Origin of the sequence: Pectobacterium versatile (assembly GCF_003932035.1) — a bacterium.
Taxonomy (GTDB): Bacteria; Pseudomonadota; Gammaproteobacteria; order Enterobacterales; family Enterobacteriaceae; genus Pectobacterium; species Pectobacterium versatile.
The window spans coordinates 57,672-173,014 of record NZ_CP034276.1; the positions used below are offsets into that span (position 1 = coordinate 57,672).

General features: G+C 52.2%; 103 protein-coding genes and 1 pseudogene (2 of these 104 cut by a window edge). 54 read left to right on the forward strand and 50 right to left on the reverse strand.

Annotated features, from left to right (window positions below):
- From EIP93_RS00250 to EIP93_RS00260, 3 genes are all read right to left on the reverse strand, one after another.
- Positions 1–22: the start of an EAL domain-containing protein gene (locus EIP93_RS00250; RefSeq protein WP_107332085.1), read on the reverse strand. Its footprint begins 1,583 nt before the window's first position; the window shows 22 of its 1,605 coding nt (coding positions 1–22); it begins with the start codon at positions 20–22; its stop codon lies beyond the left edge, outside the window.
- Positions 23–203: 181 nt separating this feature from the next.
- Entirely contained in the window at positions 204–1,160 is a 957-nt protein-coding gene (locus tag EIP93_RS00255) for an AraC family transcriptional regulator (RefSeq protein ID WP_105880103.1), read from the reverse strand.
- Between the two features lie 223 nt (positions 1,161–1,383).
- On the reverse strand, positions 1,384–2,586 hold the full coding sequence (locus tag EIP93_RS00260) for a BaiN/RdsA family NAD(P)/FAD-dependent oxidoreductase (RefSeq protein ID WP_103943170.1): 1,203 nt from the start codon (positions 2,584–2,586) through the stop codon (positions 1,384–1,386).
- Between the two features lie 277 nt (positions 2,587–2,863).
- Between EIP93_RS00260 and pitA the strand changes: the two genes are divergently transcribed.
- Complete coding sequence (gene pitA, locus EIP93_RS00265) at positions 2,864–4,369, forward strand: inorganic phosphate transporter PitA (RefSeq protein ID WP_103862850.1); 1,506 nt, start codon at positions 2,864–2,866, stop codon at positions 4,367–4,369.
- A 114-nt stretch (positions 4,370–4,483) separates the two neighbouring features.
- Here pitA and uspB read toward each other — a convergent pair whose 3' ends face one another.
- Entirely contained in the window at positions 4,484–4,819 is a 336-nt protein-coding gene (gene uspB, locus EIP93_RS00270) for a universal stress protein UspB (RefSeq protein WP_103862849.1), read from the reverse strand.
- 531 nt (positions 4,820–5,350) lie between these two features.
- Between uspB and uspA the strand changes: the two genes are divergently transcribed.
- From uspA to EIP93_RS00285, 3 genes are all read left to right on the forward strand, one after another.
- Positions 5,351–5,788, forward strand: a complete 438-nt coding sequence (gene uspA / locus EIP93_RS00275) for a universal stress protein UspA (RefSeq protein WP_010298197.1) — start codon at positions 5,351–5,353, stop codon at positions 5,786–5,788.
- Between the two features lie 291 nt (positions 5,789–6,079).
- Complete coding sequence (gene gdhA / locus EIP93_RS00280) at positions 6,080–7,423, forward strand: NADP-specific glutamate dehydrogenase (RefSeq protein WP_039474396.1); 1,344 nt, start codon at positions 6,080–6,082, stop codon at positions 7,421–7,423.
- Positions 7,424–7,597: 174 nt separating this feature from the next.
- Positions 7,598–8,911, forward strand: coding sequence for an NAD(P)/FAD-dependent oxidoreductase (locus EIP93_RS00285; RefSeq protein ID WP_125232103.1), 1,314 nt, complete (start codon positions 7,598–7,600; stop codon positions 8,909–8,911).
- A gap of 188 nt (positions 8,912–9,099) precedes the next feature.
- On the opposite strand, the gene EIP93_RS00290 is transcribed toward EIP93_RS00285, so the two are convergent.
- The 3 genes from EIP93_RS00290 to prlC all read right to left on the reverse strand — a co-directional run bounded on the left by EIP93_RS00290 (position 9,100) and on the right by prlC (position 13,931).
- Positions 9,100–10,995 carry a bifunctional metallophosphatase/5'-nucleotidase gene (locus EIP93_RS00290; RefSeq protein WP_125232104.1) on the reverse strand — a complete coding sequence of 632 codons (1,896 nt, stop codon included), beginning with the start codon at positions 10,993–10,995 and terminating at the stop codon, positions 9,100–9,102.
- 150 nt (positions 10,996–11,145) lie between these two features.
- Positions 11,146–11,892: a 16S rRNA (guanine(1516)-N(2))-methyltransferase RsmJ gene (gene rsmJ, locus EIP93_RS00295; RefSeq protein WP_103862845.1), complete on the reverse strand. Its 747-nt coding sequence runs from the start codon at positions 11,890–11,892 to the stop codon at positions 11,146–11,148.
- Positions 11,889–13,931 (reverse strand): oligopeptidase A, encoded by a 2,043-nt coding sequence (gene prlC / locus EIP93_RS00300; RefSeq protein WP_125232105.1) that lies wholly within the window; start codon positions 13,929–13,931, stop codon positions 11,889–11,891. Before prlC ends, rsmJ begins: the two co-directional genes overlap by 4 nt.
- 323 nt (positions 13,932–14,254) lie before the next feature.
- Here prlC and EIP93_RS00305 point away from each other — a divergent pair, with 323 nt between their 5' ends.
- The 4 genes from EIP93_RS00305 to EIP93_RS00320 all read left to right on the forward strand — a co-directional run bounded on the left by EIP93_RS00305 (position 14,255) and on the right by EIP93_RS00320 (position 19,509).
- On the forward strand, positions 14,255–16,804 hold the full coding sequence (locus tag EIP93_RS00305; RefSeq protein WP_125232106.1) for a TonB-dependent hemoglobin/transferrin/lactoferrin family receptor: 2,550 nt from the start codon (positions 14,255–14,257) through the stop codon (positions 16,802–16,804).
- A 181-nt stretch (positions 16,805–16,985) separates the two neighbouring features.
- Positions 16,986–17,498, forward strand: a complete 513-nt coding sequence (locus tag EIP93_RS00310) for a sigma-70 family RNA polymerase sigma factor (RefSeq protein ID WP_010296516.1) — start codon at positions 16,986–16,988, stop codon at positions 17,496–17,498.
- Positions 17,495–18,484 carry a FecR domain-containing protein gene (locus tag EIP93_RS00315; protein ID WP_125232107.1) on the forward strand — a complete coding sequence of 330 codons (990 nt, stop codon included), beginning with the start codon at positions 17,495–17,497 and terminating at the stop codon, positions 18,482–18,484. Before EIP93_RS00310 ends, EIP93_RS00315 begins: the two co-directional genes overlap by 4 nt.
- A gap of 203 nt (positions 18,485–18,687) precedes the next feature.
- Positions 18,688–19,509 (forward strand): energy transducer TonB family protein, encoded by an 822-nt coding sequence (locus EIP93_RS00320; protein WP_103862842.1) that lies wholly within the window; start codon positions 18,688–18,690, stop codon positions 19,507–19,509.
- A gap of 10 nt (positions 19,510–19,519) precedes the next feature.
- Here EIP93_RS00320 and EIP93_RS00325 read toward each other — a convergent pair whose 3' ends face one another.
- A complete protein-coding gene (locus tag EIP93_RS00325; RefSeq protein ID WP_125232108.1) occupies positions 19,520–19,813 on the reverse strand; it encodes a DUF2623 family protein in 294 nt (97 codons plus the stop codon).
- Between the two features lie 219 nt (positions 19,814–20,032).
- Between EIP93_RS00325 and EIP93_RS00330 the strand changes: the two genes are divergently transcribed.
- Positions 20,033–21,724 carry a molecular chaperone HscC gene (locus EIP93_RS00330; protein WP_116586324.1) on the forward strand — a complete coding sequence of 564 codons (1,692 nt, stop codon included), beginning with the start codon at positions 20,033–20,035 and terminating at the stop codon, positions 21,722–21,724.
- Between the two features lie 237 nt (positions 21,725–21,961).
- On the opposite strand, the gene EIP93_RS00335 is transcribed toward EIP93_RS00330, so the two are convergent.
- Positions 21,962–24,691, reverse strand: coding sequence for a J domain-containing protein (locus tag EIP93_RS00335; RefSeq protein WP_116361930.1), 2,730 nt, complete (start codon positions 24,689–24,691; stop codon positions 21,962–21,964).
- Entirely contained in the window at positions 24,691–25,419 is a 729-nt protein-coding gene (locus EIP93_RS00340; RefSeq protein ID WP_103862839.1) for a DUF1266 domain-containing protein, read from the reverse strand. Before EIP93_RS00340 ends, EIP93_RS00335 begins: the two co-directional genes overlap by 1 nt.
- Positions 25,420–25,647: 228 nt before the next feature.
- Here EIP93_RS00340 and EIP93_RS00345 point away from each other — a divergent pair, with 228 nt between their 5' ends.
- The 4 genes from EIP93_RS00345 to EIP93_RS00360 all read left to right on the forward strand — a co-directional run bounded on the left by EIP93_RS00345 (position 25,648) and on the right by EIP93_RS00360 (position 30,309).
- Positions 25,648–26,490: a 23S rRNA (adenine(2030)-N(6))-methyltransferase RlmJ gene (locus EIP93_RS00345; RefSeq protein ID WP_103160431.1), complete on the forward strand. Its 843-nt coding sequence runs from the start codon at positions 25,648–25,650 to the stop codon at positions 26,488–26,490.
- 128 nt (positions 26,491–26,618) lie between these two features.
- A complete protein-coding gene (gene gorA / locus EIP93_RS00350) occupies positions 26,619–27,971 on the forward strand; it encodes a glutathione-disulfide reductase (RefSeq protein WP_116361929.1) in 1,353 nt (450 codons plus the stop codon).
- 276 nt (positions 27,972–28,247) lie between these two features.
- Positions 28,248–29,348 carry a PIN domain-containing protein gene (locus tag EIP93_RS00355; protein ID WP_103943155.1) on the forward strand — a complete coding sequence of 367 codons (1,101 nt, stop codon included), beginning with the start codon at positions 28,248–28,250 and terminating at the stop codon, positions 29,346–29,348.
- 1 nt (position 29,349) lies between these two features.
- The gene (locus EIP93_RS00360; RefSeq protein WP_103943153.1) at positions 29,350–30,309 is read left to right on the forward strand and encodes a bacteriophage abortive infection AbiH family protein; all 960 of its coding nucleotides are present in this window, start codon (positions 29,350–29,352) and stop codon (positions 30,307–30,309) included.
- 191 nt (positions 30,310–30,500) lie between these two features.
- Here EIP93_RS00360 and EIP93_RS00365 read toward each other — a convergent pair whose 3' ends face one another.
- Together EIP93_RS00365 and EIP93_RS00370 are read right to left on the reverse strand one after the other, a co-directional pair.
- The gene (locus EIP93_RS00365; protein WP_015842269.1) at positions 30,501–30,788 is read right to left on the reverse strand and encodes a type II toxin-antitoxin system RelE family toxin; all 288 of its coding nucleotides are present in this window, start codon (positions 30,786–30,788) and stop codon (positions 30,501–30,503) included.
- The gene (locus tag EIP93_RS00370; protein WP_010281712.1) at positions 30,785–31,036 is read right to left on the reverse strand and encodes a type II toxin-antitoxin system Phd/YefM family antitoxin; all 252 of its coding nucleotides are present in this window, start codon (positions 31,034–31,036) and stop codon (positions 30,785–30,787) included. The genes EIP93_RS00365 and EIP93_RS00370 overlap by 4 nt, the downstream gene beginning before the upstream one ends.
- A gap of 257 nt (positions 31,037–31,293) precedes the next feature.
- Here EIP93_RS00370 and EIP93_RS00375 point away from each other — a divergent pair, with 257 nt between their 5' ends.
- Positions 31,294–32,199, forward strand: coding sequence for a siderophore-interacting protein (locus tag EIP93_RS00375; protein WP_125232109.1), 906 nt, complete (start codon positions 31,294–31,296; stop codon positions 32,197–32,199).
- A 34-nt stretch (positions 32,200–32,233) separates the two neighbouring features.
- Here the strand turns inward: EIP93_RS00375 and dsbG are convergent, their stop codons facing one another.
- Entirely contained in the window at positions 32,234–32,989 is a 756-nt protein-coding gene (gene dsbG / locus EIP93_RS00380) for a thiol:disulfide interchange protein DsbG (protein ID WP_125232110.1), read from the reverse strand.
- Positions 32,990–33,267: 278 nt separating this feature from the next.
- Between dsbG and EIP93_RS00385 the strand changes: the two genes are divergently transcribed.
- Complete coding sequence (locus tag EIP93_RS00385) at positions 33,268–33,891, forward strand: LysE family translocator (protein WP_125232111.1); 624 nt, start codon at positions 33,268–33,270, stop codon at positions 33,889–33,891.
- 60 nt (positions 33,892–33,951) lie between these two features.
- Here EIP93_RS00385 and EIP93_RS00390 read toward each other — a convergent pair whose 3' ends face one another.
- From EIP93_RS00390 to EIP93_RS00405, 4 genes are all read right to left on the reverse strand, one after another.
- On the reverse strand, positions 33,952–34,992 hold the full coding sequence (locus EIP93_RS00390; RefSeq protein ID WP_125232112.1) for a type II toxin-antitoxin system HipA family toxin: 1,041 nt from the start codon (positions 34,990–34,992) through the stop codon (positions 33,952–33,954).
- Positions 34,989–35,303 (reverse strand): HipA N-terminal domain-containing protein, encoded by a 315-nt coding sequence (locus EIP93_RS00395; RefSeq protein WP_116237915.1) that lies wholly within the window; start codon positions 35,301–35,303, stop codon positions 34,989–34,991. The genes EIP93_RS00390 and EIP93_RS00395 overlap by 4 nt, the downstream gene beginning before the upstream one ends.
- Positions 35,288–35,614: a helix-turn-helix domain-containing protein gene (locus tag EIP93_RS00400; RefSeq protein ID WP_125232113.1), complete on the reverse strand. Its 327-nt coding sequence runs from the start codon at positions 35,612–35,614 to the stop codon at positions 35,288–35,290. Before EIP93_RS00400 ends, EIP93_RS00395 begins: the two co-directional genes overlap by 16 nt.
- A gap of 158 nt (positions 35,615–35,772) precedes the next feature.
- A complete protein-coding gene (locus tag EIP93_RS00405; protein WP_125232114.1) occupies positions 35,773–36,645 on the reverse strand; it encodes a LysR family transcriptional regulator in 873 nt (290 codons plus the stop codon).
- Between the two features lie 102 nt (positions 36,646–36,747).
- Between EIP93_RS00405 and EIP93_RS00410 the strand changes: the two genes are divergently transcribed.
- Positions 36,748–37,257: a phenolic acid decarboxylase gene (locus tag EIP93_RS00410; RefSeq protein ID WP_125232115.1), complete on the forward strand. Its 510-nt coding sequence runs from the start codon at positions 36,748–36,750 to the stop codon at positions 37,255–37,257.
- A gap of 56 nt (positions 37,258–37,313) precedes the next feature.
- Here EIP93_RS00410 and EIP93_RS00415 read toward each other — a convergent pair whose 3' ends face one another.
- The 6 genes and pseudogenes from EIP93_RS00415 to EIP93_RS00440 all read right to left on the reverse strand — a co-directional run bounded on the left by EIP93_RS00415 (position 37,314) and on the right by EIP93_RS00440 (position 44,645).
- Positions 37,314–38,447 (reverse strand): alkylhydroperoxidase domain protein, encoded by a 1,134-nt coding sequence (locus EIP93_RS00415; protein WP_125232116.1) that lies wholly within the window; start codon positions 38,445–38,447, stop codon positions 37,314–37,316.
- Positions 38,444–39,478 (reverse strand): putative FMN-dependent luciferase-like monooxygenase, encoded by a 1,035-nt coding sequence (locus EIP93_RS00420; protein WP_103862830.1) that lies wholly within the window; start codon positions 39,476–39,478, stop codon positions 38,444–38,446. Before EIP93_RS00420 ends, EIP93_RS00415 begins: the two co-directional genes overlap by 4 nt.
- Before the next feature lies 1 nt (position 39,479).
- Positions 39,480–41,182: pseudogene (locus EIP93_RS00425) on the reverse strand (dipeptide ABC transporter ATP-binding protein).
- Entirely contained in the window at positions 41,179–42,039 is an 861-nt protein-coding gene (locus EIP93_RS00430) for an ABC transporter permease (protein WP_109225089.1), read from the reverse strand. Before EIP93_RS00430 ends, EIP93_RS00425 begins: the two are co-directional and overlap by 4 nt.
- The gene (locus tag EIP93_RS00435; protein ID WP_010296559.1) at positions 42,036–42,980 is read right to left on the reverse strand and encodes an ABC transporter permease; all 945 of its coding nucleotides are present in this window, start codon (positions 42,978–42,980) and stop codon (positions 42,036–42,038) included. Before EIP93_RS00435 ends, EIP93_RS00430 begins: the two co-directional genes overlap by 4 nt.
- Positions 42,981–43,007: 27 nt before the next feature.
- A complete protein-coding gene (locus EIP93_RS00440; RefSeq protein WP_103862826.1) occupies positions 43,008–44,645 on the reverse strand; it encodes a TIGR04028 family ABC transporter substrate-binding protein in 1,638 nt (545 codons plus the stop codon).
- 320 nt (positions 44,646–44,965) lie between these two features.
- Between EIP93_RS00440 and EIP93_RS00445 the strand changes: the two genes are divergently transcribed.
- A complete protein-coding gene (locus tag EIP93_RS00445; protein WP_125232117.1) occupies positions 44,966–46,168 on the forward strand; it encodes a serine hydrolase domain-containing protein in 1,203 nt (400 codons plus the stop codon).
- Between the two features lie 118 nt (positions 46,169–46,286).
- Here the strand turns inward: EIP93_RS00445 and ghrB are convergent, their stop codons facing one another.
- A complete protein-coding gene (gene ghrB, locus EIP93_RS00450) occupies positions 46,287–47,249 on the reverse strand; it encodes a glyoxylate/hydroxypyruvate reductase GhrB (RefSeq protein WP_125233298.1) in 963 nt (320 codons plus the stop codon).
- A gap of 374 nt (positions 47,250–47,623) precedes the next feature.
- Here ghrB and EIP93_RS00455 point away from each other — a divergent pair, with 374 nt between their 5' ends.
- Positions 47,624–49,585, forward strand: coding sequence for a methyl-accepting chemotaxis protein (locus EIP93_RS00455; protein ID WP_125232118.1), 1,962 nt, complete (start codon positions 47,624–47,626; stop codon positions 49,583–49,585).
- A 68-nt stretch (positions 49,586–49,653) separates the two neighbouring features.
- Here EIP93_RS00455 and EIP93_RS00460 read toward each other — a convergent pair whose 3' ends face one another.
- Together EIP93_RS00460 and EIP93_RS00465 are read right to left on the reverse strand one after the other, a co-directional pair.
- Positions 49,654–50,082: an N-acetyltransferase gene (locus EIP93_RS00460; protein ID WP_105880080.1), complete on the reverse strand. Its 429-nt coding sequence runs from the start codon at positions 50,080–50,082 to the stop codon at positions 49,654–49,656.
- Complete coding sequence (locus EIP93_RS00465) at positions 50,079–50,642, reverse strand: DNA-3-methyladenine glycosylase I (RefSeq protein ID WP_103862822.1); 564 nt, start codon at positions 50,640–50,642, stop codon at positions 50,079–50,081. The genes EIP93_RS00460 and EIP93_RS00465 overlap by 4 nt, the downstream gene beginning before the upstream one ends.
- A gap of 366 nt (positions 50,643–51,008) precedes the next feature.
- Between EIP93_RS00465 and EIP93_RS00470 the strand changes: the two genes are divergently transcribed.
- The 8 genes from EIP93_RS00470 (at position 51,009) to EIP93_RS00505 (ending at position 60,665) form a co-directional block, all read left to right on the forward strand.
- A complete protein-coding gene (locus EIP93_RS00470) occupies positions 51,009–51,815 on the forward strand; it encodes a sulfite exporter TauE/SafE family protein (protein ID WP_103971668.1) in 807 nt (268 codons plus the stop codon).
- A 127-nt stretch (positions 51,816–51,942) separates the two neighbouring features.
- Positions 51,943–52,857, forward strand: coding sequence for a glycine--tRNA ligase subunit alpha (glyQ, locus tag EIP93_RS00475; RefSeq protein ID WP_010296573.1), 915 nt, complete (start codon positions 51,943–51,945; stop codon positions 52,855–52,857).
- A 9-nt stretch (positions 52,858–52,866) separates the two neighbouring features.
- The gene (glyS, locus tag EIP93_RS00480) at positions 52,867–54,936 is read left to right on the forward strand and encodes a glycine--tRNA ligase subunit beta (RefSeq protein ID WP_103943133.1); all 2,070 of its coding nucleotides are present in this window, start codon (positions 52,867–52,869) and stop codon (positions 54,934–54,936) included.
- A gap of 296 nt (positions 54,937–55,232) precedes the next feature.
- Complete coding sequence (locus tag EIP93_RS00485) at positions 55,233–55,937, forward strand: DUF3053 domain-containing protein (protein WP_125232119.1); 705 nt, start codon at positions 55,233–55,235, stop codon at positions 55,935–55,937.
- A 437-nt stretch (positions 55,938–56,374) separates the two neighbouring features.
- A complete protein-coding gene (locus tag EIP93_RS00490) occupies positions 56,375–58,282 on the forward strand; it encodes a PTS mannitol transporter subunit IICBA (protein ID WP_103943129.1) in 1,908 nt (635 codons plus the stop codon).
- A 61-nt stretch (positions 58,283–58,343) separates the two neighbouring features.
- Positions 58,344–59,492 carry a mannitol-1-phosphate 5-dehydrogenase gene (locus tag EIP93_RS00495; protein WP_119880100.1) on the forward strand — a complete coding sequence of 383 codons (1,149 nt, stop codon included), beginning with the start codon at positions 58,344–58,346 and terminating at the stop codon, positions 59,490–59,492.
- A gap of 99 nt (positions 59,493–59,591) precedes the next feature.
- A complete protein-coding gene (locus EIP93_RS00500) occupies positions 59,592–60,176 on the forward strand; it encodes an MltR family transcriptional regulator (RefSeq protein ID WP_164498020.1) in 585 nt (194 codons plus the stop codon).
- A gap of 126 nt (positions 60,177–60,302) precedes the next feature.
- Entirely contained in the window at positions 60,303–60,665 is a 363-nt protein-coding gene (locus EIP93_RS00505; protein ID WP_010296588.1) for a YibL family ribosome-associated protein, read from the forward strand.
- A 99-nt stretch (positions 60,666–60,764) separates the two neighbouring features.
- Here EIP93_RS00505 and EIP93_RS00510 read toward each other — a convergent pair whose 3' ends face one another.
- The 3 genes from EIP93_RS00510 to fdhD all read right to left on the reverse strand — a co-directional run bounded on the left by EIP93_RS00510 (position 60,765) and on the right by fdhD (position 64,652).
- Positions 60,765–62,657, reverse strand: coding sequence for a methyl-accepting chemotaxis protein (locus EIP93_RS00510; RefSeq protein ID WP_125232120.1), 1,893 nt, complete (start codon positions 62,655–62,657; stop codon positions 60,765–60,767).
- A 299-nt stretch (positions 62,658–62,956) separates the two neighbouring features.
- Positions 62,957–63,583 (reverse strand): superoxide dismutase [Mn], encoded by a 627-nt coding sequence (gene sodA / locus EIP93_RS00515; RefSeq protein WP_010284182.1) that lies wholly within the window; start codon positions 63,581–63,583, stop codon positions 62,957–62,959.
- A gap of 235 nt (positions 63,584–63,818) precedes the next feature.
- Positions 63,819–64,652 (reverse strand): formate dehydrogenase accessory sulfurtransferase FdhD, encoded by an 834-nt coding sequence (fdhD, locus tag EIP93_RS00520; protein WP_125232121.1) that lies wholly within the window; start codon positions 64,650–64,652, stop codon positions 63,819–63,821.
- Positions 64,653–64,997: 345 nt separating this feature from the next.
- Here fdhD and exaC point away from each other — a divergent pair, with 345 nt between their 5' ends.
- Positions 64,998–66,533 carry an acetaldehyde dehydrogenase ExaC gene (gene exaC, locus EIP93_RS00525; protein ID WP_125232122.1) on the forward strand — a complete coding sequence of 512 codons (1,536 nt, stop codon included), beginning with the start codon at positions 64,998–65,000 and terminating at the stop codon, positions 66,531–66,533.
- A 195-nt stretch (positions 66,534–66,728) separates the two neighbouring features.
- A complete protein-coding gene (locus tag EIP93_RS00530) occupies positions 66,729–67,721 on the forward strand; it encodes an acyltransferase (protein WP_125232123.1) in 993 nt (330 codons plus the stop codon).
- 14 nt (positions 67,722–67,735) lie between these two features.
- Here EIP93_RS00530 and xylB read toward each other — a convergent pair whose 3' ends face one another.
- Both xylB and xylA read right to left on the reverse strand, forming a co-directional pair.
- The gene (gene xylB, locus EIP93_RS00535) at positions 67,736–69,193 is read right to left on the reverse strand and encodes a xylulokinase (protein ID WP_105880069.1); all 1,458 of its coding nucleotides are present in this window, start codon (positions 69,191–69,193) and stop codon (positions 67,736–67,738) included.
- A 72-nt stretch (positions 69,194–69,265) separates the two neighbouring features.
- A complete protein-coding gene (gene xylA, locus EIP93_RS00540; RefSeq protein ID WP_039546353.1) occupies positions 69,266–70,585 on the reverse strand; it encodes a xylose isomerase in 1,320 nt (439 codons plus the stop codon).
- Positions 70,586–71,060: 475 nt separating this feature from the next.
- Here xylA and xylF point away from each other — a divergent pair, with 475 nt between their 5' ends.
- From xylF to xylR, 4 genes are all read left to right on the forward strand, one after another.
- The gene (gene xylF / locus EIP93_RS00545) at positions 71,061–72,056 is read left to right on the forward strand and encodes a D-xylose ABC transporter substrate-binding protein (protein ID WP_039546355.1); all 996 of its coding nucleotides are present in this window, start codon (positions 71,061–71,063) and stop codon (positions 72,054–72,056) included.
- 116 nt (positions 72,057–72,172) lie between these two features.
- Positions 72,173–73,714, forward strand: coding sequence for a xylose ABC transporter ATP-binding protein (locus EIP93_RS00550; RefSeq protein WP_125233299.1), 1,542 nt, complete (start codon positions 72,173–72,175; stop codon positions 73,712–73,714).
- 28 nt (positions 73,715–73,742) lie between these two features.
- The gene (gene xylH / locus EIP93_RS00555; protein WP_219600700.1) at positions 73,743–74,873 is read left to right on the forward strand and encodes a xylose ABC transporter permease XylH; all 1,131 of its coding nucleotides are present in this window, start codon (positions 73,743–73,745) and stop codon (positions 74,871–74,873) included.
- A 136-nt stretch (positions 74,874–75,009) separates the two neighbouring features.
- Entirely contained in the window at positions 75,010–76,188 is a 1,179-nt protein-coding gene (xylR, locus tag EIP93_RS00560; RefSeq protein WP_039483217.1) for a D-xylose utilization transcriptional activator XylR, read from the forward strand.
- Between the two features lie 57 nt (positions 76,189–76,245).
- Here the strand turns inward: xylR and EIP93_RS00565 are convergent, their stop codons facing one another.
- Positions 76,246–76,821, reverse strand: coding sequence for a DJ-1/PfpI family protein (locus EIP93_RS00565; RefSeq protein ID WP_039542456.1), 576 nt, complete (start codon positions 76,819–76,821; stop codon positions 76,246–76,248).
- 412 nt (positions 76,822–77,233) lie between these two features.
- Here EIP93_RS00565 and argG point away from each other — a divergent pair, with 412 nt between their 5' ends.
- Both argG and carI read left to right on the forward strand, forming a co-directional pair.
- Positions 77,234–78,580, forward strand: coding sequence for an argininosuccinate synthase (gene argG, locus EIP93_RS00570; RefSeq protein WP_005968056.1), 1,347 nt, complete (start codon positions 77,234–77,236; stop codon positions 78,578–78,580).
- Positions 78,581–78,849: 269 nt separating this feature from the next.
- Positions 78,850–79,500 carry an acyl-homoserine-lactone synthase CarI gene (gene carI / locus EIP93_RS00575; RefSeq protein ID WP_010300609.1) on the forward strand — a complete coding sequence of 217 codons (651 nt, stop codon included), beginning with the start codon at positions 78,850–78,852 and terminating at the stop codon, positions 79,498–79,500.
- On the opposite strand, the gene EIP93_RS00580 is transcribed toward carI, so the two are convergent.
- From EIP93_RS00580 to ftrA, 3 genes are all read right to left on the reverse strand, one after another.
- Positions 79,484–80,212: a helix-turn-helix transcriptional regulator gene (locus tag EIP93_RS00580; RefSeq protein ID WP_103862806.1), complete on the reverse strand. Its 729-nt coding sequence runs from the start codon at positions 80,210–80,212 to the stop codon at positions 79,484–79,486. The genes carI and EIP93_RS00580 overlap by 17 nt on opposite strands.
- Positions 80,213–80,561: 349 nt before the next feature.
- Complete coding sequence (gene pemB / locus EIP93_RS00585; RefSeq protein WP_125232124.1) at positions 80,562–81,764, reverse strand: pectinesterase PemB; 1,203 nt, start codon at positions 81,762–81,764, stop codon at positions 80,562–80,564.
- 4 nt (positions 81,765–81,768) lie between these two features.
- Positions 81,769–82,764, reverse strand: coding sequence for a transcriptional regulator FtrA (gene ftrA, locus EIP93_RS00590; RefSeq protein WP_125232125.1), 996 nt, complete (start codon positions 82,762–82,764; stop codon positions 81,769–81,771).
- A 119-nt stretch (positions 82,765–82,883) separates the two neighbouring features.
- On the opposite strand from ftrA, the gene EIP93_RS00595 reads away from it, so the two are divergent.
- A complete protein-coding gene (locus EIP93_RS00595) occupies positions 82,884–83,273 on the forward strand; it encodes a rhodanese-like domain-containing protein (protein ID WP_119879935.1) in 390 nt (129 codons plus the stop codon).
- 43 nt (positions 83,274–83,316) lie between these two features.
- Here EIP93_RS00595 and EIP93_RS00600 read toward each other — a convergent pair whose 3' ends face one another.
- A complete protein-coding gene (locus EIP93_RS00600; RefSeq protein WP_010284221.1) occupies positions 83,317–83,658 on the reverse strand; it encodes a GlpM family protein in 342 nt (113 codons plus the stop codon).
- Positions 83,659–83,856: 198 nt separating this feature from the next.
- On the opposite strand from EIP93_RS00600, the gene EIP93_RS00605 reads away from it, so the two are divergent.
- The 13 genes from EIP93_RS00605 to EIP93_RS00665 all read left to right on the forward strand — a co-directional run bounded on the left by EIP93_RS00605 (position 83,857) and on the right by EIP93_RS00665 (position 98,010).
- Positions 83,857–84,873 carry a 3-oxoacyl-[acyl-carrier-protein] synthase III C-terminal domain-containing protein gene (locus EIP93_RS00605; RefSeq protein ID WP_125232126.1) on the forward strand — a complete coding sequence of 339 codons (1,017 nt, stop codon included), beginning with the start codon at positions 83,857–83,859 and terminating at the stop codon, positions 84,871–84,873.
- Positions 84,870–85,898: an NAD-dependent epimerase/dehydratase family protein gene (locus EIP93_RS00610; protein ID WP_125232127.1), complete on the forward strand. Its 1,029-nt coding sequence runs from the start codon at positions 84,870–84,872 to the stop codon at positions 85,896–85,898. Before EIP93_RS00605 ends, EIP93_RS00610 begins: the two co-directional genes overlap by 4 nt.
- Positions 85,891–86,697 (forward strand): MBL fold metallo-hydrolase, encoded by an 807-nt coding sequence (locus EIP93_RS00615; protein WP_125232128.1) that lies wholly within the window; start codon positions 85,891–85,893, stop codon positions 86,695–86,697. Before EIP93_RS00610 ends, EIP93_RS00615 begins: the two co-directional genes overlap by 8 nt.
- Positions 86,694–87,980 carry a F390 synthetase-related protein gene (locus tag EIP93_RS00620; protein WP_125232129.1) on the forward strand — a complete coding sequence of 429 codons (1,287 nt, stop codon included), beginning with the start codon at positions 86,694–86,696 and terminating at the stop codon, positions 87,978–87,980. Before EIP93_RS00615 ends, EIP93_RS00620 begins: the two co-directional genes overlap by 4 nt.
- Positions 87,980–88,633, forward strand: a complete 654-nt coding sequence (locus EIP93_RS00625) for a phosphatase PAP2 family protein (RefSeq protein WP_125233300.1) — start codon at positions 87,980–87,982, stop codon at positions 88,631–88,633. Before EIP93_RS00620 ends, EIP93_RS00625 begins: the two co-directional genes overlap by 1 nt.
- A 4-nt stretch (positions 88,634–88,637) precedes the next feature.
- Positions 88,638–89,762, forward strand: a complete 1,125-nt coding sequence (locus tag EIP93_RS00630; RefSeq protein WP_103943099.1) for a sterol desaturase family protein — start codon at positions 88,638–88,640, stop codon at positions 89,760–89,762.
- On the forward strand, positions 89,755–90,882 hold the full coding sequence (locus EIP93_RS00635) for a fatty acid desaturase family protein (protein WP_125232130.1): 1,128 nt from the start codon (positions 89,755–89,757) through the stop codon (positions 90,880–90,882). The genes EIP93_RS00630 and EIP93_RS00635 overlap by 8 nt, the downstream gene beginning before the upstream one ends.
- A complete protein-coding gene (locus EIP93_RS00640; protein ID WP_125233301.1) occupies positions 90,882–91,979 on the forward strand; it encodes an acyl-CoA desaturase in 1,098 nt (365 codons plus the stop codon). Before EIP93_RS00635 ends, EIP93_RS00640 begins: the two co-directional genes overlap by 1 nt.
- 60 nt (positions 91,980–92,039) lie before the next feature.
- The gene (locus tag EIP93_RS00645; RefSeq protein ID WP_125232131.1) at positions 92,040–92,969 is read left to right on the forward strand and encodes a lysozyme inhibitor LprI family protein; all 930 of its coding nucleotides are present in this window, start codon (positions 92,040–92,042) and stop codon (positions 92,967–92,969) included.
- A 289-nt stretch (positions 92,970–93,258) separates the two neighbouring features.
- Positions 93,259–94,698, forward strand: coding sequence for an aldehyde dehydrogenase (aldA, locus tag EIP93_RS00650; RefSeq protein WP_040032273.1), 1,440 nt, complete (start codon positions 93,259–93,261; stop codon positions 94,696–94,698).
- A 269-nt stretch (positions 94,699–94,967) separates the two neighbouring features.
- The gene (gene lldD / locus EIP93_RS00655; RefSeq protein ID WP_125232132.1) at positions 94,968–96,128 is read left to right on the forward strand and encodes an FMN-dependent L-lactate dehydrogenase LldD; all 1,161 of its coding nucleotides are present in this window, start codon (positions 94,968–94,970) and stop codon (positions 96,126–96,128) included.
- Between the two features lie 106 nt (positions 96,129–96,234).
- On the forward strand, positions 96,235–96,735 hold the full coding sequence (locus EIP93_RS00660) for a GrpB family protein (protein ID WP_125232133.1): 501 nt from the start codon (positions 96,235–96,237) through the stop codon (positions 96,733–96,735).
- A 93-nt stretch (positions 96,736–96,828) separates the two neighbouring features.
- Positions 96,829–98,010: an AI-2E family transporter gene (locus EIP93_RS00665; protein ID WP_107332124.1), complete on the forward strand. Its 1,182-nt coding sequence runs from the start codon at positions 96,829–96,831 to the stop codon at positions 98,008–98,010.
- A 66-nt stretch (positions 98,011–98,076) separates the two neighbouring features.
- Here the strand turns inward: EIP93_RS00665 and EIP93_RS00670 are convergent, their stop codons facing one another.
- Together EIP93_RS00670 and EIP93_RS00675 are read right to left on the reverse strand one after the other, a co-directional pair.
- Positions 98,077–98,439 (reverse strand): DUF596 domain-containing protein, encoded by a 363-nt coding sequence (locus EIP93_RS00670; protein ID WP_103943087.1) that lies wholly within the window; start codon positions 98,437–98,439, stop codon positions 98,077–98,079.
- A gap of 42 nt (positions 98,440–98,481) precedes the next feature.
- The gene (locus EIP93_RS00675; RefSeq protein WP_180745993.1) at positions 98,482–98,868 is read right to left on the reverse strand and encodes a hypothetical protein; all 387 of its coding nucleotides are present in this window, start codon (positions 98,866–98,868) and stop codon (positions 98,482–98,484) included.
- 113 nt (positions 98,869–98,981) lie between these two features.
- Here EIP93_RS00675 and EIP93_RS00680 point away from each other — a divergent pair, with 113 nt between their 5' ends.
- Positions 98,982–99,527 (forward strand): hypothetical protein, encoded by a 546-nt coding sequence (locus EIP93_RS00680; protein ID WP_080728696.1) that lies wholly within the window; start codon positions 98,982–98,984, stop codon positions 99,525–99,527.
- Between the two features lie 42 nt (positions 99,528–99,569).
- Here EIP93_RS00680 and EIP93_RS00685 read toward each other — a convergent pair whose 3' ends face one another.
- Positions 99,570–100,127, reverse strand: coding sequence for a hypothetical protein (locus EIP93_RS00685; protein ID WP_125232134.1), 558 nt, complete (start codon positions 100,125–100,127; stop codon positions 99,570–99,572).
- A 319-nt stretch (positions 100,128–100,446) separates the two neighbouring features.
- On the opposite strand from EIP93_RS00685, the gene EIP93_RS00690 reads away from it, so the two are divergent.
- A complete protein-coding gene (locus EIP93_RS00690; protein WP_425595060.1) occupies positions 100,447–100,755 on the forward strand; it encodes a transcriptional regulator in 309 nt (102 codons plus the stop codon).
- Positions 100,752–102,002, forward strand: a complete 1,251-nt coding sequence (locus EIP93_RS00695; RefSeq protein ID WP_125232135.1) for a type II toxin-antitoxin system HipA family toxin — start codon at positions 100,752–100,754, stop codon at positions 102,000–102,002. Before EIP93_RS00690 ends, EIP93_RS00695 begins: the two co-directional genes overlap by 4 nt.
- A gap of 60 nt (positions 102,003–102,062) precedes the next feature.
- On the opposite strand, the gene EIP93_RS00700 is transcribed toward EIP93_RS00695, so the two are convergent.
- Positions 102,063–103,430 carry a Fic family protein gene (locus EIP93_RS00700; RefSeq protein WP_234357919.1) on the reverse strand — a complete coding sequence of 456 codons (1,368 nt, stop codon included), beginning with the start codon at positions 103,428–103,430 and terminating at the stop codon, positions 102,063–102,065.
- A gap of 237 nt (positions 103,431–103,667) precedes the next feature.
- Entirely contained in the window at positions 103,668–103,994 is a 327-nt protein-coding gene (locus tag EIP93_RS00705; RefSeq protein ID WP_103943077.1) for a helix-turn-helix domain-containing protein, read from the reverse strand.
- Positions 103,995–104,091: 97 nt separating this feature from the next.
- Here EIP93_RS00705 and EIP93_RS00710 point away from each other — a divergent pair, with 97 nt between their 5' ends.
- A complete protein-coding gene (locus EIP93_RS00710; RefSeq protein WP_039490198.1) occupies positions 104,092–104,349 on the forward strand; it encodes a helix-turn-helix domain-containing protein in 258 nt (85 codons plus the stop codon).
- Positions 104,350–104,364: 15 nt separating this feature from the next.
- Here EIP93_RS00710 and EIP93_RS00715 read toward each other — a convergent pair whose 3' ends face one another.
- The 4 genes from EIP93_RS00715 to EIP93_RS00730 form a co-directional block, all read right to left on the reverse strand.
- A complete protein-coding gene (locus EIP93_RS00715) occupies positions 104,365–104,682 on the reverse strand; it encodes a helix-turn-helix domain-containing protein (protein ID WP_039533108.1) in 318 nt (105 codons plus the stop codon).
- Positions 104,683–104,958: 276 nt separating this feature from the next.
- Positions 104,959–106,281: an MvaI/BcnI family restriction endonuclease gene (locus EIP93_RS00720; protein WP_164498003.1), complete on the reverse strand. Its 1,323-nt coding sequence runs from the start codon at positions 106,279–106,281 to the stop codon at positions 104,959–104,961.
- Between the two features lie 171 nt (positions 106,282–106,452).
- The gene (locus EIP93_RS00725) at positions 106,453–106,920 is read right to left on the reverse strand and encodes a very short patch repair endonuclease (RefSeq protein WP_125232137.1); all 468 of its coding nucleotides are present in this window, start codon (positions 106,918–106,920) and stop codon (positions 106,453–106,455) included.
- A 7-nt stretch (positions 106,921–106,927) separates the two neighbouring features.
- Positions 106,928–108,361 (reverse strand): DNA cytosine methyltransferase, encoded by a 1,434-nt coding sequence (locus EIP93_RS00730; RefSeq protein WP_103183474.1) that lies wholly within the window; start codon positions 108,359–108,361, stop codon positions 106,928–106,930.
- 257 nt (positions 108,362–108,618) lie between these two features.
- On the opposite strand from EIP93_RS00730, the gene abiEi reads away from it, so the two are divergent.
- A complete protein-coding gene (gene abiEi / locus EIP93_RS00735) occupies positions 108,619–109,143 on the forward strand; it encodes a type IV toxin-antitoxin system AbiEi family antitoxin (RefSeq protein WP_039474562.1) in 525 nt (174 codons plus the stop codon).
- Between the two features lie 28 nt (positions 109,144–109,171).
- A complete protein-coding gene (locus tag EIP93_RS00740; RefSeq protein WP_103943073.1) occupies positions 109,172–110,059 on the forward strand; it encodes a nucleotidyl transferase AbiEii/AbiGii toxin family protein in 888 nt (295 codons plus the stop codon).
- Between the two features lie 105 nt (positions 110,060–110,164).
- Here the strand turns inward: EIP93_RS00740 and EIP93_RS00745 are convergent, their stop codons facing one another.
- The 5 genes from EIP93_RS00745 to EIP93_RS00765 form a co-directional block, all read right to left on the reverse strand.
- A complete protein-coding gene (locus EIP93_RS00745) occupies positions 110,165–111,028 on the reverse strand; it encodes a YicC/YloC family endoribonuclease (protein WP_010300687.1) in 864 nt (287 codons plus the stop codon).
- A 98-nt stretch (positions 111,029–111,126) separates the two neighbouring features.
- Complete coding sequence (locus tag EIP93_RS00750) at positions 111,127–112,035, reverse strand: LysR family transcriptional regulator (protein WP_039542502.1); 909 nt, start codon at positions 112,033–112,035, stop codon at positions 111,127–111,129.
- Between the two features lie 472 nt (positions 112,036–112,507).
- Positions 112,508–113,455, reverse strand: coding sequence for an isoaspartyl peptidase/L-asparaginase family protein (locus tag EIP93_RS00755; RefSeq protein WP_103943071.1), 948 nt, complete (start codon positions 113,453–113,455; stop codon positions 112,508–112,510).
- Positions 113,456–113,514: 59 nt separating this feature from the next.
- A complete protein-coding gene (locus tag EIP93_RS00760; protein ID WP_103943069.1) occupies positions 113,515–114,336 on the reverse strand; it encodes a M55 family metallopeptidase in 822 nt (273 codons plus the stop codon).
- Between the two features lie 26 nt (positions 114,337–114,362).
- On the reverse strand, positions 114,363–115,343 hold the 3' portion of the coding sequence (locus EIP93_RS00765) for a DmpA family aminopeptidase (protein WP_373368498.1). Its footprint extends 96 nt past the window's final position; the window shows 981 of its 1,077 coding nt (coding positions 97–1,077); its start codon lies beyond the right edge, outside the window; its stop codon occupies positions 114,363–114,365.

The window sequence follows — 115,343 nt, forward strand, 5'->3', positions numbered from 1 at the left end:
GTTCACTACGTCTGGGGCTCATCCACATCTCCTTTCTGGCAGCAGAGGCCTATGTAGAGACGTCCTTTTCTCCGTAAATTAAAGGAGAGTGCTGAATAGAGGTTATTATAGTCCTATTTGCTGAAAGAGATTTGGCGGAAATAAAGTTTGTAACCTGGATAAGTCCGTATTGTTCTGCTGTTCATTCGGTGAGCCAATCTACGTTATGACCGCATACCTGATGAGGGAATCTGCGCGCGCAGGGCGGTAATATCTTTCTTGGCCGGAACGCCGAACAAACGCCGATATTCGCGGCTGAATTGCGAAGGGCTTTCATAACCCACCTTGAATGCAGCGCTCGAAACATCCAGATGTTCATTCAGCATCAGGCGTCTGGCTTCGTTCAGACGAATCCACTTTTGATACTGTAGCGGGCTCATTGAGGTCAGCTTTCTGAAATGTTGATGAAAAGTGGGCGTACTCATCTGGACGCGGGCAGCCAACTCTTCCACGCGCAGTGGTGCGGCGTAGTGCAGTTTTAACCACCCAATGGCCCTTGCGATCCGGTGACCTTGACTGTCAATCGATGCAATGTGTCGTAATCTGGTCGCCTGATCGCTCATCAGCAAGCGGAAGTGGATCTCGCGTTGAAGTAAGGGAGCCAGCACGGGAATGGCCTCTGGTTCTTCCAACAGTTCCAGCAGGCGTCCAAAAGGTCGCAGTATGGCGGACGTCGCGCTCCCTATCCCCGCGCTTGAACTAGCTCCCCGATCGCGACGCGGTGGCAAACATCCTTGTGCGATCAGTTCAGCCACAATCCGTAAATCAAGTTTTAGCGTCAAGCCGAGGCAGGGCTCCTGACGGCTTGCAGTTATGACTTCAGAATTGGCTGGCAAATCCAGAGAGGTGAGTAAAAAGTGCGATGTGTCATAGCGATACGCTTCTCCACCGATCCAGATTCTCTTTTCACCCTGAGCAACAAGAACAACGCTTGGCTCAATCATACACGTGACGGGATCTGTGGGCGCTTCGCGTCGGAAGAACGTTAACCCGTCAATCGACGTATCAACATCGCCGCTCCCCTGCGTCCGGGCATCAATGGCACGCACAAACTCGGCCAGTTGTGTCTCGTTTTTCTGGCTGATAACGCTGTTTGGGGGGGTAAGTGGTGTCGCTGTCATGTTGGGCTCAATCCTCCGGCCTCTACTGTATCCCCGTCCTCTGAATGAAAACCACGGAATACATCGCTTCTCATCGGATTGGGCAAGAAAACCGGAGAATCATGCTAGCTTTTGCGGTGAGAAAACATGAAAAGTCAGCAGAGAAGAAAGAATGAATACCGCTGAGGCGAGCAAGGTACAGTGAACCGTTTACCCTGCTCGCCTTACATCAATTCTATGTTTATCAGCTTTCTACAGAAGGCAGCGACTGCGCACAAGCCCACGCGGAGCTCCACGCCCATTGGAAGTTATAGCCGCCGAGCCAGCCAGTCACATCGACCACTTCACCGATGAAATACAATCCCGGCACTGTGCTGGCTTCCATGGTTTTGGAGGACAGCGTGCGGGTGTCAACGCCACCGATGGTCACTTCGGCTGTGCGATAGCCTTCCGTACCGTTTGGCTGCACGCGCCACTCTTGCAGGCTCTGTTCAATCTGCGTTTGCTGTGCGCTGTTGAGCTGTTTCAACGTGACGTCCGGCAGTTGCCCTAACGCTTGCAGGCATTCAACCAGACGTTTAGGCAACCACTGTGCCAGCGTGTTTTTCAGGCTTTGGTTCGGGTGAGCGGTGCGCTCGTCATTAATGAGCTGGGTGAGATTGCGGTCGGGCAGTAGATTGATGGTGACGAATTCACCGGCCTGCCAGTAGCTGGAAATCTGCAAAATAGCGGGGCCAGAGAGTCCGCGGTGCGTAAACAGGATGTTTTCACGGAACGTCACGCCGTTTTCTGCGGTGACAACGGTAGGCACGGAGACGCCGGAGAGCGTTTGCAACTGTTCGAGCAGCGGTTTGTGCAGCGTAAAGGGCACCAGCGCAGCACGAGTTGGGAGTACGTTGATACCGAACTGTGCGGCGAGCTGGTAACCGAACGGCGTCGCGCCCAGGCCGGGCATCGACAGACCGCCGCAGGCAACGACTAACGATGCGCTCTGGAATGCTGTGCCGTTGCTTAGCTGGACGGTGAACCGATCGTCTGATTTATCCACAGAGGTCACTTCACTGCGCAGACGGAGGGTGACGTTCGCCCGCTCACATTCTGTTACCAGCATGTCCACGATTTGCTGCGCGGAATCATCGCAGAATAACTGGCCGAGCGTTTTCTCGTGATAAGCGATGCGGTGGCTGTTGACCAGACTGATGAAATCCCACTGGGTATAACGCGCCAGTGCCGATTTACAAAAGTGAGGATTGTGAGACAGATAGGCCGCTGGCTCTGCATACATATTGGTAAAGTTGCAGCGTCCGCCGCCGGACATCAATATTTTCCGGCCAGCTTTCTTGCCGTTATCGAGCAGTAGAACACGCAGTCCGCGTTGTCCTGCCTGTGCCGCGCAAAACATGCCTGCTGCACCGGCACCGATGATGACAGCGTCAAACTGTTCCACAATGCATTTCTCCGATGAGTGATTTTATCTTCTTGGATTGCCACAGGCCGAAAGCCGTAGGGCGGCAAATTGTAGTGTTGGTTTTTGTTCGACACCAGCGTAACAATTTGCATATTTTAGTAAAAATATATAATTATTTGATTTTTATTGATTAAGTGGTTCATCCACCGATCGTCGTCACATATTAAGTCAAAAAAATGTCATATTTCGCTTTTCCCGACCCCTGCTTGTCGCCGATAATGCGCCGCGTTCATGACCACTAAATGGCCTAACGTTTATGCTACATTTATTTGCCGGTTTGGATTACTACACCGGCCTGATGTTGATACTGGCTTTGTTGTTTGTACTAATGTATGAAGCCATTAACGGTTTTCACGATACTGCGAATGCCGTTGCCACTGTTATTTATACCCGAGCCATGCGCGCCGAGTTTGCCGTTGTTATGGCGGGTGTCTTTAATTTCTTTGGTGTGTTGCTGGGCGGCCTGAGCGTGGCCTATGCAATTGTTCACCTCCTCCCCACGGATTTATTGCTGAACGTGAGTTCGGCGCACGGTCTGGCCATGGTCTTTTCCATGCTACTGGCTGCCATTATCTGGAACCTGGGTACCTGGTACTTCGGTATTCCTGCCTCTAGTTCTCACACGCTGATCGGCTCCATTATCGGTATTGGTTTGACCAACGCGCTGTTGACGGATACTTCCGTCGTGGATGCGTTGAACGTGCCGAAAATGATCAGCATTTTCCTGTCTCTGCTGCTCTCGCCGATTGTGGGGATGGTGGTGGCAGGCCTGCTGGTGCTGGTGTTGCGTCGGTTCTGGAACGACAGTAAAAAACGCAAGCGCGTGCATCTGACGCCTGTCGATCGCGAAAAGCAGGACGGCAAACGTAAGCCGCCGTTCTGGACGCGTACCGCGCTGATTTTATCGGCGATTGGTGTGAGCTTCTCTCACGGTGCAAACGACGGTCAGAAAGGTATCGGCTTGATTATGCTGGTGCTGATTGGCGTCGCGCCAGCCGGGTTTATTGTCAACATGAACGCGTCTGGCTATGACATTAGCCGTACCCGTGATGCCGTTGTCAATTTGCAGGAATACTACAAGCAGCACGGCGACGCGTTGGCGCACGTTATCGACCTGTCTCCGCCAGTGATTTCTACGCCAGAAAGCACGATTCCTGGCAACGGTCAGAAAGAGTTCCACTGTGACAGCTCACGCGTGATGATTGCGATTGACCGTACACAGGGCCTGCTGAATAACCTGAAAAGTTACGATCAGTTGAACCCTGACGATCGCAGCAGAGTGCGTCGTTTGCTGATGTGTATCTCTGACACGATGGATCAGGTGATCAAGCTGCCAGAAACGTCGGGCGAAGATAAGCGCTACCTGAGCAACCTGCGTAAAGACATGCTGCAGACGGTTGAGTATGCACCTCTTTGGATTATCGTCGCTGTCGCATTGGCGCTGTCTCTGGGCACCATGGTGGGCTGGAAACGCGTGGCTGTGACCATCGGTGAGAAGATTGGTAAGAAAGGCATGACCTACGCACAGGGCGTTTCGGCGCAGGTGACGGCGGCCCTGTCGATTGGCGTTGCCAGCTATACCGGTATGCCGGTTTCCACCACGCACGTATTATCCTCGGCGGTTGCCGGGACGATGATTGCGGACGGTGGGGGCGTACAGGGCAAAACGATCAGAAGTATTCTGCTTGCCTGGGTGTTAACGCTGCCTGTCTCAATGCTGATGTCCGGTACGCTGTACTGGCTGGCGTTGAAGCTGATCTAACTATCATAAAAAAAGGCGATTCTGTGGGGAATCGCCTTTTTACTTTTTATCGACGTTCATGGTTGTCATACCAATGATGGTGTTGATATCAGAGAATTGTGTAAGTACCCGCGTTTAATACCATATTGTCATTGCAAACAGACTGATGAAGATAAGGCCACACAGGGCGGTCGTAAGCAGAAACTGTCCCCGCACTCGCTCGCAACGGCGAATAAACTCAGGGTCGTGATGATCAAGATAGCGTTGCGCGTAGATATAGCGTACCAGCCGGATTTGTTTACTTGGCTGGCCGTGCGATGTAAAGAAGCCACCCCCGTCAACGTATTGGTAAAGCAGCGGGTCACAGTCACGCAAAATCAGCAGTAACACGCGTAATGAAGAGTAGTACCTCGCCATATTAATGATGCAGACGATACATAAAGCCCAGAAAAGCGCAAATGTACTAATCATGCTTCCCTCCCGGTCGTTCTATTCGTCAGATACGATGGTCATGTTTTCCGATTGCCCACCTGTCACCGATGATAAGCGCTACTATTTATTTATCCGCGACATCTTTCTACGAATAGTTATGCCACGCGCTTGCGCACGATTTTATTGTCATTTTGGATAGCCAACGGCATCACGGCTAGCCCCATTCTTGTTTTCCATCCCAGGGTGCAGCGGACAGGCTCACCGCTCCCTACTTCTAGTGTAGAAGAAGAATGTTCGTTTGTGCCAGAGAGGCCGATGCAATCGGCATGAAGGACGATTTTCGACGAGACAATGCCCTTTCCGAAAGGAGAAGCTGCGCGATTTAACTGTGAAAAGGAGCAGTTTCTACTACACTTATCAATAGAATTAACAGGTTTGAAAACAGGTTGTGATCAACTGAACATACCAATAGCGCAGACGAGTGCTATCCTATAATCCGCTGTTAAGTATCAGATTGGCAGGAGAAATATCTGCTAACCCTTAATTAGTCTTTACGGAAGGAGTCTTATTATGGCTTACAAACACATCCTTATTGCTGTTGACCTTTCTCCAGAAAGCAAAGTGTTAGTGGAAAAAGCCGTTTCAATGGCAAGACCGTACAATGCGAAAGTGTCGTTAATCCACGTCGATGTGAACTACTCCGATCTCTACACAGGGCTGATTGACGTCAATCTGGGTGATATGCAACAGCGTATCTCCGAAGAAACCCAGAACGCGCTGACTGAACTGTCCCAGAACGCAGGTTACCCTATCAGCGAGACGCTGAGCGGCAGCGGCGATTTAGGGCAGGTACTGGTTGATGCGATTAAGAAATACGATGTCGACCTCGTGCTGTGCGGTCACCATCAGGACTTCTGGAGCAAACTGATGTCTTCTGCTCGCCAGCTGATTAATACCGTACATGTCGACATGCTTATCGTGCCGCTGCGCGATGAGGAAGACGAATAAAAATTAGCTTTTTTTGCATTTTTTTTCAGTGACGAAAGGCACGGCTTCTTAGCTGTGCCTTTTGTTATATAACAAAAACTTATAGCAAATTTCTCTTCTCAAAACGCCAAAAAACCCTTCCTATCCCATTGGATTATAACGTTTATCTTAAAAGAAAACGCTTGCTTAAATATCCACCGCCAGTGTTATAGTCCAGAGGACACAACATCATTTTCACCGATCCCACAAGCTTCTGCGTGTCTAAAAATAAAGAAGCAGACGGGAACTTATTCGTTCAATCAGGAGCTGTTCATGGCACAAATCGTATCTCTGGCAAGTTTTCTTGATTCTGTTCAACAACGCGATCCGCATCAGCCTGAGTTTCTACAGGCCGTCAATGAAGTCCTTTCCACTCTGTGGCCTTTTTTGGAGCAGAACCCTCACTATGCGGATTACAGCCTGCTGGAACGATTGGTAGAACCGGAACGTGTGATTCAGTTCCGCGTCGCATGGACGGACGACAAAGGTCAGGTACAGGTGAACCGCGCCTGGCGTGTCCAGTTCAGCTCCGCGATCGGCCCGTATAAAGGCGGCATGCGTTTCCACCCGTCCGTTAATCTATCGATTCTGAAATTCCTCGGATTCGAGCAGACGTTCAAAAATGCGCTGACGACGCTGCCAATGGGCGGCGGTAAAGGCGGTTCGGACTTCAACCCGAAAGGGAAAAGCCAAGGCGAAGTCATGCGCTTCTGTCAGGCGCTGATGACGGAACTGTATCGTCATCTGGGCGCGGATACGGACGTTCCGGCGGGCGACATCGGCGTGGGTGGCCGTGAAGTCGGCTTCATGACCGGCATGATGAAGAAGCTGACCAACAACACCGCCTGCGTCTTCACCGGCAAAGGATTGTCATTCGGCGGCAGCCTGATCCGTCCTGAAGCGACGGGCTACGGCCTGATCTACTTCACGGAAGCGATGCTGAAACGCCACGGTTTGGGCTTTGAAGGCATGCGTGTTGCGGTATCCGGTTCCGGTAATGTGGCGCAGTACGCGATTGAAAAAGCGATGGAGCTGGGTGCGCGTGTGGTTACGGCATCGGATTCCAACGGCACGGTAGTGGATGAGAACGGGTTTACCCCAGAGAAACTGGCGCTGCTGGAAGAGATTAAAAACAAACGCTATGGCCGCGTGGAAGATTACGCGCGTGAAGCGAAGCTGACCTATCTTGCAGGCAAAACGCCGTGGGAAGTGCCGGTAGACATCGCGCTGCCGTGTGCGACGCAGAATGAGCTGGATCTGCCAGCGGCGCAGACGCTGATTGCTAACGGTGTGAAAGCCGTGGCAGAAGGTGCCAACATGCCAACCACGATCCCAGCGACCGACGCGTTCCTGGATGCTGGCGTGTTGTTTGCGCCGGGCAAAGCGGCTAATGCGGGCGGCGTGGCGACATCTGGGCTGGAAATGGCGCAGAACGCGGCACGTTTGGGCTGGAAAGCAGAGAAGGTGGATGCGCGTCTGCACCACATCATGCTGGATATTCACAATGCCTGTGTGCAGTACGGCGGTGAAGACAGCCAGACTAACTATGTGCGCGGTGCCAACGTAGCGGGCTTTGTAAAAGTGGCCGATGCGATGCTGGCGCAGGGCGTCGTGTAACACCTGCTTTACTTAAAGCGCCTGTATTCGCAGGCGCTTTGACTTTTTACTTATTTATCTAAGTTTTAGCGACATTTCTTGCTGGACACCGCTTCCTGCCTTTCTTTATCTTAATCAGCATTGCGTATCGTCAGTCTTCTGGTACAACCCGTTCTCTTCAAGGCTTACACCATTGTGAAAATCAAACATCTTCCTTTCGATCAGAATCGTAATGGCTGGTCGGCAGATCTTGTCGATAAACCGAATTACCCGCAGCAGCGTGGAAAAACAACGGCGGACTGGCTGGTGATCGGCGCTGGCTATGCGGGGATCGCCTTTGCACAGCGTCTGGCTGAGCAGCGCCCGGATAAACACATTATCCTGCTGGATGCGGGCGAGATTGGCGACAATGCCTCCGGGCGTAACTCCGGTTTTGTCATCGATTTGCCGCACAACATCGGTAGCTCGACGGCCGAGCTGGAAAAAGCGGCGGCTTATCGTCGCCTGTTGCAGTCCGGCGTCGCCCATCTGAAAGAGAAGGTGGATCGCCATGCGATTGCGTGCGACTGGAGCGTGGCGGGGAAATATCACTGTGCTGTGAGTTCAACGTTTAACGGCCTGATCGATACCTATGTCCGTGAATTGAACGATCTTGGCGAATCTTATCAGGTGGTGGAAAAAGACGAACTTGCCCGCCGCTTAGGCACGTCTTTCTATCATCGCGCCGTGTATACGCCCAATTGCATTCTGCTAAACCCGGCGGCGCTGGTAGTCGGGCTGGTGGCGAATCTGCCGAAGAACGTGACGGTTTACGCCCATTCACCCGCGCTGAATATCGAAACCGGATCGCGCATTCGTGTGGAAACGCCGTACGGCGAGATTCAGGCGGATAAGCTGATGATGGCGATTAACGGCGCGGCGCGCGGCCTGCCGCTGTTCAATGGCCGGGTGTTTGCCGTGGCGACCTTCGCGACGCTGACGGAGCCGTTGAATGCGGAACAGCTAGCACGCATGGGCGACATGCCAGACTGGGGGCTGACGCCGGTCAATGCGCTGGCCAGTGCGACGTTGCGCTATACGCGCGACCATCGCTTCCTGATTCGGGAGCATGTGAAATTTACCCCGGGACTGGTCAATAGCGCGGTAGAAACCGGACGCCACGCGCGTCGTCACGCGGCTATTTTTGCCCGGATGTTCCCGCAGTTGAGCGACGTGAAGATGGCGCATACCTGGTCAGGCTTGATTAGCGTAACGCGCAACGGCGCGCCAATTTGGGGGCAGTTAAGCGATAATGTGTACGCGTCCGCTGGCTGTAACGGGGCGGGACTGTCGAAGCAAACCGCTGCCGGACATATTCTGGCGGATTTGGCGCTGGGTGAAGACAACCCGCTGATCGGCGATATGCAGTCGCTCGGACAGGCAAATTACTTGCCGCCACGCCCTTTCCTGGATGTGGGCGTGAACGGCTACCTGACGAGCGAGCGCTGGAAAGCCCGCAGCGAGAGATAGCAGTGTTTGCTGATCGTTGGAAAACCTCTTCGTAGAGTGAAAACGGTGATAATGGAATAGAAGAGTAAAGCGTCCGCGCCAAGGATGGCGCGGCTCGAGCTTACAGGGATGTACTTGCAGCGTCTTTACGATCTATCCATTATCACCGCTGCACTTTGTCTACTACCCAGATTCCCGCAAGGTATCGGTTAATTAATCGCCGTGATAATCGTTAGCTGATCGTTCAGACGTTGTTTGGTTAACGCGTTGGTGGCGCTGTCGCGCTGTTGCGTCAGTTCCGCTACGCGTTTCTCCCGCTGCGTGGCATCCGGCAGCAGTAATGCTTTCACGTTGATGGATTGCACGTTGCTGTAGCGGCCATCGTCTGACGTCGGCACGCTGATTTTTCCGCTGTTGAGCAGCGATTCGACGATGTGGCGTTCGCGCTCATAGCCCTGCAATCCCGCCAGTTTCCAGCGCTGTGGTACCGTACCTTCGTACTGGCCTTTTTTCACCTCGGTCAGATAACGGATGGTCAGGTTACGAATCGTGCCCGCTTCTTCGCCATATTTCGCTTTGGTATCCGACAGCACTGGGAACTGCATGCCTTCCAGTACGCCGCCTTTCTGCGTCAGGTGGCCCATGCGGTAGCTGTTCATACCCAGACGAATCGGCATCTTGTCGGTAACCCGCATTCCGTTATTCAGTTTCAGGTCGGTGATGCGCTGCCCGGCGGGTTTTGTCAGATCGATGGTGTACGTCACGCCGTCGAAGAAATCATTGGTGGAATACTTGGACGCGCGACGCTGCGGATTGAAGCTGTAAGTCACATCGCCGTCCTGCAACTGGTTGAAGTAACCCGCTGACCATTCCATGTATTTCTTCAGTTCTTTTCCGGTGAGCTGATAAACCGTGATCTCGCCGCCAGCATATTGATAGTTAAAGGCAATGTCCTTCGCGGCGATGGTACCGACATTCAGCTTGGGCTTATCGTTATCAATTTGCAGCGCGATGACCTGCGCTTTAGGGGCGTAATGACGGCTGGCTTCCTGGAACAGGGCGCTGATGCCGGTATCCTGTACGTGTACCTGAGGAATACCTTTCACGGCATCTTGCGGCACCAGATCGTGCCCGAGGAGCTGCGCGATCGGACGGTTGGCGTTGGCGCGCAGGGTATTGTGATAAGGCTCGTAGATATCTTCCATCTTGCGGTCAGAATCCACGTCCTTAATCGAATAGGTATAGCTGTCTTTGTTGATCAGCACGTACTTGCCGTTCTGCTGCTCAAACTGCAAATCGATGCGTGACAGTGCGCGGCCATATCTGTCCGGTTCGGTGACGATCACGCCATTAATCACCTCTTTATCCACTTTTACGTGCATATGACCTGCGACGATGGCGGCTAATTCAGGGTTCGCACGGGCAATATCACCGACGCCAGTACCCGGTCGCTGGTTTTCGTTATCGATTCCCATATGGGCGACCAGCACGATGGCATCCACTTTGCCGTGGATTTGCTGGATAACGGTTTTTACCGCCCCGACGGGATCGGTAAAGTTCAGCCCTTTCACGCGGTCGGTGCCCTTGGCGAACTCCGCGGTCATCGGCGTATCCATACCGATGATGCCAATCTTCACGCCCTGCCGTTCGACAATTTTATAGGCAGGTAAGTAAGGTTTACCGCTTTCCCAAAAAATGTTGCCCGCCAGCGCGGTGCCTTTGAACTGGTCAAGCGAGGTGGAAAGTACGTTCAGGCCGAAATCGAACTCGTGGTTACCCATGACCCAGACGTCATAATTCATGGCGTTAAAACCAAGAATCATCGGGCTGGTTTTGTCATTTTTGAAGGTTTCGACAAAGTTGCCCTGAATGGTGTCGCCCGCATCAACCAGAATCACATTCGGCTGCTGCGCACGGACTTTATGCACCTGTGTGGCGATCTGACTCAGGCTGCCAGCCATGTTGGCGGTGTCGGTGGCGTAATCCCAGGGAACAAAGGTGCCATGCAGGTCGGATGTCCCCAGAATCGTAATATTGACGGGTTCTTGAGCGGCCATAGCAGAAGTACTCAAACAAAGCAGAAGTGACAGAAGCGTTTTTTTCATTATGTCATCTTAGTGTCATAAAAGGTGATAGCGCGAAATTATGCGAGTTGCTTCCCATTTGTGCTACAGACTTTGCAAATATGACACTGGAAATGCGAAGCAGGGTAAGTTTTTAGTCGCCGATGCGCTTATCGACGCAGCGGCGAGGGATCAGGCAGGAAGATAGAAGTCGAAGCGATGGCTTTTGGTTTCCAGCATGGACTGTGCCGGCACGCCAGCTAGCGGCGGCGCATAGTCTGGTCGCTTCACCACGACGCGTTTTTTCGCCAGTGCGCGTGCGGGTTCCAGCAGCGCATCGGCGTCGTCATCCGCACCCACCAGCGACTGAAATACCCGCATCTCTTTCTTCACCAGCGCGCTCTTTTGTTTGTGTGGAAACATCGGGTCGAGATAAACCACATCCGGGGGCGGCGTGATATCGCGCAGTGCAGTCATACTCGACGCGTGCAGCAGCGTCAGCCGCTCCCGTAGCCACGGGCCAATCTCTGCGTCCTGATAACCACGTTGCAATCCGTCGTCCAGCAGGGCTGCAACCACCGGATTGCGCTCCACCATGCGTACGTGGCAGCCTAATGCTGCCAGCACAAAAGCATCGCGACCTAACCCAGCCGTCGCATCCACGACATCCGGCAGGTAATCTTTTTTGATCCCGACGGCTTTAGCGACAGCCTCGCCGCGCCCGCCGCCAAAGCGACGGCGATGTGCCATCGTCCCGGCAACGAAATCGACGAAGATAGCGCCGAGCTTCGGTTCATCCTGCTTGCGCAGTTCCAGACGTTCCGCTGTCAGCACCAGTGCCATGACCGCATCGGGATCGGAAACCAGCCCCCAGCGTGCGGCCAGAGAAGATAAGGCGCCACTATCGGCGCCTTCTTCTGCGATTAAGCAGATGCTCATCCTTTGATGCCGTAATGCGCAAGCATGGCATCCAACTGCGGTTCACGGCCACGGAAGCGTTTGAACAGCTCCATCGGCTCTTCGGAACCGCCGCGCGTCAGGATGTTATCCAGGAATGACTGACCGGTTTCACGGTTGAAGATACCTTCTTGCTCGAAGCGGGAGTAAGCATCCGCCGCCAGAACGTCGGCCCACAGATAGCTGTAGTAGCCTGCGGCATAACCGCCTGCGAAGATGTGGCTGAAGGCGTGTGGGAAGCGGCCCCAGCTTGGGCTTGGCACCACGGCCACCTGCGCTTTAATTTCAGCCAGCGTCGGCAGAATCTGCGCGCCTTTCGCAGGATCAAACTCGGCATGCAGGCGGAAATCGAACAGGCCGAATTCCAGCTGGCGCAGAATGAACAGCGCAGCCTGATAGTTCTTCGCCGCCAGCATCTTCTCCAGCAGTTCCTGTGGCAGCGGTTCACCGGTTTCGTGGTGGCCGGAGATAAAGGCCAGCGCTTCAGGTTCCCAGCACCAGTTTTCCATGAACTGGCTCGGCAGTTCGACCGCATCCCACGGCACGCCATTGATGCCCGCGACACCGGCGGTATCGATCTGGGTCAGCATGTGGTGCAGGCCGTGACCGAATTCGTGGAACAGCGTGGTGACTTCGTCGTGGGTGAACAGCGCGGGTTTGCCGTTGACCGGACGGTTGAAGTTACAGACCAGATAGGCGACCGGTTTTTGCAGTTCGCCGTTGCCTTTGCGCAGTTTACCCGCGCAGTCGTCCATCCAGGCTCCGCCGCGTTTGTGTTCACGAGCGTATAAATCGAGGTAGAAGCTGCCGCGCAGTTCACCGCTTTCATCGAACAGATCGAAGAAGCGAACGTCCGGGTGCCAGACATCGACGTCTTTACGCTCTTTGGCGGTGATGCCATAGATGCGTTTAACCACCTCGAACAGGCCGTTTACCGCGCGTTCTTCCGGGAAGTACGGACGAAGCTGCTCATCGCTGATGGAATACCGATGCTGTTTCTGCTGTTCGCTGTAGTAGGTGATATCCCAGGCCTGCAATTCATCTACGCCGTAGTGTTCTTTGGCGAAGGCACGCAGCTGCGCGAGTTCTTCTTCAGCCTGTGGACGGGCGCGTTTCGCCAGATCGGTCAGGAAATCGAGTACCTGTTGCGGTTTTTCCGCCATTTTGGTCGCCAGCGACTTGTGCGCATAGCTATCAAAGCCCAGCAGCTGTGCCAGCTCGTGACGCAGTGCCAGTTCTTCCGCCATGACGTCACTGTTGTCCCACTTGCCCGCGTTTGGCCCCTGATCGGATGCGCGCGTGCCGTAGGCGCGGTACATCTCTTCGCGCAGCGCCTGATTGGTGCAGTAAGTCATTACCGGAAGATAACTTGGGATATCCAGCGTCAGCAGCCAGCCCTCTTGCTCTTTAGCTTCTGCCTGCGCTTTGGCCGCTGCCAGCGCGCTTTCCGGCATGCCATCCAGCTCGGTGACGTCGGTAATCAGCTTGCTCCAGCCCATGGTGGCATCCAGCACGTTGTTGCTGTATTGCGAACCGAGTTCGGACAGACGAGCAGAGATTTCACCGTAGCGTTTCTGTTTTTCCGGCGACAGACCGATACCGGACAGCTCAAAATCGCGCAGCGCGTTATCAACAGATTTCTTCTGTGCCACGCTCAGTGCGGTGTACTGTTCGCCGTCACGCAGGCTGCGGTAAGCCTGATACAGCCCGGCATGTTGGCCGACCCAGGTGCTGTGCTCGGACAGCAGCGGCAGGCATTCTTCATAAACAGCACGCAGCTCTGGGCTGTTCTTCACCGCGTTCAGGTGGCTGATGGGTGAGAAGATGCGGCCAAGAAGATCGTCGCTGTCAGCCAGCGGTTGGCACAGATTATCCCATGTAAACGGCCCCGCTTGCGCCACCACGCGTTCTACTGTCTCGCGGCATTCATCCAGCGCGGATTTCACCGCAGGGACAATATCTTCCGTTTTGATACTGGAGAACGGGGGCAGGGTAAATGAGGTCAGTAATGGATTCGTCATGGTGCCGTCCTGATAATTGTGGGTGATCTCGTTGCCGGTAAGTGGAATCCGTTGCAGAGAGAAACCGGCAAGGCGGATATCTATTGCGGATTAATCACTAAGATGAGGTCAAGCGCTATGAAAATCAATGGCGGAGGGTGTACCGCTCGTGACCAAAGGTGCGTTTTGCCGCCATAAATAGGCGCCATGCGTTACCTGAACATCATCGTTAACGCCGTGCTAAATGCTTTCCCCCGAAATTTTTTGCTATTTTTCTGCCCGATTTTGTTTTTCACGTGACCTACCTGATGTGTCTTTTTTTTCAATATTTCAGGGGAATGACAATGGCGATAAATAATCATAATGGCGGGCGCATCGCGCATAAACCCGCCTTGACGGTGGCGCGGGCAGTGCATCTGGCACTGTCTGGCGTGTTGATATTGAGTGCTGGAGCGGCCAGCCCGGCGTTTGCGGCGGAAACTGCCGCTGCGACTACGGCACCGACAATAGCGTTTTCCATTCCGGCGGGGTCGCTAGGGACCACGTTGCAGGCCATCGCCAGCCGCGCCAATGTCATTCTCACGTTTTCTCCCGATCAAACACAGAATAAAACTAGCGGGAGCGTGCAGGGAACCTACACCGTTCAGGCCGCTTTTGCGGCCGCGCTGGCCGGGACGGGACTGAGTGCGGTACAGACCGCCACGGGCTATCGGCTGGAGTCCGCGCTTGCCGCTGAGGGAAGCGACGGCAGCCTGATGATCCCGACGCTCTCGGTGGTTGGTGGCACATCGGACAGCGCCGCTGCTGGACGTTCCGTGCTGCATCAGGCCGATGTTGACCGCGTGCAGGCTGATAATATTGCCAGCCTGCTCGATAAGCTCCCCGGCGTGTCGATGGCGGGTTCTCCCCGACCGGGTGGGCAGAGCCTGAATATCTGGGGTATGGGCGATATGGAAGACGTCAAAGTCGTGCTGGACGGCGCGCCAAAAGGCTTTGAGAAATACCGCCAGGGCTCGGTATTTATTGAGCCTGAGCTGATTAAGCGGATCGATGTCGATAAAGGGCCGCATGATATTCGCAGCGGTAACGGTGGCTTCGGCGGCACCATTCACGTTGATACCAAAGACGCCAGCGATCTGCTGCTGCCGGGAGAAAATTTCGGTGGGATGGTCAAATACAGTTATCACACCAACGATCGGCAAAATATCTACAGCGGCGCGCTGTATGGCCGCACGGAAGAGGGGATGGCTGACGGCCTGCTCTATATGAGCAAGCGTGATGGCGACAACATCGAACGTCCTGATGGTACGCGCTTTGTCTACTCCACCAGCGATATGGCGTCTTACCTGATGAAGACCAACATCTACCTGACGGATGCTCAGACGCTGACGCTCTCCGCGATGCGCTCCGAATCTGACGGCTGGCAGCCGTTTGCCGCTAAGCGCGACGATATGGCGGCACCGACACAGGCGGAAATCACTCGCTACGGTTGGGAAGAAGCCTGGCGGCGTAAGCTGGTCTACCGCGATCAGGTCGATAAAAACTACTCGCTGAAATGGAATATTGCACCGGAGGATCAGCCGTGGCTGAATCTGACGGCGTCATTTGCCACCTCGAAAACCGAACAGCATGACCGACGCCCTGATTCAGCTTCGCAGAGTAGCTATCTGGGCACGCTGGGGAATGAAAGCTGGGTAAGCTATAAAGATCAGCTCGCGGAAGTCAGTAATGAAAGCCAGTTTACGACGGGGCCATTCGACCACAAGCTGCTGGTCGGTATGCGCTGGCATCAGCATAAGCGTGACACGCTGATTTACTATCCGTCCGGCAAGAACAGCGCCGAGTATAACTATGGCTATTTCCAGCCTTACTACATGCCGGCTGGTGAGCAGGAAACGCGTAGTTTGTATGTGCAGGACGCTGTGACGCTGGGCAGCGTGACGATCACGCCGGGCGTGCGCTATGACCATGTGACGAATACGGGGAAACCTAATGCTGCGCCACGTTATAACAGCAGCATTCCGGCCGCGGGACATGACTACAGCAGCGTGACCTATACAGGCTGGTCACCGCGTATTGGTGCGTTATGGAAAGTGACGGATAATCTGTCTCTGTTTGCCGATGCCAGCCGAACCTGGCGCGCACCTGTCGTTGATGAACAGTATGAAGTGCAATCTGCGGCATCCAGCGTGCCGGGAACCAGCCGTAATCTGGAAGTGGAAAGCATTAAAGCATTTCGTCTGGGCGCGATTCTGGACTTCAATAACCTGATGCTGGAAGAAGACAGCCTGCAAATTCGTACCACGCTGTTCCGTAACCGCGGTAAAAACGAAATTTTCTACCGTCGCGGTATCCTGTGTGAAGCGCAGACGCAGAGTGGCACGTCATCATCTTGCGGGCAACCGCTCTCTAACTACCGCAATATGCCGGGCTATACCATTGAAGGGGTCGAGATTGAATCCTTCTACGACAGCCGCTGGCTGTTTGGCAGCCTGTCCTTCTCTTCCATTCGCGGCGAGCGCGATGCATCACCGCGTAACCCGTGGGGCAATAAAACCTGGATTGCTGAAATCCCACCGACGACAGCACACGCCACGCTGGGCACCAAGATCCCACGGTTGGATATGGCGGTAGGCTGGACGGCGGACTTTGTACGCAAGCAGGATCGTTCACCTGCTGATGGCGATCCACAGGCCGATATCTGGGCGTTACCGAAGAGCAAGGGATACGTGCTGCATGGTTTGTTCGCCAGCTGGCAGCCGCAGACGATAAAAGGATTTGAGGCGCGTGTGACGGTCGATAACCTGCTGAATACCGATTATTACCCGTATCTGGGAGAATCCGTATCCGGCGTAGGACGTAACGTAAAAATCAGCGTGTTACAGCGTTTCTGATAGCGGTGCTCGGGGCGGATATTCTTGCCGCCCCGTTAGCGAGGGAATGTTGCATGGGCGTAATGCAAATTCAGCAAATTTGAATAATTTTCGTTTAGGAACTTGACAGTCAGAGGGAAAAAACATAAATAAGAACGATTATCATTCTTATTGTTTAAATAGCGCTCTGGGGTAAAGTTCGATGGTGAGGAAAGCGACGGCCAGCGTTAATGACTTTGCCCAACAGCTCTATTTCGATCATCACCGCTGGCTGTGTAACTGGCTGCGCCATAAACTGGACTGCGCCCAGCATGCGGAAGATCTTGCTCAAGATACGTTCCTTAGCGTGCTGATGAACCCGGAACTGCTCACGATTCGCCAGCCGCGCCCGTTTCTGGCTACCGTGGCCCGCCGTTTGGTCGCCAATCATTATCGTCGTAAAAAGATTGAAGATGCCTATCTGGATGTCTTGAGCACACAGCCGGATGCCTGTATGCCATCTCCAGAAACGCGTCTGCTTACCCTCGAAATTCTTGAACAGCTTGATGCCGCATTGGATGGCCTGCCAGCACCGGTCAGAGAAGCGTTTCTGCTGGCGCACCTCCACGGCATGCGCTACAGCGATATCGCCGAACGCTTGCGGGTTTCCAGCAGTTCAGTGAAACAGTATCTGCAACGCGCCAACCTCCAGTGTTTCTTTGCGCTGCCGCTATGAACGATCGCACTTTTTATCGTGACAGACAGGGTCAGCCGATCCAGCCAGACAGCGCGCGTGAAGCGGTGGCATGGCTGACGCAGCTGATGTCCGACAGCGTCACGGAACAGGATCGCCGCGAGTGGCAGCGTTGGCGAGAAGCCTCGCCGGATAACGAACAGGCGTGGCAGCATATCGAATCCGTATGTGCCAATCTGGGTCAGCTTAACGCACGGGCAGCACATCAAAGTCTGTCGACGCTTAACGGTATGCAGCGCCGCAGCGTACTCAAAGCGCTGGCGATACTCTGCCTGACCGGAGGCGCTGGCGTGGCAGGATCGCGCACCGACCTGTGGCAGTCGTTGACGGCGGATTACCAGACGCAGGTAGGCGAACAGCACCATGCGGTATTGGACGATGGCACGACGCTGCTGCTGAATACGCAGACAGCGCTGAATGTGGCCTACGGTGACGATCTACGCCAGCTCACGCTGATTCGTGGTGAAGTTATGATCGAAACCGGTCAGGCGGAGAAGGCTGCGTTGTATCCGCGTCCTTTCATTGTGACGACGGCACAGGGAAAAGTGCAGGCGCTGGGTACGCGCTTCAGCCTGCGAGTGCAGGATGAACACACGCAGGTGGCGGTGTATGACGGTGCGGTAAGGCTTCATCCGCACCAGAATAGTCAGGATGTACAGGTGGTAAAAAGCGGACAGACGGCGACGTTCACCACGCAGCGCTGCGGCCAGATAGAGACGGCGAAGGCAGAGCCTGCGTGGGTGAAAGGACAGCTGCTGGCGGATAATCAGCGTCTGGTGGATTTTGTTGATGAACTGAGCCGTTATCGCAGCGGCGTCATTCGTTGCCAGCCGGAGGTGGAAAGCCTGCGGTTTTCCGGTGTATTCCCGCTGTCTGATACTGATAATATTTTAGCGGCGCTGGTGGAGGCGCTTCCTGTACAGGTACGTTATTTCTCTCGCTACTGGGTTCAGATTGCCGCGCGATAAAATATCCTGCTAAAACGTAATAACATTACTTTTTATGCTGTTTTCACTTTTTTTCTGCCCGATCCCCGTAGCTGAACGACCTACTATTATCTCGGTTGATTGTTTTATACCTAACGATGTGATGAAGAACACATGATGATCTCCTCGGAACCCCATTCATTGGGCGTGCAGCCCCTGCCTCCACGGCGAGGGGCTGTAGGCTAATGGCTGCACAGACGCTGAAATACAATACGGTTCAGCCCGCAACGACGGTTCGTTGGGGGAGCGGCTGGCTGCTGGCATTGGCACTACACGCAGGGTTGATTGTCTGGGTTAGCTACCATGCGCTTGATTCCTCCATTGAAGCGCCGCCGCCCGCCATGATGTTAATGGTGGCGGATAGCGTGCAATCGACGCCTAGTCCTCAGGATGCGCCTGTCGGCCCGCAGCAGACGCTGTCCACACCGCAAGAAGCCGCGGCTCAACCGGAAAAAATGACGCAGGACGTGCCGTTGCTTGCGCCCGCGCCGAATCCAGTGATGGCGGCAGCGCAAAAGGAAAAGCCGCAGCCGCAGAAAAAAGTGCAGAAAAAAATGGAAAAACCGGTGCAGGAGACGACGCCACAGGAAGAAGTGGCGCCATCGGAAAAACCGCCCGCCCCCGTCACCAGCGCGCCGCTGCCGGGCAGCAGCCAGCAAGTCGCTGCGCCATATAACAGCGATGCTGCGCAGATGCGCAAAGGGGTTGCGGACTGGAGCAGCCAGCTGCTGGCGCACCTGAGCCGCTATAAACGTTATCCGGCGCAGGCGGTGCGGCAGCGATTGCAGGGTGTCGCCCAGATTCGCGTGACGTTGGATCGGGCGGGGAGTGTGCTGGCCGTCTCGTTAGCCAGCAGCAGCGGTGTGGTGCCGCTGGATAAGGAGTCTGTCGCTTTGCCGCAGCGTGCTCAGCCACTTCCGGCTCCACCAGCAGAGGTGATTGGGGATAACGCGCAGCTCACCATCACTATCCCCATTAGCTTCGATTTACGGGAAGTGCGCCGCTAGCGGGTATCCACTAACGCGGCGTGTGCGCATCATAGCCCGCATAAAAAAACCGAATCGCGTAAGGGTTGCCTTGTTCAGTAAAGAACTCTGCGACTCGCTCCCGCTCCAGCCCGTAGCGGCGTGACAACAATCCTGCCTCGAAGGCCGCCTGCTGGCGGTCGCCTTTGGTTTCCGCCAGATTGTGAGCATAGCCACAGATATAGCCGCGCCGATAGCCGTAGCAGTAGGGATTAATGTCGTTGGTGGATTTTGGATTGGCGGATCTCAACCCCGCGAGGACGGCCCGCTCAAAATGGTTTCCCATGATAATGCTCCGTAAATGATCGATATATAGTAAATAATATAACGCTTATTTATCACTCACCAGATCTGTTGAAAAATATTCCTGAATCCGTCGTGTGCGGTCTTTTTCTGAGCAAGATGTATATACTATTGCCCTGCTCGCCGAACGGGCTATTGATCTGCGCCTGATGGGCACTCTGGGAATAGGTAGTGTACGGAATGGTTAATAAGGAATAACAGCATGACGCACCCGCAAGACGCTTCTCTGGCGATTGGTATCGATCTGGGCACGACGAACAGCCTGATTAGCGTTTGGCAAAATGGCGAGGCCCGCCTGATACCGAATGCGCTGAATGACAATTTCACTCCCTCGGCCGTCAGTATTGATGAAGACGGCAGTATTCTGGTCGGCAAACCTGCAATTTCCCGTTTGACGACGCACCCGCAGGTGTCGGCGTCGCTCTTTAAGCGCTACATGGGGAGCAAGAAAACCTTCCGGCTCGGGGATAAAACGTTCTCTTCCGCCGAACTGTCGGCCATGGTGTTGAAATCACTCAAAGCTGATGCGGAAAGTTACCTTGGGCACCCTATCAAGGACGTGGTGATCTCCGTGCCAGCCTATTTCAGCGATGAACAGCGTAAGCAGACGCGTTTTGCAGCGGAACTGGCAGAGTTGAATGCGGTTCGCTTAATCAATGAACCCACCGCAGCCTCGATGGCTTATGGCTTACACACGCAGGAACTGGGGCGTACGCTGGTCTTCGATTTAGGCGGCGGCACTTTCGACGTCAGCGTGTTGGAATATGCGTTTCCGCTGATCGAAGTACACAGCTCGGCGGGCGACAACTATCTGGGTGGAGAAGATTTCACGCAGGCGATGGTGAAAACCTGTCTGAAAGCGTGGAAACTTGAGGATTCGGCGATTCCCGCAACGGATCTGGCACGTCTTTACAGCCATGCAGAAGCGCTGAAATGTCAGCCCGGCTTTCCTTCTCAATCGAATGAACTGGTATGGCACTGGCGCGAGGAAGAGTGGCGCATTGTGCTGGATAATGAAGAGATTGAAGCGGCTTGGCTGCCGTTGATGAACCGCATTCGCGCGCCGATAGAACAGGCGCTGCACGATGCCCGCCTGAAACCGGAGCAGCTAGACCACGTAGTGCTGGTTGGCGGGGCATCAAAGATGTCGATTATCCAGAAGCTGGTGGTCAGGCTGTTCGGCAAATTACCTTATCAGCATCTGGATGCGGATACCGTTGTCGCCAAGGGCGCGGCAGTGCAGGCTGCCTGTCGACTACGCGAGCAGGATATCGAAGAAGTGATCCTGACTGACGTTTGCCCGTATACCCTCGGGATTAAGACCGCCAACGATAAGCAAAATGGCCTGTTTTCCCCGATATTGGAACGCAATACCGTGGTGCCGACCTCGCGGGTCGAGACGTTTTCCACGGGTTCCTCCGGGCAGGACAACATCTGCATCGCGATCTATCAGGGGGAAAGCCCTTACGTCGATAACAACGTGTTTATCGATGAATTCACCATGCCGATAAAAGCGAAATCTTATAAGCAATCCATTGAGGTCCGTTTCAGCTATGACATCAATGGGCTGCTGGAAGTGGATGTTAATCTGCCGGACAGCGGCGATAACTTCACGAAAGTGATCGATCGCAGCCCGACGGGGCTAAGTGCTGAGCAACAGCAGAAAAGTCACCAGAAACTGCAAGCGCTGAAGATTCACCCCAGAGACAATCTCATGAACCGCAACCTGCTGGCGCGGCTGGAAAAGGCTTGGGCGCAAACGCGTCTGGAAGAGCGGGAGCAGATCGGCTTCTGGCTACGAGATTTTGAACAGGCGCTGGCAGGGCAATACGCGCCAGCGATTGACGAAACGCGGCAGCGTATTGAGCGGTATCTGGATGAGGTATCCCGCTAAATATACCCTCCATCTTTCAAGCTGCAGGTGTGTTGGCTTCCCTTACTCACCCCAGTCACTTACTTGAGTAAGCTCCTGGGGATGAAATGAGAGACATCCTGTCTCTCACCGGAGGCCAGCCTTTGGCTGGTCAAATTCGTTCCCGACGAATTTGTCCTGCGGTTGCCGCCTGCCTGCAACTCGAAATCTATTGGGTATATGCATGCGTGTACTTGCGGTGCCGCCTGATTCACTGCGTCAGGTAGGCATGGTGTCCGTTTCGGTTTTCTTGCCAGTTGGCGGCGGCCCGAATTGGTTCCAGCGATTAAGGCTCGGCGTCAGCAAGGGGAGCAGCAGAAATAGCGGTATAAGTAGGGTGAGGAAACTCATCACCCACGGCATATTGGAACCGATATCGTTATAGCGTCGACGCGTCGCACTCAGCAGATTGAGCACGATGAGCACCATCAGCAGCCCTTCAATAGACGCCGGTGGCGATCCGATCCAGTCGCTCGCGCGATAGAGAAAATAGCTTCCCAGCCCGGCCTGCATCAGAAAACCGAGACGGCCGATGCGAGCGTTCGTGCGCCAAAGTTGCCACCAATAGCTCTTTTTAGCCTGTGATGCCTGGAACTGACGTTCGCGCCGATCGGCACATTGCAGCAGCACTTTCGACACCAATCTCAGTGCGACGTCTTCGTGCGGATAGGACAGATGCTCGGTTAGAAATTCCTGATCGCTGTTATCGAATAAGGACGTGTCATCCTTCGCACTGCTCTGAATCAGCTTGCCGATGAGCGTGACCCGTTTGTCGTCGGAGAGCTGTTTTAGCTGTTTCTCCAGTTCATCCGACCCTTCGGTAAAGGCGGTGCGGATCGCCTCTTCCTGCTCCGTTTCCACAGGAATAGCGGCTAACTGCTCAAGGTGTTGCTCGGCCTGTCCTTCCTCTCCCACAAGGGCATAAAACGCGTGGAAAAAGATCTGGTAGATAATAGGTGATTTCGCCAGCTCCGCCTGCCAATGCTCATCAGTAAGATAAAAATGGCTTGCAGCGGATTCGCTGTAAGTTTCCCTGCTGCCGAGATATTCCTCAATAGAAGCGGGGAAGTTCATCCAGCAGTGATAGTGCAGCGGATCGGTGAGTTCCAGCTGTTTTTTCAACGGTGTCACCGCATCACCATTGTGGCATTCCGCTTTGCGGAAGAGCCGAGAGAGCGAATGCGCAGGGTGGGTTAAGGCCAGTTCGGGCAGCACCGATTGACGCGGTAAACCCAAACAAGATGCTGGATCGGTCATCATTAATGCGATCAGCATAGCCTGTCTCAGTTCCGCTTTGGCGCTACGTTCTTGCGGTTTATCTTCCCCTTGCGGTGCCAGAGAGACATCGCACGCGTAGCGTGCGGACAGCTCGACCAGACAATCATTGATCGGGTCGATTTCTTCCGTATGTATGCCGCTGCTATACAGCTTGTTAAGCTGATTCAGCGACAGCGGACGCCATTGTCGCAGCCAGGTTTGCGCTTGTAGCCAGGCGGACGATTTCTGGTTAGTGAACACGTTGGGCAGCGCATCTTCTGACGGCGAATACAGCCATTCCGTGAAGGCGTGAATCGCGCCGGAGGTGTCCAGCCAGGATAAGCGTTGTGCCGCCTGAAACTGCAATCCCTGTAAGATCAACGCATACAGCGGTTCCTCGGGCAACGGCTGCGCCAGAATGTCCTGCAACAGGTGTTCATTACCCACGGTTAACATGCTGGCGTGCCAATACAGGCGATCCTGAATTGCGTCCCCGCTGTGTAGTAGCAGGTGTCGGTAGATGTCCTTCAGCTCCTGTTTACCCAACTTCCATCTGGCGTAGCTTGCTGGCATGGGCGACAGCGGCAGTTTCAGCGCTTCTCCCCAGCGTATCAGCATTTGGGTGTTGTGCTGAGAAATGAAGAAACGCTGTCGTGGATCGTCCAGCGCTAACCCTGTCAGATCTGGCGCTGGCGTAGAGTTGAACGACTGAATCAGTAAGGGAAGGGCATCTGGCTGGTGCTGTTTACACCAGTCGATCAGCCATTGTTCCGCCTGCGCGTGGTGGGTTTGTTGATAAAGCGTTAGCCACAGCGTGAAGGCCTGCTCGTTCTCTCCGGTAAGCGAGCAGAGGCTGGCGCTGAGTTCCAGCCATTCCGCGTCGTTCGGGGCCACGTCCAACTGTTGCAGACAGTAATCACGCAGCATGGCGTTGGGCACACCGGCGTGGCTGTGCCAGCGCGCGAGCTTTTGCATCAGCACTGGGCTGTCAGGCCAATAAATCGCGGTCGGGGTGCGCAGCAACGTGCCCAACATCAATGCGGGTCGATTCCAGTACGTCTCATTCGCCTGCTGGAAGTAGAAGATGGTTTCCAACTGTGCGGGCAGGTTTAGGTGCGATAGCAGGGAAAAATCAAACAGATCCTCATAGCCGAGCGAGTCGAGGAAGTGGCGGACATCTTCCACCCCGTCGCCGGACAGCTCTCCCTGCCGCTGTTGCCAGCGCAGGCGTTCGGCCAACACGCGGACACAGAGGATTGAGATGCAAGACTCGCGCATCAGTCGCTGAAGCAGCGGCCAGCGAATACGATCGATTACATCGAAAGCCTGCTGATTCAGCAACTGAATGTAGCGCTCCCAATACAGTGGAACGAAGCGCTCTTCTGGATTGTTTAACAGCAGCTCAAATGTGTTAACCAGCGCTTCTATCTGGGGATCGGCCTGCTCGGCAGAGTCATTCTCGGTTGCCGATGAGGCGTCGTGTGGTTCGGTAGCGCTCTGTTCTTCATCACTCGACGGTACGGGATTTTTCGCCAGCTTGCAGGCGGTATCGTAAGCTTCGCGCAGCTGTTTAAAGCCCTCGGGGTCGGTTTCCGGGTGAAACTGCGGCACTTTTTGACGATAAGCTTGGCGGATAACATCCAGATCCTGCGTCGGTTCAATGCCTAGTCGCTGCCAGCACAGTGTGTCCATTATATTTCCGCTTCTGGTAAGGACTCGGGCTTATCCATTTCTATCGGATCAACATCCCAGTCGAGGTCATGAATCGGGCAGTCTGGGTGGGTATAGAGCGTGCCGATCTGGTCAATGTAGTCAGGAATCTGGCTACAGTTGCTGAAAATGTAGCGCTGGCATTCTGTATCTTCCTCATCCGAGCCGAGCCAGTAGGTGCGGCCGATCAGGAACGCAGCGTAATAATTTTCCCAACTGCGGTAATAGTAACGCGCCCTGTCGGCCAGCCGGGTGTGAATCCACAGGTTCTCTTTTTCGCTAATCCAGCCGTTGAGTAATCCGATGCGGCTCAGGAAACTCATGCGACCCAGATCCCAGGCGCGGATCCCGCCTTCACCGCATAACGCAGCCGTTTCGCTCACCAGCGCGAGTGCACCTTGCGCTTCTTCAGATTGATTGGCGCAGTGCTGCTGCCATTCGGATGCCGTCAGGTGGTGCCAAAGATGATAGTAATACGCCAGACGCTCGGCGTGGCCGCCGTCTGTCATATCGTTAATCATTGAGATCAGCCCTTCGCGGGACGTAATACCCCAACTGTTGCTCAGGCTGATGGTTTCACCGGGCTCATAAAAGGTCGGATCGCAGAAGCGGGCGTCGTACTTGATATTGAGTGCGACCATCGGGGCGGAAAGCGCCATCAGCCAGCGCTGATATTCAGGTTCCATCAGAATAACGTCCAATTCCATCATGGTTAGCGTGCGATCGTACTTTATGTGTCTGAATATCGGTAGCTTTCAATCGAATGAAAAACGGCCATGTTTCACAATTTACTGATTTAAGACGATAAAAATAGCTGGTTTGCGGGGCGGTTCGCAGGGTGAAGCGTTGTTTCCGTATTGAGGGGATATTTTCCGCCGCAGACGGTTATACTGTCGGTTAATCGACGTTATTTATGAAAACTTCACCGGAAAGCAAGCATGCTAAGTTACCGCCACAGTTTCCATGCCGGCAATCACGCCGACGTGCTGAAACACACCGTTCAGAGCCTGATCATCACTGCCCTGAAAGAGAAAGAAAAACCTTTCCTGTATCTCGATACCCATGCGGGTGCTGGCCGCTATCAGCTCAGCGGCGAACACGCCGAGCGCACGGGGGAGTATCTGGATGGCATCGCGAAAATCTGGCAGCGTGACGACATTCCGGCTGAACTCGAACCTTACATGCAGGCCGTGCACACCTATAACCACAATGGGCGGCTGCGCTATTACCCCGGTTCCCCGCTGATTGCCCGCCAGCTGCTGCGTGAACAGGACAAGCTCCACCTGACCGAACTTCACCCCAGCGATTTCCCGCTGCTGCGCAATGAATTCCAGAAAGATTCGCGCACCAAAGTGCTGCGTGACGATGGCTACCAGCAGTTGAAATCACAGCTGCCGCCGCTTTCCCGTCGGGGATTTGTGCTGATCGATCCACCTTATGAGCTGAAAACGGACTATCAGGCCGTGGTGAAAGGCATTCAGGAAGGGCATAAACGCTTTGGCACTGGCGTATTTGCGCTGTGGTATCCGGTGGTGCTACGTCAGCACATCAAACGCATGCTGAAAGAGCTGGAAGCCACGGGCATTCGCAACATTCTGCAAATTGAACTGGCAGTGCGGCCGGACAGCGATCGCTACGGTATGACGGCGTCTGGCATGATTGTGATTAACCCGCCGTGGAAGCTGGCATCTCAGATGAAGAGTGTGCTGCCGTGGTTGCATAGCGTGCTGGTACCGGAAGGCACCGGACATACGCTGGTGGAGCAAATCGTACCAGAGTAATACACGCGATTGCGGTGGGCGACGCGGTCGGTTTTTCCTATCGCAACCATAGGTATAACCTTTATTCGGCGTATGGCTCTGGCGTTACACTCTAGGCAAATTTTATTCACTTAAGCATGGATACACTGATGACCAAACACTATGACTACCTTGCTATTGGCGGCGGCAGCGGCGGTATCGCGTCTATCAACCGCGCGGCGATGTATGGACAAAAATGTGCGTTGATCGAAGCAAAATATCTGGGCGGCACCTGCGTCAACGTCGGCTGTGTGCCGAAGAAAGTGATGTGGCATGCGGCGCAGATTGCCGAAGCGATCCATCAGTACGGGCCGGATTACGGGTTCGATACCACGGTAAACCAGTTTAACTGGGGCACGCTGGTTAAGAATCGTAGCGCCTACATCGATCGTATTCACCAGTCGTACGACAACGTGCTGGGTAAGAATAAGGTCGACGTTATCCACGGTTTTGCCCGCTTTGTCGATGCGCACACGGTGGAAGTGAACGGCGAGAAAATTACGGCTGACCATATCCTGATTGCGACGGGCGGTCGTCCGGTTCGCCCTGACATTCCCGGTGCGGAATACGGCATTGATTCCGACGGTTTCTTTGAGCTGGATGCGCTGCCGAAGCGCACCGCGATTGTCGGTGCAGGCTATATCGCGGTGGAGATTGCCGGGGTACTGAACGGGCTGGGCTCTGAAACTCACCTGTTTGTACGCAAACACGCGCCGCTGCGCAGCTTTGATCCGCTGATTGTCGATACGCTGGTGGAAGTCATGAACACCGAAGGGCCGACGTTGCATACCGAGTCGATCCCGACAGCGATTGTGAAGAATGCCGATGGCAGCCTGACGCTGGAGCTGGAAAACGGTCACTCACAAACCGTCGATTGCCTGATTTGGGCGATTGGCCGTGAACCGGCGACGGATAACCTGAACCTGAGCGTCACTGGTGTGGAACTGAACGACAAGGGCTACATCAACGTCGATAAATTCCAGAACACCAACGTTTCTGGCATTTACGCGGTGGGCGATAACACCGGTGCCGTCGAGCTAACGCCGGTCGCCGTCGCGGCGGGGCGTCGTTTGTCCGAACGTCTGTTTAATAACAAGCCGGACGAGCATCTGGATTACAGCAATATCCCGACCGTCGTCTTCAGCCACCCGCCGATTGGCACGGTCGGGCTGACCGAGCCGCAGGCGCGTGAACAGTACGGCGATGATCAGGTGAAAGTGTACAAATCCGCCTTCACCGCGATGTACACCGCCGTCACGCAGCACCGCCAGCCGTGCCGCATGAAACTGGTCTGCGTGGGCAAAGAAGAAAAAATCGTTGGCATCCACGGCATCGGTTTTGGTATGGATGAAATGCTGCAAGGCTTCGCGGTCGCCGTCAAAATGGGCGCAACCAAGAAAGACTTCGACAACACCGTCGCCATTCACCCGACTGCGTCAGAAGAGTTTGTGACGATGCGGTAATGGTCTAGAAAACCCACCTACGCACGTTCGTACTGTAGAAAAACTGAGAGGCCAGAGCATCGTTCTCTGGCCTTTATTTATTGACTCATCGATCCACTGCCTTTTCTAAAACGTTGATGCCCCAAAATCACTTAAAGCTATTCCTAATTACATCTTGCTAACTCATTACTTGCCCGAATTTTTGTAATGAATCAATATGCCATTAGTTGGTTAACCACTCGATTATTTTATCAATTTATTTGATGACAATTTACACCATTGTTCAAGGTATTGATTATGGAATTACAGACAAGGCTAGTGTTTATCGATACAAACGCTTTTGAAAAGAAAAACTATCAATTTGGACAACACGCTCTTGGTCGTCTTCAAGAACTAATTGAAGATGGGAAAATCCACTTGCTCATTACTGATGTGACAAGGAAAGAGATCGACGCCCATCTCAAACGCAAATCTGAAGAAGCGGCTTCTATGATAAAGAAGATGCAAAAAGATGCGATGTTCCTAAGAAACACCCCCGACCTTGATTGTCATGGCATCTTCACCAAGGTTGAAGGTGATGATATTTATGCAGTTATCAGTGAAAAATTTGATGATTTCGTCGAAAACGGCTACGTGGAAACTATTGATGTAAGTACTGTTAACCCTCAAGTTGTATTTGATGCTTACTTCAACAACCTCCCTCCCTTTAGCAAAGAATCAAAAAAGCACGAGTTTCCTGATGCATTTGTGCTAGAAGCTATTAAACAGGTGAGCTTGGCTAGAGGTCATTCAGCCTACATCGTTAGTGACGATGGAGATATGAAATCATTCTGTGAACAAGAAGATAACTTCATTCATCTTGAAAACGTCGATGACCTAATTGACTTGATTGTTCGAAGCGACAAAGTGTACGAAGAACCAGCCAAGTTTGCTGATGAAATATTTGAACAACTCCTAGAACAAATTAAAGCGGGTGCCCTGCAAGCTCTCGAAGATGGCGAGTTCAACTATGAAAACGCAGATCCTTTCGATGAGATTATCAATTCTATAGAAATCAACTCGGTGAATGTTGAGAAGAAAAACTTACAGAATGTCGATGCCGAGAGAGCTGAGTACGAAGTAGAGTTTGAGGTGGTTGTTACGGCTGATTACCGATTCTCAGATTATTACCGTTCACCTTGGGATCCAGAAGACAAGCAATATGTATTCGTCTTGAGTAATGAGTCAAAAGTAAAACACAAAGAAACATACACTGCCCACTTAACACTTGCCTATACCGATGGATTAAAAGCTAACGCATACATTGAAGAGTTTTACTTCGAAGATACGTATTTCGAGCTGACTGATGATGACTCCGAAGTCATTAGTTTCAAAGAACTAGATATCAACGGTGAGTGACATGAAGCTATATGTAATTGGTAATGGTTTTGATGTTCATCATGGCCTTGACACTAGGTACACATCTTTTGGGCTTTATCTCAAAAACAACTACAGGGAAACATACGAGCTACTGATCGAACATTACGGTTTAAGTGACCTAAATCCAAACTACCCGACATCAATGTCAGACCCTTTATGGTCTGAATTTGAAACGAGTATGTCACTGCTTGATAAAGATTCAGTTTTGGAAGCAAACATGGATGCAATGCCAAACTATTCTTCAGATGACTTTCGAGACAGAGACCGATACACGCTTGAAATTGAGATGGAGCGAATACTTGGGCTTCTAACCACTCAACTGTATAACGCATTCAAAGAGTTCATTTTGGCTGTACAGTTTCCTCAGTTTGATCACCGCCGATCAGTAAACATTGATAGAGACGCTGTTTACCTCACATTCAACTACACAGATACGCTTTCTCAATACTACGCAATCCCCGATGAGAACGTGCTATTCATTCACGGGAAAGCCGATGAACATGTTGATGAGTTAATTCTCGGTCATGGTGTTGATCCTGAAAATTTTAAAGAGAGACCTGCCGAACCACCATCAGGATTGAGTTCTGAAGATTTAGAACGTTGGATGGAATATAAATCTGATCAATATGACTACTCATTCGAGCGTGGCAAGGATGCTATCAATCGGTATTTCTCGGCAACTTTTAAGGGAACAGAGCAGATCATAAAAGACAACGAAGACTTCTTTGCCAAGCTCGGCAATATTGATGAAGTATATGTTCTCGGCCACTCATTAGCTGGCGTAGATTTACCCTACTTCCAGAAGTTGGAGCAATCAGTCAGACCTGATGCTAAATGGGTTGCGACTTTTTATGACCCTGATGATGAGGAAGTGCACTGTGACACTCTAACAGAACTTGGAATAGCCAACGTTGCAGCTGTCAGAATGGAACAGATCTAAGCAAAAAACTGAAATACATTAGGAGACTGTAATTTAAATTGTGTAATTGCTTGTTTTTGATATGTTCACTCCAACAACGGAGACAGGCAAACGATGGACGAAAAGAAACTCAAAGCCCTTGCGACTGAACTGGATAAAGGCCTGAAAACCGAAACCGAAACTGAACTTATTTTATGCTCAGCCTAACGCGGCTACCTCATCCGCTCACTCGCCAGATGATAAACACCGCTGCGCTCACGTTTGCCTACCGCTACCACTGCGATAATCAATACGTCGTCAATAACCTCATAAACCAAACGAAAGCCTGACGCTCGGAGCTTTATTTTGTAGCAGTCCTTCATCCCTCGTAACTTTGCCGAAGGAATATGGGGATTTTCGCAGCATTTCTTTAGTTTTTTGGCGAATTGCTGCTGAATGGTTTTATCGAGCTTGAGCCATTCTTTTAGCGCATCTTCCCTGAATTTGACGCTATAACTCATAGGAAACTATCCAAATCCACGTCGACCAGCGGCTGGTTTTTACGTTCACCGATTAACTTAACCAATTCTTGGTCGTCCAGCGCATCCAGCATTTTTTCGTAGAGATCCGCAGGAATGCAATAAAACGCAGGTTGGTTGCGGTTCAAGATAGCGACAGGCAGGCCATCACCAGCATTGACCGTCGCCATCGGGTTCTTTTTCAGTTCACTGACGCTGGCACTGGTATCGCTTAATATAATATTTGGCATGATAGACCTTTAATGACCGGTTAATAGGTCTTTAAAATAAGCAATCAAAGACCTGTTAACAAGTCTTTTGAGGGTTTTTTATGCCTGCTCCGAATGGCTTCCTGCCAACGAGATGAAGAAAATGCCGCTTTTATCACGACATTCATCTGAAGAGTGATAATGATTATCGTTAGTGTTTTGTTTATGGTAAGTTGCGGTGAATGGGTTTTATCCCGATTAATGACTTTTCCCTTACAAAACATACCGGCTTTCTCACTATGTCTTTAGCTACCCGTACAACGTCTTCCGCCTATCGGCTGTTCAATTTACGTTTAGAGAGCAAGACGCTGCTCTCGCCTTCATTGATTCGCTGTGTGTTCACCGGCCCGGAAGTGCGCCAGATGAAACTGGACGCGCCGGATCAGCGCATCAAACTGCTGCTCGCTAGTGAAAGCGGGGAACTGACCCCTATGGCCGTGAGCGATACCTGGTATCAGGACTATCTGGCGCTGCCGCGCGAGCGTCGTCCGATTTTGCGCACCTATACGCTGCGCTCTGTCTCACGCGAGTTCCAGCAGGCAACGGTTGATTTTGTGCTGCACGGCGATACTGGGCCTGCTTCAAGCTGGGCGAATCACGCGAAGCCGGGCGATGCGCTACAGATTGTTGCCCCCAATGCAGAGGCCGATGGTGACAGCGGCGGTTATGAGTGGGCACCACACGAGGGTGTTGAACAAGTGCTGTTGATTGCGGATGAAACGGCGCTGCCTGCGGCAATGGGGATTCTTGAACAGCTAGCGACTCAGCCTTCTCCACCGTCGGTACAGGCTTTTTTTGAAGTGCCAAAAGTGGCTGACTGCGTGACGCCAGGTGATTTCCCTTTTGCCCAGATTCACTGGCTGCCGCGTGAGGAAACGGGCAGCACAGTATGGGGCGAACGCCTGCTGGCTGCGGTACAACAGGACGTGAAGATTCCTGCCAGCGCTTGTACAAACCGTGATGAAATCGCACAGGAAACGCCGGAAGACGAGCTACTGTGGGAGCGGGCAACGGCGCATCGTCCGTTTTACGCGTGGGTGGCGGGAGAGTCCTCCGCCATCAAACGGCAGCGCCGCTATCTGCTCGACGAGCGCCACCTTGATAAAGAGACAATCAACTTTATGGCTTACTGGTCGCATCGCTAAGAGACAACGTCAGGAGGGACATTCCCTCCTGCGCTTATTTCCCCATAATCTCCGCCAACTGCTGTTCATCCGGCAGCCCGACCACTTGCTGTAGTTCATTCTTATCATTCAGGTAATAGATGGCGGGCGTGACGTTCGCGCCTAATTCATCCATTAACCGCTGATTATGCTGAATGTTATTCCAGATATCGCGTGATGAGTCCTTGGGGAACGGAGGCACCGTTTTGCCGTTCGATAGCTCATACTCATGCCAGGCTTTGGCCGGATCGCTGGCGGCAAGAATCGCGGCGGCATAACGCCCGCTTTCTGGTTTAATGACGCCGACCAGTAGCGTTTGCAGTTGGACTTTTCCTGCTTTCACCCACGGCTGTGCCTGCTGCCAGAACTGTTTGCAGTACGGGCAGAACGGGTCGGCAAAGACGATGATTTTACGCGGCGCGTCCTTCGCCCCTTCGGTGATAAACGGCGCCTGCTGTAATTTCTGCCACATCTCCCGACCGGCAGGCACATACACTTCCTGCTGAATCAGCGCTTCACTCAGGTTGTTGCCGTGTTCATCATACATATAGCCCGAAATAGCATGCTTACCATCCGGCGTTAAGTAGATGGTCACCCCTACGCCCTGATAGCTGCCCAGCCAGCCTTGCACGCCGCCGGGTGCTGTGAAGGGTTTGATGATCGTAATGCCCTGTTTTTCGATACTCTTCACTGCGTCTGGAAGAGCATCTTGCGCCAGTGACGATGCGGAAAGCGTCAATAAGGAGAGTATAAGGAAGCCGCGTTTTATCATGGTGTTGTGCCTGTATCGTGGATCATGCTTGCCGGATAGCCTAGTGGAGAGGTGCCAATAAGGGGAGTTTATTTACGCTTCCTGAATCAGGATCGGATTGTAGCCTGTCGTTATGCGATCTGCCGTGGCGCGGCCGAAGAGAGTGGTTTGGTAGCGGCAGGCTCTGCACAGTGCGTAATTAGGATTGATTTCGCCTGAGTGTGACGTTCCATCTTGCGTCATTCTCGTAGAGAATGGTGCGCTTATGCTGCATTTTCCTGCTGGAGTGATGAATTACCGTGACCTTGACCGAATCGCTGATTGCTTTTACGTTTGCCGCGACGCTGCTGACCCTGACGCCGGGTCTGGATACCGCGCTGATTCTACGCACCGCTACTGTTGAAGGCAGTAAAAAGGCCTTCCATGCCGCGTTTGGTATTAACGTTGGTTGCCTGATTTGGGGCGCGATGGTGGCGTTTGGTCTGGGAACGCTGATTGCTGCATCGGAGCTGGCCTATAACATCCTGAAATGGTGCGGTGCGGCTTATCTCTGTTGGTTGGGTCTGCAAATGATCCTGAAACCCAGAACTGAACTGGTGATGGCCGCGCCACAAGGTGCACCGAAGCAGCAGAACTGGTTTCTCCGTGGCATGCTGGGCAACGTATTAAATCCAAAAATCGGCGTGTTCTACGTTTCATTCCTGCCGCAGTTTATCCCTACCGGACATTCAGTGGTGCTGTGGACTTATCTGCTGGTTCTTATTCATGTCTTTATCGGCACGCTGTGGTCGTCCATGCTGATTGCCGCCACGCGTCCGTTGTCGCGTTTTCTGCGCCGCGGTTCCGTAGTGAAGTGGATGGACCGAACGACAGGCGTTATCTTTTTGGCATTCGCCGCGCGTCTGGTTTTGTCTCGGCGGTAAGTTAGCGCCACTGCACTGATTATCCGCAGTGGTGCGGTGTGAAAACTTGATTATGAATCACTAAATCCGTTCTGCATCGAGAATGCTCATAAGATTCAGGCGGTGTCGATAGCACCGCAGCGTCGTATCAATCGCCTCCGCAGGCATAAAGGAATCCCGATAGGTTGATTCAACGCATTCAGCTTCTTTGATGAAGTCTGCCAGTAGCTTTTTGGTAAGCTTTTCACTCAGTCCGATACGCTGTCCGAACAGAATGAAATCCATACCCAGATACTCTCCGTACGCGGTTTCAAAGCCGGGTGCGAGCGCTTCATCCCCCTCTTCTTGAATCAGCAGCGGTAGTGCCATGAAGCAGGAAGAAAAATAGGTGGGATAGGGGGCGACGGAAACAAAGTCATAAATAGGGGCCAGCATTAATTGGCCTGAGCGCGAATGTATCAGCCCAAAATTACGCAGGTGCATATCGTTGTTACCCAGCATGTAGGCGTAAGCGATGCGGCGGAACAGATCTATTTTGAAGACGATATTGTCATTTACGTGCTCGCTAAGGAATAAAGCCAACCGCTCATAACTGATGTATTGTCTGCCATCTGCACGTATTTTACCGAATTTTTCCCCGATCCCCATCGCGCCGTCCAACTGTTCCTGATGGATAGGGTGGCCCGTTTTTTCGTCGCGGTCGAAGCGCTTAATAACGAAAGCAAACTCAGGTTCGTCATCAGCCTGATCCGGTTTAAAACGAAGCAACCCGTGTGGCGGGACGGCAAATCCCAGGCGTGCCATTAGCGTCATCGTGGCATGTTCGTTTTCTGCCAAATGGGGAAATTCAATCGGAGAGGGTTTAAGAATATACAGCCCTTGATGATCAACGACGATAAATGCCCGATCTTGTAACACCATCTGAATCTTGGGCTGATAGCCAGAAATACTCATGCCTTTCTGTGTTTGTGGCAGGTCGTGCATGAATTGCTGGCGGGTGAAACGTAAGTCTGGAGAGGCGTGTATTGATCCGGCCAGATGCTTCAAACCTTTACGGCTATAACCTGTGGCCATCTCTTCTTCATGCGTCAGCGGTGTCAGCAAAATTCGACATGTTGTCATGCTTCATCCTCTGCAATCAGTTGTACGGCGCCGATCAGATTCTTACCGTTTTGAATGAGGATACCAAACAGGTCTTTCTCATCCAGATGCTGTAGCTGGCTGTACTGGCGCCGGAGCCAGCCTTCGGGGGCTAATGAGGCAAAATAAGGCGGTAATGTCTGGCTGCGAAATGTTCCGGTCTGTATCGGTAGGCTCAAGGATAATGGCGGGCCGATGTAGGACTTTTTATATTCAAACAAATAGCCTTTATCGTCCTGACTTAACTGGCCGATGTGGACACCGTAAAGATAGACCTTTACTTGACGGCGCATAGCTTTATCCCTAACGCGGAACAGACGCTATAAACCGTGGAAAACTTCACCTGAGCGGGATCTTTGAATAAACGTTTTAACGTGGATAGTGATACGCCAGTCTGTAGCTCTAGCGTAGTGAGTTCGATGCCCAGTGCCTTACGCCGCGTATTTAGCTGAGCGCCAAAGGTATCCAGAGAATGAATGTGATCTTCCAGAACGGTTCCTTTACTGGAGGAATCGTTACGTGCGAACTCGTGCCGTAGTTCGTCGATAGCTTCGCGAATGGCGTCGAGTTTTAGTAGTGTTGGCGCAGTGGAGGGCTTGTTCATAAATGAACTCTCTGTTGGAATTTAACCCATTTATGGGCTAATTATAGGCCGTATATTCTCTTGGTGTCCATATTTAACACTTGTAGGTATTATTAAATTAATTTGGCTCATTTATGGTCTATAAGATTTTTGAGCACGTAAGTATTTTTCCCCAGACATCAGAGCCTGCCGAACAGCAGCGCGATGAGCGTCAGAATCTCTTTGCTGAGCGGCTGCCCTTTCTCTTCGGCTAACAGATAGAGCGGGGTGGTGCGCCTTTCCCCTTGCTGCAATGGCAATATTTGTAATTCGCCCCGCGTAATGTGTTCTGCAATCCGCGCTTCTGGCAGCCAGCCGTAACCCACCTGATGCAAAACGGCCTGCGTGGCCGCTTCAAACGTGGTGAATGTCCAGCTTTCTGCGGAGGAAGGCTGCGTTTGTGGCGTTGTTCGCGTCACAATCTCCACGCAGGGGTAGCGAGACAGCGCCTCATGGCTTAGCGGCGTGGGAAGTGAGAAAAGCGGGTGGTGGCAGTGTGCGACAGCGACAAAATCAACGTTCATCAGCCATTGTCCGGCGATGCCGTCTAGCTCGCGCGGCGTGATGACATAAATATCCGCCTCGCGCGCCTTCAATTGTCCCGGTGTTTCATTACGTAGCACTTCGGTTAGGTGGATGCGTGTGGCCGGATGATGTTTTTGAAAGGCACTGAGCAGGTGGAATAGGCGATCTGTGGGGAAGGTGCTGTCGATCACCAGATTGATACTGGTCTGTTCGCCCATTTTCAGCGAGTGGGCGCGGGTTTCCAATGCATGAAATGAACGTATTACAGGTCGTACCTGTGCCAGCAGGCTTTCACCCTCTGGCGTCAGCTCGGCTTTGCGCCCGTGGATGGTGAGTAGCTCGATGCCCAGTCGCTCTTGCAGTAGAGAAAGCTGGTAGCTGACCGAAGACTGGCTACGGTGCAGCGCATTTGCCGCCTGCGTGTAGCCGCCCAAATCAATAACTGCCTGAAGGATTTCCCACTGTTCCAGCGTCGTCTTTGCCAGCATTTTCGATATATCTAAATATTGAATGATTTTCCCTAAAAAATAGCGTTATTCATCGAATTAATAAAGCCCTAGAGTGAATTCACATTCTTAGGGAGAAATACCATGCCGTCATTTAATCAACACGATCTGAGCCATTTTGTGGGGAAACATCTGGTCTATACCTACGATAATGGCTGGAATTACGAACTGTATGTCAAAAACGCCAACACCATCGACTATCGTATTCACAGCGGCATTGTGGGTAACCGTTGGGTGAAGGATCAGCAGGTGTATATCGTGCAGGTCGCCCGCGAGGTTTATAAAATCTCATGGACAGAACCAACAGGCACGGACGTCAGTCTGATCGTTAATATCGCTGATAAACTTTTCCACGGAACCATCTTCTTCCCGCGTTGGATCATCAATAATCCAGAGAAAACGGTGTGTTTCCAGAATGAACACATTGCTGAAATGGAAGCGTATCGCGACGCGGGGCCGGCTTACCCCACCGAAGTCATCGATGAGTTTGCCACTATTACGCTCATTCGCGACTGTGGCGAAAACAACAACGAGGTCATTAACTGCCCTGCCAGCGAACTGCCTGCGGATTTCCCTGCCAACCTGACAAAATAGACAGCAATAGGCGGAACGGATGTCGTACCGCCTGATTAGTTATTGCATGAGCTGGATTAATGCTCTGGCCAGAATGGTTCACCTAGCGTGAGCATCAGTCGGTTGGCCCATGAGAAGAAGGCGGCTGACTGCACCACATCGACAATCTCCAGCGCATCTAACCCCTGTTCTTGCAGCGGCTTCAGGTCGTTGGCGTTGACCTGTGCGGGCGTGGCGGAAAGGCGTGCCGAGAAATCGATAATCGCCTGCCAGCGTGGACTTTGGCCGATGCTCAAATCGCCGCCGGGGACGACGTCCAGCAGTCGCTGCACGTCACTGTCCTGCTTGGAGAGCTGGCTGGCTTTACGTGCATGTACTGAGGCGCAGTAGATGCAACCGTTGACCTTGCTGGTGACGGCGGCAATGAGTTCGCGCTCTTTACGCGGCAGGCCGCCAGCGGTATAGAAAATCCCTTTATCCGTCAGCGTGCGCTGTTCCAGCACCGGAAGGTTGCGGCCTAGCAAACGGAAATAGTCGGAATTGGTGTGGCCGAAGCGCGCCAGAATCGCCTGCTCATCCGCATTAAATGCTGCCAGCGGTTTGGGCGCGATCCACGGTTCCCAATCTAGTTCCGCCTGAGTGAATGCCTGCGGCGCAGACTTACCGCTGTGCGTCTGTGCTTGGGTATGCCACTGGCCTGCAACGGCGGCCTGCGAATGCGGCTGGCTAACGCGATGACCGGCAATCAGGCGATAGCCGCGCAGTAGTCGGCTTTGAAAATTCACAAACGCAATGAGCTGCGACAGCGTCACGATGTCATCTACTGACCAGCCCGCCTGCTCCAGCGCATTGACGTGGGACGCCGAGGCTTGCACGGGCGTTTTCGTCAGGCGTTCGGCATGATCCAGCGCCAGCTGTAGCGCGGGTGTCAGCGAGGGTTCAGGGAAGTCCGCTAGCCGCTCGGCATAAAAATGCTGTAGCTGCTCATCCTGCTGCCAGCCGCTGATTTTTGTCGCAAACCAGAAGCGTAGCGAGAGCGGTAATGTCGCATTGTCTGCGGCGTCGGCGTTAAACAGCGCGTCGTAGCTGCCTTGGGTGTGGCGAGTTGCCGCATCGCGGGTTTTTCTGGCGTCGGCGAGTGCCGAATCCGGGCTGATTTCAGCCAGCGCATCCAGTACGTCATGGGTGTGTAACGTGTTAGCGTGCGTCATGCAATCTCCTGCCCGATTGGGCTTTTCTGTTTGACGGCGGGCTTCCAGCCCAAAGCGGGGGCGACCTGAGTCGCTATCAGTTCAAGCGAGCGAAGGATCAGCGCATGCGGCGGATCGATGGAGTGCACCTGGAATGTCACATCGGTCGCGCGCTCCAGCGAACTGTCTGCCCGCAGTGACGCGATGACATCTTGCGCGGTGCCAACATGGCTATCGAAGGAGGCGATCAGCGCCTCCACTGAGTCGTGAGGGATCGGACGGAACGTGCCGGAACGGGCGGCGGAACGATTAAGTCCTTTCTCTGCCAGACTCAGTGCTAATTGACGATCGTCAGCCACGAAAACGCTACGTGAGCTGAGGATGCGCGGTGCGACACCAGTGGGCAGCGCGGCCAAATAGGCGTCGATCATTGTGTTTTGTAGATCGGCGAGCGTGGCGTCCGGGAAATGTTCCGGGCGCGGCTGGGTACGGGAAAGCATCAGGCCATCGCCTGCTTTACCGGCACGCTCTGCACCTTCGATGGAAAACGTGGCCTGCCAGACGCGCTTATCCAAATGCGGCGCGGCAGGGTAGAGCTGATTACCGTCTTCGCTCAAGGCTTCCCCTCGCCACGCGGCGCGCAGTTTTTCCAGATAGCGCCCGAGGATCTGTCCGCGCTGTGCGCTGTCGTGACCAAATGCGGCGAATGATGACGGTGTACCGCCAGAACCCACGCCGACTTCCAGCCTGCCGTTGCTGAGTAAATCGAGCACGGCGGTGTCTTCCGCTACGCGCAGCGGTTCTTCCATCGGCAGCGTAATCACGCCAGTACCGAGCTGGATGCGTTGGGTGCGTGCGGCGACCAGTGCCAGAAACACCAGCGGTGAAGGCAATCCGCCTTCATCCGCGTGAAAGTGGTGCTGTGCGACCCAGGCGCTGTCGAAGCCTAATTGTTCGGCTTTGACGATCTGTTCCGTCGCCAGCCGATAGCGCTGCTGGGCGGAGACGTCATCCAGTAATCGCGTGAAAAATCCCAGACGTTTTGTTGCCATTCTACAGTCCTTGGTTTAGTGCGAATGTGGGTTCAGTGTGAATATGGGGAGGGTGAAAACGGGCAAAAGCCGGGTGTTGCTGTCCGGGGATGGCCTCGATGAGTTCACGGGTATAGCGATGTTCGGGCTGGGCGAAGATCTGTTCCACCGGGCCGGATTCAAGCTGCTTGCCGTGGTACAGCACGGAAACGGTGTCGGCGATTTGGCGTACTACCGCCAAATCGTGCGAAATGAACAGGTACGTCAGCCCCAGTGATTCCTGTAGTTCGGTCAGTAAACGCAGAATCTGCGCTTGCACGGTGACATCCAGTGCCGAAACCGCTTCGTCCAGCACCAGTACCTGTGGTTCCAGCACCAGCGCCCGGGCGATGGCGACACGTTGGCGCTGGCCGCCGGACAGTTCACGTGGCTTGCGTGATAGCAGCGCGACTGGTAGGGCAACGCGCTCGAACATCTCATGAATTTTTCGCTCCCGCTGCGCGGCGGTATGGCGATTAAAATTGCGCAGCGGTTCCTCGACGATGTCATATAACCGTTGTGACGGATCGAGTGAGCCAAAAGGGTTTTGATAGACCAACTGAATTTTCTGCCGGAACTGGCGCAGCGCTTCACCTTTCAGGTGAGTGATGTCGGTGCCGTCGATCAGAATGCGCCCGGCGCTGGGATGATGGAATCCGAGCAGACTGCGCGCCGTGGTGGTTTTACCGGAACCGGATTCGCCCACAATGGCGTGCGTTGTGCCGCGTGCCACGCTGAAAGAGACGTCATCCACCGCCCGAAAATGTTCCCCTTTACGACCCGACAGGGGAAAGGTCTGCACCAAATTTTCGACCGAGACAATAATGTCAGATGCAGATGTAGGGACACGTTGTGGACGTGGGCTTGGGTTTAGCGACGGAACATTCGCCAGCAGCGTGCGGGCGTAGTGGCTTGACGGGGCGCTTAATACCTCAAGCGTTGGGCCTTGTTCCTGAATGTAGCCGTTCTGGAAAACAGCAGGCGATCGGCACGTTCGGCGGCGACGCCCAGATCGTGAGTCACGAACAGCACCGCCGTGCCATTTTCGCGCCGCAGTTCATCAAGCAGATCGAGAATACGTTTCTGCACCGTGACATCCAGCGCGCTGGTAGGTTCGTCAGCAATAATCAGCGCGGGCTTCAACGCAATCGCAATGGCGATCAGGACGCGCTGTTTCATGCCGCCGGACAGCTCGTGCGGGTACTGTTTCGCCCGCAGTTCCGGCTGGTTTAGCCCCACGCGCTCCAGCAGCGCCAGCGTTTTCTGGCGGGTAGTCTGGCGATCTTCCCGTTGGTGAATCCGCAGAATTTCATCCACCTGCTCGCCGATGGTTTGCACCGGATTCAGTGAACTGGTGGGATCCTGCGGGATCAGGCTGATCTGCGCACCGCGCACGCTATCCAATCGTTTTTGCGACCAGCCGCTGATATCCACGCCGTTTAGCCGAATGGCGCCGCGCGTTAACCTGCCGTTCTCGGCGAGTAAACCGATGACGGCCTGAGCGGTAGTCGTTTTCCCTGAACCGGATTCCCCTACCAGCGCCACCACTTCACCGGGCTGAATATGGAAAGAGACGCCTTCGACCACCGTCTGCTCGCGATCGTCACTGCGATAGGCAATCGTAACGTTCTCCAGAGCCAACACAGGCACGGCTGCGCTGGTTTGTAAGCTGGCTGACAGGCTCATCGTTCCGTCCTCCTGATCGACTGGCTGATACGGTTAGCGGACAGCACAACTAACACGACAATCAGGCCGGGGAAGGTGGTTAGCCACCAGGCGGTTGCGATGTAGTTGCGGCCTTCGGCAATCAGCAGCCCCCATTCCGGCGTGGGCGGTGGTGCGCCATAGCCGAGGAAGCTCAGTGTGGAGATGGCCAGAATCGCGCTGCCGAATTGCAGAGCGGCAAAGGCGAAAACGGTGGTCAGTGAATTCGGCAGAATATGTCGCCACAGCACGCTGAAGAAGGTACCGCCGCTGCCATAGGCGGCTTCGACGTAGTCGCTGTGGCGCACGCGCAGCACTTCTGAACGCACGAGTCGGGTGAAGCTGGCAACGGAGGTGACGCCCACGGCAATCGCGGCGTTAACCGTGCCGAAACCCAACAGGATGATGACGCTCAGCGCCAGCAGCAGGCCGGGAATGGCCAGCAAGACATCGATACTGCGCATCACGACGCTATCCAGCCAGCCGCCGACTGCACCTGCCAACAGGCCGAACAGGCTGCCGAGCACCAGACCTAGCCCGACGGCGATAAACGCGCCAGAAAGTGAGTGCACCGCGCCATAAACAATGCGCGCATAGAGATCGCGCCCCAACTGGTCGGTGCCGAGCCAGTAGTCGGCGTCAGGTGCCAGCCGCTGTGCGCCCGCGATGCCTTCCGTCGGGCTATAGCTGGTAAACCAGCCGGGAAACAGCGCCCAGAGTACGACGGTCAGCATGACCAGCCAGGCTAGCGCCAGCCCCGGCTGAAAGGCGTAGCGACGCAGAAGCGGTCGCTTGCGCAGAAGAGGAAATGTGATTTTTTCCAGTTGTACGGTAGTCATAGCGTGGCTCCTGGCGTTCTTTTCAGGCGCGGATCGAGAAGGGGATAGAGCAGGTCGACGACCAAATTGACGACGACAAAGGCGGCGGCGGAAATCAGCACGATGGCCTGTAATACGCTGCTGTCCTGATAGTTCACGGCTTCTTGCGTCAACTGACCGAGCCCGTTACGTCCAAACACGGTTTCGGTAATCAGTGCCCCCGCAATCAGCTCGCCCAGCAGCAAACCGGCGATGGTCAGCGTGGGCAGCATCGCGTTACGGGCGATATGTCGCCAGAGCACGCCGCTGCGGCTGGCCCCTTTCGCACGGGCTACCGCAACAAACGGCTGGGTTTGTACCTGATCGATGCTGCGCATCAGCACCTGAGCGAGCGGGGCGGAGATCGGCAACGCCAGCGTCAGAACCGGCAAAATCAGCCCTTCCCATTCGCCGGGGTTAATGACGGGAATCAGCCCCAGACGAAAAGAAAAGATCTGAATCAACACAATGCCGAGCCAGAAGGTCGGCACGGAAATAAACAGTGATGGCAGCGATTGCAGTGCGGTTCGCAGCCACTGAAACGGCGTCAGTGTTGATAAGAACGCGAGGGCGAACGCCAACAGCCCGGCGGCGATGAAACCCAGCACCGCGAGCAGCAGCGTGGGTGGCAGATTTGCGGCAATCAGCTCGGTGACCGGCACGCCAGCCTGAAGAGAGAGACCGAGATCGCCACGTAATATCTGGGCTATCGCATGAAAATATTGTGTGAGCACCGGCGTATCGGCACCGTAGGATAAACGCAGCTGCGCGATCTGCTCGGCGCTCAGGCCGAGCTCTGGGTTTTGAAACTTGATCAGTACGGCATCACCCGGCATCGCCTGAAGCAGGATAAAAGACAGGGTGAATGCCGCCCACAGGACGAGCAGTGCCTGACCGATGCGCAGTGCCAGATATCGGTTCATGATGATCTCCTCCCTCTTTCTTCTGTGTTACTTATCCAGCCAGGTGTTGTAAAAGCTGGGGCGACCAACGGCTTCAAACGCGATGCCTTTTGTAGTGGGCGCGCCCGCAAACACCTGCGGCTCTTCAAAAATAGGAATGACGTAGGCCTGATCGATCAGGTAGCTCTGTACCTCTCCGACCAGCGCCAGTCGCTTGCTGCGGTCGGTCTCAGCGGCGATGCCATCCAGCAGCGTATTTAGGTGCGTATCGACAAAGGTGTTCACCTTGTCGCTGGAGCCGCCTTTTTGCAGCAGTACGTTGCGTACCGTCGGGTAATACTGGCTTTTCAGCACATCCGGGTCGGCACGGCCTACCATCGCTGGAGCAACGCCCGTTTTCAGCGGGTCTAGGCTATCGACGGTCTTGCTGCCTGCGTCACCGGCCAGCACATTCAGCTTCACGCCGACTTTTGCCCACTGCTGAGAAACCAGCTGTAAGGTTTCTTTGTTCTGCGGCTGCGGCAGAGATTCATAGGCGGTTAGCTCCAGCGTTTTGCCGTCTTTCTGCCGCAATCCCTGCGAACCGGTTTTCCAGCCTGCTTCATCTAACAGTTTGTTGGCCTGAGCGGGATCGAACGTGAGCTTGCTGGAGAGATCGACATAGCCTGCGGCGGTTTTAGCCAGCGGTGACGTGGCCTGTGGGTAGTTGTCCGAGAACAGCGTATCAATGATCTCTTTGGTGTTGGTGGCGTGCAGCAGCGCTTTACGCACGCGGATATCGGCGACCAGTGGGTTATCCGGGCGGAATACGACGCTGTTATTGACGCCGCGTGTCGGTGGGGCATAAAGATTGAAGCCCTGGCTCTGCACCCGTTTCTCATCATAGGCTTGGATCTGACGAATGAAGTCCGCCTGACCCGATACCAGCGCGCCAATACGCACGCTGTCTTCCGGGGTCACCAGATAGGTAATGCCGTCCAGATAGGCACGCCCCTGATGCTTCGATTTAACCGGAGCCCAGTTGTAATCCTTACGGGCGGTCAGTTTCAGTTCGCGTCCCAGTTTCTCGCTGCTCACCACGAACGGGCCGGAGCCAATAATGTTTTTGGCATTGCCTAACTGATTGAAATTGCGTTCAAGCGTACTGAGGGACACCAGACCGGAACCGATGGTCGCAGTACCTTGCAGAAAGCCCGGAGACGGCTTCTTAAAGTAAAATTTCACCGTGAGCGGATCGATGACTTCACTGCGCAGGTAGTTATTGATGACCTCGGAAATCGGCTGGTTGAGCGCCGTATTCCCCAAGCCGTAGGTATCGATGTTTTTCGCTACTGCGTTGGCATCCAGCGGGGTGCCGTCAGAGAAGCTGACGCCGGGACGAATCTTGAACGTGTATTCGGTGTTATCCGCGTTAATAGTCCAGGATTCCGCAATCCACGGTTCGACCTCCAGCGTTTCTGGGTTCTGGTACGTCAGTTTATCGGTGATCTGGTTGAGGATGCCGCCGTTCGGATAAAACCCGCCCGCGGGCGTATAGAGATTGGTGTGCGCCTGCTGCTCCAGATAAATCAGCGTGCCGCCGATTTTCGGCGCGTCGTTCGCTGCCTGTGCGCTCAGCGCACCACCCAGAAGGAGCAATGAGGCAAAAATAGTAAGTTTCTGATGAGGATGCAAAAAAGTCGCCACGATGGTTTTCCCTACATGTGATGGTTTTTATTAAATTTGTTTTTTATCAGGTGAATATGCGTATCGATTACGTCCTGAAACGGGGAATACAGCAGAAGACGTTAACCGCTCGTTACAGCCGATACTTCCATAGGAGGTAGGAAACAGCAAAGAACAATACCGGTATTGGTTATCCAGTTTTAGGTAGAAAGAAAGGGAATAACGTTAATGAATTGGGACATCGCTAAGTGGGGTGAAATATATTGATAGTGCTTTTTAAGTGAACCTTTTAAGATCGAAAAAATTCAACGCCCGTATAGTCAATTTAAGATATTTTTATTATGCGTTTACGCTTTCGATTTACGCTGTGCACGGCAGCATTATTGATGCTTTCAGGGTGTGGCGCATTATCAAATATGTCTATTGATGAATCGGATGCCGATGTTCTGCGGCTTGCCTGCAATCCAGATTTGACCGCTGAGGTCGATAGTCTGGCCGTTCCTTTCCTTAAACAAAAAGCGATACCGGGCTTGGTTGTTGGGGTGCTAACGACTGATGGAACGATGCGTAGTTGGGGATATGGTTTTACGGATAGCGATCACCGTTATCCCATTACGGGAGATACCCTGTTTGCCGTTGGGTCGGTGAGTAAAGGGTTTATGGCGGAAACCACGGGCATTCTGGTAAAGCGGGGCATATTGCGCTGGGAAAATACGCTTGAAGAACTCCTGCCTGCTCATATTCTCTTAAGCGACAGTGCAAAAAAGATCACGTTACTACAGTTGGTTACCCACACGTCGGGCTTACCTCGGCAGATGATGGATATGCAGATGCTGGGGCTTTTTGCCGAGTATCTATTTACTGGGAATAACTTCTATACGCTATTGGATGACGATCGGGTATTGGATTATTTGGCTGACTTTACGGTACCGGCGAATCCAACGCCGACTTATTCAAATCTTGGCTATGCCATTCTGGGGTATGTTCTACAGCTGAAAACGGGGGAATCCATTGATCGGTTGGTTAATGAAACGATTATCGAACCTCTAAGATTGGAAAACACCAGTTTTACCCCACAAAAATTAACGCGCTTTCCCTACCGAGCGATTGGTCACGCTGGCGATCAGCCCAAATTTATTATGCGTGGCAAGCCGATACCTGACTGGCACTTTTCTTCCAATATGGTAGGCGCCGCCAGTTTGTACACCAGTGCTAATGATCTGTTGAAATTTGCCCGTGCACATATTTATCCGACGGGCTATTACGCGCTGGACGAAGCTATAAATGATTCAATGAAAACCTATTACAACCGCACCAAACAGGCTGCCAATATTGCCTGGATTACTGATGAGGTCGGCACGCAGCATATTACCTATCAGGTGGGATATATTGGTGGTTATTCTAGTTATATCGGGTTAGATCGCCAGAATCGTATTGCCGTGGTCGTTCTGCAAAATAGCTTCAATTGGGATAATAACCTCGGCCATACACTGCTCTCGCGCATTGGTCAGGCCATCCATTATCAGGGCGTGTGTAAGATTTAAAAAAATCGGTTATCTACATAAGTTCCGACCTGCACGTCTCCAGAAACGCGGCAAACATCGTGACTGGAGCGTGAAGGGCATTTTGAAAACAAACGCTTATGCAATATACGATCTAGTGCTATTTCAAAACCTGCGGATTCACACAGTTTTCTTTTACCTGACCGCTCAGGGCGGCAATCAGGTTGTCAACGGCGCAGGCGGCCATGTCGTAACGGGTTTCGTGCGTGGCAGAACCGATGTGCGGCAGTGCCACCACGTTAGGTAAATCCAGCAGCGGAGAATCGACGGGCAGCGGTTCTTTGACAAAAACATCCAGACCCGCGCCCTGAATGGTTCCTTTCACCAAGGCTTCCGTCAGCGCGTCTTCATCCACGACGGCACCACGACCAATATTAATCAAAATAGCGCTGGGTTTCATTTTTGCCAGCTGTTCGCGGCCAATCAGATGGTGCGTTTCTGCCGTTAGCGGCAGCGTGATACAGAGGAAATCAGACTCGGCTAATAGCGTATCGAGATCGCAGTGACGGGCATTAAAACGCTGCTCCGCTTCGGCGTGATGGCGGCGTGCGTTGTACAGAACCGGCATGCTGAAACCAAAGTGGGCGCGTTGCGCGACGGCCAAACCAATGCGGCCCATCCCCAAAATACCGATAGTTTTATTGTGAACGTCAGTGCCAAACCAGTCGCTGCCGACGCCCCCTTTCCATTCACCCGCTTTAACCCGCTCAGCCACTTCCACGACCCGGCGTGCGCTGGCGAGCATCAGTGCCAGAACCGTATCCGCCACGGTTTCCGTCAGCACGGTTGGGGTGTGCATGAGAATCACCCCTTTTTCATTCAGCGCGTCGACGTTAAAGGTGTCGTAACCCACAGAAATGGTGGACGCCGCGCGTAAACGCGGTGCGTGTTGCAGGAAGTCTTTATCGACCTTGCCGCCGGAACCAATGATGCCTTCGGCCGTTGCCAGGGCTGGATGATCGAGTGAGGGAAAGGCGTCAAGTTCAGTGACGGTGAAGTGTTGGTCTAAACGAGCGCGTAGATCGTCAGAAACTTTTTTATACAGGATAACGCTAGGTTTCATCACAAACTCCAGCAGATTAAGGAAGTTAACGTAGAAGTAGCTCATCGAATAATCGCGTAGCTGGCGAGAGACTGCAAGCGATACCGCCCCCGCATCTGCCCAAGGTTAACCGCGATTAATGGGGGATTTGCACGATGGGTATGATGAACAATCGCATACCGACGCGTCACCGCCGCATACAGGGTGCTCCACGATAGGTATGAAATCTCTTTGTGGTTAATTGATTAATATATTTCCTTTGTGATTATTATCACTCATTTTTAGGTAAAGCATTACCGTGAAAAACCGATAACCCTATCTACCGGGATGTTTTAGGCATGGTGATTTTTAGACATGACCATGTTTTAGATATGATTTATTAATGGGGGACGGAAATGCATTTTTTTACCAGGATTATGAGTAACCTCAAGGTTTCTCATAAGCTGTATGGCGGTTTCGGGATTGTCCTGTTGTTGGTCATGATCGCGTCTGGCGTTGGCGCTGTACGATTTTTTATCATCCACGATTTGTATGTTAAAACGACAATTTTGAATGAAATGAATCACTATCTCGATCAGTCAAAAATGGCGAGGGTAAAATATTCATTCACTTTTGCAGATGACAATATCAAGAATCTCAATACCTACATTAGTCAGGCAAGCCAGCAAAAAGAAAAAGCGAAAGCACTCACATGGGAAACAGAATATCTATCTGATTTTAAAAAACTTGATCAAGATTTTGCAGATTATGATACCGATCTGAATACCATGAAAACTGCTGCAAATGCGGTGGTTGAGACGGCAAAGAAAATCAGCCAGATGAATGCCTCTGATGCGTTAACGGCATTTATGACTACTCTCACTGTCGGCGCGGATGAAAATGCGTTGTCTACGCAGAAGGACGCTCTCTCGCTGCTGTTTCTGAAATTGGTCAACAGCACCTACACCTTACAACGAGAGAATAGCGAAGCCGCGTTTAACGCGCAGAAGCAGGTCTACGCCGAATCTAAGGTAGCCTACGATGCATTGGCATCATCGGTCAGCGGCGATCGCCGCCGCGTAGTAGACGCATTTTGGCAAGCATTTGAAAACTATCATCAAACGGCAGAGCAGTATTACGCGCGGTTGGGGCAGTTAAAAACCACAGATGTTAAATTCCGGGCAACCGGAGACAGAATGACGAGCGATATCGGCAGTATTCTGCAAAAGCTTGGCGCGAAGAATGATGACATTATCAATAGCTCCGTACTGCAAACGCTGATTCTAGGAGCGATTGCCATCGTATTCGGTTTACTGATCGCATGGTCTGTCACGCGACAAATTACCCGACCTATTATCACCAACCTGAAGCTGGCGGAACGGATTGCTGGTGGCGATCTTTCAGCGACTGTCACGGTTGAACGGCATGATGAGCTGGGACAATTAACGACGGCCATGATGGTGATGACGGAGAAATTACGTCATTTAATGACTGATATTCGTCAAAGTGTGTACAGCGTTGAGAGCGCTTCTTCTGACATCGCATCGGGCAATAATGATTTGTCATCGCGTACTGAGCAGCAATCAGCGGCGATTGTAGAAACGGCAGCTAGCATGGAAGAGTTAACGGCTACCGTGAAGAACAACGCCGATAATGCCCGACATGCCAGCCAGATTGCCGGAGAAGCCTCAACCAATGCCAATCGTGGCGGGGATATTATTAACCGCGTGATTAACACCATGAGCGATATTTCAGGGAGTTCGAAGAAGATCTCTGATATCACGACGGTGATTAATAGCATCGCGTTCCAAACCAATATTCTGGCATTGAACGCCGCGGTGGAAGCAGCCCGAGCCGGTGAACAAGGGCGAGGCTTCGCGGTGGTCGCCAGTGAAGTTCGTAGTCTTGCGCAGCGCAGTTCACAGGCAGCAAAAGAGATCGAAAGCCTGATCTCAGAATCGGTTTCGCGCGTAGATACCGGAACTGCGCTGGTTTCTCAGGCGGGAACGACGATGGATGACATTGTGGCTTCTGTGAGCCGTGTGAATGACATCATGGGAGAAATTTCCTCAGCATCGGATGAGCAGAGTCGCGGTATTGCGCAAATCGGCAGTGCCGTGGCTGAAATGGATACCACCATCCAGCAGAATGCCTCTATGGTGAGCGAATCCTCTGCCGCGGCGAATTCGTTGCAGGAACAGGCCTCGAAGTTGGCAAAACTGATGTCGGTTTTCCGCATCTCTGATTCGGATGTTGCGGGTCTGCCAAGGCTGCAAGGGGCGAACTCCGGTAACGGGAATTCGGGCAACAAGGCTGCGCCTCGCCTGCCGACGCTCGCATCGCGGGATAACGGGAGCGATAACTGGACAACGTTCTGATATCCCGTTGAGTCGATGACTCAGAGATGATCTATTGAACCGGAGGGAGTGGCGTTGGCTGCTGCTCCCTATTTCGCCCACTGCATGATCAGCGCCGTGGCCTGTGTATCCTGATTGAGGTTTTCCTCAACAACGACAAACCCCTGCTTATGGTAGAACCGACAGGCGCGCGTATTCTGCTGATACACTTCCAGGCTGAGTAAGGGATACTGTGCCTGAACATGCTGGATCAGCGCTTTCCCAATCTGCTTTCCATAATAGGCTTGCTCCACAAACAGCGCGCCAATGAACCGTTCCTCCAGCACGCTGATAAAGCCGATGAGGCTTCCTTGCTCTTCATAAACCCAGGTTTGCGACTCGGGAATATAGATCTCACGTACCGCGCTGGCACTTTCTCGCCAGTAGTCTTCACGAATAAACGGGTGCGCCAGCGTGGTGCTCTTTAGCCAAAGCTGCATCAGCGGCGCAAGGTCGTGGTCGCGGTAAGGACGAATCATGAGGTGCTTTCCTGATGACAAAAGCAGTCTGTTACATGGTCGTTGACCAATCCACCCGCCTGCATGAAGGCATAACAGATGGTTGAACCAATAAATTTGAAGCCGCGTTTCTTAAGGGCTTTTGACATGGCATCTGAAACGTCCGTTTTGGCGGGAACTTCGGCGAGCGAAGCCGGGTGATTGAGACGCGGTTGGTGTTCGACAAAAGACCAAATGAAGTGCGAGAAGCTCTCTCCCTGACTTTCCATCGCCACCCACGCTTTTGCATTGGTGATAATCGCCTCGATTTTCCCGCGATGGCGGATAATGCCGCTGTCCTGCACCAGCCGATCCACGTCATCCTGCGTCATCTGTGCCACTTTCTCAGGATCGAACAGGTGGAAGCAACGACGATAGCCTTCGCGTTTTTTCAGGACGGTGATCCAGGAAAGACCGGCCTGCTGGCCCTCCAGACACAGTAACTCAAACAGCTTCTGGCTGTCGGTGCAGGGCTTCCCCCACTCGTTATCGTGGTAATCCTGATATAAGGTGTCTTGTGTAACCCAGCCGCAGCGTTGCATACCTTTCTCCTGATTATGGTGAGCTGTTCATTGTAAGGCAGTCTGTTACAAGTAGGCTTCGATCATGGCATTTACGGTGCTGTATATGCAACCAGTGTTTTGCGGGCGTGCTCGCAGATATGAAAAGTCGTTTACGGATGGGGCGGAAAGTCGTCGCGGAATCGTGAATAATGCTTTGCCAACAGCTCAGGGCTGTTTAATCGATCATAAGAAAAGCAATACCCTAAATAATTCGAGTTGCGTGAAGGCGGCAACCGCGCGAGTCCCCAGAAGCTTACTCAGGTAAGTGACTGGGGTGAGTAAGGGCAGCCAACGCACAAGCAGCTTGAAGTATGACGGGTATAGACAGAGACAGGGGTACAGGGAATGGCAGTAGAGTGGATAGCAGCCTATCTGGCATTAGGCGCGGTGGTAGGTTTTATGGCGGGGTTATTAGGCATTGGCGGCGGCGGCATTATGGTGCCAGTGCTGACGGCGCTGTTTGCCGCGCAGGGCGTAGATAATACACATTTGGTACATCTGGCGTTAGGAACGTCAATGGCGGCCATCGTCATCACGGCAATTTCCAGCCTGCGTACGCATCATCAGCATCAGGCGGTGCTTTGGCCTGTGGTGGTGCGGATTACGCCTGCCATCCTGATCGGGACATTCGCAGCCACCTGGCTGGCGACGCTGTTGCCAACGCGGACGCTGGCGATCTTTTTTTCCTGCTTTATGGCCTACGTTTCGCTGCAAATGGTGCTGAATATCAAACCAAAACCGCAGCGCCAGTTGCCCGGTACGGCAGGCGTTTCGCTGGCGGGATTGGTGATTGGCAGTATTTCGGCGCTGGTGGCTATCGGCGGTGGGTCGCTCACGGTGCCGTTCCTGACGTGGTGTAACGTCCGTATTCAGCAGGCGATTGGCACCTCCGCAGCAGTTGGGTTACCGATTGCCCTTTCCGGTGCGCTGGGCTACATGATTAACGGCTGGTCGGCGACGGGATTACCTGACTACAGCGTCGGCTATGTGTCTCTGCCTGCGGTTCTCTTGATTTCTGCCGTCAGCTTCTTCACCGCGCCCGTTGGTGCTCGCCTGGCGCACCGTCTGCCTGTCGCGACGCTGAAAAAGGCCTTTGCCGCGTTGCTGTTGCTGCTGAGCCTGAAGATGTTGCAGACCGTTTTTTCAGGCTGATCCTGAAATTTGAAAGATGATGACGGGGGATTTGCACTTGTTGCCGCATTCTGGCTGTATATCTTGCGGTCAGAGGGTATACTGGCGCATTCATTATAAATCCACTTGTATCGCGCGCGAATCCAACATGCAAAAGTTTGATACCAAGACCTTCCAGGGCCTGATCCTGACGTTACAGGATTATTGGGCTCGCCAGGGCTGCACCATTGTTCAACCATTGGACATGGAAGTCGGCGCAGGCACTTCACATCCAATGACCTGCCTGCGGGCTCTGGGGCCAGAACCGATGGCCGCTGCTTATGTGCAGCCTTCTCGCCGTCCGACCGATGGGCGCTACGGCGAAAACCCGAACCGCTTACAGCACTATTACCAGTTTCAGGTCGTCATTAAGCCATCACCGGAAAATATTCAGGAGCTGTATCTCGGTTCCCTGAAAGAGCTGGGCATGGATCCGACCATTCACGATATCCGCTTCGTGGAAGACAACTGGGAAAACCCAACGCTGGGTGCCTGGGGTCTGGGCTGGGAAGTCTGGTTGAACGGTATGGAAGTCACGCAGTTTACCTACTTCCAGCAGGTTGGCGGTTTGGAATGTAAGCCCGTGACCGGCGAGATCACCTACGGTCTGGAACGTCTGGCGATGTACATTCAGGGCGTCGATAGCGTTTACGATCTGGTCTGGAGCGATGGCCCGTTAGGGAAAACCACCTACGGCGACGTGTTCCATCAAAACGAAGTCGAGCAATCGACCTACAACTTTGAACACGCTGATGTCGATTTCCTGTTCAGCTGTTTCGAACAATATGAGAAAGAAGCGCAGCACCTGCTGGCGCTGGAAAAACCGCTGCCTTTACCGGCTTACGAACGCATTCTGAAAGCGGCGCACAGCTTTAACCTGCTGGATGCGCGTAAAGCGATCTCGGTTACCGAACGCCAGCGCTACATTCTGCGTATTCGTACCCTGACCAAAGCGGTTGCGGAAGCCTATTATGCCTCGCGTGAGGCGCTGGGTTTCCCGATGTGTAATAAGAAAGAGAGCTAAGAGGCAGCGATGACTGACAAGACTTTTCTGGTGGAAATTGGCACGGAAGAGCTGCCGCCGAAGGCTCTCCGTAATCTGGCAGAATCCTTTGCCGCGAATTTCACGGCGGAGCTGGATGCCGCCAATCTGGCACACGGTGACGTAAGCTGGTTTGCCGCGCCGCGCCGTCTGGCGCTGAAAGTGGCACGCTTAAGCGCGTCTCAGCCCGATCGTGAAGTAGAAAAACGTGGTCCGGCGATTTCACAAGCGTTTGATGCGGAAGGCAAACCGACCAAAGCGGCAGAAGGCTGGGCGCGTGGTTGTGGCATCACCGTTGAGCAAGCTGAACGTTTGACGACCGACAAAGGCGAGTGGCTGCTGTATCGCGCCCACGCGAAAGGCGAACAGGCGCAGGCGCTGCTGGCTGGCATGGTAAGCACCGCATTATCGAAGCTGCCGATTCCAAAATTGATGCGCTGGAGCGACAAAGAAACGCAGTTTGTGCGTCCGGTGCACACCGTAACGATGCTGCTGGGTGAAGAACTGATTCCCGGTAAGGTATTGGGTATCAATTCCGCTCGTACTATTCGCGGTCACCGCTTTATGGGTGAAGCTGAGTTTACGATCGATACTGCTGAACAGTATCCGCAGATTCTGCTGGAGCGCGGTAAAGTCGTTGCCGACTACGATGCGCGTAAAGCTAAAATCAAAGCCGATGCAGAAGAAGCCGCACGCAAGATTGGCGGTAATGCCGATCTGAGCGACAGCCTGCTGGAAGAAGTCACCTCGCTGGTGGAATGGCCAGTGGTGCTTACCGCGAAATTTGAAGAAAAATTCCTCGCTGTGCCGTCTGAAGCGCTGGTTTACACCATGAAAGGTGACCAGAAGTATTTCCCGGTTTACGACAACAGCGGCAATCTGCTGCCACACTTCATCTTTGTTGCCAATATCGAATCCAAAGATCCACAGCAGATTATTTCCGGTAACGAAAAAGTGGTGCGCCCGCGTCTGGCTGATGCCGAGTTCTTCTTCAATACCGACCGTAAGAAGCGTTTGGAAGATCACCTGCCGCGTCTGGAAACCGTCTTGTTCCAGCAGCAGTTAGGTTCATTGCGCGACAAAACTGACCGTATTCAGGCGTTGGCTGGCTGGGTTGCTGGCCAGATTGGTGCCGATGTGGATCACGCAAAGCGTGCCGGGTTGCTGTCGAAGTGTGACCTGATGACCAACATGGTGTTTGAATTCACCGACACGCAGGGCGTGATGGGGATGCACTATGCGCGTCATGATGGCGAAGCGGAAGATGTTGCCGTTGCGTTGAATGAGCAGTATCAGCCGCGTTTTGCTGGTGATGAACTGCCGTCTTCTGCGGTGGCGTGTGCGCTGGCAATTGCCGACAAGATGGATTCGCTGGCAGGGATTTTTGGCATCGGGCAACACCCGAAAGGTGACAAAGATCCGTTTGCGCTACGTCGTGCCGCCCTCGGTGTGCTGCGCATCATCGTCGAGAAACGTCTGCCGCTCGATTTGCAGACGCTGACCGAAGAAGCGGTGCGTTTGTATGGCGATAAGCTGTCTAACGCCAAGGTTGTGGATGACGTGATTGAGTTCATGCTCGGCCGCTTCCGTGCCTGGTATCAGGAAGAAGGCCACAGCGTGGATACCATTCAGGCGGTATTGGCGCGTCGTCCTACCCGTCCGGCTGATTTCGATGCCCGCGTCAAAGCCGTCAGCCACTTCCGTTCGCTGGATGCCGCAGCGGCGCTGGCAGCGGCTAACAAGCGTGTTTCCAACATTCTGGCGAAGTCTACCGATACGCTGAACGAGAGCGTCAATGCTGCCGTATTGAAAGACGCGGCGGAAATTACGCTGGCCACGCACCTTGTCGTGTTGCGCGACAAACTGACGCCGCTGTTCGCTGAAGGTCGCTACCAGGAAGCGCTGGTTGAGCTGGCCTCACTGCGTGAGCCTGTCGATGCGTTCTTCGATCAGGTGATGGTCATGGCGGAAGATGAGCAGGTTCGAGTGAACCGCCTGACGCTGCTGAGCCAACTGCGCGAACTGTTCTTGCAGGTTGCGGATATTTCCGTCCTGCAATAACGGCGACAGCGTTACGTAATACTAACCCCCGAGTAGGTTCGCCTGTTCGGGGGTTATTTTTTCCCGCGTCGCAAAACGTTCCGCCTCACCCCTGTGGTCGCCCCGTGTATCTCGATGCTTAAACAATCGGTATTCGTTGTCAGAGCTGGCCTTTTTCTGCACAGCCAGCCTGATTCGACTATGCTTATGTCGTAGAAAATCTTGTCATGGAAAATCCGTCGCCAGCGTGTTTTTGTCTGAGTAAAGCACGGCTGGTGGGGCAGTAAGCATAACGGGAGTAGGGAATGAGAAGGCTGATGACGTACCGTTCACGCTGGCTGCTGCCAGTTCTGGTTATTTTAGTGGCATTGCAGTTGGCTGCCTGTGGTGACAGCGAAGCCGATCAGCGGAAGGCATTCGTTGCGTTCCTGCAAAGCGTACAGTCGCAGCAGGATGGGAAGCTGCCGACATTGACGGAAGAGCAGAAGAAGAATTTTGGCAATTTTGCCAACGATTACGCGATATTAACCACTTTTTCTCAGCAGTTTAATCAGGCGGTGTCCGGCAGTTTAACGCCGATGCTGGGGCAAATTTCCCGTATTCGCGTCCCTAAAGACTATCTGACACAGCGTGATGACCTTCGACAATCCATTGGGGCAATGAACCTGTTGAGCCAGCATGTGCAGGCGGCGAAAGTGCAGGCAGACAATGCCCATCGGACGTTAAAACAGCCTGAAGAAGTGCAAATACCCTATGAGCGTTTGTATGCACGCACGGTAATACAGCCCACCAACGCACTGTTACCCACCATTCCGAATGCGATTGCCTTCGCACAAAGCCTGATCCAGATCGGCGATTTCCTTCAGGCTCAGGGCGATCAAGCTGTGTTTAACGGCGCGTCTGTGCAATTCCGTACGCCGCAGCAGGTAGCGCAATATAACAGCATGGTCGCGGCGTTACCTCTGCAGCAGCAGAATGTAGTGAATGCGCTCAGAGGGATAAATGGTGTGAATTATCCCTAACAGAGTCCATGTTCCGACGCTTTAGCGATGCGATATGGCGGATAGGTATTCTGGATAAGATGAGTGTGGTAGGTGAGAGGGTAAAAATAAATTGTGACTAACATCACATAAATAAAACAAATACAGGTTGTTAAAGTGTGACTTAAATCACATATGAGGCACGGTGTTTGTCTAAAAATCTGTTTAGTTTTTCATTTTTAACGGTTTTTTGTGAATTAAATCACCTATTTGTATCGTTGATGTAGGGTGGTTGTGTGATTTTTGTCACGTTACCGCCATGGAGTTGCGGTATGAAAACAGCGTGTTAGAGTCCGCGCTGCATACAGTAATAATGACGGAAGTAGTCTTGTGGTAATCGGTGTTTTTATTGCCACGCCGTCTCACGATAATTACCACGCGCTCTTATTGTCAGCGCGTTTCAATAGGGGTGTGTTTTTATGCTTTCACCAGATATTAAGATCAAAGTGCAAAACTTTGGTCGCTTCCTCAGCAATATGGTGATGCCCAATATTGGCGCATTTATCGCCTGGGGTATTATTACCGCGCTGTTTATCCCTACCGGCTGGTTCCCCAATGAAACGTTGGCGAAGCTCGTCGGTCCGATGATTACGTATTTGCTGCCATTGCTGATTGGTTATACCGGTGGACGTCTGGTATTCGGTGAGCGTGGTGGTGTCGTGGGTGCCATTACGACGATGGGTGTGATCGTCGGGACTGATATCCCGATGTTCCTCGGCGCCATGATTGTGGGCCCGTTGGGCGGCTGGGCGATCAAGCGTTTTGACCACATGGTCGACGGTAAAATTAAAAGCGGCTTTGAAATGCTGGTCAACAACTTCTCTGCCGGTATTATCGGTATGTTGTTGGCAATCCTGTCATTTTTGGCAATTGGTCCGCTGGTTGAAGTCTTCTCTCAGGTGCTGGCTTCCGGCGTTAACCTGATGGTACAGAACAACCTGCTGCCGCTTACGTCCATCTTCGTTGAACCGGCGAAAATTCTGTTCCTGAACAACGCCATTAACCACGGTATCTTCTCACCGCTGGGCATTCAGCAGGCGACGGAAACCGGCAAATCTATTTTCTTCCTGATCGAAGCGAACCCAGGCCCAGGTATGGGCGTGCTGATGGCTTACATGTTCTTCGGTCGTGGTAACGCGAAAGAATCAGCACCAGGTGCGGCGATTATCCACTTCCTGGGCGGGATTCACGAAATCTACTTCCCTTATGTGCTGATGAATCCGCGTCTGATTATTGCGGTGATTCTGGGCGGGATGACTGGCGTGTTTACGCTGAGCGTACTGGGCGGCGGTTTGGTTTCTCCTGCGTCTCCAGGCTCCATTCTGGCGGTGTTGGCGATGACGCCAAAAGGTGCTTACTTCGCTAACCTTGCGGCCATTGCAGCGGCTTTCGCGGTGTCCTTCATCGTGTCGGCGATTCTGCTGAAAAGCACCAAGCAAAAAGAAGAAGACCTGGGCGATGCAACGCGCCGCGTGCAGGAAATGAAAGCGTCTTCTAAAGGCACGGCGACTAACGTCGGTGTCAGCGGTGATATGAGTACCGTGCGTAAAATCATCGTAGCGTGTGACGCTGGAATGGGTTCCAGCGCGATGGGTGCGGGTGTGCTGCGTAAGAAAGTTCAGGATGCCGGGCTGACCAACATTTCGGTGACTAACAGCGCGATCAATAGTCTGCCGGACGATGTCGACCTGGTGATTACGCACCGCGATCTGACCGAACGTGCGATGCGTCATGCGCCGCAGGCACAGCACATTTCGCTGACTAACTTCCTTGATAGCGGTCTGTATAGCGATCTGGTGGCACGTCTTACCGCAGCACAGGGTGCCGTGAAGTCTGAAGCCGTTGCGACGCCAGCACCCGCTGTCGCCGACGCACAGACTAACCTGTTCCAACTGGGCGCAGGCAATGTGTTCCTGAATCAGCATGCGACAGACAAAGAGCAGGCAATCCGTTTCGCCGGTGAGCAACTGGTGAAAGGCGGTTATGTCGAGCCTGCGTATGTTGAAGCGATGCTGGAACGTGAAAAGCTGACTTCCACCTACCTGGGCGAATCGATTGCCGTGCCGCACGGTACGATTGAAGCGAAAGACCGCGTGCTGAAAACGGGCGTTGTCTTCTGCCAATATCCTGAAGGCGTTCGCTTTGGCGATGAAGAAGATGAGGTTGCGCGTCTGGTTATCGGTATTGCCGCTCGCAACAACGAACATATTCAGGTCATCACCAGTCTGACCAATGCGCTGGATGATGATGCCGTCATTGAACGTCTGGCACAGACCCAGGATGTTCAGGAAGTACTCGACTTACTCTCCGGTAAAAAGAGTGCCTAATTGATGTGGCTAGGGCCGCCTGCGGGCGGCCTCTTTTTATGTTTTTTTAAGGTTATGTCTCATGAAAGCATTACACTTTGGCGCGGGTAATATTGGCCGTGGGTTTATTGGGAAATTGTTGGCCGATGCCAACGTCGAACTGACATTCGCTGACGTCAATCAGCCGCTGTTGGATGCCCTGAACAGCCGCACAAGCTACACGGTGCGGATTGTCGGTGATAACACGCAGGTTGATACCGTCAGCAACGTGAGTGCCGTTCACAGCGGCAGCCAGGATGCCGTTGCGCTGATCGCTGTAGCCGATCTGGTGACGACCGCTGTGGGGCCGCAGATTCTGGAAAAAATCGCCGGAACTATCGCTCAGGGGCTGGTTAAGCGTCATAACGACGGCAATACCCGGCCGTTGAACATTATCGCCTGTGAAAATATGGTGCGTGGCACCAGCCAGTTAAAACAGCATGTGTTGAAACTGCTGCCGGAAGGCCATCAGGAATGGGTTGTCGAGCATGTGGGATTTGTGGATTCCGCCGTGGATCGCATCGTTCCCCCTTCCGAAGCCGGTAGCGACGATGTGCTGGCGGTGACGGTAGAAACCTTCAGCGAATGGATTGTCGATAAAACCCAGTTCTGCGGTGAGCCGCCAGCGATTCCCGGTATGGAACTGACCGACAATCTGATGGCGTTTGTTGAGCGTAAGCTCTTCACGCTGAACACCGGTCATGCGATTACGGCCTACCTCGGCCAGCAGGCGCGTCATCAAACGATTCGCGATGCGATTCTCGATCCGAAAGTCAGAGCCGTGGTCAAAGGCGCAATGGAAGAGAGCGGTGCGGTACTCATCAAGCGCTACGGTTTTGATGCTGATAAGCATGCCGCCTATATCAACAAGATTCTCAGCCGCTTTGAAAACCCGCATTTGCACGATGACGTAGAGCGCGTTGGCCGCCAGCCGCTGCGCAAGCTGAGCGCAGGCGACCGTTTGATCAAGCCGCTGCTCGGCACGCTGGAATACCAGTTGCCGCATGACAACCTGATTACCGGCATTGCTGCCGCGATGCATTATCGCAGTAAACAGGATCCGCAGGCGTTGGAACTGGCTGAGTTAATCCGTACTCAGGGGCCGCAGGCGGCGCTGGTGCAGATTTCTGGTCTAGATGCTGACAGCGAGGTTGTCGCGCAAGCAGTGAATGTGTATAACGCCATGCAGTAATCGGCGTCTCTCGTCATCAGGCAGGTGTGGTCTTTTCGACACGGTGTAAGGTATACGGGCGACGTCGGGGATAGGATGTCGCCACACCTGCCGGTAAGCATGCTGCCGGGATGGGGTAGGCTGTGGGCGGGGTTAAAGGGTCGAGAAGTGACGATGGAAGAAACACAGGCGTTTGAAAACCGGGTTCTGGAAGCGCTGAACTCAGGGAAGACCGTGCGCGACTTTATGCTCTGCGCCGTTGAGTTGTTGGCGGAAGCGGTCAGTATCCTGATGTTGCAGGTTTTCCGTAAAGACGACTACGCAGTGAAATATGCCGTTGAACCCCTGATGACGGGAACGGGCCCGCTGGGCGACCTTTCCGTGCGCCTGAAGCTGATTTATGGCCTGGGAATGATCAGCCGTAAAGAGTACGAAGATGCGGAACTGTTAATGGCGCTGGGCGAAGAACTGGCACATGACGATCGGCATTACCGTTTTACCGATGATGAAATTCTGGGGCCTATCGGCGAGCTGCACTGCGTGGCGGCGTTGCCTACAGAACCCGCCTTGCCGCCGGGGGCAGATGCCGCCGATCCGCTTCTGGTGAGTATGCAGCGGCAGCGTTATCAGCAGATGGTGCGTTCCACGCTGGTGCTATCCCTGACCACATTGATTGCGCAAATCAGTCTGAAAAAGGCGTTTTAATCCCATTCCGCTTTATTACGCCACTGCGTCATGTCATGCGGTTGCCGCCTTCACGCAACTCGAATTATTTAGCGTATAGTGTATGCTGTGCCCCGCATTATTCTCCCGTTATATAGGTTATCTTTTATGAAAGAGCAGGAAAAAGCAGAGATCAAACGCCTTAGCGACCAATTGGATAAGCTGACGCGTAAGCAGACCACGCTGCTGGAACAAGGTGATGCTGAAGCAATCACCCTCAATCTGGAGGCCTGCGAGAAGCTGACGGCTGAAATCGAGCGCCTGCGTAACGTGAGAGAACAGAAACTCAGCAAAGAAGCGCAGAAACTGGCGAACCTGCCTTTCAAACGTGCGATTACTAAAAAAGAGCAAGCTGATATGGGGACGTTGAAGAAAAGCGTTCGCGGTTTGGTGGTAGTGCACCCGATGACGGCACTGGGGCGCGAGATGGATTTAAAAGAGATGACAGGCTTCGCGCCGAAACCGTTCTGAGGTTTCTTCTCTGCGCAGACCGATGCTGGTGATAGATTCGTTGATGAAGCCCCTGTTTAACAGGGGCTTTGTCGTTTTTAGTACGTTGTGGTGTTGATATTAGCGCGGCGCGTGCAGACGATGCGTTTGGTCGGCAAACGCGATACCCGCTGGGGTGTCATCATGCTGCGAGTTTGCCAGACGGAAGACGGAAACCGCCTGCTTCAGCAGTCTCGCCTGCTCTTCCAACGAATCGGCAGCAGCAGAGGATTGTTGAACCAGTGCGGCGTTCTGCTGCGTAGTGCTGTCCATCTCAACAATTGCCTGGCTAACTTGGCTGATTCCGCGACTTTGCTCATCCGATGCGGTAGCAATTTCACCCATGATGTCATGCACCTGCGTGATAGAGATGACGATATCATTCATCGTTTTACCGGCATTGCCAACCAGCGTCGCTCCGCGTGATACCTGGGTAACCGATTCAGAGATCAGGCCTTCGATTTCCTTCGCGGCCTGTGAACTACGCTGGGCAAGGCTACGGACTTCGCTGGCAACCACAGCAAAGCCGCGGCCTTGTTCACCGGCGCGGGCGGCTTCGACTGCGGCGTTCAATGCCAGAATGTTAGTCTGGAAGGCGATGCTATTGATGACGGACGTGATTTCCGCGATACGCTTAGAACTGCTCTCAATCGCCGTCATGGTTTGCACCACATTATTCACCTGCTCGCCGCCTTGTTTTGCGGTTTGAGATGCGCTGATTGCCAGCTTGTTAGCGTGGTGTGCGTTATCTGCGTTTTGCTTAACCGTCGCGGTGAGCTGCTCCATGCTGGCGGCAGTTTGCTCAACGGCAGCGGCCTGTTGCTCGGTACGTGATGACAGGTCCGTATTACCCGCGACGATCTCGCTGGACGCGTTAGAAATCTGGCTGACACCGACGCGAATGTCATCGATCATATTGTGCAGGTTGTCATTCATTTTCGACATTGCACTCATCAACTGACCCAGCTCATCCTTACGCGTTGTGTTGATGGACATGGTGAGATCGCCTGTCGCGATTTTTTCAGCCATGCTCAATGTGTTGCCAAGCGGTGTCGTGATCTGACGTGAAATAAACCAGGAAATCAACAGACCAAGCAGTAGCGTAATGAGCGCTGCGATGATCATTTGCAGCGTGGCACTGCGAATGTCTTCCTGTGAAGCAGCCAACTGATCGTTGAGCAGCGATGCGATGACGCTATTCAACTGATCCGCAACCGCCCGCATTTGCCCCGCTTGTGCTATTTCTTCTTCATAGGCCGGCATATAGGCCAGAACCTGCTCTTCATAGTTGTTCATTATTGCTAGAACGGGCGTCAGTGTTTCACGCTGTTCGGCAGACAGGCTTTGATACAGGAAGGTCAATGACGTTTGTGCTGCGTTGATGGCATCCGTCAGCTTTTCTTCAGATTCTTTATTGGTAGTCAGTAATAACCCACGAACGTGGTAGCGGACGGCAATCAGTTTTTGGTTCAGGTCAGAAAGTAATAATTGAAGAGTAGTACTGTTATTGTCTGTCTTTAATTGATCGTTGAGCTGTTCTAGCGGTTTTTCCGTCGTTGATATATTCCAACTTTTTCTGACGGCATCCTTTTTTCCCACTGCATTAATATAATTACTTTGTTTTTCCTGATAGCTGGTAATTAATGTTGGGATATTGGCTATTTTCTTGGCGTCGCTTTCCGGCCAGTTAAATTCTTTTGCTTTTTCAGCGAGTTTACTGACATTGGCAATGTGTTCAACGTTCTTTTTTATATCATCAGGATTATAGGTGGTGCCGTATAATGCGCGGTAATATTTAGCCTGGTTAATTTCATCATTGATATTGTTGCTTAAATTCACTTTATCAATACTGTCTTTCAGCGAGCCAATATGCATAATGCCCGCACCGGCAATTACCATGGTCATCAGCAGAATCAGGAAAAAACCTAATCCTAATTTTTTACCGACTTTTAGATTATCAAAATTCATCGTCATCACATCCCACCACTATATCGTATTGAGTCGAATTCACTATCCTGATGCACACGTATTTAGCGGTGTTAGCATCTCGGATTACCGCTTACCAAGCTTATCCCTGCACAATAACATGATAAAAACCTGCAATAGATATCGGCACGTTACTCCGAAACTTTATGCGCCAGTGAGAGAGGAATGCCAACGTACATGCTGCTCGGCATCGAGGTAGGGATAATAAAAAACTGGAATAACAGACTGTTATTCCAGTTTATATTCAAATGCAGAAGAGGCCTGATGGTATCAGGCACTCAACGGCTTTATTTTTTCGCGCTAGCGAAACGCGCAGCAGCTTCGTCCCAGTTCAACACGTTCCAGAATGCTTTAGCATAAGCTGGACGAAGATTCTGATATTTCAGGTAGTAAGCGTGCTCCCATACGTCCAGACCGACGATTGGGTAGCCAGACGCACCAGAAACGGCTTCACCCATCAGCGGGCTATCTTGGTTTGCAGTAGACACGACGGCCAGTTTGCCGTCGTCTTTCAGTACCAGCCACGCCCAGCCAGAACCGAAGCGGGTTGCTGCTGCTTGCTCAAATTTCTCTTTAAACGCATCAACGCTGCCGAAATCACGTTCGATGGCCGCTTTCAGGTCGCCAGTCAGCGTCGTGCCGACTTTCAGGCCTTTCCAGAACAGGCTATGGTTAACGTGACCACCCGCGTTGTTACGCAGTGCCGTTCTTTTCTCCGCAGGAACTTTGTCCAGTTGAGCGATCAGCTCTTCAGCAGACAATTTAGCCAGTTCAGGCAGAGATTCCAGCGCGGCGTTAGCATTATTGACATAAGCCTGATGGTGTTTGGAATGGTGAATTTCCATCGTTTCTTTGTCGAAATGCGGTTCCAGTGCGTCATAAGCATAAGGCAGCGATGGCAGTGAATAACTCATGTTTAGCATCTCCATGGTAAAAAAAATGTTACGGCACTGTGTTGTTAGTACCGCGTAAGCAATACCTTCATTATAGTTAATTAAATGATATTGAAAATGATTATTCTCGAATGGGTGGCATGAGTCAGATTGCTTTACTTCATGATAACAAACGCTTATGTCGTTATTGCACTATGTAAAAACAAATTAATCTATGCCCTTCGCCTGCAAAACGCCGCGACTCTGGTGGTGTCTCTTACGCGCTCAAACGCTGTGGATGCGTGTAGATAGTCGCATGTCCCGACCGACAAAAACCGACCAGTGTCAGGTTGCAGCGCTGTGCGACCTCTACGGCCAGTGAGGTGGCCGCTGAGACAGCAAACAAGATTTCCACGCCGCACATGGCGGATTTTTGGACCATCTCATAGCTGGCCCGGCTGGAAACTAGCGCAGCGCCTTTCTGCCACCCTTGTTTCGCTCGGGTGCCCAGCAGTTTATCCAGCGCGACATGGCGGCCGACGTCTTCACTCCCCCCAGACAGCGTGCCGTCTGGCGCGACCCAGCTTGCGGCGTGAGTACAGCCTGTCACTTGGCCGATCTTCTGCACATCACGCAGCCGCACCAGCGCGTTTTCAAGTTTGCTAAGGGAAAATGTCTGCGTGAAGGGCAGCGGTGCGATCGGTTTGCCGATTTCCGCAAGTTGCTCTACGCCACATACGCCGCAGCCTGTGCGACCATCCATCGCCCGGCGTCGCTCTTTTAGTCCAGCGAAGCGTCGGCTCGAAAGCTCAATCTGTACTTCGATACCGTTACAGGCGGTCTGTACATCAATGCCGTAGATATCAGCCGGTGATTGAATAATGCCTTCAGACAAGGAAAACCCGAGTGCGAACTGCTCCAGTTCCTTCGGTGAGGCCATCATAACGACATGCGATATGCCGTTATAAACCAACGCAACGGGCACCTCTTCCGCCAGCCAGTCAGACTGTGGCTGATGCAGAGAATCGGGATGATAGACTGAATGTTGCGTTGCGCCTTCAAGGGCGGCATCCGCTGGTAAATGAACCCCTTCCACCTGAAATACCTGCATGTTAGTAACCCTGGAAATTAAAAGTATTATACCCGTCATACTTCAAGTTGCATGTGCGTTGGCTGCGTTTAGTCACCCGAATCACTTACTTGAGTAAGCTCATCGGGATTCCTTCTCTTGCCGCCTTCCTGAAACTCGAATTATTTAGGGTATACCTCACCACGCCTGAAGGGACGCGACTTTTTCTCGCAAGAAACTGTGCGTCAACTCGAAGAGTTGCCTTCTTCTCTGGCCGAATCCTGTCGCGAACCCCATACCCCGTATAGGCTTAATTTAACTGCTTACTGTTTGCCTCTTTTTTCACTGCGGCATGGCCGCTCACCCGGAAATGAAAAGGAGACTGAAATGGCGCACGATAATCTCGAAGGCCGATCCGCGTCTGGCGAATACGGCTCTCTCAATCTGAAAAAACGCTATGACAATTTTATCGGCGGAGCTTGGGTACCACCTGATGCTGGTCAGTATTTTGTCAATTTGACGCCAGTAACTGGCCAACCGCTCTGTGAAGTGGCCAGTTCGTCAACGCGAGATATTGATCACGCGCTGGATGCCGCTCACAAGGCAAAAGCGGAATGGGGTGGTCTGTCGGTGCAGGAGCGCGCGTTGGTGCTTAACCGAATCGCCGACCGGATGGAGCAGAATCTTGAGCTGCTGGCACAGGTGGAAACCTGGGATAACGGTAAACCGATACGCGAAACGAGCGGGGCAGACGTACCGCTGGCGATTGACCACTTCCGCTATTTCGCGGCCTGTATCCGCGCGCAAGAAGGGGGGATTAGCGAAATTGATGGCGATACCGTGGCCTATCATTTTCATGAGCCTCTCGGCGTTGTCGGGCAAATCATTCCCTGGAATTTCCCGCTGCTAATGGCCTGTTGGAAGATGGCACCAGCGCTGGCCGCCGGTAACTGTATTGTGCTGAAACCCGCCAAACTGACGCCGATGTCGGTGTTGATTTTGATGGAACTGATTCAGGATCTGCTGCCGCCAGGTGTCATCAATGTCGTTAATGGGTCGGGCAGCGAAATTGGTGAATACCTGGCGACGTCGAAACGCGTTGCAAAAGTGGCATTCACCGGTTCGACCGAGGTGGGTCAGCAGATCATGAGCTATGCGGCGCAGAACGTGACGCCGGTGACGCTGGAGCTAGGTGGCAAATCGCCGAACATCTTCTTTGCCGATGTGATGGATAAGGAAGACAGCTTCTTTGACAAAGTGCTCGAAGGTTTCACGCTGTTTGCCTTCAATCAGGGCGAGGTCTGTACCTGTCCGAGCCGCGCGCTGGTGCAGGAATCTATCTACGATCGCTTTATGGAACGGGCAATCAAGCGCGTTGAGGCGATCCGCATCGGTAACCCGCTGGATAGCAAAACCATGATGGGCGCGCAGGTGTCCGCAGGTCAGCTTGACACCATCCTTAACTACATTGATATCGGTAAGAAAGAGGGCGCACGCGTGCTCACGGGCGGCCAGCGCAAGGCGATGCTGGGCGGGTTGGCGGAAGGGTACTATCTGGAACCGACGATATTGTTCGGTAAAAACAGTATGCGTGTCTTCCAGGAGGAAATTTTCGGACCGGTGCTGGCGGTGACGACCTTCAAAACGATGGATGACGCGCTGGAGATCGCTAACGATACGGAATACGGTCTGGGAGCTGGCGTATGGAGCCGCAACGGCAATATCGCCTACCGGATGGGGCGCGGTATTCAGGCTGGCCGCGTCTGGACCAACTGTTATCACGCCTATCCGGCGCATGCGGCATTTGGGGGTTACAAGCAGTCCGGCATCGGGCGTGAAAACCATAAAATGATGCTGGAACACTACCAGCAAACCAAGTGCCTGTTGGTGAGTTACTCTGATAAGCCGATGGGGCTGTTCTAGCGCCATATTCCGTAAGATCCTGCGCGCTTGCCACCGTCGGCGCGCATAACTTAACTCAACACCGTTTTCCGTATTAAGCCGTCCTTACACTAGGATTTGCCCGGTTGTTATAGCTGATGATTGATAGTTGATTGTGTCAGCGCTTAACAACGGCTACGCTGTTTTGAATAGCGCTTTGCTTTCAAGAGGTTGTGCATGATGGATAAGATCGGCTGGATTGATAACCTGCGGGCGCTGGCCTGCATGATGGTCGTTCTGATTCATAGCACAACGTACTATATTACCGCGGGTGGCACGCCGGGCGATGGACACTGGGATGTGGCGAATATCCTGAACTCTGCCTCGCGCGTCTGCGTTCCGCTGTTTTTCATGATCTCGGGTTACCTATTCTTTGGTGAACGTCGCGCGGGGAAGAAGCATTTTCTGCGTATCGGTTTATGCCTGCTTTTCTACAGTACGGTTGCGCTGATTTATATTGCGACGCTCACGCCGATTAATGGCCTGAATTCACTGCACCATGCGCTGCAAAAACCGATCTTTTATCACTTATGGTTTTTCTACGCCATTATCGTGATTTATCTGCTTTCTCCGCTTATTACCATCAAGCCGGTATCAGGTAAATATTTAGCCGTCTTGATTATCTTGCTGGCCGTTGTCGCCAACCCCAATACGGGGCGAGTGGAGTTTGAAGGCTTTAAATTACTGCCCGTGAATCTCTATATTTACGGTGATACGTTTTACTACGTGCTGTACGCCGCGCTGGGGCGCGCGTTAGGCATGTTGGACGTGCCAAAGAAAGTCGTGCTGGCGGCTATCCCCTTCTTCATTGCGTGTGTCGCGCTGGTTGCGCTGGGGACAAAGCACCATACATTATTGAACGATACGTTCACCCAGACGTTTTACATCTACTGTGGCCCGCTGGTATTTTTGGCTGCGGTCAGCCTTCTGGTAGTGTTTAAGCACTACTTTAGCCAGCGGATTTTACCGGGCTTTGCCACCATTTCGCGCCATTCACTGGCGATTTACGGCTTCCACGCGTTGATCATTCACTATCTGCGTACGCATGATGTGATGTTACCCGCTCATCCGGTTCTCGATATTTTCTATGTTTTCTCCATCACGCTGGCAGGCAGCCTGCTGCTTTCGATGGCGCTACAGAAAGTCGATGTGCGTCGCTGGGTTAGCTGACTACGGATTAATTTTTACATCAACGGCTTAAGCTGTTGGTAGAGAGCCTTAAATGTACGCCTCCGCTCGGCATAGTCGGCGTGACGCTGGGGGGCAGGTTGATGAACCTGTTCCAGCGGCAGCGGCGGCAGGAGCTCTGCCAGTGGCGTATGTGGATGCATGGCGATTTGCGCCAGACGGGCAGCACCGAGCGCAGGGCCAACATCTCCTCCCGTGCGGTATTCCAGCGTTTGACCGCTGATATCTGCCAGCATTTGCCGCCAGTATGCGCTACGTGCACCACCGCCAATCAGCGTAATACTATCGGGCTTGAGCCCTGTCATATGCAGCGCGTCCATGCCGTCGGCAAGTGCAAATCCTACACCTTCCAGTACCGCTTTTGCCAGTTCAGCACGGCCGTGCTGATGGGTGAGCCCCCAGAATGCGCCTTTGGCATCGGGATTATTGTGCGGCGTGCGCTCGCCGGAAAGATAGGGCAAGAACCACACTGGCGTTATCGTGTCGTCGACTGGCGTCGAAGCGATTTCCTGCAACAGTGCAGGCACGCTCTCCGCGTGCGTCAGACGGGCGACCCAGTCGAGGCAGGACGCGGCGCTTAACATCACAGACATCAGGTGCCAGGTATTCGGCAGCGCGTGGCAGAAGCTGTGGACGGCATGTTGCGGATTGCTGAGAAAGCCGTCACTGACGGCGAAGTAAACGCCGGATGTGCCGAGAGACAGCATTGCCTGACCCGTTTGATACAGCCCGACGCCAATCGCGCCTGCTGCGTTATCTCCACCGCCAGCAATGACGGGGATGGGATCCATACCCCAACGGCTGGCGATGTCAGGCCGCAGATAACCGGTAATTTGACTGCCTTCATACAGCGTGGGCATGTGCTTGCGGCTCAGCGCACAGGCTTCCAGCAGGGTGTCGCTCCAGTCTCGTTTGGCGACGTCCAGCCAAAGCGTTCCCGCCGCATCGGACATGTCGCTGGCAAATTCCTCTGTCAGACGCCAGCGGAGATAGTCTTTCGGCAACAGAACTTTATCAATTTGGCGGAAGATGTCGCTTTCGTTTTCCTGCACCCATTTCAGCTTGGGCGCGGTAAAGCCCGGCATCATCAGGTTGCCGGTAATCTGGCGCGATGTAGGCACCTGCTGCTCCAGCGTTCGGCATTGAGCCGCGCTGCGTCCGTCATTCCAGAGAATCGCGGGTCGCAGCACGTTCTGGCGAGCATCCAGCAACGTGGCACCGTGCATTTGCCCGGTCAGCCCCAGCGCTTTCACGGCGCGAAGGCTGTGCGTGGCTGCCAACGCCTGTATCGCCTGCTCGGTTGCTTGCCACCAGTCTTCAGGTGCCTGTTCCGACCAGAGCGGGTGCGGACGAGAAATGCTCAGCGCAGCGCTATGGCTGGCAACCACCTCGCCAGCTTCATCCAGCAGGATGGCTTTAACACCCGAAGTACCCAGATCAATACCGATATACATAGTGGCTCCTGATAAGCCTCTGCGACAGGGTTTAGTCTGTCACAGTAGGTGTGACGTAGTGAGTGTATCGCTTTAGCCAAAGAGGTGGCGGTTAACCAGATTTTCCAGCAATTCCTGCTGGCCACTCTGGTGCTGTGGCGCCAGTTGATGGCTTTCTGCATACCGGGCAAGCGATTCCAGCGAGGCGTTACCTTGCAGGATTTGCTGACCCAGTTCCCCGTTCCAGCCCGCATAGCGTTTAGCGACCAACTGATTGAGCTTATCATCCTCAATCATTCTGGCGGCAGCCTTGAGCGCCAGTGCCATCGTATCCATCGCGCCGATATGCGCATGGAAAAGATCATAGCGATCGGTGCTCTGGCGGCGAACTTTGGCATCAAAGTTCAGGCCACCCGTCGTGAAGCCACCCGCTTTGAGAATTTCGTACATGATCAGAGCGTTCTCTTCCACGCTGTTAGGGAACTGATCGGTGTCCCAGCCGAGCTGCGGATCGCCGCGGTTTGCATCGACAGATCCGAAAATGCCCAGCGCGACAGCAGTGGCGATTTCATGGTGGAAGGAATGGCCTGCCAGCGTAGCGTGGTTGGCTTCCACGTTGACTTTAATCTCTTTTTCCAGCCCAAACTGTTTCAGGAAGCCATAAACGGTGGCGACATCATAATCGTATTGGTGTTTGGTCGGTTCCTGCGGTTTCGGTTCGATGAGCAGCGTGCCCTGAAAGCCGATTTTGTGTTTATGCTCGACGACCATCTGCATGAAGCGGCCGATTTGTTCACGCTCCTGACGCAGGTCGGTATTGAGCAGGGTTTCATATCCCTCACGCCCGCCCCACAGCACATAGTTTTCGCCACCCAGTTTTTGGGTCGCGTTCATGGCTGTGAACACCTGTGTGGCCGCCCAGGCAAAGACGTCTGGGTCAGGACTGGTGGCCGCGCCTGCGCCATAACGGGGATGGGTGAAGCAGTTCGCGGTGCCCCACAGTAGCTTCACGCCGCTATCCTGCTGCTTTTCCGCCAGCACATCGGTAATTACCGCAAAGTTATGCAGATACTCTTTCAGTGAATTCCCTTCTGGCGCGACATCGACATCATGAAAGCAGTAGTAAGGCACGCTGAGTTTTTGAAAGAATTCGAATGCGATATCCGCTTTGCGCTTTGCCAACTCCAGCGCGTCGCCTGACTGCTGCCACGGGCGGGAAAAGGAGCCAACGCCAAACATATCCGCGCCGTTCCAGCAGAACGTGTGCCAATACGCGACGGCAAAACGCAAATGGTCCGCCATACGTTTACCGAGTATTTCCTGATCGGGATTGTAGTGACGAAAGGCGAAGGGATTGTTGCTTTGGCTACCTTCATAACGAACTTTTTCGATCTGTTCAAAATAGGCTTGCATCGTTAACTCCTTAGAAACCACCCAGACGGAAGAGACGGGAATGTGATTAATTTTCGGAGTGGATGAGTGTTTCCTCAATTACGTTATTTCACACTGAAATTCAGAGAATTATTAAATGTGCGCTGTGTCGCAAAAATAACGGCGTTTTACTCTGAATACGCTTCGCAATAGGTAACAAAATGAAAATGTGACTCGACAATAAAATATGACCCGTATCAAAAAACGGAAATTAAACCAAAAAACATAATTGGAGGATAAAAATCTGTAATTGATGGGGGGATGTTTAGCGACAATACTCATCTGGCTATTGGAGTCTTACCCGTCATACTTCAAGTTACATGTGCGTTGGCAGCGTTCAGTCACCCGAATCACTTACTTGTGTAAGCTCATCGGGATTTCCTCTCTTGCCGCCTTCCTGTAACTCGAATTATTTAGGGTATCGCCCTGCATCTTAAATAAAAAAAGGTACGCTATGATGAAAGTTAACCATTTTTTACTCTCAGCTTGTGCCGTATTCACTTTAGCTTGTCAGCCCGGATTCGCGAAGGACGTTAAAATAGGCATGGCGATTGATGACTTGCGTCTTGAACGCTGGCAGAAAGATCGCGATCTTTTTGTTGAGCAAGCCAAAAAGCAGGGCGCTGATGTTTTTGTTCAATCAGCAAACGGCAATGAAGCGACGCAAATTTCTCAAATAGAAAACATGATCAATCGCGGTGTCGATGTATTAGTTATTATTCCTTATAACGGTCAGGTACTTGGTAATGTTATTGCGGAAGCAAAACGTGAGGGAATAAAAGTGCTTGCTTACGATCGCATGATTAATAATGCGGACGTGGATTTTTATATTTCATTTGATAATGAAAAGGTTGGAGAACTACAGGCGAAATATCTCGTCGATAAGGTGCCCGGCGGGAACTATTTCTTAATGGGTGGTTCACCGGTCGATAATAATGCGAAGCTATTTCGTCAGGGGCAAATGAAGGTGCTCACGCCGTTGATCGAGAGTGGGAAAATAAAAGTGGTCGGCGATCAGTGGGTTGATGCCTGGCTACCAGAGAACGCGCTGAAAATTATGGAAAATGCACTAACGGCGAACAGCAATAAGATCGATGCTGTTGTGGCGTCGAACGATGCCACGGCGGGCGGAGCGATTCAGGCGCTTGCTGCACAGGGATTAGCAGGGAAAGTCGCGATTTCCGGTCAGGATGCCGATCTGGCGGCTATCAAACGGATTGTGGCAGGCACGCAAACGATGACCGTCTACAAACCGATCAGCAAGCTGGCGAAAGATGCCGCAGATATCGCCGTGGCGCTCGGCTCCGATAAAAATCCGGAATCTAACGCTAAATTAAACAATGGCTTGAAAGATATTCCTTCCTTCTTACTGACTCCGATTCCCGTCGATAAATCCAATATCGATTCCACCGTCATTGCCGATGGCTTCCACAAAAAAGCGGATGTGTATTAACGCACGCCGCAGCCAATAGATTTCAGGATGTAGGAAATTTACCGAGCCACGATATGCCGTTGTGGCTCGCCACTGTCGCTGACGAGGTCTGAGACACCTGAATCACGGGGGCCATGATGCCGCATCTGTTGGAAATGAAAAACATCACCAAGGCGTTTGGCACGGTGAAAGCCGTAGATAACGTTAGCCTGATGCTGGAGGCAGGCCAGGTCTTGTCGCTGTGTGGCGAGAATGGCTCTGGCAAATCCACCTTAATGAAGGTGCTGTGTGGCATTTATCCGTATGGCAGCTATGACGGGCAGATCGTGTTCTCGGGTGACGAGCTACGCGCCAACCATATTCGCGATACGGAGCAAAAAGGCATCGCGATCATTCATCAGGAACTGGCGCTGGTGAAAGAGATGACGGTGCTGGAGAACCTCTTTTTGGGCAACGAGTGGACGCGTTTTGGCGTGATGGATTACGACAATATGTATCTACGCTGCCAGCGCATGCTGGAGCAGGTCAAGCTGGCTGTCGACCCGAATACCAAAGTGGGTGAACTTGGATTAGGTCAGCAGCAGCTGGTAGAAATCGCCAAAGCGCTGAACAAGCAGGTGCGTCTGCTGGTGCTGGATGAGCCAACGGCCTCATTGACCGAGCGGGAAACCGCTATCCTGCTTGAGATCATTCAGGATCTGCGCGATCACGGTATCGCCTGTATCTATATCTCGCACAAGCTCAACGAAGTTAAAGCCATTTCCGATGTGATTTGCGTGATTCGTGACGGGAAGCCGATTGATACGCGTCCGGCGACCGAGCTGAGCGAGGACCAGATCATTGCCATGATGGTGGGGCGAGAGCTGACGGAGCTTTATCCCAATGAACCGCATGTCATTGGTGAAGAAGTGTTACGCGTAGAACACCTTACCGCCTGGCATCCCGTCAATCGCCATATTCGCCGGGTGGATGATGTCTCGTTTGTTCTGCACCGAGGCGAAATTCTCGGCATTGCCGGGCTGGTTGGGTCGGGGCGTACGGAGACGGTGCAGTGCCTCTTTGGTTCCTATCACGGCCATTGGCAGGGCGACATCTTTATTGATGGTAAGCCAGTGACCATCAGCAACTGCCAACAGGCGATGGCACAGGGCATTGCGATGGTGCCGGAGGATCGTAAGAAGGACGGCATCGTCCCGGTGATGAGCGTGGCGCAGAACATGACGCTAGCGGCACTCGACCAATTCACGGGGGCGTTTTCCATGCTTGATGATGCCCGTGAGCAGGACATCATCCGGCAGTCGCTGGCGAACCTGAAGGTGAAAACGTCCAGCCCGGAACTGGCGATTGCCCGGTTAAGCGGCGGCAACCAGCAAAAAGCGGTGCTGGCGAAATGCCTGCTGTTGAACCCCCGCATTCTGATTCTCGATGAACCCACGCGCGGCATTGATATCGGTGCCAAATACGAAATCTATAAGCTGATTAATGCGCTGGTAAAACAGCACATTGCCGTCATTGTCATTTCTTCTGAATTGCCCGAAGTGCTGGGGTTGAGCGATCGGGTATTGGTGATGCATCAGGGGCGGATCAAAGCGGATTTGATCAATCGTGATTTAACCCAGGAACAGGTTATGGAAGCTGCATTGAGGAGTGAACATCGTGCTGAAAACATCGCAGTCTGAACAACAACATATCGCTGGCTCTGCCTCGATGCTGCAACGGTTGAAAAGCATCAATCTTCAGGTCTACGTGATGATTGCCGCCATCATCGCCATCATGCTCTTTTTCACCTACATGACCGACGGGGCGTATCTCAGCGCGCGTAATCTTTCCAACCTGCTGAGGCAAACGGCGATCACCGGCATTCTGGCGGTTGGCATGGTGTTTGTCATTATCTCTGCCGAGATCGATCTGTCGGTCGGTTCGATGATGGGGCTATTGGGCGGTGCGGCGGCGATTTTTGATGTCTGGTTTGGCTGGCCCTTGCCGTTGACCATCGTCGTGACGCTTGCGCTGGGACTATTGCTGGGCGCGTGGAATGGCTGGTGGGTTGCCTACCGGAAAGTCCCTTCGTTTATCGTGACGCTGGCGGGGATGTTAGCTTTTCGCGGCATTCTGATCGGTATCACCAATGGGACGACGGTTTCTCCGACCAGCGAAGCGATGTCGCAGATTGGGCAGAGCTATCTGCCTTCCGGAATCGGTTTCATGTTCGGTGCCATCGGGTTGATGGTGTTTATTGCCTGGCAGTGGCGCCGGCGCAGCAGTCGCGCCCGATTAGGGTTACCGATAAATCCACCCGCAGGTGATATTGGCCGTCAGACAGTGACGGCACTGGTGGTACTGGGTGCGATTTATCTGCTGAATGACTATCGCGGTGTGCCAACACCAGTGCTGGTGCTGACGCTGTTGATGCTGGGCGGTATTTTTCTCGCGACGCGAACCGCATTTGGCCGCCGCATCTATGCCGTGGGTGGGAATATCGATGCCGCTCGCCTATCGGGCGTGAATGTCGAGCGCACCAAAATGACGGTATTCGCGATTAATGGCCTGATGGTTGCGGTCGCTGGGCTGATTCTCAGTTCACGATTGGGTGCAGGTTCGCCATCCGCCGGGAATATTGCCGAGCTGGATGCGATTGCCGCCTGCGTGATTGGCGGTACCAGTCTGGCGGGCGGGATTGGCAGCGTGGCGGGTGCGGTGATGGGGGCATTTATCATGGCGTCGCTGGATAACGGGATGAGCATGCTGGATGTGCCGACGTTTTGGCAATACGTCGTAAAAGGCGGAATCCTGCTATTGGCGGTATGGATGGATACCGCAACAAAGCGGCGTGTATGACGTGATGTTGAGTCTGCGTAGGAAATACGCGGCGGCTCGCAATAATCAGCAAATTATTTTGGCCTCTTGGGACGCTGTGCTATTCAAGGAAGAAGACTTTATTCAAGGAACTTGCGATTAATGAGCGCCAACTGCCATGTTTGAAAAACGCTATCGCATCACGCTGCTGTTCAACGCCAATAAAGTGTATGACCGTCAGGTGGTTGAAGGGGTTGGCGAATATTTACAGGCTTCCCAGTGCGACTGGGACATCTTCATTGAAGAGGATTTCCGTTGCCGCATTGATAACATCAAAGAATGGCTGGGCGACGGCGTGATTGCCGATTTTGACGATGGTGAGATTAAACGGCTGCTACAGGATGTGAATGTTCCGCTGGTGGGGGTGGGGGGTTCTTACCATCAGCCCGAAGATTACCCGCCTGTGCATTATATCGCGACAGATAATTATGCATTGGTGGAAAGCGCGTTTATGCACCTCAAAGAGAAAGGGCTGAACCGCTTTGCGTTTTATGGCCTGCCGGCATCGGGTGGGAAAGGCTGGGCGCAGGAACGGGAGCATGCTTTCAGGCAGTTGGTTGCGGCAGAAAAGTATCAGGGCGTGGTGTATCAGGGAATGGAAACGTCACCGGATAACTGGCAATACGCGCAAAATCGGCTGGCTGACTGGGTGCAGGGGCTGCCACCGCAGACGGGGATTATCGCGGTGACGGATTCTCGCGCGCGCCATCTGCTGCAAGTCTGCGAACACCTTAATATTGCCGTACCGGAAAAGCTGTGCGTCATCGGGATCGATAACGAAGATCTGATCCGCTACCTTTCACGCGTTGCGCTCTCGTCGGTAGCGCAGGGTACACGCCAAATGGGATATCGTGCAGCGAAACTGCTGCACCAGTTACTGTTGAATCAGTCTGATGTACCGCTACAGCGTATTTTGGTGCCGCCGGTTCGGGTGGTTGAACGTCGCTCAACGGATTATCGCTCCGTGCACGATCCTGCGGTGATTCAGGCGATGCATTTTATCCGCTATCACGCCTGCAAAGGGATTAAGGTTGAGCAGGTGCTGGATGCGGTAGGGATTTCCCGCTCGAACCTGGAAAAACGCTTCAAAGACGAAGTCGGCCAGACCATTCACGGCATGATTCATGAGGAAAAGCTGGATCGGGCGCGTAACTTGCTAATATCGACCTCGCTCTCGATTGGTGAGATCTCGTTGATGTGCGGCTACCCTTCGTTGCCTTATTTTTATGCCGTCTTTAAGAAAGGGTATGACATCACGCCGAAAGAGTACCGCGAGCGTTATGGGGAAGGTTATTGATGCGGGAAAGGCAGGAAGGCGCGAGGGTGCGCGCCTTATCATTAAGTTGGTGAACGGTTACGCTGGCACGCGCCAGTAATCGTAATCAATGTGCTCAACCTGGAAGTTGGCGTTTTCTTTGTCACCGGTCAGGCGGTTGGCGAGGGTAAAGGCAAAATCGAATGTCACGCCCAGACCTTTGCCGCTGATCAGATTGCCGTCTTCCACGACTTTCTCGTCAACGTAAATGCCATCGGTCACGTCCTGCCATAAATTCCCGGAGCAAACGTAGCGGCGGCCTTTCAGCAGTTTGTTACCACCCAGCACGCGCGCGGCTGCGGAGCACAGTGGGCAAATCAGTTTTCCCGCGTCATCGTGGCGACGGATAAACTCGACGACCATCGGGTTTGCGGCCAGATTTACCGTCCCCTGTGGGCCGCCGGGAATAACCACGGCATCAAACAGCGTGTCCTGGTTTCTTTCCAGCAGAGCATCGGCAAACATGCGAATATTATGATAACTGTGCAGCTCCAGTCTGTCATAGCATGACAGCATGGTGACTTCTATCTTCATACGGTGCAGTACATCAATCACCATAATCGCTTCTGCTTCTTCAAACCCAGGAGCCAGCAGAACGGCGACTTTCTTAGACATAGCATCTCCAGCAATATGCAAGGGAAGGTGTTAACCGCAAGAGGATAGCAAAGAAATATCGACAAAATGAAACGATGTTTTATTAATGTCGAGTGGGTCGCGTAAACGATTTTTGCTGCTTAGCCTGAAGAGAAGATAGCGCTATACTTGCTAACTTGGTCGTGAATTGGCCGCGAATTTTTTTGCATGAAAGTATGACTCTTCTCTTCCTGTCCTGCCAAAAAGATGTTTAAATTATCACTCACTTATTTTGCATAAATATGCATTTGTGAGTATGTCGATGTTGGTCATCGTCTAGCCCGCTTGATGCAGGATGTGCACAGGGTGCGAACACTCACGAATGTATGGCGTAACATAATGGTGTGGGCGACTCAGCTTATATCCAGAGATCTTTCGAGCAGGGATTATATATATGACAACGATTCTCAAGCATCTTCCGGTTGGTCAGCGTATTGGTATTGCGTTCTCGGGTGGTCTGGATACCAGCGCTGCACTGCTTTGGATGCGTCAAAAAGGCGCGGTTCCTTATGCATATACCGCGAACCTGGGGCAGCCAGACGAGGATGACTACGAGGAAATCCCACGTCGGGCTATGGAATACGGCGCAGAAAATGCTCGCCTGATCGATTGCCGTAAGCAACTGGTTGCTGAAGGTATCGCTGCGATTCAATGTGGCGCATTCCACAACACGACGGCGGGCGTAACCTATTTCAACACCACGCCGCTGGGCCGTGCGGTTACCGGCACGATGCTGGTTGCTGCAATGAAAGAAGACGGCGTCAACATCTGGGGCGACGGCAGCACCTATAAAGGCAACGATATTGAGCGTTTCTATCGTTACGGCCTGCTGACCAATGCTGAACTGAAGATTTACAAGCCGTGGCTGGATACCGATTTCATTGATGAGCTGGGTGGCCGTCAGGAGATGTCCGAGTTTATGTCACAGGCAGGATTCGGCTATAAAATGTCGGCCGAGAAAGCCTATTCCACCGATTCCAATATTCTGGGTGCGACGCATGAAGCGAAGGATCTGGAATTCCTGAATTCCAGCGTCAAAATCGTTAACCCGATTATGGGCGTGAAGTTCTGGGACGAGAACGTCAAAGTGCCAGCAGAAGAAGTGACCATCCGTTTTGAACGCGGTCACCCAGTTGCGCTGAACGGCAAGACCTTTACCGATGACGTTGAACTGATGCTGGAAGCGAATCGCATCGGTGGTCGTCACGGTCTGGGCATGAGCGATCAGATCGAAAACCGTATCATTGAAGCGAAAAGCCGCGGTATCTATGAAGCGCCGGGAATGGCACTGCTGCACATTGCCTATGAGCGTCTGGTTACTGGTATCCACAACGAAGACACTATCGAGCAATACCACGCCAATGGCCGTCAACTGGGTCGTTTCCTGTATCAGGGACGCTGGTTTGATTCTCAGGCGCTGATGCTGCGTGATTCTTCTCAGCGTTGGATCGCCAGCGCCATCACCGGCGAAGTGACGCTGGAGCTGCGTCGTGGCAATGATTACTCCATCATGAATACCGTGTCTGACAACCTGACCTACAAGCCAGAGCGCTTGACCATGGAGAAAGGCGACTCGGTCTTCTCGCCGGATGACCGTATTGGCCAGCTGACCATGCGCAATCTGGATATCACCGACACGCGTGAAAAACTGTTTAACTATGCTGAAACGGGCTTGCTCTCTTCCTCCGCCAGCACGGGTCTGCCGCAGGTTGGGCAACTGCAGGATAAAACAGAGAAATAACGCACAGATTGAGTAATATAAAAATCCGGAATCGTCTCGCGCTTCCGGATTTTTTTTATCTGTTTATCATATGTTTATATTGGTTTTTCTCGCGTTGTCTTTTTGTGTGTGAACTCTTGCTGACAATGCAGGTTGCATCTGTACAACCGCCGTGGAAAGGGACAGAATATCTATAAATAATCAGCCAAGATAATAATCTGAAGGCGAAGGATCTGTGGGATGGCGTATCGTTTTTTGAGGTTATGTATTAACTTTTCAATGGAGGAAAAATGTTAGAGATATTTGATGTAAATCACACCTTGTTGTCAGAAACGAAATCAGAAGAGCTATTTACCCTCAGAAAAGAGACGTTTAAAGATCGACTGAATTGGGCCGTGCAATGTACTGATGGAATGGAATTTGATCAGTATGATAATAATAACACGACTTATCTTTTTGGCATCAAAGATAACACCGTTATCTGTAGTTTGAGATTTATTGAAACAAAATACCCTAACATGATTACCGGGACGTTTTTTCCTTACTTCAAGGAGATAAATATCCCTGAAGGTAATTATCTGGAATCGAGTCGGTTCTTTGTAGATAAATCACGAGCGAAAGATATTCTCGGTAATGAATACCCAATTAGTTCGATGTTGTTTCTTTCGATGATTAATTACTCAAGGGACAAAGGTTATGATGGAATATATACGATAGTGAGTCACCCTATGCTGACGATATTAAAACGCTCTGGCTGGGGAATTCGCGTGGTCGAACAAGGTTTATCAGAAAAGGAAGAAAGAGTCTATTTGGTTTTTCTTCCCGTTGATGATGAGAATCAGGAAGCGTTGGCTCGTCGTATTAACCGTAGCGGGACATTTATGAGCAATGAATTGAAGCAGTGGCCTCTAAGGGTACCTGCCGCTATTGCACAGGCTTGATGAGCTGTAACTCAACGCCGAGCCTGATTGCATGCTTGGCATTCAGGACGCCAAGTTTTTTCACAACGTTGCCGATATGAAATTTTACCGTACTGGTTTTGATACCGAGAATAATCGCAACTTCCAGATAGGTTTTACCCATACTGGCCCAGTAAAGGATTTCATTTTCTCGCTGAGAGAATATTTCTTTATTATTTAATTGTTTTTTACTTTCAATCATCTCTCTGCAAAGGGAGATGATTTTTTCATATGCATCAATTAATAGCATCTGAAAGGTGTCTTTTTTCTCTTCAATGAATGTATCAACATCATCTGGATATGAGCTGTCCACGATAATCGATAGCATAGCCAGATTGTCGCCGTGATCGTGAAGTACAAAAGTATATCCGTTGATAATATTATATTTTTTAGAGAGGTCGAATATCTTGGCAAGCTGTAGTCGTGTGTTAATAACCAGACTTTTCTCCCAAGAGAAAGGCGATATTTTATTAAAGGAGGCAAGAACAACAGGATCAATATGCTGGTATTTGTTTTCTTTGTAGAGGTTAACCCATTCATCGGGATAACTGGAAATAATGAGCATTTCAGAGGGGTTTTTCTTATTCAAAACCATAAATGAGAATTTGATGCCATCGTAGTGATCCAGGTTTTCATTAAAATGACCTTTGATTACCCTGCTTATTATTTCGCTACTGGAGAATAATGGCGACATCTCATGACCTCAGTCTGAAGAATCAACATCCTTGTAACGGAAAAGTATATACCTACACCTGTACCTAAGTCTAATTGTTATGGGGGAGTGAAAAAACATACAATCGAACGACAATGCTAAGGGCGTAAAGTAAAAGAAATAAATAACGCTCTGGATAAGCGTGATGACTGGCTAACATCAGGGAATGCTAATTAAGCGAGATTTATCAGTAATATAATAAAATTCTTCTTACTTTTCTATGGCCTGTATTGTTTACAGGCCGCCAGATGCTCAGGTTAATTAATTCCATCAGTGCGACTCTTTCTCGAATAACCCTCGCCTTTCATATTGTTATCCCTTTCGTTGTACCTCACGCCTCGTCGATATTGTGGTATTCCCACAGCCGATTGAAATGCACATCGTCGAGATTGCGGGCTGAATCCGCGTTACCCGCAAAGGGCCGTGCGGTTGTTGCCGCAGCTCCCCACGGCTGTTCTCTGTCATAGCTGGCGTCAATCGTGCTGTCGCGAATCACTAACTGGCCGTTTGCCGTCTGGCCCGGTTGATATCCCGTCTGCCTTGCTCCCTGATCCCAGGCGCGCCCCAGTTTGGCCTTTCTTTCTCTGCTGAAGCCTTCGTCTCCCGTAAAACGACACGCCACTGCCAGAAAGCCGTATTGCACCCACGGCATGCTATCAGGCGCGAAGACGTGAATATCTTTCGCCCCACGGCTGGAAACGGTATGAAAGTGGACATGCTCGAATACCGCGGTTGCGCGCCCAAAAACGTAGTCGACATCGCCCTCAATGTAGCTGTCTTTAATGTAGACCCGGCTATAGCGGTCCGTGACGTACTCATTCTGGAGGTTGCTGGTATTGACGAAAAACGTATCCTGACGACCGATGAGGCGAACCTGTTCAAGCTGTATCTTGTCGCCGTCGGTGCGCAGCGCGACGGCCTGATGCGCGCGACCATCCACTGAATCCAGCAAGGTATTCACTACCGTCAGATTCTTCATCTGGAAATTGTCGCTTTGCGACCAGACCACGGCGGCACAAATGGTATCAATCGTCGCGTTCTGCTTTGATGCACAGAGATCGTACAGGTACCAGGCTGGGTCACCGGGCTGGTATTCGCCGTGTGAGTTCACGGTTTCCCGGTAGGTTGCCGGTGAAAACATCGAATCAAGCGCGAGTTGGATCACTACGTCATCCGGTTGTTCTCCCACCCCACATAGCGTGAGCGGTGGCGCATCGGCAGGGATGTAGACTGTGCCGGTATAGGTGCCCGGCAGCAATGTAATCTCAATGCGCCCCCGATCCTGCTGCGCCCGCAGCGCGGCGTTCACCGCCTGTTGAATATGGGTATGTGTTGCACCATCCACCCCTACCTGCGGCCCGACAACCCACGGCGTTGCCGGATCGACTTCAATCGGTGCGGGCTGCCAGACATCAGCCTCAGCTTGGTCATCGTTCCCACGCAGCGTGAAATAGTGCGGGAGCGTGAAGCGTTCTGCTTCCTGTGCGGAGAGAATGGGGCGATAAACGGTGCCGGGGTATGTCTTTTTTTTCATGATCTTATCCTCTCTTCGCGGCAAGATTCTCTGGAATATCATGGGTTCTCTGCCCGAAGCGCAACCGATAGGTTGAGGGCGTGAGATGCAACTGCTGGCGAAAATGGTGGCGTAACGAGGCTGCGGTACCAAATCCCACCGTTTCGGCGATTTTCTCGATCGATAAGCACGTGTTTTCCAGTAAATCGCGTGCGGTATTCAGCCGTTCGGCCAGTAGCCAGCGTGCTGGTGTCGTACCCGTAGCGGCAGAAAAACGGCGAAGGAACGTGCGTGGACTCATACAAGAAATTGCTGCCAGTTTCGTAACGGAATACTCTTCCGCGAGGTTGGCTCGGACATGATCGATAAGCGGCCCGAGGCGTGAGCGTTCGTAGTCTACCGGTACTGCTTTTTCAATATACTGCGCTTGCCCACCATCACGATGCGGTGCGACCACCAATCGGCGAGCCACTTGATTGGCCGCTTTGCTGCCGTAATCCCGACGGATGAGGTGCAGCCCAAGATCGATACCTGCGGCACTCCCGGCTGACGTAAGAATCGTTCCTTCATCAATATAAAGAACGTCTGGCTCGATGTTGATATCAGGATATTGCATTTTCAACGTGTCGCTGTAGCGCCAATGTGTCGTGGCGCGTCGCCCGGAAAGCAGGCCGGTCGCCGCGAGGACAAAAACCCCAGAACAGATAGAGAGCAGCCTGGCACCTTGCTGATGTGCTTGGCGTAATGCATCGATCAGATGTGTGGGGACGGGCACATCACTGCCTTTCCAGCCGGGAATGATAATCGTCCCCGCCTGTGTTAACAGTTCAAGGCCACCATCGGCAACAACATGGATGCCACCGGTTGCCCGCATCGCGCCACTGTCTAAGCCCGCGACGGCAAACTGATACCAGTCTTTTCCCATTTCGGGGCGAGGAAGGCCGAAGACTTCAACGGCAATACCAAACTCGAATGTACACAAGCCATCATAAGCAAGAACGACAACAAGCGGGTTGAACATCGATTTCCTCACTTCGATAACTTGTCATGATATTGACGATATATGGCAATAATGCCATCTGCCAGCCTTTGTGTATCCGTTTTATAGTCGAGCCTCATTCCAATCAATGAGAAAAATCGATGAGTTACGTGACTGAATATCCCTTTGCTGCTTCTGATATCGCGCTATCCCATTTTGCACGTCGTCTGTCTGTTGAAACAGACTGCGCGGATGTGGCGGGATCGCTCTCTGAGACTCAGCAGGACTTTGTGTTATTGCATGTGGTGGGATCGACGAAGCACTTTACCGCGCGTCATATACCGGGGGCGATTCATCTTCCGCACCGTGAAATTACATCTGAGCGTATGGCCGAGTGGCCTGATGACACGCGGTTTGTCGTCTATTGCGCGGGACCACACTGTAATGGTGCAGATCAGGCGGCATTAAAGCTGGCACAACTCGGTCGCCCGGTAAAAATTATGATCGGGGGAATCATGGGATGGGAAGATGAAGGCTTTGCTTTCGCCTGATATCACTTGCCTATGGCAGGGGGGCCCGCCCTTCTGCCAACACCTAATTCCCCTGATACCACGTCCAGATTTTCACCAACAGTGCCGCTGAGACACTCCAACACACGACTGCTGCGAGCAGTGCCTGTGGCAATTTCATCCACGCGGTAAAGTAATAAAGTGAAATGAGGTAAACCAGATAAGGAATAACGGACCAGATGCCAAACAGGATGGTGGCGCGCAGCGCTTCCAGTCCGCGTTCGGTGCCAACGATGTAATGTGCGATCAGCGCGAACGTGGGAAATAGCGGCACCAGCCCGGCAATATAATAGTTTCGGCTTTTCGCCAGTACGCTGATGAGCAATACGATCAGCGCGCCAATAACCGATTTGATAAACAATGACATAAGTATAACTTCTGGCTTAATTCAGCATCGGGAATGAACAGAGAATAGCGAAAAAATGTCGGGATAGAATAGTGCGATCGCACAGCTTAAGATTTCAATTCGTGGTGATTTCGTTATTCTTAGCAGCAGAATGAATAAATACCGTACGTGATAGCCTGCTCAGTACAGCTAAAACGATAATGAATCTGAAAAGGATTGATGTTGAAGACGCAAAGTCATGCATTTACTCAGGGATTGGTTCCACTCAAGATTATTTCTACCGGCAGCGCGCTTCCTGCGCAGCGGGTGACGTCGGCTGAATTAGATGTGCGGCTCAATAAGCCCGCTGGTTATGTCGAAAGCCGTTCAGGTATTATCTATCGTCACCATGCCGATAATCATGCCAGCCAGGCCGAGCTCGGTGTGGCGGCGTTAAATGACGCGCTGGCGCGGGGAATTATTCCGCCCGCGTCAATCGATCTGCTGCTGTTTGCCTCTGCTATTCCGATTCAGGCGCTGCCTTATAGCGCCAGCCATTTATTAAAAGCGTCGTCTCTGCCAAAAGGGACGGCCTGTTTTGATATTAACAGCAGCTGCGTCAGCTTTATTTCCGCGCTTCAGGTGGCTGCTGGTTTGCTGAATACCGGCGCTTATCGGCGCATTGCCATTGTCTCTACCGAACTGGCCTCACGCGGCATTGACTGGGATGACGAAGAGTCGTCGCTGATTTTTGGCGATGGTGCCGCGTGCGCCGTTGTTGAACGCGGCGATGGGCGCAGCGGTATTGCGGCGTGTTTGCTGGAAACTTATCCGAAGGGCAACGAACTGTGCCAAATCCGCGCAGGCGGTACCTTGCGCAACCCGCGTGCGGGGATGGAACTACATGATTTTCTGTTCCACATGCAGGGAAAACGGCTGTTCAAGCAGGCTTCTGCCTTGATTGAGGGCTATCTGCAACGGCTGCTGGATGCCAGCGGCTACTCGCTGGATCAGATGGCGGCGGTGGTTCCGCATCAGGCCAGTCACCTGTCGCTGGAACATATGCGCAAGCGGCTGGCGATTCCGACGGAAAGGCTGATTGATATTTACCGCTATCACGGCAATCAGGTCGCGGCGTCGATTCCGACGGCGCTGCATCATGCCATCGTGACGCAACGCCTGCCTGAAGGTGAACCCGCGATGCTGGTCGGTACGGCCGCCGGGCTGACGCTGGGCGGAATGGTACTGATCCCATGAGAGTCTTCGTCACGGGCGCAACCAGCGGACTGGGGCGTAACGCGGTGGAATGGCTGCTCCAGGCTGGGCATCAGGTGCTGGCCTGCGGGCGCGATCGCACGGTGGGGCAACAGCTTGAAGTGCAGGGTGCGCAGTTCGCCCGCATTGATTTGGTGGAAACGTCGGTAGAGCAGTTTCGAACGCTGATGGCGGGCTGTGATGTGGTCTGGCACTGTGCCGCAAAATCATCACCGTGGGGTCAATATGATGATTTTTACCAGAATAATACCGAGGTAACGGCGCGACTGGCTGAAGCCGCCGGTCAGTTGGGGATCCCGCGTTTTGTGCACATCTCCACGCCCGCGATTTACTTTGATTATCAGCACCACCTGAATATTGATGAAAGCTACCGCGCGGTGCGTTTTGCCAATCATTATGCGCAGACCAAATATCTGGCGGAAGAACGGCTTCAGGCGATGACGTCACACTACCCGCAAACGACCTATGTCATCCTGCGCCCGCGTGGCCTGTTCGGCCCGCATGACCGCGTGATTCTGCCGCGTGTTCTGGGGCAGATCGCGGTGGGCGGCGGCGTGCTGCGTCTCCCGCGCGGTGGCGAAGCGCTGCTGGATCTGACGTTTGTCGGCAACGTGGTAGAGGCGATGGCGCTTGCCAGCCAGCGCACGGGGTTAGTTTCAGGTTCGGCGTACAACATCACCAATCATGAGCCCGCACGCCTTGCAGACATGCTCCAGCAACTGCTGGTCGGTCAGTTGGGCATGAGTTATCGCGTTAGGGCGGTGCCGTATCCGTTACTGCACGCGGTGGCCGGTGGTATGGAACTGTTCTCGTGGTTTAGCCGAAAAGAGCCGCTGCTGACGCGCTACAGCGCGGGAGCGGTGAATTTTGATATGACGCTCAGCGCGGAGAAAGCTAAGCAGGAGCTGGGGTATCAGCCGCGTTTTTCCCTCCAGCAGGGCATCGAGTTAACCGGTAGCTGGTTCAAAACACACCTTGCGCAGCGGAGCACTGACGGACATGGCTAATATTTCGACGTTTGAAGTAGGATACTGCCTGCATCCGGGTTGTATGGCGCTGCGTGGTGCGGGATGGAAAGTGTGCCGTTTTCCGGCGCGGGTCTGGATGCTGGAAAGTCAGGGTAAGCGCTGGCTGTGGGATACCGGCTATGCTCAGCATTTTACCGATGCCACGCGTTCCGGCCTGTTTCAACTGTACCGCAGAATGACGCCAGTGCATTTCGAAACGAAAGATGCGCTGATTCACCAGCTACACGCGCAGGGCATTCAGCCTGCCGATATCGACGGCCTGATCATCTCCCATTTCCACGGCGATCATATCGCGGGGCTGCGGGACTTCCCCTCCGTGCCGTTTATCTGTTCGGCGCTGGGCTGGCAGCAGACGCGGAACCTGCGCGGTTTCGCCGCGTTGAAGCGGGCATTTGTGCCCGCGTTGATTCCTGAACAATTTGAGCAGGCGCTCCAGTTTGTTGAGAGCTTCCCGCTTACCGATCTGCCAGCCGAGCTGGCACCGTTTACGCAAGGCTATGCGCTGCCCGGTAGCGACAAAGAGATCGTGCTGGTGCCGTTGCCCGGCCATGCCGCCGGACACCTCGGCGCGTTTGTGCTGACCGAAAACGGCTGGGTGCTGTTGGCAAGTGATGCCGCCTGGTCGCCGCACAGCTATCGTGAAGGTCGCGGACCGTCGCGGTTGGCGAATCTGGTGATGGACGATCCAAAAGCCTATTACCAAACGCTGGACCAGCTGCATCAGTTACACCTGAACGGACAGGTCGAGATTCGTCTGTGCCACGAGGGCGACCTATGATTCCGCTGATGACGATCTGGCACTATTTCCGCGCCAGACGCCTGAGTTTTACCACCCGTCAGGCGCTTGAACGCCATCAGCAGAATCAGCTCGCCCGCTTCGCGCGACGGGTGCTGGCGCGTAGTCCCTATTTTCGTCCTTACTGCCAGCTTCCTATTACGTCGTGGCCGACGATGGATAAAGCCGTAATGATGGCCGAATTCGATCGGATGAACACCGCTGGGCTTAAGAAAGATGACCTGCTTGCCTGTGCGCGCCGCAGCGAAGCGGATCGCGACTTCACGCCGAATGTGAACGGGTTTAGCGTCGGGTTGTCGTCCGGTACGTCTGGCCAGCGTGGTCTGTTTGTCGTCAGCCCGCGCGAACAGCAGATTTGGGCCGGAGGCATGCTGGCGAAAATGCTGCCTGACGGTTTACGTGCCGGTGAACGGGTGGCGCTGTTTCTGCGTGCGGATAACAATCTGTATCACAGCGTCGATAACCGCTGGCTCAGCCTGTCGTTTTACGATCTCTTTGCGCCATTTTCCGGTCATTTTGCGCGACTGGAAGCGTGGCCACCGTCGATTATCGTTGCTCCTGCACAGGTGCTGCGCGAGCTGGCGCTGGCGGTACAACGTGGTGAACTGCGGCTGTCGGCCAAAAAGGTGATTTCCGTGGCCGAGGTGTTGGAGCCGCAAGATAAGCAGCTGTTGCAGCAGGTCTTCGAGCAAATAGGGGAAGTGTATCAGGCAACGGAAGGCTTTCTGGCATCGACCTGTGAACACGGCACGTTGCATCTTAACGAAGAATTTATTCACATTGAGCCGCAGTGGCTGGATGACGAACGCTTTACGCCCATCATTACCGATTTCACCCGCAGCACGCAGCCAATTGTGCGCTATCGGCTGGATGATGTGCTGGTCAAACAGCGGGATCCCTGTTCGTGTGGCCGCGTGACGATGGCAATAGCCCGTATTGAAGGGCGCAGTGATGACAGCCTGAGGTTGCCGAACCGCAGCGGTGAAACTCAGACCGTGTTTGCGGATCTCTGTAGCCGAGTGATTGCTAACGCGCTGCCGCTGCATGCCGACTATCGGCTGGTGCAGCAGGGCGACGCGACGCTGCATTTATCCGCCGCGTGTAGCCTGCCGGAGCTGGAAGCCTGTCGGGACAGTCTGGTGCAGCAGTTTGTGTTGCAGGGCATTGATGCATCGCGGCTGCGGTGGCATCTCACCGCCGGGGAGATCGCGCCAGAATTTACGCAAAAGCGCAGACGGATTACCCACCTGAAGGGGGAAGCATGATGCGATTTCCTCAACACACGCTGCTATTGCGGCTGAAAGCGCTGCTCTTCGGCTGGGGAACGGTCGGCGTGGTATATCAACTGAGCGCGCAGTTTCAGGGGCAGGGAACGGTGCTGCCGACGTCGCTGGTTGATGAGTGGATTCCCTTTAGCGCGTCGGCTATCTGGCTGTATCTCTCCTTTTTTATCATCGTGCCGCTGTCCTATTTATCCTGCCCAATGTCGCGTCTGGCAGGGCTGCGGCGGGCAACGCAGCTCACCGCCTTGATTGCAGGCGTGGTGTACCTGATTTTTCCGACTACGATGGTGTATCCGCTGGTCGTCGGGGACGATTTTTCCACGCGTGTGCTACAGCTTTTGCTGCTTATCGACTCGCCACAGAATTGCCTGCCGTCGCTGCATATTGCGCTAACGGTGCTGGCAGTGTGGGCGATGAGCGATGGGCAGCAGAAGGTGAAAACCGGCTTTTATCTTCTCTGGGGCATCGCGATAGCCTTTTCCATCCTGCAACTGCGCCGCCACCTGTTCATCGATCTGGTGACTGGCGCGATGCTGGCGGGGATCGCGGGATGGGTCTTTCTGCGTAGTCGAGAGGCGGTGAAGGCCATTTCCCCAGCGGCTCCGCTGCCTAACGACAAGCAGCATCAGGAATGACATCATGATCGATTTGGCTCTACCCATTGTCTTCATGCTGGTTGTGGTGATTGGCGAAGCGCTGGTTTTACAGTGGATGCAGCGTGAAACGGTGAACTGGCATGACGTGGTTTTCAACCTGAATTCAGGGCATATCATGCTGTGGCTTTTTCGCAGCGTGGAAATTTTTTGCTATGGCTATGTCGCGGCGCATTTCAGTTTTGGCTGGGTGGAAACCTGGCCGCCGGTGCTGATGTGGCTGTTCGCGCTACTCGCCTGGGATTTCGGTTTCTATTGGCTACACCGCCTGCACCACACCTTCGGTGTGCTCTGGGCGGTGCATGTGGTTCACCATCAGGGCGAGCATTTCAATCTGTCGCTGGGCGTGCGTAACTCCTGGTATTCCTCGCTGACCTCGATTCCGTTCTTCCTGATTCTGGCGCTGCTCGGCGTTCCGCTATACGTGTTCGTCACCGTTTCCATCCTGCATTACAGTGTCCAACTGTTTAACCATAATGCCATGACGCCCAAATTGGGCTGGCTGGAAAAGGTGTTGGTGACGCCAGCACACCATCGCGTACACCACGTGAATGACCGTGCGTACGCTGATAAGAACTTCGGCGGTACCTTTATTTTTTGGGACAAACTGTTCGGCAGCTTTTGTCCGCAACTTCCTGACACGCCTTTCCGCTACGGCGCGGGTCGGGAAATACCCTCGAAAAACCCGTTTTGGGCCAGTAACCTGCCTTTTCTGTCGTACCTGAAACTGTCGGTGCGCCGTACGCGTCAGGCGACGTTTCACTGTACGCCGATGGCGTTGATTGCCGGTGCGATGCTGCTGTTTGCGCTGGTGGTGGGCTACGTCTACCTGTATGGCTACGGCTATGATTCCGCCGATCTGTCGCAGGCGGCGCTCTTCCTATTGCTGGTGGCGGGGGCGGTTGCGCTGGGCGGCATTTCCGAAGGAAGACGCTGGGGTATTTACGTTTGGCTGCTGGTGGGGCTGCTATTCCCTGCCGTGTTTCTTGTCTATCTGGGCTGGGAAGCGCTCTACTGGAAGATGGCGATGCCGATGCTGGCGCTGCACGGGCTGGCGATGGCGGTCGGCTGGGGCCGACGCCCCCTGACTGAGGAGCATGAAAATGTCTAGTGTGCTTCCCGCCAAACTGTATCCTGCGAAGGGCGAACAGGCTTTCCATCGTGCATTACAGCGGGAAACGTCGGCCTATCTCCGCGCTAATCACGATCATCGCTTTGCCGATAGCAGGCAGTTTATTAAGGCCGGATTACTCTTTTTATGCTGCATCGCCTGTTATACCCTTTGTTTAGTGCAGCAGTCGGCATGGGCGTTCTTCCTGAGCTATTTTTCTTTCATCATGCTGTCGATGTTATTGAATATCATTGTTAATCATGACGCCTCCCATAATACCTTTTTCCGCAATCAGACACTGAACCGCGTGGTCGGGCGCATCGTCACGTTGCCATTAGGCATCGATCCCGATTACTGGCGTTTGCGCCATGTGGATTTCCACCATCTTTATCCGAATGTGGAACATTACGATCTGGATACGGAAGAGAATGGGGTTTTCCGCCAAACGCCTTTTCAGCGCCACCGTTCCTACATGCGTTATCAGCACCTTTACTGGCCGCTGGTGGCCGCGTTCTCGCTCCCTTATATCGCCTGGATTTTTGATTGGGCCGATCGCTTGGGTAAAACCCCCGTGAATGCTCGTTCAGTACAGTTAGGCTACCGCGGATGGATGATTTTTATCGGCAGTAAAATCGGCCATATCCTGCTGTTATTGGTTATGCCCATCATGGTGGGGGCGGCACACGGCATTAGCCCGGGCATCGTGCTATTAAGCTATTTGCTGGGTCAAATGCTGGCCTCGTTGCTGGTGGTGTTTTTACTGCTGGGTACGCACTGGGCTGAAGCTGAGTTCTATGCCGTTACCGATACAGAGCCGATGCCTCAAGGCTGGTATCAACACAACTTTGCGACCGCCTGTGACTGGCTGCCGACGCCGCGCTGGCTTGAGCACTGGACGGGAGGGTTAAACCTGCACCTGACACACCATCTTTTCCCTGGTTGGCATCATCGTCATTACCCTGCGCTAGCCGCTATTTTACGGCGCGTGGCCGCCGAGCATGGCATGAACTATCGCTGCATTACCTATCGTGAGCTACTGGCTAGCCAGCGACGGTTTTTAAAATCGATGGGTGAGGGGAACGATCGGCGTACCGTGCAACATGGCTCAGAGGAAGAATGATGCTCGCACCGCTGAAGCCGCTGCGCTATGAACAAGGTCGCGATCTGGCATTGCATCGGGCGCTGATGAAGGCCGCGAATGACTATCTGGCAGCAGCGGGCGACCACCGTTTTGCCAACGCTGGGTTTATCGGCAAGATGCTGTTTCTGGTGGCGCTGTGTCTGACGTTTTATGGTTTCAGCCTCTGGCAGACGACGCTGTGGGGGTTTGCTGGTTGCTACTTTGGCTTTATTTTTACCGCCATGTTTCTGGCGGTGAACGTGGTGCATGACGCCTCGCATAACGTCTTTTTCCGGCGGTCGTGGGCGAATCGCCTGCTCAATATTGTGGTGAGTATTCCGCTCGGGATGGATTCCGACTGCTGGCGAGTGCGGCATGTGATTTTTCATCATGCGCATGTCAACGTGCAGCACTACGATCTGGATATCGAAGAGAACGGCGTCTTGCGGCAGTCGCCCTACCACCGGTTTCGCTTTTTTATGCGCGCCCAGCGCTACTACTGGCCGATGGTGGCGTCGCTGACATTCCCCTGCATCATCTGGTTTTTTGACTGGCTCGATCGTGCGGGGAAAACGCAGGTGACGCGTAATATGACGCTTCAAGGCGGTAAGGGCTGGGGTATTTTTCTGTTATCAAAAGCGCTGCATGCTCTGCTGGCATTGGCGATCCCCTATTGGCTGTTGTCGCCGACACCCGTCAGCGCCGGTGCGCTGTTGCTGGTTTATCTGCTGAGCCAAATGCTGTCATCGCTGATTTTTGTCGTACTGATTCTGGGGTCGCATTGGGCAAAGGGAACGTTCTATCAGGCACCGGAAGATGGCTTATTCAGGCATGGTCGCTATCAGCACGTCTTTTCCACCACGGTGGACTGGACGACTCGGCCCGTCTGGCTTGGCTACTGGTTGGGGCAGCTCAATATGCACCTGACCCACCATATTTTCCCCAACTGGAATCATCGGCACTATCCTGCGTTGTCGAAAATTATTGCGGAGGTTGCCCCGCGTTACGGCATTGATTATCAATGCATTACGTTGAAAGCGATTTTGGTTGAACAGCAACGCTTTCTTAAAAAGATGGGAAATGGCAGCAAGAAATAGCCCGTTATCTATATTTATTAATAAGTTAGGTTTTCATCTGTATTCAAGGAGCGAGACTTCATGCGTTATTTATCTCTGGCCGTTTCATCCCTGCTGTTTTTCTTCACCTCGTCCGTCTGGGCGATGGATTGCAGCAAGGCCAGTACAGACACTGAGAAAATGATTTGTGCCAGCAGCCGTTTGCAGCAGCTCGATGCGGTATTAAACAAGGCCTATCAGGCTTATGTGAAAAAGGAAGACAAAGCGCAAGCGCGTCAGGAGCAGCGCGCGTGGCTGGCCGAGCGTGACCGCTGTAAGGATGACGTTTGTCTGGGGAATGAGATGGTTTCCCGTATTCAGGCGCTTTCCGGTAGTGAAAATATCTCCCTGATTACTCAGGCATCAGGCCAGTGGGACTTCGTTCTCAGCGTGGCGACGTGCAATCTCGACTCTTCTTACTCAACCTGCGAAGGCCCCGGCACGCTGGATATCTTTAAGAAAGGGCGTGGTGACCTGTTCCAGCGTATCAACATGGAAAATATGTTCATCGAGCTGAACAATAAGGGCGAAGTCACCGCGAATCTGGTTGAGGTCTACGGTGAGAACAACAGCGGGCTGGTGATTGATGACGCTAACTTCGATCACCACGCGGATATCATGCTGCGTAATGGCAATAACGGCGCTTACGGCGGGCCGTCTTACGATGTGTACCTGTTTGATGTGGAAAAGCAGCAGTTTACCCAGAATGCGCCGCTGACCGAGTTAGCCAGTTCCAACCTCGGCCTGTTCGAGATTGATGAGAAAAGTAAGACCATCACGACGTTTACCAAAAGCGGCTGCTGCTGGCACCAATGGTCTACCTATCAGATAGCCAATAATAAGCCTGTCCTGATTGTCGAAACCACGGAAGCCTACTCCGAAGAGAAACAGGCGATGGTCGCCACCACCCGAGAGCTGGTGGGTGGCCAGTGGAAGGTGAAGGAAGAGATAGTAAAAATCGACGAACAGTAATATTCCCCTGCTTCACAGACAGACGCCGTAGTGGAATGCGGTGTCTGTCACCGCCCCGTTCATTCCCACTCTGCCGTTATTCCCCTGCATTCTCCGATACTTTGCAAAAGTGTTACGTCAGACGTTCTCTGTATGACTTTTTTGCCACTTGCCATACTGAGATGGCAGCCATGAAAAGGTAAATGCAGTGCAGATCGCGCAGCATGGCAAAACTTCACAAAAAAGACGTGTTTTATTAACAACTCGTTTATGCGTTGTATTCTCTAACCCTACTTTGGAGATGCCTGACATGAGCACCACCCAAAAACGTATGTACATCAACGGTGAATTTGTTGAAAACAGAAGCGGGAAGTGGATTGATGTGGTGAACCCGGCCACAGAGCAGGTTATTTCACAGATCCCGGAAGGTTCCGCTGACGACGCAAAGAGAGCGATAGAGGCGGCAGAAGCTGCGCAGCCGGGCTGGGAAGCGCTGCCTGCGGTTGAGCGTGGCGTCTGGCTGCACAAGATAGCTGACGGTATCCGCGAACGCGAAGCCGAACTGACCGACACTATCATCGCAGAAGGCGGTAAAACGCACGGTCTGGCGCAGACGGAAGTGCTGTTCACCGCTGACTATCTCGACTACATGGCAGAGTGGGCGCGCCGTTATGAAGGCGAAATCATTCAGAGCGACCGCCCGAATGAAAATATCTTCGTCTTCCGTAAAGCCATTGGCGTCACGACCGGTATTCTGCCGTGGAACTTTCCTTTCTTCCTGATCGCGCGTAAAGCAGCTCCGGCGCTGATTACTGGTAATACCATCGTCATCAAACCGAGCGAGATTACACCGAATAATGCGGTGATTTTCGCCGAAATCATTCATAAAATTGGTCTGCCGAAAGGCGTCATCAATTTCGTTACCGGCTATGGGCCAACGGTAGGGCAAGAGCTGGCTGCTAACCCGAAAGTCGGCATGGTCAGCCTGACTGGCAGCGTGGCGGCGGGAATTGCCACCATGACGGCAGCGGCGCAGAACGTCACGAAGGTGTCGCTGGAATTGGGCGGCAAAGCGCCCGCTATCGTGATGGACGATGCCGATCTCGATCTGGCTGTGAAAGCGATTGTCAGCTCTCGCGTGATCAACAGTGGGCAGGTGTGTAACTGCGCCGAGCGCGTTTACGTGCAGAAAGGCATTTACGACGAGTTTATCTCCCGTATTAAAACTGCGATGGAGCAGGTGACCTTCGGCAACACGGCGGAGAAAAAAGCGCTGGATATGGGGCCGTTGATCAGCGCGGCGGCGCGACAGCGTGTAGAAGACAAAGTGGCGAAAGCGGTATCACAGGGCGCGAAAGTGCTGCTCGGCGGCCAGCGCGCAAGCGGTACAGGCTATTTCTACCCGCCAACGCTGCTGGTGGACGTGAAACAAGACATGCCGATCATGCACGAAGAAGTGTTTGGGCCGGTGCTGCCCGTTGCGACCTTCGACACGTTGGAAGAGGCGATTACGATGGCGAACGACAGCGAATATGGTCTGACGTCGTCGATCTATACTCAGAATATCAACACCGCGATGAAGGCGCTGAAAGGGCTGAAATTCGGCGAAACCTACATCAACCGTGAAAACTTCGAGGCGATGCAGGGCTTCCATGCGGGCTGGCGTAAATCCGGTGTGGGTGGAGCGGACGGCAAGCATGGCTTGCAGGAATATCTGCAAACGCATGTCGCGTACCTTCAATTTCACTGAAAGCAGTTTCACCAAAGGTAATGATGCTTGCCTAAGTATGGATTTACTCGCCCAGTTCCTGTGCTCGCCCTGACGGGCTGCCACAAGTGGCATTTAAAATGCGTTTGCATTTTATAGGGGGAAACACGGTGATGAGGTTCCCGCAGGGATACCTCGCACCGTGGTAGCCCCCGGTATCTCGATCTTTAAACGATCGGCATGAGTTTTATCCACGGTCATGCCACTTACCGTAACAGTGGCACAAACAAGAAGAAGGATGGGAAAGGACGATGATCATCTCTGCTTCAACGGATTACCGGGCGGCGGCGCAGCGTAAGCTGCCGCCGTTTCTGTTCCACTACGTCGATGGCGGTGCGTATGGCGAGCACACGCTCAGGCGTAATACCGCTGACCTGGCGGATATCGCGCTGCGTCAGCGTATCCTGAAAAATGTCTCCGACCTGAGTCTGGAAACCCAACTGTTCGGCGAAAAACTGGCGATGCCGGTGGTGCTTGCACCCGTTGGCCTGACCGGTATGTACGCCCGACGCGGCGAGGTTCAGGCTGCCCGTGCGGCGGCGCAGAAGGGGATTCCTTTTACGCTGTCTACCGTTTCAGTCTGCCCGATTGAGGAGGTCGCACCCACTATCGATCGGCCGCTGTGGTTCCAGCTCTACGTGTTAAAAGACCGCGGCTTTATGCGCAACGTGTTGGAACGTGCGCAGGCGGCGGGGATCAAGACGCTGGTCTTTACCGTGGATATGCCGACGCCGGGCGCGCGCTATCGTGATGCCCATTCCGGCATGAGCGGACCGAATGCGGCGATACGTCGCGTTTTGCAGACGATGGTGCATCCACAGTGGGCATGGGACGTTGGCCTGAACGGTAAGCCGCACGATTTGGGGAATGTCTCCGCCTATCGCGGCACGCCGACGACGCTGGAAAACTATATCGGCTGGCTGGCGGAGAATTTCGATTCTTCTATTTCGTGGCAGGATTTGGCGTGGATTCGCGAGATGTGGAAAGGGCCGATGATCATCAAAGGTATCCTCGATCCAGAAGATGCCAAAGAGGCGGTGAAATTCGGTGCAGACGGCATCGTGGTTTCCAACCACGGCGGTCGACAACTGGACGGCGTGCTCTCGACGGCACATGCGCTGCCAGCCATCGCCGATGCGGTGAAAGGTGAGATCACCATTCTGGCGGATTCCGGTATTCGTACCGGGCTGGACGTAGTGCGCATGATCGCGCTGGGTGCGGATGGTGTGATGCTCGGGCGCGCGTTTGTCTACGCGCTGGCCGCAGCAGGTGAGGCGGGTGTGGTTAATCTGCTGAACCTGATCGAAAAAGAGATGCGTGTAGCGATGACGCTCACCGGTGCCAAATCCATTGCCGACATCACCACGGATTCACTGGTGCAGGCGACCCAACGGCGATTGGATGGCCTGTAAGCACGGATGACGTGGTGAGAGTCACTCGCTGCGTGATGGCTTTTGAACCTTCCTCTGAACGTTGATAACCTTTACGGGATAGGACAACGTTGGGGAAGATAAGCGAATGGGCAAGCGCACGATTGTCGTGGTGGATTACGATCCACAATGGGTGACGAATTACGCAACAGAGGCGAGTGCGATAGCGCAGGCGCTCGGTGACGTTGCGGTGAGAATCCACCATATCGGTAGCACGGCCGTGCTGGGGTTACCCGCTAAACCGGTGATTGATATGCTGCTGGAAGTGGTTTCGCTGTCCGATTTGGATAGGTTGGATCACGTCATGGTCGATTTGGGCTATCGCCCCCGCGGCGAAAATGGGATAGCGGGGCGTCGTTACTACACCAAGGGCGGTGACGCTCGTACTCACCATCTTCACGCCTTCGTGGTGGGTGACGAACCTATTCAGCGACATTTGGCTTTTCGTGATTATCTGCGGGTGAATCCTGACGTGTGTGCGGAATATGCGGCAATAAAGCGCGCCGCTGCGCTGGCATGTGATAACGATGCTGCGGTGTATAGTCAGTTAAAAGATGACTTTATTGCCACTCATGAGGCGCTCGCATAGCCATCTCCTCAGAATCTGGCGTTTTTTCCTATATTGCAAACGCCCCACTTCGTTCTATATTTCGAGAGCAGATTGAACGAAGGGGAAATCGTTGTGAATATTAAAGGGCTTACGAAGGGATTCTTCATCCTTATCTTATTTATCGTCACGCTGGCGTTTTTTGACATCCTGGCACCGTATTATTCCGCCATCTTATGGGCGGCGGTGCTGGCCATTATCTTCCATCCGCTGAAAAGCAAAATTCGGCAAAAATTAAACGATCGCAACGGTGTTGCCTCGTTGCTAACCGTCCTGATCATCTTCCTGCTCGTCTTCATTCCGTTGGGGATCATTGTTTCCTCGCTGGTGGTTGAAATTAACGGGGTTTACACCCGATTGCAGGATAGTAATACGCAATTCCCAGTGGTGCTGGCGGAGCTAATTCAGCATCTGCCGAAGTGGGCGCGACATTTCCTCGCGGAACACAATCTGGATAACGCCGCCAAAATACAGCAGGAGCTGTCTCAGGTTGTGCTGAAAGGTGGGCAATATCTGGCGGGAAGCGTGCTGCTGATCGGCAAAGGGACATTCACCTTCTTCATTGGTTTTGGGGTGATGCTCTACCTGCTTTTCTTCCTCCTGAAAGACGGTGCCTATCTGGTCAACCTGATTCTGGAATCACTACCGCTTTCTACCCATGTTAAGCATCATCTGCTGGTGAAGTTTGCCGCCGTATCTCGGGCGACCGTGAAAGGCACCGTGGTTGTGGCGATTGTGCAGGGGACATTGGGCGGGATTGCGTTCTCCATTGCAGGAATAGAAGGCAGCCTGCTGTGGGGCTCGCTGATGGCGTTCCTGTCGCTAATCCCCGCTGTGGGGTCGGCGATTATCTGGGTGCCTGCTGCTATCTTCCTGTTCGCGACGGATATGCTGTGGCAAGCCATCTTCATTGTCGCTTTCTTCGTGCTGGTGATTGGGCTGGTGGACAACATTTTGCGTCCGCTGCTGGTGGGGAAAGACACCAAAATGCCGGATTACCTGATTCTGATCGCCACGCTGGGCGGCATGGAAATCTACGGCATTAATGGTTTTGTGATTGGCCCGCTGATTGCGGCGCTGTTCATCGCCTGCTGGAACATCCTCTCTGGTCGCGATAATCAGGAGAATATTGAAGGCATCGACGAAGATTTTATCGAGGAAGGTCGCCAGCATCGTGTGGCGAAGCCGGAACAGGATGAGGTGCTAGAAAATCAGGCAGCGGAAGGTCAGGAGACTGAACGTAAGACCACGGAGTAAGTTCGCTGCTAGTCATGATATTCGGTCATGAGTGAGAGGAATTGGCACTGGTTTGGCTGATTCCTCTTACGTCCAACTCTCTTGCCCCTCGGGCGTGATCCACACGACGCCTGCGGGGGCTTTGGCTAAGAACCACAGGCCGTATTCGTCGACATCATCAAATTCATCATCGGACATTTCAGGTGGAAAGGCGTTGCGGAGCTGCTCTACCTGATTTTTCGGGTCGCCTGGCAGAGTGTCTCCCTGACTGGCAAGTTTGATTCTGCCTTCTGCGATGAGCCGTTCCAGCAGCGTAAAAAACAGAACCTGACGTTGGGCGTAGGTTCTGGGATTGCTCCGACACTCCACCGCAATATGTTGCCATATCGCGCCCATCGACAGCCCGTATGCGCTGGTGGCGACAGCATCGTAAATGTCGTTGTCGTCCATCTCATCCTTCCTGTTTCCTGTTTTTGTCAGAGGCTCACGTTTCTAACGCGCAGGGTCATAGGCATTGACCTCATGGCTCCACGGAATAGCACGATCGTCGACCGCGACGTGCCATTCACAGTGTGTCAAAACGCCGCGTATTTCGGATAAACACTGGCACCAGTGCTGCACGCCAACCCAGGTGGCATCTTCATCGTTGTCGGGAAGTTTGGTTGAACCGGAGAGGACAATCCCTTTCCTGAATACGTTACCGATTTTTACGTTGAGGGTGAAATCAAGTGATTCCCAATTCAGGCCTTCACCGGTTGTCAGATATTTCTCAATTTGGTCATTAACGGAATGGCGTTGGACGATCTCCTTCACGGCAGATATCTCTGTCTGGCTCAGGGATTTTTTACGTCGTGCGGTGTAATAGAGAGAAATTGCCACGTTGCCTCGTTTATCATTAGTGTTTAAGGTGAGGAAATACGGCTTGAATTTTCGAATAAAAAACGGCGTAAAATAATCAGGAAGTTCTGATTTTATAAAGGTAAGGGATGGTTATGTTTGGGAAAATTATTCTAATCGGGCTGAGTGCAGCATTACTCAGTGGATGTTCGGTTGCGACCTATAGTCATAAACTGGAGGATTATCAGGGCGCTGACCGTGTGGGTATGACGTTCGATAATCGCAACCTCGACTATGTTCGCGTTTATCCGACGACTGACAGATGTATTAATATTGATGCACCAGAAAATGGCTATACCAATAATGCGTTTGGGTTCCAAACTAAACTCAATAATAAAGAACTCGGTTTCCCTGAAATCCCAGAAACGCCAACGATGATTCGTGAATTTTGGGTCAGCGCGCAACACAATATTGCGGTCAGAATGATTGCTGCCAATGGTGGATTTAGTACCATCACGTTTAAACCAGTGGTCGGGAATTACTATTACGTCACTGGCGAGTTTGCTGGTGCTTATTCGCCACGCCGCCTCGAAGTCTACGAAGTGTTCAAAACCGAAAAAGGCTACTACGACCGCCGGCCAGTCAAAGATTTAATGTTGAAGAACTGCGGACAATTCTCTTCCAGAATGCAGCACTTTTAAGGCTTGGCCAGACAGTGACGCTGTCTGGCCGTCTCACCGAACTTACGTTAGCTGTTTCCCAGAAAACGTGCCGGCATACCAGTCATCCATGACCGATAGTAGGTTTTTCACTTCGTCGACGGTCAGACCGTAGGAATCGGCGTTTTCATGGGGTTTAACGACGAGTAGCTGAGTATCGGCACGCGTATGCAGATAATCGTACTGATATTCCACTTCTCTGTTGTCATACAGGCTGCCGCCAACATTTCCGGCTTTGCGTAGCTGTTTAATCTGTTTATCTTTCGCGGCTGGATCTTCTGCCCAAATCAGGAAATCACGCAGCGGCTGCGTCTGCCGTGCAAAATCATCACGCGTGAAGCCGAAATAGGCATAGCGCTGTCTGACCACTAACGCAATTTTGCTCTTATCGTCGGATATTTTGACATCAAAAGATCGCTTACCCACGGTACAGTCGCGGAATTTAGGCTTGTAATCGCAGGCGGAAAGATTCTCAGCTTCATAAACTTCGTAAAGGCGCATCGTGGCGTATTTATCGAAGGTGGTAACAGCCTGGCAGCCAGTTAAGGCAAGAAGAATGACCGGGAGGACGAGATAACGCATGTCGGTTGTTTTTCCCTGTTTTTCACTGATATGGATTTCTCAAGATTGTGCTCAATGGCGGTTTATATGACCGAGCCTACTGATGGTGAAAAAATTGGTCAATCATCTGACGGATGAAAACGTGGGATGATTTTGTCGTCATTTGCATGAGATAGGATAGGTAATAGGACTATATTCCCATAATATCGCCAAAAATGGGAATATAGTCCTGCCCTGATTGATTTTTGCTCTCCACTACATTGATTACCTGACAATGTGGGACTATATTCCCATTAATAAACCAATACTGGGAATATAGTCCTATTTTTATGTGAGGTAGATGATGGCCAAGCGAGACATGTACAGGGTGCTTTTTCCAAAGCAACGCAGGACACTGACCGCGTTTGGTGAGGATTTACTGCTTGCCGTCAAACGTCGTGGATTCACCAAAAAAATAATCTGCGACCGTACGGGATTTGATCACAAAACCGTTAATAAAATCTTCGCTGGCGATCCGGGCGTGGCGATAGGGGCTTACTTAAAGGTCATGTCCGTACTGGGCATGGAAGATAACTTTGCCAAACTTGCGGCTTACGATGAAGTCGGCATGAAGTTACAGAATATCAAGCTGTTGGAGGGCACGAAATGAGCCGATCCATCGTTGAGGTGTATGCGTCCTGGATGCCGATTGATACGCCTTTGTTGGTGGGGCATTTGACGTTTGCAGAAACCAGTCGTGGCGGTGTGTTCAGCTTCGCTTATGACAAATACTTTTTGACATCCAGCTATCGTTTGCAGATCGATCCCTTGTTGGCGTTGCACAGTGGGGAGCTTTATAACGATTTGGCAGATAAAAATTTCCGTGCCTTTCTGGATTCCTCTCCCGATCGCTGGGGACGCATTTTGATGCAGCGCCGTGCTGCAATTGAATATCGAAAAGGCCTGCGAGCGACGACGAAACTGACGGAGTTGGATTATCTTCTGGGTGTTCACGATTCCTATCGAATGGGCGGTATTCGCTTTAAGATGGCGGAATCGCAAGATTTTTTAGACAATAACACCGAATTTTCCGCTCCACCGATGGCGTCACTACGTGAGTTGGAACATGCAGCCATGAATATTGAGCGGGATGACAACATCGACAGCGATGATTATTACCGCTGGCTCAAAATGCTGATTTCTCCGGGATCATCACTGGGCGGAGCCAGACCCAAAGCATGTGTGACCGATTCAGACGGTCATCTGTGGATTGCCAAATTCCCCAATCAGAACGATACATTTGATGTAGGTGCCTGGGAAATGGTGTGTTACCAGCTTGCGCTGGCTGCGGGTGTCGATATGTTTCCAAGTGAAATACGCAAATTTTCTTCTGAATATCACACTTTCCTGACTAAACGTTTTGATCGCGTGGGTGATAAACGGATTCATTTCTCATCGGCCATGACGCAACTACAATATTATGACGGCGAGCAATCCGACGGTGCCAGCTATCTGGAAATCGCAGAATTTTTAAGTAATAGCGGTGCGCAAACCAAAGCCGACCTTGCCCAGCTATGGCGCAGGATCGTATTCAACATTGCGGTGTCCAACACGGACGACCACCTCAGAAATCATGGTTTTTTGCTCAGGGATAAAGGCTGGAAATTATCTCCGGCATATGATTTAAACCCGATAGTGGGTAAGCATGGCTTGCATCTCAATATTACCGACACCGCTAATGAACTCGACTATGCACTGGCCTTCGAGGTGATCGATTTCTTCCGCTTAAGCCGCGAGGACGCAACTCGTATCTATGACGAGGTACTTGGCGCAGTGAAAGGCTGGCAAACTGTTGCAAACCGATTGGGTATCAACCGCAGCGAGCAACTTGGCAAACAAGATGCGTTTAATGTGTAGGGCAGGTCGGTTTCTCTATTAATCAGCGTTTCGCTGGTGCTGCCGTGCCCTTTAGTTCATTCAATTATTTTTCCACTCAATAAACATTTTTTCTGTAATGCCAAGTCCAACGATTGATCCAACATGAAGTTGAGCTAAATCACTGAGTGTCATGGTAATAAATTTATCGGCAGAAGGAATGTTATTTTCTGCACAATATTTCTTAAGATATTGTTCTGCAAACGGTTCATTAAGATTTTCCCGGATAATGCTCCCCATCGCTACTTTTCGTGCCGCGCGATGTTGTATGCGATAAATATCAATTTCGCCAATCGACTCTTTTACTACATCATATTGCTCGCAAGATCTCGTATAGGCCCATTTGAACAGCTCCAAAGCGGGCAGGAACTCATTGGTTTCATAGAAGTACAGCAATGATTTAAAGTAATCCTCTTGCGGTACATCAATAAAACTTAACGGGCAAAAATTGTGCTTAATAAAAGGGATATTGCAGGATAATCGAGCGGTTCGCTTGTTTACGTCTTCAAAGGCTTGTAGATACGATAGATGAATGAATAAGAAAAAGCTTTGTTCAAAGGGGTCGTGGATTTGTTCTGCTTTGCGTAGCAATAGAGAGAAGTATTCTTCGAGTTGATGGGGGTTGTTTAGCGGCAAATAGGCCGATTTTCCAATAGAGACTTCTATCTGCCTGATGTTACCGCATGCGTTGGGATTGGCGAGTAAATCTTGCGAAAGCAGGGCGTGAATATTTCTGATTGTGAAGGGATTAATTATTATCTCTTCGGCATTTTCAATTAAAAATTCAATCGCTTCTTTGTGGTTCATGATCATGATGGTTTCTTCATGAACTTTACCATCGGCTGTCAGCCCCTGCTCTATGAGTTTTTGTGTATCAAGCTTGGAGTAGGTATTACCTTCTAGTCGACTAGAGTTATAAGACAAATCAATGAGTAGACGTTGACTAATATTCCTCGCGTAAGTTCCTGCTGCCAGTGTGTCATCACATCGTTTCCCCATTTTCGCCAGCGTCGTTTGTATCTGATTCGGCAGGTACTGAGTGACGTTGGGTAAATAATTATCCAAAATATCAAATTGATAGCTGGATTTTTTACGTGCATACGAAGGCGTATCTAAATAGGCGAGCTGTGAGATAGCCCCTTTGGAAAAGATGGGGTGATTGTCCTCATCTGCCCGTATTGTCCTTATGTTGTTATCGATAGTGTCCTTATCGAATGACTTAAGGACACGCAATGAAGATGAGTTGTCCTTATTTGCATAATATTTAGTATTGCGTTTTTCCCCTACCGTCACGATCTGCCCGTTGTCGTACAGCTCTTTAAGCCGGCGCTGTAGTGTTTTCTTATTTATTGAAAATAATAAAAATTCTTCAATTTCGCCCAGGCTTTTTGCTTCATCGAACTGAAGCATTGCTTTCAAAATTGATGTTTTCTCTTGCTGTATACGAGTGTCTTGGCTCATTTCTATAAGGACAGAATGGTAGTGGGTGTCTCTAAACGTAGTAGAGATAAGGACAAAATGCAAACCAATAAGGACAGTTTAGGTGAGGTTTGCTTTATTGGCTCTGATAGGGATAGTTTAGATGAGGTTTGCCGTCTGAAGAACCGGATTTAACGCAGAGGCTGGGGATAACAAGCTAGCAGTTTTTCATACATCTCTCTTATTTTTCACCAACGCCAAAATCTCCGTTCTCTTCTCCGGTGATAGTGACAAAAATGCCAGCATCATTTCGGCTAACTCATCGTTCTCTGTGTAGAAGTAGGCGAGCGGCACGTCTAGTGCTTCTGCCAACTGCTGGGCAGTTTCAATACTTGCTTCGTGGACGCCTTTCTCATAGCGATTGATGCGCGTGCTGGCGACGAATTCATCGATACCAGCAGCGATGCCGAGTTTTTTTTGCGATAAGCCTTTCGCCAAGCGAGCCTGTTTTAGCCGTTGGCAGAAAACGTCATGGTAATTTTGTCTTGTCATCATGACTACGAGAATCGTAGTTTTTTCTTGAGCTAGATACTACGAATAACGTAGTATTGGTGGTGCATGTTCCTTTAATGATGAACTGTTAGGAGGTTAGATGAAAAAGGATTGGCACAAAGCAGATATCATTGCTGCCTTGCATAAGAAAAGTACCTCAATGGCTGCGCTTTCACGTTCTGTAGGTTTGAGTTCGTCAACGTTGGCAAATGTATTGACGCGCCCTTGGCCTAAAGGCGAATGGCTGGTTGCAGGCGCACTTGGCGTGCATCCCGCTGAAATATGGCCGAGTCGTTATTATGATACGGAGGGGAGTTTGCTTGATCGAAAGGTAAAAATAAGGGGCGATAAGACGTAATGAACGTCTGGCAAACTATTTGTTTTCCAGCGAGTTGAGTAGTGCCGTTTGCTCTGCTGCGGATAACTCTGCAAATGTCAGAATCATTTTTGCCAGATTATCATCAGCGGCATAGAAATAGGCGAGGGGAACATCTAGTGCCTCAGCCAAACGGCTGGCGGTGACGAGATTGGCTTCATGCACGCCTTTCTCATAACGGTTAATTCGGGCGCTTGCTACGAACTCATCAATTCCGGCTGCGATACCCAGCCCTTTCTGAGACAGCCCCCTTAACAATCGGGCATCCTTGAGACGTTGACTGAAAATATCACGATGTTGCTGACGAGTATTCATAACTACGATATTCGTAGGTATGAAAGGTCTTAGATACTACGTATATCGTAGTTGTTAGCTTGATTAGTCGTTGAAGTAGAAATAAAGTAAAAGTCCATCTCTTCAAGAGGTGGACTTTTATTGCCAACTCAAAACCGTGCTCTTGGCCATCAACATATTTTAGCTTTGCCTTATTGTCTTTAAATCAACCAGAATGGTTAGAAGCTTCTTTTTAAGGCTTTGGTTTCGTCCATAGGGGCGGAACCAAAGCCGCCTTCTATTAAAGGAGGATTTTTACTAAAAATCTCTTAAATCTACTTCTTCTACATTTTTATATATTCCATCTATATCTTTCCATTTTATTCTGAACTGATTTCTCTTTTTAACGGTAGTGTTTCCATCAGAGTACTTTATATTGATACCCGGATCATAATAGATAGTTGAAGTGGCTAAGGCAGAGAAAAACCTTTCAAGTTCTGCACCTGTTGCCAGTGTTATAGATGGGCCGTAATAATAATATCTTTCAGAATCTGAGTCCTGAGATTGATAAGACACAAAACAAGTTTTTGCGTGTTTTCTTTTCCAGTGGTTTAATAATTTTTCGAAGCTCCATCCGGCAACTAATGCTCCTGAACTATTTCTTAGGAATAATCCACCATTTGGATTTTCTATTTTATTTTTTGTGATGTTATAGCCTTCAAGATTTAGCAATAAACCAGTTTTCTCATTTATATTACCAACTTTATGTATGCTGGCAAAATCAACTCTGTTTTCTTTTTTGCTGGAGGAATATTCTTGCATGAATAAATGTATATCTTCGATATAAGTACCTTTATTAGGCTCGGGAGTCATTAAGGTTACTACAGAACCTGAATGTGCTTTTAATTCCCAGTCTAAAAAATCTGGTTCTGATTTGCCGTTAGGAATTATTCCAAAGAAACTTTCAAGAGTAAATCCTGCACCATTTTTTGCTTTGTAGTCAATAATTTTACCTGTTTTATCTAATCTTCTTGATTTTATATATCCGTATGAATAAATGTCTTTTAGTTTCTTTATAAGAACTATTTTGCTTTCCTGAACAAATGAAGGAACCTCATAAAAAACAGAGAAAACCAAGGGTAACCCATCGCTCTCTATGGCGTCTTTGATTTCTAATGCTACATTATCATCCCATGAAGTCATATACGCTAAAACATGATCATTATATATCCCGATGATAAGATATCGATGCATGTTTTTTCTGAGTTCTCTTTCCTGTTTTGTCGGAGGTTTCATAAGATGAGATGGAGAAATCTTACACTTATCTACAGTTCCTGATAATCTAATTTCTGGATATTTTGGATATAAGATTATTTGTGATCTAGGTGCATTTTCCTTTTCTCCATCTGGGGTTATCCAAAATAAATTAATTGGTGCTTTGAATATGATCCCTCTGGAAGACATCCCTGCGTTTTTTATTTCGCCGAGAGGGAGACCCTGGATAACCGAATAATCTGATCCAAGATATATCTGCTGCTTTGAGTTATCATTATTCGCCAGCTTTTTGATGATTACTCTTTCTGCTCCCATTTCGGCCATAACACGGCATATTTTCTCAAAATTAACTGAATTTTTATTCATTTTTACTTCCCCATCGGTCAGACTCATCCATCACAGACACATCCGGGGCATAGGGTAACCTGATTTATGAGAAAACTGAATGGGATTTAGCAAGAGGACGGTTTGAAGACGTAAGGGAGTACAGTATTGCTGCTTTGAACTATTTTTAACTAAATTTATTATATTAATTGGTTATATGTTACGTATCCCCTGCGTGTTTATTTCCGCACAGGTGTCACTTGCGCACAGCCATTCTTCTATTCGCTCCGACACCTCTGTCCGGGGTGTTTTTGAGCGGCCCTTCAGAACACATTCCCATATCAACAACACTTTCCATCCTGTTGTTGATAATTTTTCTATAACTCTATGATCTCTTTCTATATTATCGCTAATTTTTTTCATCCAAAACTCGGTTCTTGTCTTTGGCACTTTGAATAAGTCGCACTGATGTCCATGCCAAAAACATCCATGAACAAAGATGGCTGCCCTATATTTTTCAATGACAAAATCAGGTCTTCCGGGAAGGTCTTTTGCTTGATTTCGATAATCGATCTCCAGTTCATCAAGGATACCGGAGATCTTTTTTTCTATGGCTGTATCACAGTTGTGTATTGCCTGCATGTTTTTTCTGCGGGTCAATTTATCGTGGACATCAGCCATAGTTAATTTATGCCGCCTGATTTTTCTGCTTCTGTAATTCTACTGCCCTAATTATAAAAGGTTTTAATAATTTAGCAGTAGCTGAAAATACCGGAACAATTACCGAATTACCAAATTGTCGGTATGCCTGAGTATCTGAGACAGGGATAAAAAATGGATCGCCGTTCGGTTTTTCAAAACCCATTAATCTGGCACATTCTTTAGGTGTGAGTCGGCGGGGTCTGTTTCTCTGATTTTCTGGATCATCAAAATCGATTTCTCCAAGCTTCATATCCCACCCTCGGTCAATTAATATCTCTGAACCATCTTTATGGTAACGGGCAGACAAGGTTCGTGCCACACTCTCACTGTTTGAAGGAGAAACTAAGCCAAATCCGAAACCATTACCTTTAGCTTGATGTTTTTTTGCATAGTTGTACAAATATTTCCATAACTTTGGCGTAAGGATATATTTATCATCTACACTGTCCTCAAGTAGTTCACCGAATGTGGGGCGTTTTTCAGGGAAATACTGAGAGATATTGCGTAATGTAAAACCTTTATGGATGTTCAAATCACGGCGGAACCCTACCAAGACAATTCGTTCTCTATGTTGAGGTAGGAAATTTTTCCCATCTATAACTTTCGGGTCTAACGAACCTGTAAACTCAGCATCTGAAATTGTGTAACCTAATTCATCAAGAGTGTTCATGATTACTTTAAAGGTTTTACCTTTATCATGACTTTTTAGGTTTTTTACATTTTCCAGTAAGAATATGGCAGGTTTTTTGGATGCAATGATTCTTGCGACATCAAAAAATAGAGTCCCCTGAGCTTCACATTCGAATCCATGTGCTCGTCCCAGAGAGTTCTTTTTCGATACACCCGCTAGTGAAAACGGCTGGCATGGGAATCCTGCTAATAGAACATCGTGATCCGGTATCTCTTTTTGGATATTCTTGTAGGCATCTTTTTCACTAATGTCTTCTTTATCACTTAAAGTAATTTCTCTGATATCAGAGTTAAAGACATGCTGTTCGGGATCGCAATACCAGTTTGCTTTATAGGTACGAACAGCTTCTTTGTTCCACTCGCTGGTGAAAACACATTGTCCTCCTATTTCCTCGAATCCTTTTCTGATCCCCCCGATCCCTGCAAACAAGTCAATGAATCGAAAATCATAGTTGGGGTGATGCTTAGGTGGCTTTGGTAACATGTTCTTAAGAACTTCAACCTCATTTTCAACCAGAGGTTTTTGAAAGGCCTTCCCACTGAGCCATCGACTAAGTGTTTCTCTTGTCCAATCACAGCAACCTGCTTCTCGTAGAACTTTAGCTATCGACTTTTGATCATAAGATTCAAGAAGTTGGTAAACTAATTTTTTATCTTCCTCAAGTTTCTGCGGCTGTGTAGCTTTTGATTTTTCATTCACGTCTTGAGCGTATGAGATAAACTCTTTCATCTTAGCATCCAAAAGTGTCAAATTGGTGAGACGATATCACGTATTCTACCCAGATGAAATGAATTGTATATATATACAGTATTTTTTCGCACTGACAGGAATTGCTCATTTTAAGGGTAATAATTTAACTGACAAGTGAAGAGACCTGACCAGCAGAATATGCCTGTATGCTGACAACTTATCACGTAACAATTTGTAGACCTTTTTCTTGCACAGGTCTACACTACATTACATATTTGGTAATGTAGTGTAGACCTATGGCTAAATCTGATGAGCTATTAAACGCGTTGGCTAAAGCAGTGAACGCTGGCGGTGGCATTCACAGTGTAACAGAGCTGGCTTTTATGCAGGGTGTGCCTTGTGACTCAGCCTTTAGAAAGTTCCTGGCAGATTGCGTAAAGAAGGGGTTGCTAAGACGAGTGGTGAAAGGCTTCTATGAAAGTGTTATTACACCACCTGAGCCTGAGACTGCCATTTATAAAATCATCAAAAAGTTGCGCAGTGGCGTATTGAACTACATCAGCTTAGAAAGTCAGCTCAGTCATACCGGTGATATTTCACAAGTTGTGATGGGTAGGGTCACGGTGGTGACTAAAGGTCGAAGTGGTTGTTTTGATACGCCTTATGGCGTGATCGAGCTTACCCATACTAAAAAGCCAGTCGAGCAAATTGCACCTAATTTGTACTATGACCCTGACATCAAAATGTATCGCGCATACAAGGAACAAGCGATTGCAGATCTAAAGCACTGCCAGCGCAATCTACATATGTTGGAGAGCTAAGTATGGGGAAGTGTGTGGGAGATAACGTATGCTGAAGCAACAAATTCGCCAAATCGTCCAGTCAACCCCTGACTATGCCGCAGTGACACCCGTCATAGAAAAAGAGATCTTGCATCATGACATTATCGATGTGCTGATCAAACAGGGCGTCATGCAGCGGTTAACGTTTATTGGCGGCACCTCATTACGAATGTGTTACAACAGTAGCAGGCTATCAGAAGATCTTGATTTCAATGGTGGTCATGATTTCCAGCCCTCAGCGTTTGAGGGGCTGGAGTCCGAAATCCAAACCTATATTCAGAACAAGTATGAAACCGAAGTTTGGGTAAACAAACCTTCTGGCGAGCAGCAAGGGGATACCGTTTCTTGGAAAATTAGTATCGTAAAAGACGCTAATCGTCCTGATTTGCCACGGCAAAAAATGCATATTGACGTCTGTGCTATTCCGTCATTTGATATTGAAAAACGCCCACTAATCAATCATTACAACATCGTTGTTCCGACTGAAGGGATCTTGGTTCCGGTACAGTCGTTACAAGAAACATTGGCCGATAAGTTGATCGCGTTAGCGTATCGGGCAAGACGTATTAAACCTCGTGATATCTGGGATATTGTTTGGATTAAGCAGCGCGGTATTGATTTATCCAAGACACTGGTTGAAAAGAAGCTCACCGCCAGACAGAAGCAAACAGAAGACTTTCGACAGGCGCTGTCTATTCAGTTAGCCAAGCTAATGTCGGAAGATGAAGTCCGTGACGACTTCAATATGGAAATGAGCCGCTTTATTCCTAAGCAAATTAAAGAGAGAACCCTCGATAACCCTGAATATTGGGCTTATGTTCAGGGGGAGGTACATGCCATCGCGTCTGAGTTACTGAATGACGGAACACCAAAAAATCCATTTGATATGGGTTAGCCCCATGTTTTTCTCCCTCCATCATAAAACAAAAAAGGCCATGATTTACAATGGCCTTTTTATCCTGACGAGACTTAGTGAGACAACGCGAGATCGCGTGACACATCACTCGATATTCTGAATCTGTTCCCGCATTTGCTCGATCAGCACTTTCAACTCAATGGCTGACGCGGTGACGTCGGCGTTGATGGATTTCGAGGCCAGCGTGTTCGATTCGCGGTTGAATTCCTGCATCATGAAGTCGAGGCGGCGGCCGACGGCTTCTTCTTTTTTCAGGATTTTGTAGGTTTCTTTGACATGAGCGTCGAGGCGGTCGAGTTCTTCGGCGACGTCGACGCGCTGCGCCATCAGCACCAGTTCCTGTTCCAGACGGTTATTTTCCAGCTGTACCTGCGCATCTTCCAGCTTGCTTTGCAGGCGCTCGCGCTGCCATAGCAGGATGTTTGGCATCTGGGCGCGCACTTTGACGACTTCGGCGCTGACGCCAGCCAGACGCTGTTCGATCATCCCTTTCAGCGCATCACCTTCGCTTTCACGGGCGGCGATGAAGTCATCCAACGCGCCTTCCAGTGCTGTCAGCAGTTCGGCGCTGATGGCGTCCAGATCCTGCTCTTCCGCCGACATTACGCCGGGCCAGCGCAGAATATCAACCGGGTTGATTTCCCCTTCGTCGCTCTGCATCTTGACCCAGTTGGCGGCATTAACCAGCTGTTTCGCCAGTTTTTCGTTCAGGATTAGCGCACTTTGCGCACTCGGGTCGAGCTCAAAACGCAGGTTGCATTCGATTTTGCCACGGGTCAAGCGGGCGCGGATGCGCTCACGAGCGACGGGTTCGAGGCTGCGGAATTGTTCCGGTAAACGAAGATAGGTTTCCAGATAGCGCTGGTTAACGGAACGCAGTTCCCAGGCTGCGCTTCCCCAGTTGCCCTTGATCTCTCGGCGGGCGTAAGCGGTCATGCTGCGAATCATTGGTGCATACCTGTAAAGCAAATGATGAGAAGGATTATAGCGTTGAGTCCCGCGCAGGGGATAGGAAAAACCGTCCGTGGCGTAGCGTCTGTCGTGAATCAGGCGGCGTAAAGCAGCGTCTCGTTCTGTCTGGCGATGTCGCGACAGCGATTTTTCATCATCTGTTTCAGTTGCAGCGTCGCCTGTGACTGCGGGTTGTCGCGGCGGCTGATCAGCGTGACTTCAAAAGGCAGCGGCTGATCGATAGGGACGATCTTGAGCTGGTCGGCATAGCGACAGGCGGTAAAGAGATCGACGATGCCCGCACCGCCGCCCGCCAGCACCATATCGGCAATCACCGAGTAGGTTTTGATGTAGAGCGAAGCCGCTGGCTGTAGTGCCTTGTCGCGCAGGGCGCGGTGTACTACCTGGCCGAGCGGGTCCTGATGCTGCATCATCAGCAGATTGTTGTTGCACAGCCATTCCAGCGAGACGGGGCCGTTTATCGGGCTGTCTTTCGGCAGCAGGGCAACCATCGTGGACTGGAACAGCGGTTCTGCCAGCAGCTCAGGTGGCACCTGCTGACCAAAGATCAGCGCGAAATCGAGCTGGTTTTGCAGGATGTTCTGGCACAGCGTGCTGAAGTGTTCGGTGACGAGTTCGACGTTAACCGAGGCTGCCTGCTTATGAAATTCCACCAGCGTCGGAGCCACGATCATCTGCCCGAATGCATGTGCTGCGCCCAGCCTTACGGAGTGTGCCTTGCTGGTTTTGATTTGCTCGGTGAGGGAACTGATGCTTTGCAGATGGCTGAAAAGTTCCTGCACTTTCGGTATCAGGCGCAGCCCTTCTTCGGTGGCGATCATTCCCTGTGTGCGACGTTCAAACAGGGAAAAACCGAGCTGTTGTTCTGCGTGATTCAATACCCGGCTGACGTTGGGCTGAGAGACGTTGAGTAAACGGGCGGCGCCGCTGATGGTACCTGCCTGAACAATGGCCTGGAAGATTTCAATATGGCGTAATCGCATGGTTGCAGGCTCCGGCTGACGCTTTCTGATGAGCATCGTATGAGTAATAACCAAAAAGTCTGCAATTATTACGCCAGGTTATATACCCGTCATACTTCGAGTTGCATGTGCGTTGGCTACGCTACTCGACACACTTGAGTGTGCCTCGCCCCTTTGGGGCCGCTGCAAGCAGCGTTCAAACCAGCCTTTGGCTGGTTTGTCAGTCACCCGAATCACTTCCTGAGTAAGCTCATCGGGACTCCCTCTCTTGCCGCATTACGAGGCTCATAATGAGCCTCGCCCTGGCGGGCCAACGCTTTGCGTTGTTCAAACGTTAACGTTTGTCCTGAAACTCGAATTATTTAGGGTATAAGGCCGCGATGAATGGTCGATAGATAAGCGATGAGAACACTTTCTGCACCATTTTTACGCCCGATAATGGTGCAATGCACCGATGTCGGGCGTTTTGGTTCTGTTTCGATGCGCTGGCAAGTTAGCGATAGATATCGGCGACGGGGGCTTCTCCCACGTAGCCATAGCCGCGATACATGCCTTCGCTGTTAAACGGCAGGGCGATGTTGCCTGCTTTGTCCACGGCAATCATCCCGCCGCTACCGTCCATTTGCACGAGTTTCTCCATGACTACGCGATCGCTGGCCTGCTGTAGCGTGAGTCCGGCGTATTCCATCAGCGCCGAGACATCATAGGCGGCGACGGCACGCATAAAGACCTCGCCAGTACCGGTGCAGGAAACGGCTACCGTCTGGTTATTGGCGTAACAGCCAGCACCAATGATAGGGCTATCGCCCACGCGTCCGGCCTGTTTGTTGGTCATGCCGCCCGTCGAGGTTGCCGCCGCGAGGTTGCCCGCGCTGTCGAGCGCTACCGCGCCCACGGTGCCGAATTTGCGGTCGGGATCGATCGGGTCGTTCTGACCATCATGATCGAGGATGACGCGGCCTGAGCCTGCCTGCGCGTTATGAAGCTGCTGACGGCGTTCATCGGTGGAGAAAAACGCAGGTTCGACCCTTTCCAGACCGTGTTGCTGTGCAAAGGTTTCCGCGCCGTCGGCGGTAAACATCACATGCGGGCTGGCTTCGAGTACGGTACGGGCTGCCAGAATCGGGTTACGGATATGGCTGACACAACTGACCGCGCCAGCATCCAGCGACCGTCCGTCCATGATGCTGGCGTCCAGTTCGTGAGTTTCTGCGTGGGTGAAGACCGAACCATGTCCGGCATTGAATAGCGGGCACTCTTCCAACAGACGGACGGCTTCCGTTACGGCATCCAACGCGCTGCCGTTTTCAGCCAGAATGCGTTGTCCGCTGGCGACAATCTCGGATAGCGCCGCTAGATAGCGTTGCTCTTTTTCAGCGCTCATGGCCGAGCGGGTCAGCGCACCTGCGCCACCGTGGATCACAATCACGGGTTTCGTCATGCGATAAAGTCTCTTTTCAGTCGGTTTACGCCCCGAAATCAGGGGCGGATAAACTGGAATCAGTTTTGCGTCGTCGCCAGATAGGAAAAGGCACCCAACAGGCTGGTGATTTCCCGCATGCTCTGCGCCGTATAACCTACGGTTATGGCATCCAAACGTTCAACGCTTGGCAGCAGACAGAATAGATCGGCCAGTACCGGTTTTGCCACCATCAGTTCGAGACGGTAGGGCGCCTGAATCCGTGAGTTCAGTGTCCGGTGCGCTTTTTCCACCGACGCTTTGGCTGCATCACGAATCACCTGACGGGCCTGCTCGGTGCTGAGGGATTCCGCTGCATGCTGTGAAATGGCGCGTTTGACGCAGGCGTAATCGGTGGCAGGGTAGTAGCGGGCGATCCAGCTCTGGAGCGTGTCGTCACCGCTGACCAGCCAGAGCGGCGTCTTCTGTTCCACACCGGCGGCAGCGTAGATGTCGCTCTCGCCCATGATTTCACCGTTGATGCGCACGCGGTAGAACGCACGACCATTGATGGTATGCGATAACACGCCAAACTCACCTGCCGCGCTGTGATAACCGAGGAACATCAGGCCGTCGAACTGTTGTTGCTCCAGCCCTTCTACCATCGAATAGCCGCGCGGTTTGCCTTGTACCAGTCGGGCGCGGGCGTCGATGTTCTCCGCACGCAGATTGACCATTGCCGCATGGCTGTCGGCGACCACCACCTCTGTTGCGCCACCCGCAAACGCACCGTCAATCGCGGCATTCACTTCCTGCTCCATCAGGCCGCGCGCCAGCTGGTATTCTGCGGTGCCGGGGCTGCACTGTTCCGGGCGCATCACGCCAGCGATCCCTTCGATATCAGCAGAGATAAACACTTTCATAGTCAGTTTCCTACGGGAGAATTTGCTTATGGATAAAGAGTTGCAGCCAACCGATCCAACGCCTGTGGCAGCGTCGGGCGATGATGACCGCGAAAACCGGTCACGGCGTCTGCCTGAAGCATGGCATCGAGCACCGCGTGTTCGGTCGCGTCGGCGGCGGCGCTTAACAGCGATTCAAGCTGCGCATCCTCCGGCGGTTGCGGCTGTGGGCAGGTGGAAAACGCAACGGCGATATCGCCGGAGCCGTGTCCCCAGTAGCTGCCGAGCCGACCTAATCCTGCACCGGCACGCTTGGCGATGCGCTTGAGCTGTCGGGCATCGAGCGGGGCATCCGTCGCCATGATAATGATGATCGAACCGGCGTCCTGCTGCGGTGCGAGCCTTGGCAGGATAGGGGCGATGGCGTCGCCTATCTGCACGCCGTCCAGCGTCAGCGAAGAAAGAGTGCCGAAGTTTGCCAGCACCAGCACGCCGAGCGTGGCGTTTAATTCGGGAATCAGGCGCGATGCGGTGCCGATGCCGCCTTTCAGGCTAAAGCAACTCATACCACGCCCAGCCCCGACGCTGCCGCGTACAAAGGTGTCCGTTGCGTCGTCCAGCGCTTGCCGTGCCATAGGTTCTGTTACTGCCAGCGCCTGAATGTCGTTCAGCCAGCCGTCGTTGCACTCCAGCGCCAGCGGGTTAACTGTGGGCAGCGTGCGGCCCAGTTCTGGATTACGGGAAATGGCATCGCGCACCAGCGCGGTAAACAGCGTGCCGGTTGCCAGCGTGTTGCTGAGTAAAATGGGCGTTTGCAACAACCCCAATTCCTCAATCTGTACCAGCCCAACGGGTTTAGCGAAACCGTTCAACACGGCCGCGCCGCAGGGCAGGGGCTGAGTGAACAGGTTATCACTGGGCGGCACAATCGCCGTGACGCCGGTTTGTACTTCACCCGCTGCCAGCGTGCAGTGGCCGACGCGCACGCCCGCTACGTCGCTGATGCGGTTATGCGGCCCGCTGGCCGA

Excerpts from the sequence above, each read along its gene's own strand:
- EIP93_RS00255 (WP_105880103.1), bottom strand. The coding sequence starts at position 1,160 with ATGACAGCGACACCACTTACCCCCCCAAACAGCGTTATCAGCCAGAAA.
- pitA (WP_103862850.1), top strand. The coding sequence starts at position 2,864 with ATGCTACATTTATTTGCCGGTTTGGATTACTACACCGGCCTGATGTTG.
- uspB (WP_103862849.1), bottom strand. The coding sequence starts at position 4,819 with ATGATTAGTACATTTGCGCTTTTCTGGGCTTTATGTATCGTCTGCATC.
- uspA (WP_010298197.1), top strand. The coding sequence starts at position 5,351 with ATGGCTTACAAACACATCCTTATTGCTGTTGACCTTTCTCCAGAAAGC.
- gdhA (WP_039474396.1), top strand. The coding sequence starts at position 6,080 with ATGGCACAAATCGTATCTCTGGCAAGTTTTCTTGATTCTGTTCAACAA.
- EIP93_RS00290 (WP_125232104.1), bottom strand. The coding sequence starts at position 10,995 with ATGAAAAAAACGCTTCTGTCACTTCTGCTTTGTTTGAGTACTTCTGCT.
- rsmJ (WP_103862845.1), bottom strand. The coding sequence starts at position 11,892 with ATGAGCATCTGCTTAATCGCAGAAGAAGGCGCCGATAGTGGCGCCTTA.
- prlC (WP_125232105.1), bottom strand. The coding sequence starts at position 13,931 with ATGACGAATCCATTACTGACCTCATTTACCCTGCCCCCGTTCTCCAGT.
- EIP93_RS00305 (WP_125232106.1), top strand. The coding sequence starts at position 14,255 with ATGGCGATAAATAATCATAATGGCGGGCGCATCGCGCATAAACCCGCC.
- EIP93_RS00310 (WP_010296516.1), top strand. The coding sequence starts at position 16,986 with ATGGTGAGGAAAGCGACGGCCAGCGTTAATGACTTTGCCCAACAGCTC.
- EIP93_RS00315 (WP_125232107.1), top strand. The coding sequence starts at position 17,495 with ATGAACGATCGCACTTTTTATCGTGACAGACAGGGTCAGCCGATCCAG.
- EIP93_RS00320 (WP_103862842.1), top strand. The coding sequence starts at position 18,688 with ATGGCTGCACAGACGCTGAAATACAATACGGTTCAGCCCGCAACGACG.
- EIP93_RS00325 (WP_125232108.1), bottom strand. The coding sequence starts at position 19,813 with ATGGGAAACCATTTTGAGCGGGCCGTCCTCGCGGGGTTGAGATCCGCC.
- EIP93_RS00330 (WP_116586324.1), top strand. The coding sequence starts at position 20,033 with ATGACGCACCCGCAAGACGCTTCTCTGGCGATTGGTATCGATCTGGGC.
- EIP93_RS00335 (WP_116361930.1), bottom strand. The coding sequence starts at position 24,691 with ATGGACACACTGTGCTGGCAGCGACTAGGCATTGAACCGACGCAGGAT.
- EIP93_RS00340 (WP_103862839.1), bottom strand. The coding sequence starts at position 25,419 with ATGATGGAATTGGACGTTATTCTGATGGAACCTGAATATCAGCGCTGG.
- EIP93_RS00345 (WP_103160431.1), top strand. The coding sequence starts at position 25,648 with ATGCTAAGTTACCGCCACAGTTTCCATGCCGGCAATCACGCCGACGTG.
- gorA (WP_116361929.1), top strand. The coding sequence starts at position 26,619 with ATGACCAAACACTATGACTACCTTGCTATTGGCGGCGGCAGCGGCGGT.
- EIP93_RS00355 (WP_103943155.1), top strand. The coding sequence starts at position 28,248 with ATGGAATTACAGACAAGGCTAGTGTTTATCGATACAAACGCTTTTGAA.
- EIP93_RS00360 (WP_103943153.1), top strand. The coding sequence starts at position 29,350 with ATGAAGCTATATGTAATTGGTAATGGTTTTGATGTTCATCATGGCCTT.
- EIP93_RS00365 (WP_015842269.1), bottom strand. The coding sequence starts at position 30,788 with ATGAGTTATAGCGTCAAATTCAGGGAAGATGCGCTAAAAGAATGGCTC.
- EIP93_RS00370 (WP_010281712.1), bottom strand. The coding sequence starts at position 31,036 with ATGCCAAATATTATATTAAGCGATACCAGTGCCAGCGTCAGTGAACTG.
- EIP93_RS00375 (WP_125232109.1), top strand. The coding sequence starts at position 31,294 with ATGTCTTTAGCTACCCGTACAACGTCTTCCGCCTATCGGCTGTTCAAT.
- dsbG (WP_125232110.1), bottom strand. The coding sequence starts at position 32,989 with ATGATAAAACGCGGCTTCCTTATACTCTCCTTATTGACGCTTTCCGCA.
- EIP93_RS00390 (WP_125232112.1), bottom strand. The coding sequence starts at position 34,992 with ATGACAACATGTCGAATTTTGCTGACACCGCTGACGCATGAAGAAGAG.
- EIP93_RS00395 (WP_116237915.1), bottom strand. The coding sequence starts at position 35,303 with ATGCGCCGTCAAGTAAAGGTCTATCTTTACGGTGTCCACATCGGCCAG.
- EIP93_RS00400 (WP_125232113.1), bottom strand. The coding sequence starts at position 35,614 with ATGAACAAGCCCTCCACTGCGCCAACACTACTAAAACTCGACGCCATT.
- EIP93_RS00405 (WP_125232114.1), bottom strand. The coding sequence starts at position 36,645 with ATGCTGGCAAAGACGACGCTGGAACAGTGGGAAATCCTTCAGGCAGTT.
- EIP93_RS00410 (WP_125232115.1), top strand. The coding sequence starts at position 36,748 with ATGCCGTCATTTAATCAACACGATCTGAGCCATTTTGTGGGGAAACAT.
- EIP93_RS00415 (WP_125232116.1), bottom strand. The coding sequence starts at position 38,447 with ATGACGCACGCTAACACGTTACACACCCATGACGTACTGGATGCGCTG.
- EIP93_RS00420 (WP_103862830.1), bottom strand. The coding sequence starts at position 39,478 with ATGGCAACAAAACGTCTGGGATTTTTCACGCGATTACTGGATGACGTC.
- EIP93_RS00430 (WP_109225089.1), bottom strand. The coding sequence starts at position 42,039 with ATGACTACCGTACAACTGGAAAAAATCACATTTCCTCTTCTGCGCAAG.
- EIP93_RS00435 (WP_010296559.1), bottom strand. The coding sequence starts at position 42,980 with ATGAACCGATATCTGGCACTGCGCATCGGTCAGGCACTGCTCGTCCTG.
- EIP93_RS00445 (WP_125232117.1), top strand. The coding sequence starts at position 44,966 with ATGCGTTTACGCTTTCGATTTACGCTGTGCACGGCAGCATTATTGATG.
- ghrB (WP_125233298.1), bottom strand. The coding sequence starts at position 47,249 with ATGAAACCTAGCGTTATCCTGTATAAAAAAGTTTCTGACGATCTACGC.
- EIP93_RS00455 (WP_125232118.1), top strand. The coding sequence starts at position 47,624 with ATGCATTTTTTTACCAGGATTATGAGTAACCTCAAGGTTTCTCATAAG.
- EIP93_RS00460 (WP_105880080.1), bottom strand. The coding sequence starts at position 50,082 with ATGATTCGTCCTTACCGCGACCACGACCTTGCGCCGCTGATGCAGCTT.
- EIP93_RS00465 (WP_103862822.1), bottom strand. The coding sequence starts at position 50,642 with ATGCAACGCTGCGGCTGGGTTACACAAGACACCTTATATCAGGATTAC.
- EIP93_RS00470 (WP_103971668.1), top strand. The coding sequence starts at position 51,009 with ATGGCAGTAGAGTGGATAGCAGCCTATCTGGCATTAGGCGCGGTGGTA.
- glyQ (WP_010296573.1), top strand. The coding sequence starts at position 51,943 with ATGCAAAAGTTTGATACCAAGACCTTCCAGGGCCTGATCCTGACGTTA.
- glyS (WP_103943133.1), top strand. The coding sequence starts at position 52,867 with ATGACTGACAAGACTTTTCTGGTGGAAATTGGCACGGAAGAGCTGCCG.
- EIP93_RS00485 (WP_125232119.1), top strand. The coding sequence starts at position 55,233 with ATGACGTACCGTTCACGCTGGCTGCTGCCAGTTCTGGTTATTTTAGTG.
- EIP93_RS00490 (WP_103943129.1), top strand. The coding sequence starts at position 56,375 with ATGCTTTCACCAGATATTAAGATCAAAGTGCAAAACTTTGGTCGCTTC.
- EIP93_RS00495 (WP_119880100.1), top strand. The coding sequence starts at position 58,344 with ATGAAAGCATTACACTTTGGCGCGGGTAATATTGGCCGTGGGTTTATT.
- EIP93_RS00500 (WP_164498020.1), top strand. The coding sequence starts at position 59,592 with ATGCTGCCGGGATGGGGTAGGCTGTGGGCGGGGTTAAAGGGTCGAGAA.
- EIP93_RS00505 (WP_010296588.1), top strand. The coding sequence starts at position 60,303 with ATGAAAGAGCAGGAAAAAGCAGAGATCAAACGCCTTAGCGACCAATTG.
- EIP93_RS00510 (WP_125232120.1), bottom strand. The coding sequence starts at position 62,657 with ATGACGATGAATTTTGATAATCTAAAAGTCGGTAAAAAATTAGGATTA.
- sodA (WP_010284182.1), bottom strand. The coding sequence starts at position 63,583 with ATGAGTTATTCACTGCCATCGCTGCCTTATGCTTATGACGCACTGGAA.
- fdhD (WP_125232121.1), bottom strand. The coding sequence starts at position 64,652 with ATGCAGGTATTTCAGGTGGAAGGGGTTCATTTACCAGCGGATGCCGCC.
- exaC (WP_125232122.1), top strand. The coding sequence starts at position 64,998 with ATGGCGCACGATAATCTCGAAGGCCGATCCGCGTCTGGCGAATACGGC.
- EIP93_RS00530 (WP_125232123.1), top strand. The coding sequence starts at position 66,729 with ATGATGGATAAGATCGGCTGGATTGATAACCTGCGGGCGCTGGCCTGC.
- xylB (WP_105880069.1), bottom strand. The coding sequence starts at position 69,193 with ATGTATATCGGTATTGATCTGGGTACTTCGGGTGTTAAAGCCATCCTG.
- xylA (WP_039546353.1), bottom strand. The coding sequence starts at position 70,585 with ATGCAAGCCTATTTTGAACAGATCGAAAAAGTTCGTTATGAAGGTAGC.
- xylF (WP_039546355.1), top strand. The coding sequence starts at position 71,061 with ATGAAAGTTAACCATTTTTTACTCTCAGCTTGTGCCGTATTCACTTTA.
- EIP93_RS00550 (WP_125233299.1), top strand. The coding sequence starts at position 72,173 with ATGCCGCATCTGTTGGAAATGAAAAACATCACCAAGGCGTTTGGCACG.
- xylH (WP_219600700.1), top strand. The coding sequence starts at position 73,743 with ATGCTGCAACGGTTGAAAAGCATCAATCTTCAGGTCTACGTGATGATT.
- xylR (WP_039483217.1), top strand. The coding sequence starts at position 75,010 with ATGTTTGAAAAACGCTATCGCATCACGCTGCTGTTCAACGCCAATAAA.
- EIP93_RS00565 (WP_039542456.1), bottom strand. The coding sequence starts at position 76,821 with ATGTCTAAGAAAGTCGCCGTTCTGCTGGCTCCTGGGTTTGAAGAAGCA.
- argG (WP_005968056.1), top strand. The coding sequence starts at position 77,234 with ATGACAACGATTCTCAAGCATCTTCCGGTTGGTCAGCGTATTGGTATT.
- carI (WP_010300609.1), top strand. The coding sequence starts at position 78,850 with ATGTTAGAGATATTTGATGTAAATCACACCTTGTTGTCAGAAACGAAA.
- EIP93_RS00580 (WP_103862806.1), bottom strand. The coding sequence starts at position 80,212 with ATGTCGCCATTATTCTCCAGTAGCGAAATAATAAGCAGGGTAATCAAA.
- pemB (WP_125232124.1), bottom strand. The coding sequence starts at position 81,764 with ATGAAAAAAAAGACATACCCCGGCACCGTTTATCGCCCCATTCTCTCC.
- ftrA (WP_125232125.1), bottom strand. The coding sequence starts at position 82,764 with ATGTTCAACCCGCTTGTTGTCGTTCTTGCTTATGATGGCTTGTGTACA.
- EIP93_RS00595 (WP_119879935.1), top strand. The coding sequence starts at position 82,884 with ATGAGTTACGTGACTGAATATCCCTTTGCTGCTTCTGATATCGCGCTA.
- EIP93_RS00600 (WP_010284221.1), bottom strand. The coding sequence starts at position 83,658 with ATGTCATTGTTTATCAAATCGGTTATTGGCGCGCTGATCGTATTGCTC.
- EIP93_RS00605 (WP_125232126.1), top strand. The coding sequence starts at position 83,857 with ATGTTGAAGACGCAAAGTCATGCATTTACTCAGGGATTGGTTCCACTC.
- EIP93_RS00610 (WP_125232127.1), top strand. The coding sequence starts at position 84,870 with ATGAGAGTCTTCGTCACGGGCGCAACCAGCGGACTGGGGCGTAACGCG.
- EIP93_RS00615 (WP_125232128.1), top strand. The coding sequence starts at position 85,891 with ATGGCTAATATTTCGACGTTTGAAGTAGGATACTGCCTGCATCCGGGT.
- EIP93_RS00620 (WP_125232129.1), top strand. The coding sequence starts at position 86,694 with ATGATTCCGCTGATGACGATCTGGCACTATTTCCGCGCCAGACGCCTG.
- EIP93_RS00625 (WP_125233300.1), top strand. The coding sequence starts at position 87,980 with ATGCGATTTCCTCAACACACGCTGCTATTGCGGCTGAAAGCGCTGCTC.
- EIP93_RS00630 (WP_103943099.1), top strand. The coding sequence starts at position 88,638 with ATGATCGATTTGGCTCTACCCATTGTCTTCATGCTGGTTGTGGTGATT.
- EIP93_RS00635 (WP_125232130.1), top strand. The coding sequence starts at position 89,755 with ATGTCTAGTGTGCTTCCCGCCAAACTGTATCCTGCGAAGGGCGAACAG.
- EIP93_RS00640 (WP_125233301.1), top strand. The coding sequence starts at position 90,882 with ATGCTCGCACCGCTGAAGCCGCTGCGCTATGAACAAGGTCGCGATCTG.
- EIP93_RS00645 (WP_125232131.1), top strand. The coding sequence starts at position 92,040 with ATGCGTTATTTATCTCTGGCCGTTTCATCCCTGCTGTTTTTCTTCACC.
- aldA (WP_040032273.1), top strand. The coding sequence starts at position 93,259 with ATGAGCACCACCCAAAAACGTATGTACATCAACGGTGAATTTGTTGAA.
- lldD (WP_125232132.1), top strand. The coding sequence starts at position 94,968 with ATGATCATCTCTGCTTCAACGGATTACCGGGCGGCGGCGCAGCGTAAG.
- EIP93_RS00660 (WP_125232133.1), top strand. The coding sequence starts at position 96,235 with ATGGGCAAGCGCACGATTGTCGTGGTGGATTACGATCCACAATGGGTG.
- EIP93_RS00670 (WP_103943087.1), bottom strand. The coding sequence starts at position 98,439 with ATGGACGACAACGACATTTACGATGCTGTCGCCACCAGCGCATACGGG.
- EIP93_RS00680 (WP_080728696.1), top strand. The coding sequence starts at position 98,982 with ATGTTTGGGAAAATTATTCTAATCGGGCTGAGTGCAGCATTACTCAGT.
- EIP93_RS00685 (WP_125232134.1), bottom strand. The coding sequence starts at position 100,127 with ATGCGTTATCTCGTCCTCCCGGTCATTCTTCTTGCCTTAACTGGCTGC.
- EIP93_RS00690 (WP_425595060.1), top strand. The coding sequence starts at position 100,447 with ATGATGGCCAAGCGAGACATGTACAGGGTGCTTTTTCCAAAGCAACGC.
- EIP93_RS00695 (WP_125232135.1), top strand. The coding sequence starts at position 100,752 with ATGAGCCGATCCATCGTTGAGGTGTATGCGTCCTGGATGCCGATTGAT.
- EIP93_RS00700 (WP_234357919.1), bottom strand. The coding sequence starts at position 103,430 with ATGCTTCAGTTCGATGAAGCAAAAAGCCTGGGCGAAATTGAAGAATTT.
- EIP93_RS00705 (WP_103943077.1), bottom strand. The coding sequence starts at position 103,994 with ATGATGACAAGACAAAATTACCATGACGTTTTCTGCCAACGGCTAAAA.
- EIP93_RS00710 (WP_039490198.1), top strand. The coding sequence starts at position 104,092 with ATGAAAAAGGATTGGCACAAAGCAGATATCATTGCTGCCTTGCATAAG.
- EIP93_RS00715 (WP_039533108.1), bottom strand. The coding sequence starts at position 104,682 with ATGAATACTCGTCAGCAACATCGTGATATTTTCAGTCAACGTCTCAAG.
- EIP93_RS00720 (WP_164498003.1), bottom strand. The coding sequence starts at position 106,281 with ATGAATAAAAATTCAGTTAATTTTGAGAAAATATGCCGTGTTATGGCC.
- EIP93_RS00725 (WP_125232137.1), bottom strand. The coding sequence starts at position 106,920 with ATGGCTGATGTCCACGATAAATTGACCCGCAGAAAAAACATGCAGGCA.
- EIP93_RS00730 (WP_103183474.1), bottom strand. The coding sequence starts at position 108,361 with ATGAAAGAGTTTATCTCATACGCTCAAGACGTGAATGAAAAATCAAAA.
- abiEi (WP_039474562.1), top strand. The coding sequence starts at position 108,619 with ATGGCTAAATCTGATGAGCTATTAAACGCGTTGGCTAAAGCAGTGAAC.
- EIP93_RS00740 (WP_103943073.1), top strand. The coding sequence starts at position 109,172 with ATGCTGAAGCAACAAATTCGCCAAATCGTCCAGTCAACCCCTGACTAT.
- EIP93_RS00745 (WP_010300687.1), bottom strand. The coding sequence starts at position 111,028 with ATGATTCGCAGCATGACCGCTTACGCCCGCCGAGAGATCAAGGGCAAC.
- EIP93_RS00750 (WP_039542502.1), bottom strand. The coding sequence starts at position 112,035 with ATGCGATTACGCCATATTGAAATCTTCCAGGCCATTGTTCAGGCAGGT.
- EIP93_RS00755 (WP_103943071.1), bottom strand. The coding sequence starts at position 113,455 with ATGACGAAACCCGTGATTGTGATCCACGGTGGCGCAGGTGCGCTGACC.
- EIP93_RS00760 (WP_103943069.1), bottom strand. The coding sequence starts at position 114,336 with ATGAAAGTGTTTATCTCTGCTGATATCGAAGGGATCGCTGGCGTGATG.